This window comes from Marinobacter mobilis, assembly GCF_900106945.1.
Lineage (GTDB): Bacteria > Pseudomonadota > Gammaproteobacteria > Pseudomonadales > Oleiphilaceae > Marinobacter > Marinobacter mobilis.
Map to the genome: position 1 here is coordinate 173015 of NZ_FNNE01000006.1, position 115343 is coordinate 288357.

Sequence of the window (115343 nt, forward strand, 5' to 3'; positions counted from 1 at the left end):
TCACCCCAGGGCTCTGCAAAGAGGATATCTTCCAGCGCTTCAATTTCAGCGTTGCTTAGCATGATTTAGTTTCCTTCGGCGTTCTTGGCCGCTTCGGCTTTGGCAGCCAGACGACGCTTACGAACTTCCCGTGGGTCATTATAGGCTCTGCCAGAGCTTGTCAGTGCTTCCTTGGCAGGCTCTTCACTGGCCGGCTTAGCCTGAGTTTCCGGCTTGCTCTCTTCCGGCTTGGCCGCTTTGGCTTCGGCGGCCGGGGCTTTCACCGGTTCGGCGTTTTCCTGAGCCTCGGTTGCAGGCTTGGCAGGCTGCTGCTCCTTGGTTTCTTTACGGGCAGGTTCAGCGGGCTTGTCAGCGTCGGCCTTGGGCTCGGCTTTGGGCTTGCTGGCCGGCTTGGTGGCCTGCGGAGCCTTTTCTTCAGCCGCCGGCGAAGCTTTAGCTTCTTCAGCTGCAGGGGCCTTGTCGTGAGTCTGGTTGTCCTCAGTCTTGGTTTCTGCGGCTTTGGCAGCGGCCTTTGGCCGGCGATTGGCGCGACGCGGCTTGGGCTTGGCCTCACTGTCAGCTTCGACAGCAGTCTTTTCGCCCTCAGTGACGGGCGCTTTCGCGGTCTTGTCTTCCTCTTTCTCAACCGGGCTGGCTGAGTCGGCCTTGGGCTGAGTGTCACCGGCTTTAGCATCTTTCGGTGCTTGCGCCTTATCAGACTCGGTGCTGTCGGTGGTTGCCTTGGGCGCGACGTCCTCGGCCTTGCTGGCGGTCTTAGGCTCGGTTTTCACCTCAGCCTTGTCTTCACGCTTGGCTGCAGACTGTTCGGCTTTCTCCTGGGCCGGGCTGTCGGCCTTGGTGGCCTCGGGCTTAGCCTGGGGCTGTTGTGGCTTGGCGTCGGCCTTGGCCTCTGGCGCTACAGCGGCCTTATTTACCGGGGATTCCTGGTCCTTCTCGGGCTGGGTATCCTTTTGATGGCTGTCGTTACGAACCGCTTTACGGGCAGCTGGAGTTGAGCCAGCTGTGTCTGTCGGCGAACCGTCACGGTTGCGCTGGCGGCGCGGCTTGCGCGGCTTGTTGTCATCACCGGCGTTCTGGTTGCTGCGCGCTTCCTGTTGGTCGCGGTTGCCCTGGGGCTTGCGCTCCTGGCGCTCCTGGTTACGGCCACCTTGCTTGCGCTCTTCGCCATCACGACGGTTTTCGCCCTGCGCACCTTGTTGCTGGCGCTGTTGGCCGCGACCGCGGTTGCCGCCATCGCGGGACCCGGTTCTGCCACCGTCTCGGCCTCCATCTCTGCCGCCGCGATTGCGGTTACGGTTGTCATCGCCGCGGTTCTGGCTCTGGCTCTGACCCTGACCCTGCTGACGACGTTCCTGGTTACCCCGGCGTTCGCCCTGGGTTTCGCCTTTGGCAACACGGGATTTACGGCGGTCCTGGCGTCCCTGGGTCCGGCGTTCGTCGTCACTGCTCGCTTTCTGCTTCGCGCTCGGCTGTGGCTTTTCTTCACCGCGGAAGCATTCTGCGATTTTGCGGGACAGGCGACGGAAAAGACCTTCGTCCTGCTGGGTGGTTACAGCCTGTTCAGCAGCCGCCGGCTGGGGCACAGGAGCCGCCGGGCGGATGGCCTTAACGGCGGCTTCCTGGCGTACTGGCTGTTCCCGGGGGGTGATGATGTCCGCAGATTCTTCTTCGCGCTCAGAGTATTCCTGAACAACCTGGTAGCTGCTTACCTGCTCGGTGCCGGCCTCGTCTTCCCGTACCCGGAGAATTTCAAAGTTCGGGGTTTCCATGTGCGGTGAAGGCAGAACAACAACGCTGACTTCCTGGCGGGCCTCAATATCGGCCAGCTGCTTGCGCTTCTCGTTCAGCAGGAAGGTGGCGACAACCACCGGAACAATTGCGCGAACTTCGCCGGTTTTGTCCTTGGACGCCTCTTCATAGATAAGACGCATGATGCTCAGCGCCAGGGATTCGATACCGCGGATGCTGCCCTGGCCGTTACAGCGGGGACAGACTTCGCTACGGGTTTCACCCAGGGAAGGGCGCAGACGCTGACGCGACATTTCGAGGAGACCGAAGCGGGAAATCTTGCCGACCTGAACTCGGGCGCGATCCAGTTCCAGTGCCTCGCGAACCTTGTTCTCGACTTCCCGCTGGTGCTTGGCGGGTGTCATGTCAATGAAGTCGATGACAATCAGGCCGCCCATGTCGCGGAGGCGAAGCTGGCGGGCGATTTCCTCGGCGGCTTCCAGGTTGGTCTGGAGCGCAGTTTCCTCGATGTCGTGGCCCTTGGTGGCGCGCGACGAGTTGATGTCAATGGAAACCAGGGCTTCGGTCGGATCAATGACGATCGAGCCGCCAGACGGCAGTTTGACTTCACGCTGGAAGGCGGTTTCGATCTGGCCTTCGATCTGGTAGCGGCTGAACAGGGGGATTTCGTCCTGGTACAGCTTGATCTTGTTCTCGAAGGTCGGCATGACTGCGCGGACGAAGTTCAGTACGTCATCGTATACGACCTGTGAGTCGATCAGGACTTCGCCGATATCCTGACGCAAATAGTCACGCACGGCGCGAATGATGACGTTGCTTTCCTGATGGATCAGGAATGGGGCTTTGCGCTCGGAGGCTGCCTGGGTAATAGCTTCCCAGAACTGAACCAGGTAATCCAGGTCCCACTGCAGTTCCTCGGAGGTGCGGCCAATGCCTGCCGTACGCACGATGATACCCATGGTCTTGGGTACCTGGACGTTGGACATGGCTTCCTTGAGCTGGGCCCGTTCCTCGCCTTCGATGCGACGGGAAATGCCGCCGGCACGGGCGTTGTTCGGCATCAGCACCAGGTAGCGTCCGGCCAGGGAAATAAAGGTTGTCAGTGCGGCCCCCTTGTTGCCGCGCTCTTCCTTATCTACCTGAACAATGACTTCCTGGCCTTCAGACACAACATCCTTGATGTTGATCTTGCCTTCAATTTCGCCGGGGGATTTCTTGAAATATTCTTTGGAAATTTCTTTGAGGGGGAGGAAGCCGTGGCGTTCTGCGCCAAAGTCGACAAAGGCTGCTTCCAGGCTGGGTTCGACCCGGGTGATACGACCTTTATAAATGTTGGCTTTTTTCTGCTCGCGAGTGCTTGATTCGATATCGAGGTCAAAAAGCCGCTGGCCGTCTACCAGGGCGACGCGCAACTCTTCTGGGTGAGTTGCATTAATTAGCATTCTTTTCATGGAAAGAATTGTTTCCTGTCGTTAGTGGGACAGAAAACCGGAGGGGATAGCATCTGCGAATCAGAACCTGCGTGCCGACGATAATACGGGCGGCGGGCAATCAAATCAGTGGGTTACGGAATAAATCTCCCGTATCCCTGAAACAGTAGCCGGTTTCCGGCTGCGGTTAGGCAGGGAACGCCCATAGTTGTCTGTTGCCTGTTGACGCATGTTGCTTGTATTCAAGTTCACGCAGGTACCTGGGTCTCACGTCGTATTGGTTTGCTGGACGGCCCGGTCCTACGTGTTGCTAATCTTTCTTCGCGATGTTGCCCGACGCGGTTTTCCGTTCGGTTTCAACTTTGCTTCCACGGTGATGATATTCCACTGATTCGGGAAAGCAGGGCACGCTGTGGAAGCACTCTGCATGCCGGGACCTTCATTTTAAGGCGTCCGGCACCTGATCTATATAGCCAGTGATCAGGCTATCAATTTCAAACGATCCAATAGTATCTGTATACTTCTGCCGCTCCGGCGGTTGGCATGATGGCCAGGCCGTAGACAAACGGCAGAACACGCCGGAATATAACAGTAATCTCTGGGGCCATCAATCCCGTGCTCGAGCGGCCCTTCACATTTCCCGTTGGCTTGTTATTGGCTAGGTGTCATGGCGTTCACTTCCCCTAAACGGCGTTCCCCCAAAAAGTCGGTGTCCCGTCGGCCTTCCCGGGCTCAAGGCAATCAGCGCTCAGAGCGTGACCCACGCTCTGAAGGTGGTCAGCGGCCGGCGCCTGCGCAGCAGGAGCGAAGTGCCGTTCGCCTGGTGACGGTGAGTGAGGACAACGACGGCCAGCGTGTTGATAACTTTCTCATGGCTCAGTTGCGCGGCGTTCCCCGCAGCGTGGTGTATCGTATTGTCCGGAAGGGTGAAGTTCGGGTGAACAAAGGGCGGGTACGCCCGGATACCCGCTTGACGGCAGGTGATGAGGTTCGCATTCCGCCGGTAAGCCAGAAACAGACAGCGGCTCCTGTGGTACCCGGTGAGCGGGTGCAGGCGGTTATGGAAGGTGCGGTGGTGTTTGAAAATGAGCAGATGCTGGTGGTCAACAAGCCCTCTGGTATTGCTGTTCATGGTGGCAGTGGGCTTGATTTCGGGTTGATCGAAGTGTTGCGTGCGGCCAGGCCGGAGGCGAGGTTCCTCGAATTGGTTCACCGCCTTGACCGGGACACGTCGGGATTGGTGATGGTGGCAAAGAAACGCTCAGCGTTGCGTTACCTTCAGGATGAGCTGCGCCAGAAACGGATTCGTAAGCACTACCATGCTCTGGTATCCGGGCGTTGGCCTGCGGGTACTAAGCGGGTTGATGCGCCCCTGCTGCGTTACGAAATGAGCAATGGGGAGCGTCGGGTGCGTGTTGATGCCGAAGGCAAGGAGTCGCTGACCACGTTCACGGTATTGGCCGACTACGGGGGCTACAGTCTGGTGCAGGCGTCACCGGTCACCGGACGCACCCATCAGATACGGGTTCACAGCGCCTATGCGGGCCATCCGATTGCCGGTGATGACAAGTATATGGATGATGTCAGCCTGAAAGCGTTTCGCTCCATGGGAGGGCGTCGGCTGATGTTGCACGCGAGGGCGCTGGAGTTCACTCTGCCGGGTAGTGGTGAGGCCATTCGGCTGGAGGCGCCCTACGATGAAGCGTTTGGCGAGGTGCTGAGCAAGCTGGCTGGACGTCGGTCAGGATGAGTTCGCGGCAGGCCGGGTTGGTGTGTCGTGGGGGAAGTGCTGGAAACGGCGCTTGATGTAAGGCAGTCGGAACAGGTTGATTGGTTCGTGGCATATCCACATAAAGTCGTTATTTTTGATTGGGACGGTACCGTTGTGGACTCGGTGGAACATATCGCCGACAGTCTTCATCAGGCGGCGACCGAGTTGGGGTTTCCGGCCCTGGAGCGCGAGGCCTACCGCGATATTATCGGGCTTGGCATTGTGGAGGCCCTGGAGGCCTTGTATCCAGGCATCAGTCGCGATGAGATGCTGGCGATGCGTGATGGCTATGCCCGATATTTCTTTTCAAAGCAGACCACGCCCCTGCAGGTCTTTGCAGGTATGACCGACGTGCTGGCTGATTTGAATGCCTGTGGGTTGGTCTGCGCTGTAGCCACTGGGAAAAGTCGTCGCGGGCTGGATCAGGCGCTGCTCACCAGTGGGCTTGGCGATCATTTCCAGGTGACGCGGTGTGCGGATGAAACCCGCTCGAAGCCGGATCCGGCGATGTTGCTGGAAATTGTTGAGCATTTTGGTATTACGCCGGATGACGCGGTGATGATTGGCGATACCCGCTATGACCTCGATATGGCGCAGCGGATCAGCATGCCGTCCATCGGAGTGGAGTGGGGTGTTCATGATCGTGCTGTCCTGCAGCAATACGCCCCCCGTGCGGTTGTCGACTCGGTGGCAGGGCTGCGTGCGGCGCTGGGGTTATAGTGACTGACGGCCGGCTTGAATTGGCCGGTTACTGAAACGTGTTAATTGATGGGATGCATTGAATGTCTGAATGGGATTCTGAACAGAAGCCGGGTTGGGGTGATGCTCCAGCGAAAGCCGGTGGTCTCGGCAATGAAGGGCGTGACTGGAAGCTGATCGAGAAGCTGGTGTTGTCCATGCAGGATGAGCACCGCAAGACCCGGCGCTGGGGCATATTCTTCAAGTTTCTGACCTTTGCTTACCTTTTTGCTCTGCTGTTTGCGCTGGTATTACCATCTGCCGAGGTGGGGGCGCCGGGAGGCGACCATACTGCATTGGTTGAAATCACCGGTACCATTGCCGCCGACGAAGTGGCCAGCGCCGACAACATCGTGGGCGGTTTGCGCGAAGCCTTTGAGTCCGAGGCGGCGAAGGCGGTTTTGCTGCGGATCAACAGTCCGGGCGGGAGTCCGGTGCAGTCTGGCTACGTCTATGATGAAATTCGACGTCTGCGGGCGGAGTATCCGGACAAGAAGGTATACGCGGTTATTGCCGATATCGGTGCGTCCGGAGCCTACTATATAGCAGCAGCGGCTGATGAAATATACGCCGACAAGGCGAGCCTTGTGGGTTCCATCGGGGTCGTGGGCGGTGGCTTCGGGTTTACCGGCCTGATGGAGCGCATTGGTGTTGATCGCCGGCTTTATACCGCTGGCGAGAACAAGGCCTTCCTGGACCCGTTCTCTCCGGAGAAGGCAAGTGATGTGGATTTCTGGCAGCAGGTGCTGGCAACCACGCATCGCCAGTTTATTGATCAGGTCCGCAAGGGGCGTGGTGATCGTCTGGCAGACGATGAGAGCCTGTTCAGTGGTCTGGTCTGGACGGGTGAGCAGGCCCGGGCGCTGGGTCTGATTGATGGGCTTGGCAGCGCTTCCTATGTGGCTCGTGAGCTGGTGGGCCAGGAAGAGTTGGTCGACTATACGATTGGCGGCTCAAGGTTCGAGGACTTCATCGAGCGGTTTGGCGCCTCGGTAGGGTCGGGGCTGGCAGATCAGGTGGTTCAGTCTCGGCTCGAGTTGCGGTAAGCCTCCGCGAGAGGGTCGAGCCCCCAGCGCCTGAACATGTCGCACAGGGCAATCAGGGGGAGGCCGATGAGGCTGTTGGGGTCGCGGCCTTCCAGTCGATCGAACAGGGCGATGCCGAGACCTTCCATGCGGAAGCTTCCGGCGCAGTCGTACGGGGTTTCGGTTTTCAGGTAGTGCTCGATGTCGGTCAGTGAGAGTGTTCGAAAATGAACGTCAAACGGCTCGCAAAGCGCAATGGTTTCGCCAGAGGCGGAGTCGAGCAGAGCCAGGCCGGTAAGAAAACGCACTCGCTGACCGCTGCAGCGGCTCAGTTGATCGCAGGCGCGGTCGAAGTTTCCGGGCTTGGTGAGAATGGAGCCATCGGCAAGGGTAGCGACCTGGTCTGATCCAATGATCCAGTGGTTTTGAAAACGGGTGCTCAGGGCCTGGGCTTTTTCCAATGCCAATCGTGTTGTCAGCGCTTCGGCGGCTTCACCTTGGTGTGCCGACTCATCGATATCCGGGCTGGCACTTTCAAATGGTTGCCCCAGGCGTTCGAGCAGCGCCTTGCGATAACGGGATGAGGACGCAAGAACAAGGGGTTTTGGTGACATGGATGATTCCTTTGCGTCGGTGGAGTGGGGCGGTCATTATGCCGGCTTTATCATACCCGGACCCGCTCGCCGTTGTTAAATACCCGTATCCCGTCCGGAAATTGAGTGCAATTAGGTGACGAAGTCTTTGACAGCGACGTGCGAGCCCCCTAAAATTGCGCGCCTATGTCAAATGCCGAATTGCCTAATACCGTCGATCCTTACCGGCTCGCGGAGCATAACAGTGTTTTGGAAGGGGTTATCCCCCTGACATCTCTGGAGCGGCTCTGCGAGTGTGTGGCTGGGGTTGCTGAAGACGGGCAGTGTCAGGTTACGCTGACCTTCTCTATGGATGGTCAGCGCCGCCGTATTGTATCGGGTGAGCTGGAAGCCAGGGTAGAGCTTGAGTGCCAGCGTTGTATGACGCCGATGGATGCGACACTGACATCGCAGTTTCGTCTGGGGCTGGTAACCAGTGACGAGCAAGCGCAGAGGTTGCCGAAGGAATTGGAACCGTTTTTGACGGATGAGTTCTCGGCAAGTCTCTGGAGTATGGTTGAAGACGAGCTTTTGCTGGTTCTTCCTCCGTTCCCGCTGCACAAGCGGGAAGGCTGTCCGGCTGCTCAACAGCTGGATAAGCTTGAATCGGGTGATCCGGAGCCGGGCCCCCAGGAGCCGACGCGGGAGAACCCGTTCAGCGTCCTGGCGGGACTGAAGACGAAGAAGCACTAACTTATCGCAAGCGCGGTTGGTCTTTCGGGACTACGGCGCTGTATTTACGAACACTAGTTTTACAAGGTCAGGAGCAGAATCATGGCTGTACAGCAAAACCGAAAGACCCGCTCTAAGCGCGGTATGCGCCGCTCACACGATGCACTGGGCACTGCAACTCTGTCTACCGACGCGACCACCGGTGAAATTCATCGTCGTCACCACGTGTCTCCAGACGGATTCTACCGTGGTAAGCAGGTTGTTGAAGCGCGCGACGAGTAATCGTTGCGTCTGACACTGCATCCGTAAAGGCACTCGCCCGGTGAGTTCTATCACCATTGCAGTTGATGCCATGAGCGGTGATCGCGGCCCCAAGGTCGCGGTTGCGGCAGCGCTGGATGCGGTGCGAGAAAATGAAGCCTTGAGCATCATTCTGGTGGGTAACCAGGCTGAGCTCGAGGCTTTGTTGCAAGAAGGGCACCCCCGAATCACTATCTCGGAAGCCGTCGATGTCATTCGCATGAATGAACGGCCCTCCCACGCCCTTCGTCACAAGCAGAATTCCTCCATGGCCGTTGCGTTGCGGCTGGTCCGTGATGGCGAGGCACAGGGTTGTGTCAGTGCTGGCAATACCGGCGCCCTGATGGCCTTTGGCCGCTCCATCATCCGCATGTATCCCGGTATTGAACGTCCGGCGATTACCAAGCTGATCCCTTCTCTTCGTGGCAAGTGCCATGTGCTTGACCTTGGGGCCAATGTCGACGCCAGCGCTGAAAATCTCTACCAGTTTGCCCTGATGGGGTCGCTGATGGCGTCTGCGGTCAGTGGCTTGACGGAACCGCGCGTGGCGTTGCTCAACGTTGGAGAAGAAGAGATCAAGGGCAATGAGCAGGTGCGCCTGGCGTCCCACATGTTGGCCCAGAGCGATACCGTCAACTATATCGGTTACGTTGAGGGCAGTGACCTGTTCCGGGATGTTGCTGATGTGGTGGTGTGTGACGGCTTTGTCGGAAACATCGCTCTCAAAACCGGTGAAGGTGTGGCTGGGCTGCTTATCGAGTTGCTGGAGCAGGCGTTCAGTCGGGGTGTCTACGGCCGTCTGGTGGGGTGGCTGGCCCGCCCGATGCTTGGGCGGCTTCTCCGCCTGATGGACCCCGCCCGGCATAACGGGGCCAGTTTCCTCGGCCTGCAAGGTGTGGTTATAAAAAGTCATGGTAACGCCAATGAGCGGGCGATGCTGGCGGCCATTCGCCAGGCTGCTCGTGAAGTGACCATGGAAGTTCCCCGGCGCATCAATGACCGGCTGGACGAATTGATGATTTGATCGCCACTGCGACCAATGTCCTAAGCCTTCCTCCCGCCGTTCCGTGGCTGCTGTCATACTTACCTTGTACTATTGGCTAATCTTCACAAACGAACATTGACGATAAGATTGCTAACTATGAAAACAGCCTTTATTTTTCCAGGTCAGGGTTCCCAATCGGTTGGTATGCTCAGCGATGCATCCGGGCATTGGCCCATTGTGGAGCAAACGTTTGCTGAAGCGTCAGCCGTGCTCGGTTACGACCTCTGGCACTTGTGTCAGAACGGTCCGGCGGAAGAGCTGAACCGTACCATGGTCACCCAGCCTGCGCTGCTGACCGCAAGTGTGGCGCTTTGGCGGCAATGGTTTGTGGCCGAAGGTCATAAGCCGGACTTTCTTGCCGGCCACAGTCTTGGTGAATACAGCGCTTTGGTCGCGGCAGAATCTCTGGATTTTGTCGATGCGGTCAAGCTGGTTCAGTTGCGCGGTGAGCTGATGCAGGGCGCAGTACCTGCTGGCGAAGGCCGGATGGCAGCAATTCTCGGCCTCGAGGATGCCGATGTGGTTGCGGCTTGTGAGGAAGCTGCCGCTGGCGCGGTTGTATCCGCAGTCAATTTTAATGCGCCTGGTCAGGTAGTGATTGCCGGCGAAACAGCGGCCGTTGATCGCGCGATTGAGGCTTGCAAAGAAAAGGGTGCCCGCAAAGCGATGCCGCTACCGGTCAGCGTACCGTCCCACTGCGCCCTGATGAAAGGTGCCGCTGAAGAACTGGCCAAGGCGCTGGATGAAGTCAGCTTTAATGATGCTGTCATCCCGGTGGTTCAGAATGTGTCGGCCGCTGTTTGTCAGGATCGCGATACGCTCAAGGCCAACCTGGTGAAGCAGCTGTACTCTCCGGTGCTCTGGACAGACTCTGTGCGCACCCTGACGGGGCAGGGGGTTTCCGTTGCGGTCGAGTGTGGCGCAGGAAAGGTGCTGGCAGGACTGATCAAGCGAATTGATCGCGGTCTGGCGGTTCATGGTGTTGAAACCCAGGATGCGCTGGATGATGCCCTCAAGGCATTTGCGCAGTCTTGAGCTATATTCTTGAGCTGGTCAGCCAGGCCTGATCAGCGACGTTAATATAACAGGGAGTTTTGCATGTCTCTAGCAGGCAAGATTGCGCTGGTTACCGGTGCGACCAGGGGAATTGGCAAGGCAATTGCTGATGCTCTTGCGGCACAGGGGGCCAAGGTTGTTGGTACTGCAACCACTCAGGCAGGCGCGGACGCGATCACGGATTACCTGAAAACGGCTGGTTATGATGGCTTCGGCATCGTCATGAATGTTGCAGACCCCGAGAGCATTGATGCGGGCCTGAAACTGGTTGCAGAGCAGGCCGGGGCGCCGCATATTCTTGTGAATAACGCGGGCATCACCCGTGATAACCTGCTGATGCGCCTGAAAGATGACGATTGGGCTGATGTGATCGAGACCAATCTGGCCAGCGTGTACCGGACCAGTAAAGCGGTACTCAGGGGCATGGCCAAGGCTCGCTGGGGTAGAATCATTAATGTCAGCTCCGTTGTGGCTGACATGGGGAATGCCGGGCAGGCCAACTACTGTGCGGCGAAAGCCGGGGTTGAAGGCTTTACCCGCAGTCTGGCGAAAGAAATGTCGAACCGTGGTATCACTGCAAACTGCGTGGCACCCGGATTCATTGACACCGATATGACCAAGAAGCTGGACGACAAGCAGCGTGAGGCTATGCTGGACATTATTCCGGCAGGACGATTGGGTCGGCCGGAGGAAGTGGCTGCTGTTGTTGCGTTTCTGGCTTCAGATGCGGCAGGCTACGTAACTGGAGAAACAATCCAGGTTAACGGTGGCATGTATATGGGATAATGCTTGTGCTGCATCGTCAAGAATTCCTTGTCGCACAAGACGTTAGAAAGTTTGTCTGCTTGTCTGCAGATAGGCTTTAAACTAAACTGGCAATCCGTAAATTGCTTGGTTGAAACAAAGTGAGGAAATTATGAGTACAGTTGAAGAGCGCGTAAAGAAGATCGTTTGCGAGCAGTTGGGCGTTAAAGAGTCCGAAGTACAGAACACATCTTCTTTTGTTGAGGACCTTGGCGCTGACTCACTGGACACCGTTGAACTGGTCATGGCTCTCGAGGAAGAATTCGAGACCGAAATCCCTGACGAGGAAGCGGAAAAGCTGGCCAGTGTTCAGGACGCGATCGACTACATCGTCGCGCACACCTGATACTCAGCTCGAGTATACGCCAAGCAGAAGCCGTCCTTTGCAGCGTGTGAGGGCGGCTTTTTTTTGGCCGTGATTTCTATTGGACTGAAGAACCTAGGTGAACGGTGTTATGGCTGAACGACGTGTTGTGATAACTGGACTGGGCATGCTTTCCCCACTCGGGAACAACGTTGCATCGTCCTGGGAAGGCATCAAAGCAGGACGCAGTGGTATCGGTCTGATCGACCGATTTGATGCTACGGACTACAACACCAAGATTGGCGGGGCGGTTAAGGATCTCGATCTATCTCCTTACCTGTCTCCAAAAGATGCCCGCAAAATGGATCCTTTCATCCACTACGGCTTGGTTGCAGCGCAAGAAGCGGTAGATAGCAGTGGCCTTGCGGATTTTGAATCACTGGATAAAGACCGCGTCGGTGTTGCCATCGGCTCAGGAATTGGTGGCCTCGAATTCATCGAGAAAACCGTGATTACCTTGGCGGAGAATGGACCGCGCAAAGTCTCGCCGTTTTTTGTACCGGCGTCCGTGATCAATATGATTTCCGGGAATGTCGCCATTCGCTTCGGCTATCAGGGCCCCAATATTGCCATTACCACGGCCTGTACCACCGGTACCCATAACATTGGTTATGCCGCACGCACCATCGCCTATGGCGATGCGGATGTCATGTTGGCGGGTGGTTCAGAGATGGCGACCACTCGTACCGGTATCGCAGCATTCTCTTCTGCGAGGGCTCTGTCCACTCGCAATGAGGATCCTGAGAAAGCCAGCCGGCCCTGGGATAAAGACCGCGATGGTTTTGTGCTCAGTGACGGTGCGGGCGTACTGGTACTGGAAGAACTTGAGCATGCCAAGCGTCGTGGCGCCGAGATTTACGGCGAGGTGGTGGGCTTCGGCATGAGCGATGATGCTTACCACATTACCTCACCCTCAGGAACCGGTGCTGAAAAAGCCATGCAAAACGCCTTGCGCGATGCGGGCCTTCAGCCGACGGACGTTGACTATATCAATGCCCATGGGACTTCCACCCAGGTTGGGGATGTTGCTGAGGTCAGTGCCGTTAAGAACGTCTTCGGTGATCATGCCTACAAGCTGGCCATGAGCAGTACCAAGTCGATGACGGGGCACCTCCTGGGCGCGGCAGGCGCGATTGAGGCGATTTTCTCATTGCTGGCTGTTCGCGAAGGAATTTTGCCTCCGACCATCAATCTGGATAATCCGGACGAAGGGTGTGACCTCGACCTGGTCGCCAATGAAGCCCGCAAAGCGGACCTTAAAGTGGCCCTGTCGAACTCCTTCGGTTTCGGTGGTACCAACGGCACTCTGATTTTCAGCCGTTACGAAGGCTGATGGCCGATGTTGTCCCTGGTCTGGGCTGAGTGTGACCCGCTGCCGGCAGGCGACCGGGGGCTGAGCTATGGTGACGGTCTCTTTGAAACCATTCGGGTTCATGGGCAGCGGTTGCTGCTGGGAGATCGTCACCTTACCCGGCTACACGAAGGTGCGCAGCGGCTGGGCATTCCTGTTGCCCGGTCAGATCTGGAGAGTTGCCTGGCAGAGGCTCTGGATCGTTACGCCCGTCCTGGCGACTGGGTACTCAAGCTGATCCTGACTCGCGGCGTCGGGGGCAGAGGCTATGTCCCTCCCGTGCCGTGCCAGCCCCGGCTCATTCTTTCTTGCCATGAGATGCCCGTCTTACCTGACCCCGCTGGAGTATCCGTTCAGCTTGGTCGTCATCCGCTGGCGGTAAATCCGGTGCTGGCGGGTCTCAAGAGTCTGAACCGACTCGACCAGGTAATGGCCAGTGCCGAGCTTGGCGCGGGTAATTACGAGGTGCTGATGACGGATGGTCACGGGCATCTGCTGGAAGGCACCCGCACCAATCTCATGCTGCGAGTGAGTGGCCAGTGGTTGATGCCGCCAATGTCGGCACTGGCGGTGCATGGGGTGATGCAGGCTGAGGTGAAAGCTCAGTTACAGGCTGCCGGTGAGGTGGTTCGGGAGCAGCCGTTGGACCTGTCGCTTCTCAGTCATCCACAGCTTGACGGTGTGTTCCTGATGAACAGCGTGACGGGTATTGTACCGGTGAGCAGAATTGATGACCGGGATTTGCCAATTGACGGTTCCCTTGCGACAATCTGCCGTCCATTGACCAGCCTGAAGTAACGCCCTTGTTTCGACGTCTGCTAGTTGCGCTTGCCTGCATCCTGATCCTTGCCCTTAGTGGAACCTCGTTATGGGTCTGGCAGGGACTGAAAACCCTGGATGCCCCCATTGTTCTCTCCGAACCCGAGCTGTTTGATGTGCCCAATGGCATGTCGTTTTCACAACTCGCCCGAAAAATGCAGGCCCAGGGCTTTGTGGAACGCTCCCTCTGGCTTCGGATTCACGGTCGCCTGTTCCCTGATCAGGCTCATATCAAGGCCGGAGAGTATGAATTCAGCGACGGCATGAGCGCCCTCGATATGATTCGGGCGATGGTCGACGGCGACACCAAGAGCTGGTCGATGCAGTTTATCGAGGGCTGGACGTTCCGTGACGTTCGGGCCGCGCTGGCCAACGGTTCCCGCCTGCGTCATCTGACGACGGACTGGACGGATGAGCAAATCATGAAGGAGCTCGGCGCTGAAGGGGAGCATCCCGAAGGCCGGTTTTTCCCCGATACCTACCTTTACCACAGCCAGGATTCGGATCTTGACGTGCTGCGGCGAGCGTTCGATACCATGAACCGTGTGCTGGAGCAGGAGTGGAGTGAGCGCGCCGAGGGTCTGCCTTATGACTCTGCTTACGAGGCGCTGATCATGGCGTCCATCGTTGAGCGTGAAACCGGTGTACCGTCCGAGCGCGGGGCCATCGCCGGCGTATTTGTCCGCAGGCTCGACAAAGGCATGCGGTTGCAGACGGACCCCACGGTGATCTATGGCATGGGGGACAATTACACGGGGCGCATCACGAGCCGCGATCTGCGCCGTTATACGCCTTACAATACATACAGAATCAATGGCCTGCCGCCAACCCCGATTGCCTTGCCCGGGCGCGAGGCCATTCATGCGGCGCTTCATCCCGCCGATGGTCAGGCGCTTTATTTTGTCGCCCGGGGTGATGGCTCCCACAAGTTCTCCAACAGCCTCAGTGAGCATCAGCAGGCGGTGCGGCAGTATCAGCTCAATCGGCGGGAGGACTACCGTTCGTCCCCGGCGCCATCAACCAGTGAGGTTCAACCGTGACACAGCGGGGCCGGTTCATTACGTTTGAAGGCGCAGAGGGGGTAGGGAAGTCGACCCAGATTGCCCTGGCGGCTGAGACCTTGCGGGCGACCGGCGTGGATGTCGTGGTGACCCGGGAGCCAGGCGGAACCCCTATGGCTGAGGCCATTCGCGAGTTGCTGCTGACGCCACGGGATGAACCGGTCAATGAAATCACTGAACTTCTGTTGATGTTCGCCGCTCGGGCGCAGCATCTGCACGGCCATATCCTGCCGGCTCTGGAACGGGGCTGCTGGGTATTGTGCGACCGTTTTACCGATGCCACCTTTGCCTATCAGGGCGCGGGGCGGGGTGTGCCAGAAGAGCGCATTACGTTGCTTGAAACCCTGGTGCAGCAGGAGATTCGCCCGGATGACGTGATCATCCTTGATGCCCCGGTTGAAATAGGAATGGCCCGGGCCACCCGCCGCGGCGAACTGGATCGCTTTGAGCAGGAAGAGATCGCGTTCTTTGAGCGAATTCGCGCCTGTTACCTGGCGCGGGCACGTCGATCGCCGCAACGTTATCACGTGATTGATGCCGCGCGTCCGCTCGACGAGGTGACAGCCAGTGTCACCTCGGTGCTAGACGGTTTGCGCTGACCGATCCGCTGATACCGCTGGCGCGGGCCATACGCACAAACCGTCGTTGAAAATGACGGGTTTATGACACAGACTGTTTTTCAACCAGTTTCAATTCCGTCTGTGTAGCGTTGTCGGCCTATGCTCAATGCCAGTCTGCTCAAGTTGCCTGAAGCATCTCATCAGCACCGCCATGAATACCACCAGTTGGTCATCGGTGTTCGAGGTCATGCGGAGCTGTGTGTTGATGGGCATGGCGCCTTGCTCGATACCTGGAGTGCCTGCCTGGTTCCGACGGACGTTCGCCATGATTACCGGGGCGATCAGCAGAATCATGTTCTGGTGATCAATCTCGATCCCTATATGCCCGCTCTTGGTTCCCCTGATCATGCCGATTACGATGGACTCTCAGCCCTGTTTGAGCGTCCTCGTACCATGGCCCTGGACAATCGGCTGCAAGGCCTTGTGCAGTTCTGTGCCGGAGAATTTGATCGCTGTCCGGACAACGAAGCGCTTCGCCGTCATCTGTCTGCCGGCATCCTCCATTGCCTGGTCGATCGTGTTGTCGATGAGGCTCCGGCGATAACGTCCAGTCGGACGGGCCTCAGCCCGGAGACCATTCGTCGCTATGTTATGGAAAACCTGCACCGCAAGATCACGGTACAGGACATGGCCAACGTGGCCTGCCTCAGTGTCAGCCGCTTCCATGAGATCTTCCGCACCCTCACCGGTGTTTCACCGCACCAGTTTCTGCTGCAGATCCGGTTGGATCAGGCTATTCAGCTGCTTGGCGGTACCCAGTTGTCGGTCTCCGAAATCAGCTACCGGACCGGCTTTTCCAGTCAAAGTGCGCTGACCAATGCGATGCGAAAGCATCGCGGTACGGTTCCTTCCAATCTTCGCCCCGGTCTCCGCGCCAACCACCTGCTTTCCCGCCATTCGACTGGCTGACTCTCCACTGCAGAGCCCGTTTTTTCAGCACAATCGGAGAGTTTTGCAAACAATCCGTAGGGATTTACAACCATCTTGGGTCAATAGCGACTAACTTTAGTAATTAAGCGATGCCGTTTGGCGGGTCTGTTTAATCGATGTTTATTCCCTGGAACCTGCGGAGCCTGGTACCAGGTCGGAGAAACCTCCCATGTTCAAGGCAAGCAGGGTACTCGAACCGGCGTTTCAGGAGCAGCCTCTGTCTGCATTCTGGCAGGGCATTGTCGAAAACTATGCCGTCGATGAGAGTGTTTACCTGAAGGAGATTGTCGCCATTGCACAAAGCGATGCTGCGGAGCTCCGTGATGTGACGGATATTGCTACGCGGCTTATTCATCAGGTGCGGGAGCAGGAAGACTCCGTGCACATGATTGACGCGCTGTTGCAGGAATACAGCCTTGATACCCACGAGGGAATCCTGCTGATGTGCCTTGCTGAGGCGCTGATGCGCATCCCGGACAAGCACACCGCAGACGCCCTGATTGAAGATAAAATGTCCATGGCGGACTGGAACCGGCACGTCGGGCGCAGTGATTCGACGCTGGTCAACGCGTCCACCTGGGGGCTGATGCTCACCGGCCGAGTGGTCAAGCTCGACAAGCGGCTGGACGGCTCACCCACGAATATCTGGAAACGGCTGGTCAAACGCAGTGGCGAGCCGGTCATCCGCAGCGCCATGTACAAAGCGATGGGGATCATGGCCCGGCAGTTTGTGCTGGGCCGGGATATTCACGAGGCGCTGAAGACGGGTGCCGGCTATCGCGACCGGGGCTACACCTACTCATTTGATATGCTCGGCGAGGCGGCGATGACCCACGCCGATGCTGCCCGCTACCACGCCGATTATCGCAAGGCGATTGCCGCGGTGGGTGACGACCGCTATCCGGCTGACGGCGCTCTGCGACCTTCCATCTCTATCAAGCTTTCCGCACTTCATCCCCGGTATGAGGCCTCTCAGGAAACCCGGATTCTGACGGAGTTGTACGACTCCGTTGTTGGGCTGCTCAGGTTCGCCCGGGAGAAATCGATTGCCATTACCATCGACGCCGAGGAAATGGACCGCCTGGAGTTGTCGCTGAAGCTGTTCGAGAAACTGTATCGGGCGCCGGAGATTAAAGGGTGGGGTGGTCTTGGCCTCGTTGTTCAGGCTTACTCAAAGCGGGCCCTGCCAGTGTTGTGCTGGCTGACCAGGCTGGCCCGGGAGCAGGGTGATGAAATTCCGGTGCGCCTGGTAAAAGGCGCCTACTGGGACAGTGAGATCAAGCTGTGCCAGCAACTGGGTCTGCAAGGGTACCCCGTGTTTACCCGCAAGGAGGCCACCGATGCGTCCTATCTGGCATGCCTGCGTTACCTGCTCAGTGATTACACTCAGGGTGCACTGTATCCGCAGCTGGCCAGTCACAATGCACACACGGTAGCGTCGGTCATTGCGATGGCTCGTCATAAAAAGCGCCGGATCGAGTTTCAACGTCTGCATGGCATGGGAGACGCGCTCTATAACGCGGTGCTGAAGGACTATGACTATCCGGTGCGAATCTATGCTCCGGTGGGGGCTCACAAGGATCTGCTGCCTTATCTGGTCCGTCGATTGCTCGAAAATGGTGCCAATTCGTCCTTCGTCCACCGGCTGGTCGATGCCGAAACACCGGTTGATACGCTGGTGCGTAATCCGGTTCAGGAGCTCACCAGGCACCGTTCATTGCCCAACGACCGGATCGCGTTGCCCAGGGCGATCTACGGAGGGCAGCGGAAAAATGCCCGGGGCATCAATCTCAACGTTGAACACGACCTCACCCCCTTGATGACCACGCTTGGCCACTGGGCTGACGCTCGCTGGGAAGCTGGCCCGCTTATCGACGGACAGCGCCGCCCGGATGGTGAACGCAAGGCCGTGTGCTCCCCCCAGGATCTTGATCGACTGGTGGGGCACGTGGTCTGGTCGGGTAAGGATGACGTCGAGCAGGCTCTGGCGGCCGCCCATCGTGGATTTACCGACTGGAGTGAAAAGCCGGCCGATGAGCGGGCAGACTGTCTTGAACGATTTGCTGACCTGTTGGAAGCGAACTTTGCAGAGTTGATGGCCATCTGTTGTCGGGAAGCCGGCAAGAATCTGCAGGACAGCATTGACGAAGTTCGTGAGGCGATCGATTTCTGCCGGTATTACGCAATTCAGGGTCGCGCCCGTTTTGGTGTCCCGATGGCGTTGCCCGGACCGACAGGGGAGAGCAACGAGCTCTACCTGGAGGGGCGTGGCGTATTCCTGTGTATCAGCCCCTGGAATTTCCCGCTGGCCATTTTCACCGGCCAGATCATGGCCGCGCTGGTTGCAGGCAATACGGTTGTCGCCAAGCCGGCCGAGCAGACGTCGCTGGTGGCTCACCGCGCGGTTGAGCTGATGCTGGAGGCGGGGTTTCCGCCAGGGGTGATCCAGTTGTTGCCTGGTGACGGCGAGGCTATCGGTGGTCAGCTGACTCCAGACCCTCGAATTGCCGGTATCGCGTTTACCGGTTCTACCCAGGTCGCCCATAGTCTTAACCGGGCTCTGGCTCAGCGGGAGGGGGCCATCGTTCCGCTGATTGCCGAAACCGGTGGCCAGAATGCCATGATCGTTGACAGCAGTGCGCTGCCGGAGCAGGTGGTCCGGGATGTGATTCAATCGGCGTTTGCCAGTGCTGGTCAACGCTGCTCCGCCCTGCGGGTTCTGTATCTGCAGAAGGATGTGGCTGACCGTATCGAGGAACTTCTCGCCGGGGCCATGCAGGAGCTTTCAGTGGGGGATCCTGCGCTGGCCAGTACCGATGTGGGACCGCTCATTGATGGCGAAGCCCTGACCAACCTGAAGGCCCACCTGGACGAACTGGACGCCACCAGCCGCCTCATTGCCCGTGCGCCGCTTCCAATGGTGTCTCAGCCGGCTCACTTCCTGGCGCCGGTGGCCTACGGCATCGACTCGATGAAGCAGCTCACTCAGGAGCACTTTGGCCCGGTTCTTCACGTTATTCGTTATGCCGCGGACGATCTGGACGCGGTCATTCGTGAAATCAACGAGGCGGGCTATGGCTTGACCCTCGGAATCCATAGCCGTAGCGAGAGCACTGCGGCCTACATCGAAAAGAAGGTCAAGGTTGGCAACACCTACATTAACCGCAACCAGATCGGCGCGGTGGTTGGGGTTCAGCCTTTTGGAGGACGGGGCCTGTCTGGTACCGGCCCGAAAGCAGGTGGTCCGCACTATCTGTTGCGATTTGCGACAGAACGGTCGCGGACCATCAATACCACGGCAGTCGGAGGGAACGCGTCACTGCTATCACTCGGAGTGGAAAAGATTTGATGCTGCTTTCGCCGCTGGCGCCCTTTGTGCCAGGGCATGTATGCATCTGATACGACAACCGACAACAACTAGCGAGCACAGCGCATTGGGAGACAAATATAATGACTGATGGCAACTTGGGCGTAAGCCTGACATTCCTTGTCTATATTCTATTGATGTTGGGTATTGGTTACGTTGCCTATCGGCGCACGTCCAATCTGTCTGACTATATACTCGGCGGGCGCAGCCTCGGGCCCCTGCCGTCGGCACTCAGTGCAGGAGCTTCCGACATGAGTGGCTGGCTGCTGCTCGGGCTTCCTGGCTACGCCTATGCCGCCGGCTATGAGGCTATCTGGATTGCGGTAGGGCTGCTGGCAGGTACCTGGTTGAACTGGCTGTTTGTGGCCAAGCGCTTGCGGACCTATTCTCTTGCCGCAGGCGACTCCCTGACCCTGCCATCCTTTTTCGAAAACCGTTTCCACGATACATCCCGCATCCTGCGGGTGGTGTCGGCGTTTTTTATCCTTCTGTTCTTCCTGTTCTACACCAGTTCGGGTCTGGTCGCCGGAGGCAAGCTGTTCGAGACCGTGTTTGGTCTGAACTATTCCACCGCGGTTATTGTCGGAACCCTGGCAGTGGTGTCCTACACCTTCTTCGGCGGGTTTCTTGCTGTTGCCTGGACTGACGTCATCCAGGGGCTGTTGATGTTTGCGGCCCTGCTGCTGGTTCCGATCATGGCGATCCAGGCTGATGGCGGCTGGGGTGCAACTCAGGCGGCCATGGAGCTGAAGAACCCGGAATTCCTCAATGCCCTGACCAGCAGCGATGGCTCTGCCATTTCGCTGATTGCCATTCTGTCCCTGCTGGGGTGGGGGCTGGGCTACTTTGGTCAGCCTCACATCCTGGCTCGTTTCAAAGCCATTCGCAGTGAAGCGGATATCCCGATGGCCCGCCGTATCGCGGTGATCTGGAGTGGTATGGGCTTGCTGGGTGCGTTGCTGGTCGGCTTTGCTGCCATCGGTTACTTTGAGACGCCGCTGGAAGACGGTGAGCGTGCATTCATGCTTTTGGTCGATGCTCTGTTCCATCCGGTAATTGCGGGTATCCTGCTGGCTGCGATTCTGGCGGCGGTGATGAGCACGGCAGATTCGCAGTTGCTGGTGTCGTCCTCAGCGCTGGCTGAAGATTTCTACAAGGCGCTGTTCCGTCGGGAGGCGTCCCAGGGTGAGCTGGTCTGGGTTGGCCGCTTTGCGGTGATGGGGATCGCTATTATTGCCTGTATCCTGGCGTTCAATCCGGACAGCAAGGTGCTTGAGCTGGTGTCCTACGCCTGGGCCGGGTTCGGCGCTGCCTTTGGTCCTGCGCTGATCTTGTCCCTCTACTGGAAGCGCATGACCCGTGCAGGGGCGGTAGCGGGTATTATTGTCGGCGGTGCGACCGTAGTGATCTGGGGTAACCTGTCGGGAGGCATTCTCGACCTCTATGAGATCATCCCGGGATTCATCCTGGCGACCATTTCGATTGTTGTGGTTTCTCTGGCGGGCGCTGAGCCTCCCCGTGAAGTGCAGGAGTCGTTTGATCGTGCCATGGGTTCCTGATTGGCCCCGGTAAGCTATCGAAACGAAAAAGGGCCCTGAGCGGGCCCTTTTTTTATGGGCTGCCGGATACGGGGCACAAAAAAACGCCAGCCCGGAGGCTGGCGTTTTCGGATGAGTTACCGTTCAGGCTGAAGCTTACTCAACGTTCGCTTCGGCAGCCTTCTTGGTGTACTCCTCCATCTTGTCGAAGTTGAGGTACTTGTAGATCTCTTTCGACATGCTGTTCAGGTTCTGCGCGTACTCCATGTATTCGGCCGGAGTCGGCAGTTTGCCCAGTACCGCGCCTACCGCAGCCAGTTCCGCAGAGGTCAGGTACACGTTGGCACCATCACCCAGGCGGTTCGGGAAGTTACGGGTAGACGTGGACAGAACAGTGGACTGAGCAGCAACACGTGCCTGGTTACCCATGCACAGGGAGCAGCCCGGCATCTCGGTGCGAACACCGGCGGTGCCGTAGGTGTTGAAGTAACCTTCTTCCATCAGCTGCGCCTGGTCCATCTTGGTCGGCGGAGACATCCACAGGCGAGTGCTCAGGGCACCTTTGTGTTGCTCCAGCAGCTTACCAGCGGCGCGGAAGTGACCGATGTTGGTCATGCAGGAACCGATGAACACTTCGTCAACCTTGTCGCCAGCGACTTCGGACAGGAATCGGGCGTCGTCCGGGTCGTTCGGGCAGCAAACGATCGGCTCTTTGATGTCGGCCAGGTCGATTTCGATGACGTGAGCGTATTCAGCGTCCTTGTCGGCACGCATCAGGCTCGGGTTCGCCAGCCACTCTTCCATTGCCTTGGCGCGACGCTCCAGAGTACGCGGATCGCCGTAGCCTTCAGCAATCATCCAGCGCAACATGGTGATGTTGGAACGCAGGTACTCGGCAACGGAATCCTCGGACAGGTTGATGGTACAACCAGCAGCGGAACGCTCGGCAGAAGCGTCAGACAGTTCGAACGCCTGCTCGACAGTCAGCTCTTCCAGGCCTTCGATTTCCAGGATGCGACCAGAGAATTCGTTGATCTTGCCTTTCTTCTCAACAGTCAGGATGCCCTGCTTGATGCCGTACAGCGGAATGGCGTGTACCAGGTCGCGCAGGGTGATGCCCGGCTGCATTTCGCCCTTGAAGCGAACAAGCACAGACTCAGGCATATCCAGCGGCATAACGCCGGTGGCTGCAGCGAAGGCTACCAGGCCAGAACCGGCCGGGAAGGAGATGCCCATCGGGAAACGGGTGTGGGAGTCACCACCGGTACCGACGGTGTCCGGCAGCAGCATGCGGTTCAGCCAGGAGTGGATGATGCCGTCGCCCGGACGCAGGGCAACACCGCCACGGGTCTGGATGAAGTCCGGCATGGTGTGCTGCATTTCAACGTCAACCGGCTTCGGATAAGCAGCCGTGTGACAGAAAGACTGCATGACCAGGTCCGCCTGGAAGCCCAGACAGGCCAGATCTTTCAGTTCGTCACGGGTCATCGGGCCAGTGGTGTCCTGGGAGCCAACGGTGGTCATCTTGGGCTCGCAGTAGGTGCCCGGACGAACGCCTTGTCCTTCTTCCAGACCGCAGGCCTTACCAACCATCTTCTGAGCCAGGGAGTAGCCCTTGGTGCCGGCTTCCGGATCAACCGGCAGACGGAAGATATCAGTAGCGCCCAGACCCAGAGCTTCGCGAGCCTTGTTGGTCAGGCCACGACCGATGATCAGGGGAATACGACCGCCGGCCTGAACTTCATCCAGGATGACGTCGGACTTGAACTTGTACTCGGAGATTACTTCACCGGCTTCGTTCAGGATCTTGCCGTCGTAAGGACGGATCTCGATCACGTCGCCCATGTTCATGTTGTCAACAGGCGCTTCGAAAACCAGGGCGCCGGCATCTTCCATGGTGTTGAAGAAGATCGGGGCAACCTTGTTACCGATACAGACACCACCGCCGCGCTTGTTGGGAACGCCCGGCAGGTCGTCACCAAAGAACCACAGTACGGAGTTGGTGGCCGATTTACGGGAAGAACCGGTACCAACCACGTCGCCAACGAAGGCAACCGGCAGGCCTTTGGCCTTGATTTCGTCGATCTGGCTCATCGGGCCAGTCACACCGTGCTCTTCAGGAGTCAGACCGTCGCGGGTCATCTTGTAGGCAGCGCGGGCGTGCAGCGGGATGTCCGGACGGGACCAGGCATCCGGAGCCGGAGACAGGTCGTCGGTGTTGGTCTCGCCAGTCACCTTGAACACGACCATCTTCATGCTCTCGGCAACTTTCTTCTTGCCAGTGAACCACTCGGCATTGGCCCAGGATTCCATGATGCTCTTGGCGACGGCGTTGCCGGCGTCCATTTTTTCCTTCACGTCGTTGAAGGCGTCGAACATCAGCAGTGTCTTTTTCAGCTGCTCACCAGCCAGTTCGGCCAGTTCAGCGTTGTCCAGCAGATCGACCAGAGTGGCGATGTTGTAGCCGCCCTGCATCATGCCCAGCAGTTGCACGGCTTTCTGCTTGCTGACCAGCGGGGAAGTGGCTTCGCCCTTGACGATGGCGGTCAGGAATGCGGCCTTTACGTAGGCAGCCTCGTCAACACCCGGCGGAATACGGTTTTCAAGCAGGTCTACCAGGGTTTCTTCTTCGCCGGCCGGCGGGTTCTTGACCAGCTCAACCAGAGCTGCGGTTTGCTCAGCGTTCAGGGGCTTGGGGGGAATGCCCAGAGCTGCGCGTTCTGCAACGTGTTCACGATAGGCTTCTAACACGATATGGACCCTCATCAGTTGGAATGTCCCGCGCCTACAGCATCTTTGCCTGGCGGGAGTTTTATGGCGAACAGGCCGTGGAGACTCTCCGGAAGCTACCGGGAGAGGCTCCCTAACTGGCGCCGCATTCTATAGGAAACCGTGCTGAAAGTTAAGCTGGCCAGTGGTCTAAAGCCGTTTGTCAATCGTGTATAATCGCGTCCTACTTTAATTGACGGTCCCACGATACCCATGACATCCGCCCTTGATGCCATCCATGAATTCCTTCCCTGCCGCACCCCGCAACGGTGGATCGAGAACGCCCTGGCCAACCAGGACCTGATGCTGATCGATCATGCCCACTGCGAAAAGAAGGCAGCGTCCACCGCCTTGAGTCTGATGTATCGCTATGTCGACAATACCAGCCTGCTCAACAAGATGTCGCGACTGGCGCGGGAGGAGTTGCGTCATTTCGAGCAGGTACTGGCGATTATGAAAAAGCGCGGGGTGACCTACGATCACCTGACCCCGTCCCGATACGCTGCGGGATTGCGCAAGGAGGTGAGGGCAGAAGACCCGGGCAAGCTGGTGGATGTGTTGATTGTCGGGGCGATTATCGAGGCACGCTCCTGCGAGCGCTTTGCGGCGCTGGCACCGCATCTGGATGACAGGCTGGCGGAGTTCTACAACAGCTTGCTCAAATCCGAGGCTCGTCACTATCAGGATTATCTCGCGCTGGCCGAGCAGGCAACGCGAGAGCCCATCGATGACCGTATTGCGACCTTTCTGGCGATTGAGCAGGCGCTGATCGAGACGCCTGACACCGAGTTCCGCTTTCACAGCGGGCCCGTCCCGGCAGTGGCTGAAGGGCTCCAGCAGGGCGTTTAATCTGGCCTCAGAGGCAGGTTTTTCGGGTCAGTTGGCCGGTATAGACTGGACGGAATGCTAGACTGTAACTTACGGGTTGTCGGAATTCTGTATGGGTGATGGATGGGGATAAGCCTGAAGTATTTCGGGATGGGGGTGTGCCTGCTGGGCATGGGGGTGCTGGGCACGCCCGTGTTCGCGGACTGTTCAAAGACTCTGGTAGTTAACCAGGCGACTTGGGAGCCCTACATGTACCGGGATGACTCCGGCAACCTGAAGGGATTCGATTATGAGCTGGTCAGGTCTGTTCTTGATCTGGCCGGGTGTGATTATGTCTTCGTTGAGCACCCCTCAAAGCGTGCCCTGGTTGATCTTCAGGAAGGTACCGTTGATCTGGTTGCCGGAGCGTCGATAACGGATGAACGCAGGCGCTTTGGCCGCTTCACCCGCGAATACCGGCAGGAACGGATTGAATTAATTATCCGTGCGGACGATCAGGATCACTTTCCGGCCGCGAGCCTTCAACAGTTTATTTCTGAGTTCCCGGTGGTACTCGGGGCGGTGAACGGTGGGTATTACGGGCCCGAGTACGACGCCCTCGACAGTGGGGGGCTGGTGGATCGTGGTCGGCTGATTCTGGTCCGCAACACCGAACAGCTGATCAGCATGCTGACCCTGGGGCGTATTGATGCCATTGTCGGTGACGTTGTCAGCATTTATCGTGTAGCCGTTACGCTGGGGCACGCCGACAGCATCGCCCTCCATGGTCTTCACCTGAACGCCGATCCCGTCCATTTGATGCTGAGTCGAAAGTCCACAACCCAGGCTGACCGGGATGCCATTGACGACGCAATTGATGAGTTCCTGTCCTCTGAGGCATACCGCGCGTTGCTGGCGCGCTATGGCCTGGAAGTATTGGGTGTCGGAGTGATGGCCGAAGACAACAATGATTGATTGCTTTTGGTAGCCCTGGTATCGGTCCGCGTTACAGCTCCCTGCAGAGGTCCATCCAGCGATCGATGCCCGCGCTGCGGTACTTCTGTTTATGCAGGATAAAGTAAAACTGGCGGTCCAGTTGCCGGTGCGACGGGACGGGTAGTGGCACCAGGCTGCCGCGGCGGAAGGCATCGGCAAGACAGACCCGTGACAGGCAGCCAATCCCCAGCCCGGCTTCTACCGCGCGCTTGATCGCTTCGGTGTGTTCCAGTTCCAGCAATATCTGCATGTCCGGCAAGATGCCGTGCATTGCCCGCTCCGTAGTTTGGCGGGTGCCAGAGCCAGGTTCCCGCATGATCCAGGTCGCCTGCTTCAGGTCTTCGTCAGTGAGTGTTTCCCGATTGGCCAAGGGATGCCCGGGCGCACAAAACACCACCAGCTCGTCAGCCAACCAGGGAATCACTTCCAGCTCGGGGGACTGCAGTTCACCCTCAATCAGCCCGATATCCAGCTCGAAATCAATCACCCGTTGCGCGATGGTGCGGGTGTTGGCCACTTCAAGGGAGACCCGGGGCTGGGTTTCGGATTTCATGTAATCGGCCATGATGCCAACGGCAAGGTAGTTGCCGATGGTCAGGGTGGCGCCCACCTTGAGGGCGCCTACTTCGGTATGCTTGGCCAGGGCCTGTTCCAGTTCTCCGGCCTGAGCCAGCAAGGCTTCCACTTTTGGACGGAATAGCCGGCCCAGTTCATTCAGTTGCAGGCGTTTGCCAACGCGATCGAAAAGCTGAATATCGAATTGGCTTTCCAGTTCCTTCAGTGCGCTGCTGGCTGCCGATTGAGACATGGCAAGGGATTCGGCCGCCTTGGTGATGTTCTGGAAATGGGCGGCGGCAAGGAAGACTTCAAGCTGGCGAAAGCTGCATCTCATAATCGATTAATCCGAATAAGGTTATGAAAATATCCCATTTTGTCGATAGGTTACCCCTGGGGTAAGATGCTTGCAATCTTCATTTGGTAACCATCTAAGTTACGGGCGAGACCATGAGCAATCTGATGAAAGAAACCGTCACCAGCGTCCATCACTGGAACGACACCCTGTTCAGCTTCAAGACCAGCAGGGATCCGGGGTTTCGGTTCAAGAACGGACACTTCGTGATGATCGGGCTGGAAACGGATGGTAAGCCGCTGATGCGTGCCTATAGCATCGCCAGCGCCAATTACGAGGAAGAGCTCGAGTTCTTCTCCATCAAGGTTCAGGACGGCCCGCTGACCTCACGCCTTCAGAAAATCAGCGTCGGTGACCAGATTCTGGTTAGCCGCAAGCCCACGGGTACGTTGATCCTGGATAACCTGCTTCCGGGCAAGAACCTGTGGCTGATCAGCACCGGTACCGGGCTGGCGCCGTTCATGAGTATTATCAAGGATCCGGAAGTGTATGATGCTTTCGATAAGGTAATCCTGACTCACGGTGTCCGTTACGTCAGCGAGCTGGCGTACCAGCAGGAAATTACTGATCTGCCGGAAAACGAGTTCTTTGGTGAAATGGTGCAGGGTAAGTTGTTGTACTACCCGACGGTCACTCGCGAAGATTTTCGTAATCAGGGCCGCCTGACCGATGCCATGGAAAACGGCAAGCTGGCCCGGGATCTGGGGCTGCCTCAGCTGGACCCGGAAAACGATCGTTTCATGATCTGCGGTAGCCCAAGCATGCTGAAGGATACTTGCGCGATCCTAAACGACATGGGCTTTGAAGAAGCGCGCCAGGGCAATATGGGGCACTATGTCATCGAGCGGGCCTTCGTGGAGCAATAAGCCGCCCATTACCGCTGTCCGGTAATTTCCCCTGTAAATGGGGTACCCTGAAACCCCAAAGTCGCAAGGCTTTGGGGTTTTTGTTGTATCAGGGGCTCATCAAGTGTGCGCACAAGGAGGTCGATCTGAACGCAACTCTGTATCTGTGTCCCGGGCTGCTGCTGGTCACGGGTGAAGCACTGGATGCCGGAGTACACAGTCATCATGCCCTGCAGGTGGTCTGGCCTGTGGGTGTTTGTGAGCTGGCGCTGGCGGGCGTGGTTGAGACGGCCCCGGTGGTTCTTGCAGCAGGTGTTGAGCATCGTTTGACGATGTCGCAGGGGCTGGTGATGCTGGTGGAGCCCCAGTCTGACTGGGGGGAAAGGCTTGCAGAGTATCTCGACGGCCAAGACGTTCGGCAGCTTGTGGGGTTGCCTGATCTGGTGAGCGTTCTTGATGACGAGGAGGATCTTGTCGCCGTGTTGCGCAGTCTGGCGAATGCTCTGGAGTGGTCGGCATGGGAAGGTGCGGGGCAGAGCTCCGGTGCGCCCGCTGATGGGCGGATTGCCCGTTTACTGGAGCGGCTGGATGGCTGTTTTCGTGATCAATGCGTTAAGCCCGACCATTGGCGGGCGTCGGAAGTTGCGGCATGGCTGAACCTTTCGGAAAGCCGGTTCCTGCATCTGTTTCGCGAGCAGATGGGCATCGCCTGGCGCCCCTATCTGCTATGGCGTCGTTTGCTGTGCGCCGTTAATTCGATGAGTGGTGGCCGCAGTGCCACCGAGGCGGCCCACGAAGCGGGCTTTTCGGACAGTGCGCACCTGAGCCGTACCTTCAGCAAGTCTTTTGGTCTTTCCATTCGCGAGGCGCTGGCCATATTCCGCTGACATAGCCGGTTTATTCAAGTCTCCACCCTGGGGAGTTCTTATGCTTTGATAAAACAGAGCGAGGAGACTATCGATGTCGGCATCAATGGAAAGCTATCTGAAACCAACGCCCATGCTGGACTTCCGGCATCCGCAGATCCAGCAGCTGGTTCGGGAGCGGGGCTGGGGTGGCCGGCCTGACGACGAGATGGCCAGGGACATCTACGAGTTTGTGCGGGATGAGATCGCGTTCGGCTATAACCGCGATGACACCCTCAGCGCCAGCGAAGTGCTGAGGGACGGTTATGGACAGTGCAATACCAAGGGTACGTTATTGATGGCCTTGCTTCGGGCGGCAGGCATTCCGGCGAGGTTTCACGGCTTTACCATCTACAACGACTTGCAGAAGGGTGCAATTCCTGGCTACCTGTTTGTCTTGGCGCCAGACCGTATCATTCATAGCTGGGTTGAGATCTGGATCGGTGGACGTTGGCTGGAAATTGAAGGTTACATCATCGACAAGGCCTACCTTAGGCAGGTGCAGAAGCGATTCGCTGACCAGTGTGAGTCCTTCAGCGGCTATGGCGTAGCAACCCGCTGCCTGCAAGCGCCGGACAACGAATGGACCGGGGCCAATACCTACATCCAGAAAGAGGGGATCGCTGACGATTTCGGGGTGTTCAGTCAGCCGGATGACTTTTACCGGGCGCAGGGCAGTAATCTGTCCGGTGTGCGCCGCTGGCTGTTTCGTTATCTGTTCCGGCACCTGATGAACTGGAATGTGAGGGGGATAAGGGCGCGGGGGATCTAAATAAAAAAGGACAAGGCCAGCCGCAACGGTGACCCTGTCCCGTCTGTCACTGCAGTGGTGCCTGATTGAGCTCGGGCTCACTGCCGGGTTGAACCCTGACCCACCAGATGCCCTTGTCCCAGTCACCAAGCACGATGCGTTTGGCTAACTGGCCGCCGGCTTCCAGTTCGTGGACAGCTGGACGATGGGTGTGGCCATGTATCAGGCGTTGCACGCCCTGATCCTCCATGACTCTGACCACTTCCTCCGGTGTCACGTCCATGATGGCCATTTCCTTGCCCTTGTTCTTCGCCATACTGATTTCACGAAGCTGGCGCGCGGTGGTCTGGCGATCAGCCAGGGGCCGCTTGAGGAACATGTCTTGCCACTGCCGGTTGCGCATGGTGGTGCGGAACTTCTGATATTCCACGTCGGCAGTACACAGGCTGTCGCCATGCATCAGCAGGGTGGGGGTGCCATACATGTCTACCACCGTGGGATCGTCAAGCAGGGTGGCGCCAACACGCTCGCAGAAGTCCTCGCCGATCAGGAAATCACGGTTGCCGTGCATCAGGAACAGTGCGGTGCCACTGGCACTGACCGCCTTCAGGGCCGAGGCCACCTCATCCTGCAATGGGGTGTGTTCATCGTCGCCGATCCAGGCTTCGAAAAAATCCCCGAGGATGTACAGCTGGTCGATGCCGCGGGCTTTCTGCTCGAGGAAGTTCAGGAACGCCCGGGTAATGTCCGGGCGTGCTTCCTCAAGGTGCAGGTCGGAGATGAGCAGCGTGGTCACGCTGCGCCTCCATCCTCCAGAATTTCGACCTTCTCGATCACCACGTCATCCGCGGGAACGTCCTGATGGCCGGCGCGCATAGTGGTGCGCACGGCGCGGATCTGATTGACGGTATCCATGCCATCAACCACCTTGCCGAATACACAGTAGCCCCAGCCTTCGGCTGTTTCAGCGGTGTGATCCAGAAAGCCGTTGTCCTGAACGTTGATAAAGAACTGGGCGGTGGCGGAGTGCGGATCCATGGTGCGCGCCATGGCGATGGTGCCGGTCATGTTGCTGAGGCCGTTGTTGGCTTCGTTCTTGATCGGCTCGCGGGTTTTTCGCGGCTGCATGCCAGGCTCGAAGCCGCCGCCCTGGATCATGAAGTTGCCGATCACGCGGTGGAAGATCAGGCCGTCGTAGAAGCCGTCACGAACGTATTGCTCGAAGTTCTTTGCGGTTTCCGGAGCTTTCTCGTGGTCGAGTTCGATCTTGATGGCGCCGTGATTGGTAGTCAGCAGAATCATTGAGGGGTTCCTGTAGCGGTTAAACGTAAAGTCAGTGATTGTAGAAGTACAACAGAAAGTCGCTATTGTACGTAAGAGTTAGCCGCAGTGCATGATCAATGCGTTGAACCGTTGCGGCGTTCCGAAAAACTCCCGGTTATTGCGGGGCTCGTTAATGTAATGGGGTTATTCGTGGCATCTGAATGCGTATAATGCGTCCTTTAAATCAACGTTCCACTTAATTGAGATCGTATGAGCGCCGATTCCAAGAAAGCCCACAACTTTATTGAAAGCCTGATCAAGGACGAAATCAGCAGTGGCAAGCACACTGGCAAGGTGGTGACCCGTTTTCCGCCCGAGCCCAATGGTTATCTGCACGTTGGCCATGCCAAATCCATCTGTCTGAACTTTGGTATTGCCGATACCTTCGGCGGTGAGTGTAATCTCCGGTTTGACGATACCAATCCCGAGAAAGAGTCTCAGGAATACATCGATGCCATTCGCCAGGATGTGCAGTGGCTGGGCTACGAGTGGGCCGGTGAGGTGCGTTATGCCTCCGACTATTTTGATGCCATCTACGGCTATGCAGTGGAACTGATTGAAAAGGGCAAGGCTTATGTGTGCTCACTGACAGCGGAGCAGATGGCTGAGTATCGTGGCAACCTGAAAGAACCGGGGCGTAACAGCCCGGATCGCGACCGTCCGGTTGAAGAGAACCTGAAGCTGTTCCAGGATATGCGCGACGGCAAGTACCAAAACGGTGAGCTCGTTCTGCGTGCGAAGATCGACATGGCTTCGCCGAATATGAACCTGCGTGATCCGATCCTGTACCGTATCCGTTATGCGGAGCATCACCAGACCGGTGACAAGTGGTGCATCTACCCGATGTACGACTTCACCCACCCGATTTCCGATGCCATGGAGGGGATTACCCACTCCCTCTGTACGCTGGAATTTGAAGATCACCGCCCCCTGTACGACTGGGTGCTGGACAACATCACGCCACCGGCACGGCCGCACCAGACCGAGTTCGCCCGGCTCAACCTCAATTACACCATCACCAGTAAGCGCAAGCTCAAGCGCCTCGTGGATGAAGGGTTTGTGGATGGCTGGAATGATCCCCGTATGCCAACCATCTCCGGCATGCGTCACCGCGGCTACACCCCGAAATCGATCCGTACCTTCTGTGACATGATTGGTGTGAATAAGGCGGGCGGTACCGTTGACGTGGGCATGTTGGAATTTGCCATTCGCGAAGACCTTAATACGCGTGCACCCCGGGCCATGTGTGTGATGCGTCCGCTCAAGGTGACCCTGACCAATTACCCGGAAGGCCAGAGTGAAACACTGACCCTGCCGGTGCACCCGCAGAACGAAGAGATGGGAACCCGGGAAGTGCCGTGGACCCGAACGCTCTACATTGATCGCGACGACTTTGTGGAAGAGCCGCCGCGCAAATGGAAACGGTTGGCGCCGGATCAGGCGGTGCGCCTCCGTGGCGGTTACGTGATGACCTGCCGGGAAGTGGTGCGCGATGGTGACGGAAACATTGTCGAGCTCAAGTGTGAGTATGATCCGAAGACGCTTGGGGTGAACCCGGAAGGCTACAAGCCCAACGGTGTCATTCACTGGGTATCGGAAAGCGACAGTGTGGAGGCGGACATCAATCTGTACGACCGCCTGTTCAACCACGAATCGCCGGACAGTGACAAGGACGGGGATTTTGTTGATCACCTCAACCCGGAGTCGCTGACCCGCCTGACGGGCGCCCGGGTCGAGAAGAGCCTTGCCCAGCCGCGAACCGATCTGCCGTATCAGTTCGAGCGTGAAGGGTACTTCTTCTTCGATGAAAGCGCTTCAGACGCCGGCAAGCTGGTCTTCAATCGCACCGTTACGCTCAGGGATTCCTGGGCCGGCGCCCAAAACAAATCCTGATTGCCCGAATAGGCCGATATAGTGATCCGAATTTACAACACACTGTCCCAGCAAAAGGAAACGTTCCAGCCGCTCGAATCCGGCAAGGTCCGGATGTACGTATGTGGCATGACCGTCTATGACTATTGCCACCTCGGACACGCCCGGGTGCTGGTGGCCTTTGATGTGGTTACAAGGTACCTGCGTCACCGTGGCTATGATGTGCATTATGTCCGCAACATCACCGACATTGACGACAAGATCCTGCGGCGGGCCGATGAAAACGGTGAGGTGTACACTGATCTGACCGATCGCATGATCCAGGCAATGCATGAAGACGAGGCGCGCCTGGGCGTGCTGGCTCCCACCGAGGAGCCGCGGGCAACGGCTCATATCGACAATATTATTGCCATGATCAAGGTGCTGATCAGTAAGGATCATGCATACGCAGCGGAGAATGGTGACGTTTACTTTGCCGTCAATTCCTTTGAGGGTTACGGCAAGCTCAGCAAGAAAAAACTGGAAGATCTGCTTGCCGGAGCCCGGGTGGACGTTGAAGCTGCCAAGCGCAGTCCGGCGGATTTTGCCCTGTGGAAGTCTGCCAAGGCTGGCGAGGTCAGTTGGCCGTCTCCCTGGGGCGACGGTCGCCCTGGTTGGCACATCGAGTGTTCCGCGATGTCCACTTGCTGCCTGGGCAACACCTTCGATATTCATGGTGGCGGGCCTGACCTGATGTTCCCTCACCATGAAAACGAGATTGCTCAATCCGAGGCGGCGACCGGAGAGGAGTTCGCCCGCACCTGGATGCACGCCGGGGCCATCCGGGTAAACAAGGAAAAAATGTCCAAGTCGTTGGGCAACTTCTTTACCATCCGCGAAATCCTTGAGAGTTATCCGGCCGAAGTGGTGCGTTACTTCCTGGTGTCCAGCCACTATCGCAGCCAGGTTGATTACTCCGAGGATAATCTGGCGGAAGCCGGGCGCACCCTGACCAAGCTCTATCATGCTCTGCGTGGACTGGTGCCGTCCAAGAGTGTGGCTGAAACGGAGCACGACCGTCGCTTCGCGGAGGCAATGGATGATGACTTCAATACCGCTGGTGCCATTGCGGTGCTGCATGCGGTGGCCGCTGAAATCAACCAGCATCGCCGTGATGGTAGCGAGCAGGTCGCTCGTGACAGTGCCGCTGTGCTGGTGCGGCTGGGCCGGATTCTGGGGTTGCTGCAACAGGACCCGGAAGCATTTTTCCAGGCCGATACCGGCGGAGATCTGAGCGCAGAAGACATTGAGGCGTTAATTCAGGCTCGGGCGGATGCGCGCAAGGCGAGAGACTTCGCCGGTGCTGACCGGATTCGCGATGAACTCGCGGAGAAAGGCATCATTCTGGATGATTCCCGGGAGGGGACTACCTGGCGTCGGGGCTGATCGCAGCGTAGCTGGGCAGGCATGAATTTATACGTGATATGACGTAAACTACCGCGCTCCGTATAAGAGCGTGCCCCTGTACCGGCGTGGCCGGTCGGGGCGGGTAACCGGAAACGCTGGTTCCGGTTGCCTCGGATACAGTAAACCACTGAGGCTAACAACGATGACAGAACGCGTACAAATCGGCGGCATTCAGGTCGCGAAGAATCTGTATGATTTCGTAAACAACGAAGCGATTCCAGGCACTGGTGTCGACGCAGACAAATTCTGGGCAGCTTTTGACGAAATCGTCAATGAGTTGGCTCCGCGTAACCGTGAGCTGCTGGCCAAGCGTGACGCGATTCAGGAAAAGATGGACAGCTGGAACCGTGACCACAAAGGTCAGCCGCTGAACATGGACGAGTACAAGTCGTTCCTGAAGGAAATCGGATACCTGGTGGAAGAGCCGGCCGATTTCAAGATTGCTACCGCCAACGTCGACCCTGAAATTGCCACCATGGCGGGTCCGCAGCTGGTTGTGCCGATCATGAACGCCCGCTTCGCCCTGAATGCGGCGAATGCCCGCTGGGGTAGCCTGTACGACGCGCTGTATGGCACCGATGCCATCTCTGAAGAAGACGGTGCGGAAAAAGGTCGTGGCTACAACCCCGTGCGCGGTGCCAAGGTTATTGAATTTGCCCGTAACCTCTTGGACAACTCCGCACCGCTGGCTTCGGGTTCCCACAAGGACGCAGCTCAATACCTGGTTGAGGGTGGCAAGCTGGTCGTCAAGCTGCAGAACGGCGAAACCACTGGCCTGAAAGACGAAGCCGGATTTGTGGGTTACGTGGGTGCTGCAGATGCACCGACGGGCGTTTTGCTGGTCAAGAACGGCATGCACTTCGAAATCCAGATCGACGCCAGCCATCCGATTGGTAAAGACGATGGCGCTCACGTCAAAGACGTGCTGATGGAGTCTGCATTGACCACCATCATGGACTGCGAAGACTCTGTTGCAGCGGTAGACGCCGAAGACAAGAAGCTGGCTTACAGCAACTGGCTGGGCCTGATGAAGGGCAACCTGCAGGAAACCTTCGAGAAAGGTGGCCAGCAGCTGACCCGTAAGATGAACGCTGACCGCACCTACACCGCGGCCGACGGCGGCGAGCTGAGCCTCAAGGGCCGCAGCCTGATGTTCATCCGTAACGTGGGTCACCTGATGACTAACCCTGCCATCCTGCTGAAGGACGGCAACGAAGTTCCTGAAGGTCTGATGGATGGCCTGATCACTTCCCTGATCGCCATTCACGATCTGAAAGGTGGTGGTCAGTTCCAGAACAGCACCACGGGTTCCATGTACATCGTGAAGCCGAAGATGCACGGTCCTGAAGAAGTGGCGTTCACGAACGAGTTCTTCGGTCGTGTTGAAGATGCACTCGGCCTGCCGCGCTTTACCCTGAAAGTCGGCATCATGGACGAAGAGCGTCGCACCACCGTCAACCTGAAAGCCTGTATCAATGCAGCCAAAGATCGTGCTGTATTCATCAACACTGGCTTCCTTGATCGCACCGGTGATGAAATGCACACCTCCATGGAGCTTGGTCCGTTCATCCGCAAGGGTGAGATGAAGCAGGCTGCCTGGATCAACGCTTACGAGCAGTGGAACGTGGACATCGGTCTGGAAACTGGTTTCCGTGGCGTTGCACAGATCGGTAAAGGCATGTGGGCCATGCCGGACCTGATGGCGGGTATGCTGGAAGCCAAAATTGGTCACCCGAAAGCCGGTGCCAATACCGCCTGGGTTCCGTCCCCGACTGCGGCCACGCTGCACGCTACTCACTATCACCAGGTGTCTGTTGCTGATGTGCAGCAGCAGCTGGAAAGCCGCGCCCGCGCGAGCCTGGATGACATCCTGACGGTTCCTGTCATGGCGGATCCTTCCGCGCTGTCAGCGGAAGAGATTCAGCAGGAACTGGACAACAACGCTCAGGGTATCCTGGGTTACGTTGTACGCTGGATCGACCAGGGTGTAGGTTGCTCCAAGGTGCCTGACATCAACGATGTAGGTCTGATGGAAGACCGCGCTACTCTGCGTATTTCCTCCCAGCTGCTGACCAACTGGTTGTATCACGGCATCTGCACTGAAGATCAGGTCGTTGAGACCATGAAGCGTATGGCCGCGGTTGTTGATCGTCAGAATGCCGGCGACCCAGCTTACAAGAGCATGGCGCCGGACTTCGATGGCATTGCCTTCCAGGCGGCCATGGATCTGGTTCTGAAGGGCCGCGAGCAGCCGAATGGCTACACCGAGCCACTTCTGCACGCCTATCGCCTCAAGGCTAAAGCCCAGTAAGGGTGGCGGTCTGAAGCAATAAAAAACCCCGCCTGAGTGCGGGGTTTTTTATTGCGTGTCTGCGTGAGCCAGTTGCGGGACAAGGTCCCGGGGCAGGGCGGTTCAGTCGTTGTGCAGCTCGTTGGCAGCAAACAGGGTGTTCTCAAGCAGCGTGGCTATGGTCATCGGGCCGACACCGCCGGGAACCGGGGTGATGTACGCGGCGCGTTCAGCGGCAACTTCAAACTCCACATCGCCCTTGAGCTTGCCATCGGCCATCCGGTTGATACCAACGTCGATCACGGTGGCGCCCGGCTTGATCCATTCGCCTTTGACTAGCCCCGGCTTGCCCGCTGCGGCAATAACGATGTCTGCTTCGCCGACGACCTTGGCCAAGTCCTTGGTAAAGCGGTGAGCCACGGTTATGGTGGCGCCTTTGAGCAGCAGTTCCATGGCCATTGGGCGGCCCACGATGTTGGAAGCGCCTACAATAACGGCGTGCTGCCCCTTATACGGGGTGTTTACGCTGTCCAGCAGGGTGATGATGCCTGCGGGCGTGCAGGGGCGCAATTCCGGGCGTCGCTGGACAAGGCGGCCGATATTGAATGGATGGAAGCCGTCCACGTCTTTGTCTGGGCGAATTTTGACCAGAATCGGATCGGCGTCCAGATGCTCTGGAAGCGGAAGTTGAACGAGGATGCCGTCTACCGAAGGGTTCTCGTTTAATTCGTCGATCAGGGACTCCAGGGCTGCCTGAGAGGTGTCTGCAGGTAGATCGTAAGACAGCGACAGAATGCCGGCTTCTTCGCAGGCTTTGCGTTTGTTGCCCACATATACCTGCGAAGCCGGATCGCTGCCAACCAGCACTACGGCCAATCCGGGGGCACGCAGGCCTTTCTCTCTGCGCTCTTCAACCCCTGCGGCCACCTGCTGGCGAACGTGGGCTGCAATTTCTTTTCCGTTGATCAGTTCTGCGGTCATGTTGGTGTCTTTCGATTCAGCCTTTCTAAAGGCGCGCATTGTCTCATGCTTCGGCCCAGACTCCAATCCGTTGAATGTTGTGGATACCCGAGTGCCAACTGGTGATAGAATAGGTCGGCGAGCAGGGTCAAATAGTCTGTTCTGGCGCCTCCTTAAGAGGAAAATCTGAAATCGTTGTTGACGAGCAGGATTCCCACGGGTAATATGCGCGCCAACTTTGCTGAGGCACTTGTTGTTCAGTCGAATCGGGGTATAGCGCAGTCTGGTAGCGCGCCTGCTTTGGGAGCAGGATGTCGGGAGTTCGAATCTCTCTACCCCGACCATTTTCTGAATATTCGGGTGGGCGAACGGTTAAGCGCCCGTAGCTCAGCTGGATAGAGCATCCGCCTTCTAAGCGGATGGTCGCAGGTTCGAGTCCTGCCGGGCGCGCCATTAAGCCGTCGGTATGGTAAGTGCCGCGGCCGCCGTCACCAGCAAAGTTGAAGTGTCAAAAGCTGGCCTTGCGCCAGGGTGTCGAAAGACACTGTCCAATGTGGTGGACGTAGCTCAGTTGGTAGAGCTCAGGATTGTGACTCCTGCGGTCGAGGGTTCGAACCCCTTCGTCCACCCCACTTTTTCAAGTTGATTTCCGCGTTTGCAGAACCTTAAGATGTCCTTAAAGGGCAATCTGGTCCTGTGCCTGATGTGCGAAAGTGGCGGAACTGGTAGACGCGCTGGATTTAGGTTCCAGTGGGGCAACCCGTGAGAGTTCGAGTCTCTCCTTTCGCACCATTTTTCTGCTGTTCTCTGTTCCCCTTTCTCTCCTTTTCGTTCCTGGCCTTACAAGGGCAGTTCTGCGGTTATCAAAAATGTTCGTCCGTTTTCTACGCTGGGCAGTGTGTTGAGTGTAGAGGTTGTAAACCCGGGGGCGGCAGGTAGCCAGAAATCCTCATTCAGCAAGTTGTGTATGTAGCCTTTCAGTTTTAGCTGAGTCAATTGTGCGAGTGTCAGAGTGCCATTGAGACTGATGTTATGGATGCCTTCGGCCGGAGGGTTCAGCTCACTTCGAGATGGGGTGACAACCACGTTGTCCTGGTAGTGACTGTGGTAGTTGTCAAATAACGCCAGGCTCCAGTCCTTGTTGCGATAGCCGACCCCAACTTTGACAACGTAATCGGGTTGCAGGGTGGTGTCTTTCGTTCCGTCCTGATTTTCGCTGTGTTGCCAGCTTGCCGCGCCCGAAACATACCAGTTAGGGTGGGGGATGTACTTCGCTTCCAGTTCGACCCCTTCGGTTTCAAGCTGATCCTCATTGAAGAAGCTGATGACCCCCGGAGATTGGGGTTGCCTGACAATCAGGTTGTCCTGCTCGGTGTGGTAGAAGGTTATGGCAGACTGAAAGCTGCTCAGATTATAGAACAGCTGGAAGTCCCAGGTTTTTACGGTCTCGTGTTCAAGGGCGGGGTTGCCTATCAGGGACAGGGCGGGGGTCACGATGGCAACATCCTGTTCAAGTGCATAAGGCGCCCGAAAAGCTTCGGCATACATCAGTTTGGCGCCAAAGGCCTCATCAAAGTGCTGAATGATTCCAATTCTTGGTGATGTGTTGCTGCTGATCCCTTCCGCCTTGTTAAGTTGCAGGCCACCAATGAAGCGCGTGTTTTGCCACTGGTACTCCAGCTGGGCGTAGGCGGCGTAAAGATCATTGCGCCAGCGGGGCAAAAACGGGTAGGGCTCATCCACACGCGCCAGCAAAGTGTCGTAGGTCAGCCCCGTCACCAGCTGAAGATCGTCGCTGAACCGTCCCTGAAGCTGGACTTCAACACGGCTGTCGTCCGTCCTGTAATTGATGGGCCCGAAGACGCCGACCGTTGGCTCCTGCAGTTCGGTTCGAACCCGAACATGGGAGACATTTATTTTCCCCTGCCAGTTCGCGTTTAACTGGTAGTCATATCCGAGGTCAATGAACGTGCGCTCATTGACGCTGTGTCCTTCGGCGAGGGCCAGCTGGGAGCCGCGAATATCATCTAAATCTGACCGGCCCCAATGCACAGTTGCATGAAAACCCTGATGGCGAGCGCTAACCAGACCACCGGGGGTTGTCTCCTCGAGGCGAGTGCGAAATTCGCCGCTGTTGTCGTGCATGCTCAGGGTTTCGCCATCGGTCTGGGAGTAACGCAGGGCCATGACGATTTCGCTGTCGTTGTTGGCGGATTCGGCGCCCAGAGACAGACCGGCGGCCACGGCGCCGTTATCTCCGGCGCCAATGCTTATCCTGTCTTCAAGTTCGTTGGCGCGTTTGGTGATGATGTTGATGACGCCGGAATAGGCATTGGTGCCGTACAGCACAGAGCCAGGCCCCCGGATCACTTCTATCTGCCGAATGGCATCCAGCGGAAAAGTGGTCATGACGGCCTGAGTCCATAGGCCTCCACTGTAGCTTTCCCGGTTAAACGGAATTCCGTTCACCAGCATCAGGATGTGATTGTTGTTGACCCTGGGGGCATCGCTGCGCGCTGTGATGCGATACCGGTTGCCTGCCACCGACGTATATGGGGCTAAGCCGGGAATGCGGGCCAGGATTTCTGAAAGATCCCGGCCGCCGAACAATTCGATTTCTTCTGCTGTGTATACCGTGATGATGCCGGGCGAATCGCTGGCTGTGCTGGGCAGCTTTGACGCCGTGCTGACGGTGAGGTTCAGCAGTCCCTCCAGATCAAGTTTTGCCAGCTCAGGGTGACGACTGGCTTCTGCCTGGCTGGCCAGGATGACGGCGAAGATTCCCAGCCATTGGTGCAGGTATCTTCCTGGGGCGTTAAAGGGCGGGAGCCGAGGTATTGATCGTGCCATTGTCCTCTTCCTGCGAGGCAGCCTTGCACCGCTATGCGTGGGGGGCTGAATATTTGGCTGTTCTTATCCTTTCAATCAAGGAAGTCTAGCCGTCTTCATGGGTATTTCCACTGGGTGCCGCGCTGATGCTGGCTGTTTTGTGAACGACTCTGGCTATTTGCATTACCGGAATTCCCTGGCGGGCCTATACTGGATTACTGAACCCGTCGCAAATTACTCCAAATGATTCTACCCACAATGACAAAAGGGCTTGGGCGTGTGTTGCAGCGTGCGATGGCCTGGTGTGGTTTGACTGCGTGGAAGGTCGCCGGTCCGCTGCGGAGGCTTTTGCGGTCGCTGCTGGTGGTTTTGTGGTTTGGCGGGGGAGTGTCGGCACTGGCTTTCGGTTCCGGGGCGGCTGATGAAGTCAGGGCGTTCATCCTGCTTCGGCTGGCGGGTCAGATATACTGGTCGCCGTCGTCAGGCATTGACGATCAGGAGTCGACCTACCGCTTGTGCATCTATCGTAACCCCGCCTTTTTTAACGAAGTGCAGGCGCTCTTGCAGGCTCGTCAACTGCAGGGCAATAGAGTTCAGCTGGTTCAGACTGAGCGGCTGGGGCAGCTTGCGGGTTGCCACATTGCGTATGTCGGGGATGTGTCTCAGGACGAGGTTAATCGTATCGTCTTAATGGGCATGTTGCAGAGTACCGTGTTTGTGGCCAGTAGTGATCAGAGCGCAAAAGCGGGGTTGCATATTCGTCTCTATCTGGGGGAATCGGATACGTTTGATGTTGAGATAAACCGGGCAGCGTTTGCGCTTGGTGGGAATGAGCCGTCCGCCTCCTTTCTCAAGCTGGCAGGTAAGGTCTACGATTCATTGGGCTATGGTGAGGTAGAGCCATGAGGGGGCCGTGGTCATCGATCCAGTCAAAGCTGGTGTTCTTGATTGCCGGGATCTCAATGGTGACGGTGTTGGTGGGCTTTTCACTGGTGACTGAACGCTTTGCCCAATCATTGAGGGATTCGCTGGAAAACGATTCATTGTCACTGGCCCAGCGGCTGGTCGTGGACAGCGCGGCGTATCTCTCGCTGGGTATGGCCGGTCAGGCGCGCGACAACCTGCTCGATAAAGTTGTGCTCAATTCGCCACATTCGCTGGCGCTGTTTGATGAGCAGGGTGGGTTGTTTGCCGAAATTGAGCGTGGTGGGGGGCAGATAGTGGTCGACGACTATCGTCCCGAGTCTGCGGTCATCTGGGAAAGTGACTGGTTGCATATCTATCAGCCGGTTGAGGATTCCCTGGACCAGCGAATTGGTACCCTTTATCTGAAGATTTCGTTGTCACAGCTCAGTCACAGAATGCGGGCTTTTGTCGGTGTGTTGCTGGTGTTGCTGTTGGTCATGCTGGCGTTGGCCTATTTCCTGGCCCGGCTCATGCAACGTTATATTTCCGGTCCCATCCTGACGCTTGCCGATATCAGTCGTCAGGTCCGTGATCACCAGAACTATTCATTGCGTGCGCCGGTCAAATCCAGTGATGAGATAGGGGTCCTGTCGCAGACGTTCAACGACATGCTGGAAACCATCGAGCAACAGCAGGCGTTTCGTGACAAGGTTGAGCAGAGCCTGCGCATCAAGGAGGAGAGGCTGGAGCGGGCGGTGGCTGAACTCCAGTACATGGCTAACTACGATAGCCTGACAGGGTTGCCCAATCGGGCTTTGTGCATGGACCGGATCGAGTTGGCGATTCGGCATGCGTCACGAACCCGGACCTATGCCGGGATCATCTATCTCGATCTGGACCATTTCAAGGACGTTAATGACTCGCTCGGTCATGCCGTGGGGGATGAGCTCCTGAAGGCAACGGCGGAAAGGTTGTCGGATGTGTTGCGGGAGGAGGATACCCTGGCCCGGATTGGCGGTGACGAGTTCGTGATCATCACCACAGACTTCTCCAGTTCAGACCAAATCATTCCACTGGTCAGCAAGGTGGTGGAGCGCTTTGAGCAGAACTTCACTGTTGGCAGGTATTCGGTCCAGTCCACCGTGAGCCTTGGGGTCTGTGTCTACCCGGACGATGGCGACAGTGTGGATGCCCTGATGAAGGCGGCGGATGCTGCCATGTATAAGGCCAAGGATGTGGGGCGTAATACATACGCATTCTTTGAGGCTGAAATGAACCGCATGGCTGTGTGGCGGCAGCAGCTGGGCAGTGAGTTGCAGCATGCGATTGACCGCGACGAGCTTTACCTGGTCTTCCAGCCGAAGGTCGCACTCGAAAGTGGTCAGATAAGTGGGGCTGAAGTACTGCTCAGATGGGAGCATCCGGAATTTGGAAGTGTTTCACCGGCGGACTTCATTCCTGTCGCCGAACACACCGGCCTGATTTATCGTATTGGTCTTTGGGTATTAGAACAGGCCTGTGAGGCTGTGAGCCGCTGGCGGGACGTCGGTCTGGAAGGGGTCACCGTCGCGGTCAATCTTTCAGCGGCCCAGTTCCGGCAGGCCGACCTGGTTGAGCATATTGCGGCAATCCTGGCGCGGCATAATGTGCCCCCCCAGACTCTGGAGCTAGAGATTACTGAGAGCATGCTGGTCCGGGATGTGGATCAGGCCATCCGGATGCTGAAACGAATCAAGCTCCTGGGGCTTCGGGTGGCTATTGATGATTTCGGTACAGGGTTTTCTTCGCTCAGTTACCTGAGAAAGTTTCCGCTTGATGCGCTTAAGATCGACCGTTCGTTTATCATGGATCTCGGTAAGAACAGGGATGACACTGCCATTGCCCTGGCAATAATCTCGATGGCCAGCAGCCTCCGGCTCAAGGTGGTGGCAGAAGGTGTGGAGACGCCGGCCCAGTGGTCGTTTCTGGCGGGGCATCTGTGTGACGAGGTGCAAGGATTCCTGATCAGTCCTGGCCTCAGGGAATCAGAATTTATCAGCTTCTATAAATCCTTCTCTTTGGATGAAGTGATTGCCAGTCGGAACGTTTAGGCGGGGGCGGGCAGGCTGAAGTCCCTCAAGCGTCCCGTTGCTCAGTGTGGGCGCGGTTCCTCTCCATCAGAATCTATCGGCCAGGTGATTCTCTCTCCCGTGAATTCCATGGTAGACTACCGCTTTTAATTTTTGCGCTATTCGGGGGCAGCCCCGGGTGCCAAATTTAACCATTCATACACTACTGACCGGTAATTCGAGGAACTTCCATGCAAGTGTCTGTTGAAACGACATCCAACATCGAACGTCGCATGACAATCGGTGTGCCCGCCCAGGAAATTGACGCGGCGGTTCAAAAACGCCTTCAGGAGACTGCGCGTACCGTTCGCCTGAACGGTTTTCGTCCGGGTAAAGTGCCCCTGAGCGTTGTTAAGCGTCGTTTCGGTGCCAGCGTTCGTCAGGAAATTGTTGGCGAAGTCATGCGTGACAACTACATGAAGGCTCTGGAAGAGCAGGAAATTGTTCCGGCTGGCTGGCCGAAGTTCGAGCCCAAGTCCCTGGAAGAAGGCAAGGACCTCGAGTTCGTTGCCATCTTCGAAGTGCTTCCTGAAATCGAGCTGGGTGACCTGAGCAAGATCGCCGTTGAAAAGCCGGTGTCAGAAATTGCTGACAAAGACGTCGATACCATGATCGACAACCTGCGTCGTCAGCAGGCCACCATGAAGTCTGTGAAGCGCAAGTCCAAGAACAAGGACATCGTGACCATCGACTTCAAGGGTTCCATCGACGGTGAAGAGTTTGAAGGCGGTGCCGCCGAGGGTCAGCGTCTGACTCTGGGCTCCGGTCAGATGATTCCTGGCTTTGAGAAGGCGATTGTCGGCGGCAAAGCCGGCGAAGAGCTGGAAATCGAGGTAACCTTCCCTGAGGATTACCACAACGAAGAACTGGCGGGCAAGCCGGCCAAGTTCGACATCAAGATTCACGAAGTTCAGGAGCCTCAGCTGCCGGAACTGGACGAAGAGTTCTTCAAGAAGTTCGGCATTGAGGCCGACAGCGAAGAATCCTTCCGTGCCGAAGTCCAGAAAAACATGGAGCGTGAGCTGAAGCAGGCCGTGTCCAACAAGGTCAAGAATGACGTTGTTGACGGACTCCTGGAAGTGACAGAGCTGGAGGTTCCTGAGTCTCTGATCGACCAGGAAATTGATCGTCTGCGCCAGGAAGCTGTTCAGCGTTTTGGTGGTCAGGTTGATTTCCAGCAGCTGCCGAAGGAAATTTTCCAGGATCAGGCGGCGCGTCGCGTGAAGACTGGCCTGCTGTTCCAGGAAGTGATCAAGAAGAACGACCTGAAGGCTGACGATGCCAAGGTTGAAGAAAAGATCCAGGAGATCGCTTCTACCTACGAGCAGCCTGAAGAAGTCATCGCCCACTTCAGCAGCCCGGAGCAGAAAGGCCAGATCGAATCCGTGGTTCTGGAAGATGCGGTGGTTGACCTGGTTCTGGAGCAGGCCAAAGTCAAAGAAAAGAAAATGAAGTACGAAGAAGCAGTGAAGGCTGGCCAGCCTCAGCGCTGATCGCTTTCGGCCTGAACAGGTCTGAAAACTGCCAAATGACAACAGCCGGTTTATCCGGCTGTTTTCATCTTGGGCTCAGGGTGGCAAAGTAATGCCTTGGCGATGAAGAAAAACAGTAAAAGCGTAAGCAGGTCAAACCCCGGTGGCCGGAAGGTCACGCAACGTCCAGAAGGAGTTCAGGCGTATCATGATGCAAAAACCTTTTGATGGTTCCGCAATCATTACCAATTCAGGCCTGGTGCCGATTGTTATCGAGCAGACCGCCCGTGGCGAACGTTCTTTCGATATTTATTCCCGTCTGCTCAAAGAGCGGGTGATCTTCATGGTAGGTCAGGTTGAGGATCATATGGCCAACCTGATTGTGGCCCAGCTGCTGTTCCTCGAGTCAGAGAATCCGGACAAGGACATCCATCTTTACATCAACAGTCCCGGAGGCTCTGTCACCGCCGGTATGTCCATTTACGACACAATGCAGTTTATCAAGCCGGACGTGTCCACTCTGTGTGTGGGGCAGGCGGCCAGCATGGGGGCTTTCCTTCTGGCTGGTGGTGCTCCGGGCAAGCGTGCCTGTTTGCCCAACTCCCGTGTCATGATTCACCAGCCTCTGGGTGGTTATCAGGGGCAAGCCACGGATATCGAGATCCATACTCGTGAGATCCTGAAAATCCGCAGTACCCTGAACCGGATTCTGGCAGAGCACACCGGACAGGATCTGGAAACCATTGAAAAAGACACTGAGCGCGACAATTTCATGGATCCGGCACAGGCCAAGGAGTACGGCCTGATCGATTCAATACTTGATAAGCGCGTCCCGAATACATAATACTGGGACTAATTGCTCCAATATCGGCCGGCGGCAGGTAGGACCTGCGCCGGCAAATCCTGAACAGAGGTAATTCAATGGCAGATGATAGAAACGGCAGAGGCGACGATAACGGCAAGTTGCTGTACTGCTCGTTTTGCGGCAAGAGCCAGCATGAAGTACGTAAACTCATTGCAGGGCCCTCGGTGTTCATCTGCGACGAGTGTGTCGACCTGTGCAACGACATCATCCGGGAAGAGATTCAGGAGAGTTCGCAGGAAGAAGCCAGTGATCGTCTGCCTACGCCCGACGAGATCCGCCGTACTCTGAATGAGTACGTGATCGGACAGGACCGGGCCAAGGTCGTGCTGGCTGTCGCAGTTTACAACCACTACAAGCGTCTGCGTTACGGGGAAGGCAAGTCTGATGTCGAGCTCGGTAAGAGTAACATCCTGCTGATTGGCCCGACCGGTAGCGGCAAGACCCTGCTGGCGGAAACGCTGGCCCGCATGCTCAATGTACCGTTCACGATTGCCGATGCCACCACGCTGACCGAAGCTGGTTATGTCGGTGAGGACGTCGAAAACATCATCCAGAAGCTGCTGCAGAAGTGTGACTATGACGTCGACAAGGCCCAGCGCGGTATTGTCTACATCGATGAGATCGACAAGATCTCCCGAAAGTCCGACAACCCTTCCATTACCCGGGATGTGTCCGGGGAAGGGGTTCAGCAGGCACTGCTCAAGCTGATCGAAGGTACGGTTGCCTCAGTGCCGCCCCAGGGTGGCCGCAAGCATCCCCAGCAGGAATTCCTGCAAGTGGATACCAGTAACATCCTGTTTATCTGTGGCGGCGCCTTTGCGGGTCTCGACCGGGTCATCCAGGATCGTTCTGAGCGCAGCAGTATCGGCTTCTCTGCCGCGGTGGTCAGTCAGGACGACACCAAGAGTACCGGGGATATCATCAAGGACGTGGTCACTGAAGATCTGGTCAAGTACGGACTGATTCCGGAGTTCGTCGGTCGTCTGCCGGTGGTGGCAACACTGACCGAGCTGGACGAAGCGGCGCTGGTGCAGATCCTGACCGAGCCAAAGAACGCACTGACCAAGCAGTATCAGAAGCTCTTTGAGATGGAAGGTGTGGAACTCGACTTCCGTGAAGATGCCCTGCGTGCCGTGGCTCGCAAGGCCATGGAGCGGAAGACCGGTGCCCGTGGTCTGCGTTCGATCATGGAAGCAACCTTGCTGGATACCATGTATCAGATTCCTTCCGAGAACGACGTGTCTAAGGTTGTGATCGATGAGAGCGTGATTGATGGCGAATCCGAGCCATTCAAGATCTACGCAAGCTCCGATCATGCTAAAGCAGCGTCGGCGGATGACTGAATAATATCTGCGTATCCTGAGGTGTTAGAAAAGGGCGGTTTCCGCCCTTTTTTATTGCCTGTCCCGGGGACTGTCTCCCGGATACCTGCCTTGATCTTCTATTACAAAACCCGTTGTAAACACATTGCAATTTTCACAAGCGCCCCAATGAACGATGGTAAGCTGAAAGAAACAAAGTCAGAGGATTTCTTATGACCCTGATTCCCGAAGAGTCCGTGCAAACGTATCCCATGCTCCCGTTACGGGATGTTGTGGTGTTCCCGCACATGGTGGTTCCGCTGTTTGTGGGGCGCGACAAGTCAATACTGGCACTGGAAGCCGCGATGGAGGGTAGCAAGGAGATCCTTCTGGTAGCCCAGCGTGATGCGGGTACTGATGAGCCGGGCCCGGATGATGTCTACAACATGGGTACCCTGGCAACGGTGCTGCAGCTGCTGCGGCTACCGGACGGCACCGTCAAGGTGTTGGTGGAGGGTAATACCCGGGCGCGGATTGAAGCGATTGAAGAGAGCGACTACCTGACCGGACAGGCGCTGTTGATGGAGGATGACACCCTGCCGGAGCGTGAGGGTGGCGTGCTGCTGAAGACCCTGATGGATGAGTTCGAGAAATACGTCAAACTCTCCAAAAAGGTGCCTTCGGAAGTATCCAATGCGCTGACCGGTATCACCGAGATCGATCGCCTCGTGGATACCATGGCCGCTCACCTGGAGCTGCGCATCCCTGAGAAGCAGGAGCTGCTTGAGGCTCTGGATGTCAGCCAGCGAGTGGACTTGCTGCTGGGCAAGCTGGATGGTGAGATCGACCTGATTGAGGTTGAGAAGCGCATTCGTGGGCGCGTCAAGAAGCAGATGGAGCGTAGTCAGCGCGAGTACTACCTCAACGAGCAGATGAAAGCGATCCAGAAGGAAATGGGGCAGCTGGGTGAGGGCGCGAGTGATTTCGATGAGCTGGAACAGAAGCTCGAAGAAGCCGGTTTGCCAGAAGAGGCCCGCAAGAAAACAGAGTCAGAGCTCAACAAGCTCAAGATGATGTCGCCCATGTCTGCAGAAGCAACCGTGGTGCGGGGCTATATCGACTGGATGCTGGCGGTTCCCTGGAAGAAGCGCAGTCGCGTCCGTCACGATCTTGAAAAGGCCAAGGAAATCCTTGATCAGGACCACTATGGCCTGGAAGAAGTGAAGAAACGAATTCTTGAGTATCTGGCGGTACAAAGCCGGGTCAAGAAAGTGAAAGGCCCTGTGTTGTGTCTGGTCGGACCTCCCGGGGTGGGTAAAACCTCGCTTGGGCAGTCGATCGCCCGCGCAACCAACCGCAAGTATACCCGCATGGCATTGGGTGGGGTTCGCGATGAGGCGGAGATCCGGGGTCACCGCAAGACCTACATCGGAGCCTTGCCGGGCAAATTGCTGCAGAAGCTGGCCAAGGTTGGTGTGAAGAACCCCCTGTTCCTGTTTGACGAGATCGACAAGATGGGGATGGACCATCGGGGTGATCCGGCGTCGGCTCTGCTTGAAGTGCTGGATCCGGAACAGAACCACACCTTCAATGACCATTATCTGGAAGTGGACTACGACCTTTCAGACGTGATGTTTGTGTGTACCTCCAACTCCATGGATATCCCACCGGCTCTGCTGGATCGGATGGAAATCATCCGCATCCCGGGATACACCGAGGATGAGAAGGTCAACATCGCTCAGCGTTACCTGTTGCCGAAGCAGATCAAGGCGAACGGGTTGTCGGAGAAGGAGCTGGAGCTTCCGGAAGAGACCATGCGCAACCTGATCCGCTACTACACCCGGGAGGCCGGTGTGCGTGGTCTGGAGCGTGAAATCGCCAAGATCTGCCGCAAGGTGGTTCGGGAACATGTGGAAAGCGGTAAGCGGGACGCGCTGTCGCTGACGGCAGAGATGCTGGAAGACTACTCCGGTGTTCAGAAGTTCAGTTACGGCCTGGCGGAAGAGAAAAACCAGATCGGGCAGGTGACTGGTCTGGCCTGGACCCAGGTTGGTGGTGAGCTGCTGACCATCGAATGTGCTCTGACCAAAGGTAAGGGGCGGGTCATTAAGACCGGCTCCCTGGGTGATGTCATGCAGGAGTCTATTCAGGCTGCTCTGACAGTGGTCAGAAGTCGGGCTGCCGGCCTTGGCTTCAGTGATGATTTTCACGAAAAGCACGACCTTCACGTCCATGTGCCGGAAGGTGCAACCCCGAAAGACGGTCCCAGTGCCGGTATCGGCATGTGTACTGCGCTGGTGTCAGCGCTGACCCAGAATCCGGTGCGGGCCGACGTGGCCATGACCGGAGAGATCACTCTGCGGGGGCGTGTGCTGGCCATTGGCGGGCTCAAGGAGAAGCTGTTGGCGGCCCATCGTGGCGGCATTAAAACAGTGATCATCCCTGATGAAAATGTTCGGGATCTCAAGGAGATACCGGGCAATATCAAGGATTCTCTGGAGATTCGCCCGGTTAAGTGGATCGACGAAGTGCTGGATATCGCACTGGCCTATCCGCCAGAGCCGCTGGGGGAAGGGGTGTCGTCCGAAGGGGGCGCAGCCAATCCCCGGGACGATGAAGGCGATGCGGCAGAGCGCATAAATACCCATTAAACCCGCGTTGCGTTGTTGACATGCCGGAGAGCCCGTTGGTATAACTGTTTCGCCGTGAAGCAGCCAATACCAAGGGCTCCCGCGCAGTTAATGCCTATTCCGACATGCGGTTTGTAACCGAATGGAATAAAAAAAGTGAAGAATGGAATTCTCTGACTGCCTATGCGATAGTCGGGAACGTCCTAGAAAAAAAACTTATCTATAACATCTTCAACCTGAAATCGAAGGGGTTTAGTGTGAACAAGTCCGAACTTATCGATGCAATTGCAGAGTCTGCTGATATTTCCAAAGCCAGCGCTGGTCGCGCTCTGGATGCAATGACCACCGCTGTAACAGATGCCCTGAAAACAGGAGATCAGGTGACTCTGATCGGTTTCGGTACCTTCTCTGTGAAGGAGCGTGCAGCCCGTACTGGTCGCAACCCGCAAACTGGCGCGGAGATCAAGATCCCGGCGTCCAAAGTACCTGGCTTCAAAGCCGGTAAGGCCCTGAAAGACGCCGTTAAGTAACGGTTCTTTCGCTCAGCAGCATGACTGCTGGGACGCCTGAAGCAGCCAGGAACTGATTCCGGGCTGCTTCAAAAGAACTTGAGGCGCATTCCGATCCGGGTGCGCCTTTTTACGTTCCAGACCACACTGAACAATTAGAGGCCTGACGCTGCCGCTTTCCACTCCCTGGAGTCTATTCGGGCGGGGGTCATCGGACGGCGATCCGGGAGGAACATGCTTCAAGATATTCGGGATAACGCCCAAGGCACTATTGCCAAGATTATTATCGTTGTGTTGATTGTTTCCCTGTCCATCTGGGGAATGGACGCCATTATTGGCGGCTTCTCCGGAGAACCGGAGGTGGCGACAGTTAATGGTGAGGAGATTACCGAGCGCGAGTATCTGCGGGTTGTGCAGATGGAAAGCCAGCGCCGGCTGAGCCAGATGGAAACGCCGGACCCGTCACTGCTGGATGAAAACCTGATTCGTCGTGAAGTTCTGGAAGGGCTGGTGCAGGAGCGGGTTCTCACTCAGGATGCGGCGGCACAAGGTCTTGAACTGTCTGACGCCGATATTGACAGCCTGATCACCCAGATGCCCCAGTTCCAGCTTGATGGTCGTTTCAACAGTGATCAGTTCCTGGCTGTGGTTCGTAATAACTACGGCATGGGCATTGCTGAATTCCGCGAGGCGTTGCGCACCCAGGTGGTGGTCAACCATATCCGGTCCGGTATCAGCCAGAGCGGGTTTATTGCCAAAGCCGGGGCTGAGAAGCTGATGGGGTTGCAGGGCCAGACCCGTGACTTCCGTACTCTGGCGCTCTCCGCAGAAGAAGTTGCAGATGAGGTGGCGGTGAGCGACGAGGACATCGCCGAATACTATCAGGCTAATCAGGCTCTGTTCATGCGGCCTGAAACCGTGACGGCTGAATACATTACCTTGTCACTTGGCGCAGTGGCCGATCCTGAAGACGTGTCTGAGGCTGATGTTCAGGCCCGCTATGAGGAGCGTGCGGCGGAAATGGCCAATGAAGAGCGTCAGACTGCACATATCCTGATTGAGGATGGAGACGAAGCTGAACTGACCATCGCCGAGGTTGAGCAAAAGCTTGCGGATGGCGAGGATTTCGCTGAGCTGGCCAAGACCTACTCCGCGGATATCGCGTCTGCCGGAAATGGTGGTGATGTTGGCTACGTTGGTCGTGGACTGTTCGATCCGGCTTATGAAGAGGCCATGTTCGCACTGAACATTGGCGAGGTTTCAGGGCCTGTGCGTAGCTCGTTTGGTACCCACTTCATCAAGTTGCTCGATGTGCGTGAGTCAGAGGTTCCGGGTCTTGACGTCATGGCGGACGATATCCGCGCTGAGCTCGCGCTTGAGCGTGCCGGCGAAGCCTACGCCAAAGCCCGCTCTGATCTGGCTGATTCGGCCTATTCCGCAGATAACCTGATGGACCCGGCCAGTGAGCTGGGCCTGGAGTTACGGGAAAAGGATGGGGTGACCCGGGACGGCGGAATGCCTCCTTTCGATCATGCCGGCCTATTGCGTCAGCTTTACTCCGAGGATGTTCTTGAAGAAGGCTATAACACCGAGCTGATTGATGTTGGTGACAATGTCTCGGTGGTCGCGCGGGTTAAAGAACACTTCCCTGCGGCGCAGTTGCCACTGGATGAGGTGGAAGGCGTGATTCGTGCCACGCTTGAACAGCAGAAGACCCGGGAGCTGCTGGCGGCTCGTGCCGAGGAAATCATTCAGGCGCTGACTTCAGGGCGTAGCCTGGATGAGCTGGATTCGGTGTCGGCCGAATGGCAATCTCACGTCGCTCAGGATCGCAACGCAGCGACAACCATGCCCGCAGTCGTTGCCAAGGCGTTCTCTATGCCGCGCCCAGAGTCGGGTGCTGCGGTCTACGGTCGTGCGGAGACAGCTTCTGGTGTTGTTGTCGTCGCGCTGGATGCGGTGAACGACAACGTAGAAGATATCGACGCCACTGAGCTGACGCAGCTGAGCCGCTTTATGGCGACGCTGCAGGGGCAGCGTGAATACGCGGCTTATCAGCAATACCTGCGTGATAACGCGGTTGTAGAGCGTCCGTAAGGTCTGGTCCGGGGGGGATACCCTCCGGGTTGGTATACAAAAAAGCCCGCTGGCGTCAGGTCAGCGGGCTTTTTTGTTTGGCGGATGAAACCTACTGGCCGGCCGGGGGCAGGCGGGTCGGCTTCAGGCTGTCCTTGATCTTCTTGAGGTGATCTCGGAAATCCTCGCCGCGCTTCAGGGTAACGCCGGTGGCCAGGATATCAATTATCGTAAGGTGAACGATGCGTGAGGCCATAGGCATGTAGACCTCGGTGTCTTCATCGGCGCTGACACCAAGTACCACGTTACAGACCTCGGTCAGCGGTGACCCGGGGGTGGTAATCGCGATGACCGTTGCCCCATTGGCGCGGGCATCCTGCGCGATTTCAATGATTTCCTTGGTACGTCCTGTGTAGGAAATGATCACGATCACGTCCCCGGTGCTGCTTCCTGCGGCAACCATGCGTTGCATCAGTGCATCGTCGTAGCACATCACCGGTATGTTGAAACGGAAGAACTTGTGCTGGGCATCAATGGCAACCGGTGCGGAGCCACCCATGCCGAAAAAGTTGATCTGCTTGGCCTGGATCAGATAATCAATGGCGACCGACAATTCCTTGGCTGAAAGCGCCTGGCGGGCCTTGTCGATGGTCGCCATGGTGGTGAGCATGATCTTGTCGGAAAACTCAGCCACCGTGTCATCAGGCTCTACGTTCTGGCCAATGTATGGCGTACCGGTTGCTATGCTCTGGGCGAGACGAATCTTGAAGTCGGGAAAACCAGACGCTGAGAAACCGCGGCAGAACCGGTTGACCGTCGGCTCACTGACGTCAGCGGTTCTTGCCAGAGCGGCAATGCTGTAGCGCGTGGCAGCCGACGGATCGCGCAGAATGGCTTCAGCCACTTTGCGCTCGGACTTGTTCAGGCTGTCCAGTCGAGTCTGGATTTCTTCCAGCAGATTGTCATCGCGGCGTGAGTGGGTCACGGCCATACGGGTATGCTCCTGAGTTTGTCCTCTACGACAGAGGGGCAAATTATAGCCCTGTTTGATCGCTGTTGCGGTAGTAAAGTTGTCACGGCAAGGTTCTTGCATTGGCATCTTGAGGGGGACAGTGCCATTATTTAGATAAAATTACTACATCAATGGTCTGCTTACCCGTGTGGATTGGTATCAAGCAGAGTCGGTGGGAGCATCCATGGATAACCAGATCGATACCCGCAGTGATTTGATGATCTTCGGCGCCCTCGGAGACCTGGCCAGTCGCAAGTTGTTCCCGGCGTTATATCAACTGGAGCGCTCCGGATTGCTGGTTCGTGAAAGTCGGGTGTTGGCGTTGGCAAGGCGGGATATCCAAACGGAGGAGGCCCGAAGCCTGCTGATGGACCAGTTGCGAGAGCGAGTTCCCGAGGCACAGCTGGATAATGACGTTCTGGATCGGCTGGTGTCCCGGGTCCAGTACCACCGCCTGGATTTTGCCGATCTGAACCAATACCGGATACTGAACGAGTGGCGGGACGGCAGCGACAATTCATTGATCGTCTACATGGCAACACCACCATCGCTGTATGGCGTGATTGCACGCAATCTCAGGGACGCCTCCTGCTGTACCCGAAAGACCCGGGTTGTGGTGGAGAAACCGATTGGTCATGATCTCGAAACCTCCCGTGTTATCAACGACCAACTGGCGGAGGTGTACCGTGAAGACCAGATCTTCCGCATCGATCATTACCTTGGCAAGGAGACCGTGCAGAACCTGATCGCCCTGCGGTTTGCCAATAACTTCTTTGCCTCGCAATGGGATCAGAACCATATTTCTCACGTCGAGATCACGGTCGCCGAAAGTGTCGGTATCGAAGGCCGCTGGGGCTATTTCGACAAGGCGGGCCAGATCCGCGACATGATCCAGAATCACCTGTTGCAGTTGCTGTGCCTGATCGCCATGGATCCACCCGCGGACCTGTCGGCGGACAGTATCCGTGATGAGAAGGTCAAGGTTCTCAAAGCGCTAAAACCGATCACGCCGGATATGATGGAGACCTATTTGGTGCGAGGGCAGTACACAGCGGGCAGCAGCCTTGGTCAGTCCGTGCCGGGGTATCTGGACGAGGAGGGGGCTGATCGCAACAGTGTGACGGAGACATTTGTTGCCCTGAAGGTGGAGATTGAAAACTGGCGCTGGGCCGGGGTGCCGTTCTACATCCGTACCGGCAAGCGGTTACCGGAGAAGCTTTCCCAGATCATTATCCATTTCAAACCCGCCCCCCATTACATCTTTGATCCGGACCAGAAGCACCTGGCCAATAACAAGTTGATTATCCGGCTCCAGCCCGATGAAGGCATGACCCTGCAGATTCTCACCAAGGACCAGGGCCTCGATAAAGGGATGCGATTGCGGCGCGGGCCGCTGGAGCTGACGTTCTCCGAGGCTTTTGCCTCTGATCATATCCCTGATGCCTACGAGCGGCTGTTGTGGGAGGTTATGAAGGGGAGTCAGTATCTGTTTGTCCGGCGCGACGAGGTGGAACATGCCTGGCGTTGGGTGGACCGGCTGATATCAAACTGGAGCGACCACAACCCTTACCCCAAGCGTTACGCTGCCGGAACGTGGGGGCCGGTGGCCTCCATTGCGTTGATTACCCGGGATGGCAGGAGTTGGTATGAAGATGCCTGATTTCGAGTTGCCCGAGAGTGTTGATATGGTCATTGGTGACGATGGTCATTCGGTTGCCAGTTTGTTGGCAGAGAAAGTGGCGCGGGTACTTGATGAGCGTCTGCAGAATCCGGGGCGGGCGAGCCTGGCAGTGTCTGGAGGCCGGACGCCGGTGGCGTTTCTGGAGTTGCTCAGCTGCAAGCCCATCGACTGGTCGCGGGTGGATGTGGTGCTGGTGGACGAGCGCTGTGTTGACGAGGCTGCGCCGGACAGCAACACCCGGCTGATCAAGCAGTACCTGCTGAGGGGCGCGGCAGCGGAAGCCCGTTATATCCCCCTGTGGCGGGACGGCGTTTCTGTGAGCGAAGGTTGCCGGGAGGCGGAGCGGGCGCTGGACCTGATTGAGTGGCCATTGACCGTGCTGGTTCTGGGTATGGGTAATGATGGCCATACGGCTTCGCTGTTTCCCGATGCGCCGGAGCTGTTCGAAGCTCTGGACAGCCGCAAGCCCGCGCGGGTGCTGGCACTGGCGCCGCCGTCACAGTCGCAGGTGCGGCTCTCTCTGACGTTGCGGGCCCTGGGCGGTGCCCGCTTCAAGGCTCTGCATCTGAAGGGGGCGGATAAGCTCGAAACCCTGCGCCAGGCCTGCGAGCATTTGGATGATGTTGCCGAGATGCCCGTCCGTGTGTTTCTGAAAATGGGCCTTGTTGTGTTCTGGAGTGCCTGATCCTGTAACCGGAGATCTTTATGTCTCAGTTATCCGATGTCTATCGTAGTCGAATCCACAGCTTGATGAGTGTCTGTCCGTTGATTCCGGTGATTACCGTCGAGCATCCGGATCAGGCCTATCCGCTGTGCAAGGCGCTGGTTGCTGGCGGCATCCGCGTTCTGGAAATTACCCTTCGCACTGAATACGGGCTACCGGCGATCGCCCAGTTACGGGCAGCCCTGCCAGAAGCATGGATCGGTGCGGGCACGGTCACCGATATTCATCAGTATCGCGCGGTTGAGCGGGCAGGAGCCCAGTTCGTGGTGACGCCCGGAGTGACCAGCGCCATTCTGGAGCATGGCTTGACCTCTGATGTACCGTTGGTCCCAGGCATTGCGACAGCGTCTGAATTGATGCTCGGTTATGCCATGGGGTATCGGGACTTCAAGTTTTTTCCCGCAGAAGTCGCCGGCGGTATTCCCGCCCTGAAGGCACTGGGCGGACCTTTCCCTGAGGTTCAGTTCTGCCCGACGGGCGGTATTCGCAGGGAGACGGCGCGGGACTACCTGGCCCTGGCTAACGTCATGGCTGTGGGAGGAACCTGGCTGGCGCCCAGCGATGCGGTGCGCGAGGGTGACTGGCAGCGTATTTCCAGGATCGCCAGGGACAGCCTGGCTGAGCTGGCAAGCTGACCGTAGCCACGTTAACGATACGCGACTACGGCGGCCTGACGGTCAGGCTAGCGGATAGAATCGCCGACCTTGGCAATTTTCAGGGTGTTGGTTCCCCCCTGAGCATTGGCATAGTCGCCTTTGGTGATGAGTACCAGGTCTCCGTTCTTGACGATGCCCAGGCGTTGCAATTCGGCAACCGCCCGGGCATTGATCTGGTCGTTGGGCACTTCCTGGGTGTCGAAAGGCACGGTTTCGACGCCGCGGTAAAGGGCGACCCGGCGCTGTGTTGTGTCGTGACGGGAGAACGCGAAAATCGGCAGCCCGGACTTGATGCGCGACATCAGCAGGGGCGTTGCCCCGGTTTCAGTAAGGCAGATCAACGCAGTAATCCCGGAGAGGTGATTGGCTGCGTACATGGCAGACAGTGCGATGGCCTCATCGACCTGCTCCATGGTTTCGTTGAGCCGGTGTTTTGACTGCTTCATTGACGGGTGTTTTTCCGCGCCAAGGCAGATTCGCACCATGGCTTCGACGGCTTCAGTCGGGTAATCGCCAACGGCGGTTTCTGCGGAAAGCATGACCGCATCGGTATGATCCAGCACGGCATTGGCAACATCCGAGACTTCCGCCCGGGTGGGCATTGGGTTCTCGATCATCGACTCCATCATCTGGGTTGCCGTGATAACCACCTTATTGAGGGCACGGGCGCGGGCAATAATGTGTTTCTGCACCCCTACCAACTCAGCATCGCCGATCTCCACCGCGAGATCCCCTCTGGCCACCATGACCGCATCAGACGCGCGGATGACTTCATCCAGCGCCGCTTCGTCGTGAGCAAGCTCAGCGCGTTCGATCTTGGCAACCAACCCGGCCTCTGAGCCCGCTTCACGCAGCAGTTTACGAGCGATATGGAGATCTTCGGCGGTACGTACAAATGAGACGGCGACATAGTCAGCTTCAAGGGCCGCGGCGGTTTTGATGTCGGTCTTGTCTTTATCCGTGAGGGCGTCGGCCGAGAGGCCGCCGCCGCGCTTGTTGAGGCCCTTGTTGTTGGACAGCGGACCACCGATCAGGACGGTCGAGGTGATGCTGTGGTCGTCAACAGATTCCACCCGCATTTCGATGCGACCGTCATCCAGAACCAGGATGTCGCCTGGGGTAACGTCCTGAATCAGTTGTTCATAATCGATCCCGACGCCCTGTTCATCGCCCGCTTCCTTGTCCATGTTGGCATCAAGCACAAAGGCCTGGCCGGCCTTGAGGGTGATCTTGTTGTCGCGGAAGCGGGCAACGCGCAATTTGGGCCCTTGAAGGTCCGCCAGAATGGCGGTGTGCTGACCCAGTGCTGCGGAAGCTTCACGTACCCGCCGAGCCCGTTCGATATGGTCTTCTGCACTGCCATGGGAGAAATTCAGGCGGGTGACGTTGACGCCCGCCTTGAGAATGGAAGAAAGAGACTCGGGAGAGTCGGTAGATGGTCCGAGAGTGGCGACAATCTTGGTGCGCCTCAGCATGGGCTGTTGTCCTTCTGGTTATGACGGTTGTGTTAATCAGAGTAAGCAGGCGCGGGGCCTGCCTACGGAGCTTTGTTCGGTGTTTGGGGTCAATGTTTTGCCCGCATGGCGGCAAGGGTGTTATCCAGCAGGCGGTTAGAAAACCCCCACTCATTGTCGTACCAGGCCATGACTTTGACGTGACGGCCGATCACCCGGGTATGATTGGTGTCGAATACGCTTGAGAGTGAGTTGTGGTTGAAGTCAATACTGACCAGTTTTTCGCTGTTGCACGCCAGGACGGGGTTGTTGGCGGCGGCTGCGGTCATCACGTCGTTCACTTCTCCGACGCTGGTGTCCCGATGGGCGATGAATCCGAAATCCACCAGCGAGACATTGATGGTCGGTACCCGAACGGCCAGGCCATCCAGTCGCCCGTCCAGTTCCGGAATAATCTGGCCTATGGCGCTGGCAGCGCCGGTTCGGGTAGGAATCATGGATTGGGTGGCGGCTCGTGACCGGAACAGATCGCCGCCCCAGGCATCAGTGACCGGTTGATCATGGGTGTAGGCGTGGATGGTGGTCATCAGGCCGCTTTCGATACCGATCGCGTCATTCAGGGCCTTTGCTACTGGCGCCAAGCAATTGGTGGTGCAGGAGGCGCAGGAGATGATCCGGTGTTCGGCGCGGAGAATCTCGTGGTTGACTCCGAAGACCACCATGGCGTCCGGATCTGACGATGGCGCCGATATCAGTACCTTGCGGGCACCTGCCAACAGGTGTTGTTCCGCTTGTTCCCGGTTGGAGAATCTTCCGGTGCACTCGAGAACGACATCGATATGATAACTCTGCCATGGCAGATGAGCAGGGTCAGGAATAGAGGTGACGGCAATGTGATCGCCATTGACGGTCAGAGATTCGGCATTGTGGTGGATCACACCCGGAAACCGGCCGTGAATACTGTCGTATTTCAGCAGGTGGGCGTTGCTTTCGGCACTTCCCAGGTCATTGATGGCAATCACCCGGATCTGGTCGCGATAGTTGCATTCGTACAGCGCTCGCAGAACATTGCGACCAATGCGCCCGAATCCGTTGATGGCTACGCGAATGGTCATGGCATCTCTCCAGTTGCCCGCTACCGGGGCTCCGTTAAATTTAGGAGGATGTAGTAATTGTATCAATATTATTCGGGGCTGTAAGTGATACTAAGGGCTTGGAAGGCGAATAAGGGCGTAAACTTACGTTAACAGAGGGCTATAAAAAAGACCCGGCAATGACCGGGTCTTTGGGGAAGGGCCGGAGTTATTCCCAGACAATGGGCTTGCGTTCCGCGTACCAGTTGTCCATGCGATCGGTGTAGTGGTTTTCAATGACGTTTCGTTTGATCTTCATGGTGGGGGTCAGCATGCCATTTTCCATGGTCCAGGGGTCTTTGACGACGACCGCGAACGCCAGGCTTTCATGAGGTTCACTGCTGGCGTTCACTTCCTTGAGCACTTCAGCCAGTTCCTTTTCGAGAAGGGCCCGGGCTTCGGGTGAACGCATTTCTTCACGAGCCTCATCCGAGAGCAGGAGCAGGGCGCAGGGCTGTGGCTGGTTTGCGCCAGCAATACAAACGACTTCCAGTTTTGGGTGGTTGAAGCGGTTTTCAATCGGAACGGGTACCACGTATTTTCCTTTGGACGTTTTGAACAGGTCCTTCACGCGTCCGGTGATACGCAGGTAACCGTCGGCATCGACTTCGCCCATGTCGCCGGTTTTCAGGAAGCCATCGTCGGTGAGGTCTTCCCGGGTTTTCTCCGGATTCTTGAAGTATCCAGTCATTTGCCCGGGACTGCGAACCAGCACTTCGCCGCCGTCACCGATACGCTGCTCGACACCCGGGTTGGGCACGCCTACGGTACCGACTCTGGCCTTACCCGGTGGGTTGGCGTGGGAGTAGCCAAAATTCTCTGACATGCCGTAAACCTCCAGCAATTCCAGGCCAAGCCCGCGATACCAGGCGATGATCTCTGGCGGCAGGGGGGCGGCTCCAGTAAGCGCCGCTCGGCAGTGTTGGAGGCCAAGCTGGGTCAATACTTTTTTCTTCACAACACGGTTGATGATCGGGATATTGAACAGCAGCTTCTGTTTTTTCGGCGGCAGTTTGTCATTGATGGCAAGATAAAATTTGGTCCACAGCCGTGGCACAGAGAAGAAAAGGGTAGGTCTGGCCCTTTGCAGGTCTTCCTGGAAGGTGTCCAGTGAGTTGGCAAAGTAAAGGTGCACCCCGAAAAACAGTGACAGGGTTTCAACCGCCGCTCGTTCAGCCACATGAGCGAGGGGCAGATAGGACAGCATCCGGTCCTCGTTGGTAACGGGGAACAGTTGTTTAAGCCCGCTGGCTACCGACAGGATCGACTTAAAATCATGCATCACACCTTTGGGGCGCCCGGTACTGCCCGACGTGTAGACGATGGTGGCCAGGTCGTCGGGTTGCGGGTAATGAAGAGGCTCCGGAGCGGTAGAGGCGATAATCCCGTCCCATGCCGGAGTGTCATTTCTTGGCGACATGGGCAGTGAAATGATGGGCAGGTCGTCGGGAATGACATTTTTGACGTCGTTCCAGCTATCGACTTTGCCATCCATCTTACCCAGGAACATCAGTTTTGCGTCGCTGTGCTCGAGGATATAAGCAGCCGTATCGCCGTTCAGTGTCGGATACATGGGCACGGAAACATGGCCCGCTGCCCAGATGGCGAGATCGGCAAGAATCCAGTGGGCGCTGTTTTTGCCCAGCAGTGCGATGTTGCTTTGCGCCGGGAGGTTCAGTGACCTGAGGTGGGCGGCCATACGGGCGACCTGGTCGGCGACCTGCTTCCAGGTAATGTCGATGGTGCTTCCGTCGGGAAACGGTTGAGTAAGGTACACCTTGTCAGGCGTTGTGTTTGCCCAGTATTCCAGGCAATCCAGGGACGTGGTTGGGCTGGTCACCGCATTCATCGGTGTGCTCCTTTGTTCTTGTTTATTGTAGTTGGACTTTTTCTGACTTGGGCCCTACAGGATTGTTTTTATTTGGGGAAGTCCCCATTCTTCCGGACCGTCTGGCTTATCATAGCGGCTTGTGGTTGATACCGCGAGACTGTGATCTGGGGAAATGGATGAGGCGGACTGCGCCGTTGCTGGAGAGAGTGGAATGACGTATTGGGGCTATCTGGTTATCGCTATTGTGGCAGAGGTTATTGCAACGACGGCTCTAAAACCCAGTGACGGGTTCAGTCGTGTGCTGCCGTCGCTGGTGGTGGTTCTGGGGTATGGTGTTGCGTTCTACTGCCTGGCCCTGGCCTTAAAGCACATTCCTGTTGGCGTTGCTTATGCGATATGGTCAGGGGTGGGTGTTGTTGCGGTCACGTTTCTGGCCTGGCTTTTCCTTGGGCAGCGTCTTGATTTGCCGGCGCTGGCTGGTATGGCGCTCATTGTTGCCGGGGTAATTGTGATCAACCTGTTCTCGGGCTCGGTCTCACATTGAACGTGGCGGTGACCCTGTACGGCTTTGTGGGCGATCTCACGGACCAGCGTTCTGGACTCCTGTTTTGATGCATTAATTGATCTGGCTCAAGGAAAGTTGCTTTTGAGGTTCATTCTTCGATCAGATTCACGCTAACGTCGGAATAGGGTGCTGATCTGGGTCAGTTGCCGAACGGGTTTCACCCACTGTGCACGTCTGGTCTTAAAACTGAAAAGGGTGCTTAAGTGAGGTACATCCAATGATCGGACGCTTGACGTCGGCTTTGTACAGGCACTCCTCCAGACGCTACCGCTTCCTTCTTGTCTTTGCCGTTAATCTGCTGATTGCCATGACCGTTGGCTTGCTGGTGTTGTACCTGAGTGCCAGCAATCAACTCTCCCACCTGATGGCCGACGAACGCAGTTATCTGGATCATTCCCGGGTGCTTATCGACCGGGAAATGAGAGCGCTCTCCAACGACCTTCTGACTCTGAGTCACGACGAACGCATCCGGCTATTTGCTGCTAATCCGGAGCAAGAATCGCAGCCAGTGGTGGGGGACATCCTGGCAAATCGTCTTCGGTATTCCCCCGATTACCAGCAGCTTCGTTTCTTCAATGCCGAGGGGCATGAGGTGATACGCGTTGGCCGTTCTGGCGATCGTATCGTGACCTTTGATGGAGCGGCTCTGCGGGAGGGTGCCAGTCATCCTTATGTTCGTCATGCCATGCAGATCGCCGAGGGAAGTGTGTATGTGTCCCGGCTGGACCTGAGCGTGGAAGATGGAACAATCAAACGGCCCTTTCGCCCGCTGATTCGTCTGGCGACGCCCATTTACGAGGGCGAGCGGGGTGTTCAGGGTGTGTTGGTCCTTAGCTATTCCGCCACGCAGATGATGACCACGCTCGAGGAGTTGCTGTCCCGTCAGGAGGGGAGTCCGTTACTGCTCGATGGCGAGGGGCGCTGGCTGTATAGCCGTGACCACATCCAATGGTGGGAGTCCCTGCTTGGCGCGGATCAGAGGTTTTCACTCGATAACCCGGAGGTCTGGTCCATGATGCAGGTGGATGGATCGGGGGAAGTCAGGGGCGATGATGGGGTGCTTATGTATCGTGCTATCGCTCCGTTTCCAGCCATGGGGCCGGACCGTGAGGCAGTGTCGGAGCCGGAGGAGCGTTGGTTTCTGGTCAGCCGAATTCAGCCAGAACGGCTTCTGCTTGGGCGCATGGCTGCCATGGCAAGCTCCGGGCTTGGGCTGCTTCTGGCTCTGGTCAGTGTGCTTGCCTGCGCTCTGGTGGCGCGCTTGCGGATTACACAGATTGAAGGTCTGGATGCGCTCAGGAAAAGCGAAGAGCATGCCCGGGGGCTTCTTGAGGGCGCTCCGGATGCGATCCTGCTGCTGGATGCCGAGCTGAACTGTGTCGAAGCGAATCAGCAGGCCTGTCATCTGTTTGGTCAGCCCCGCGAGGCTCTGGTCGGCCATAGCATGAGGCAGATGGTGGGTGGCTTGGAGAGGGCTTTTCACGGAGGCGGTTCGGGTCGGGATAATGGGGTGGTGGGGCATGTCTCAGAGGTGATCATCGAGAACCCGGATGGCCGGAAGATTCCGGTTGAGGTCAGTTCGCGCTTTCTGACCGATGGCTATTGGCAGGGCTTTCTCCGAGACGTGTCCGATCGCAAGGAGTCCGAGCGAGGGCGGCTGCGCGCGGAGGCGGTGTTTCTGAATACCTCCGAAGGCATCATCATCACCAATAGTCAGGGCAGTATTCTGGATGTCAATCCGGCCTTCCTGGACATCAGTGGCTATACCCGCAGTGAATTGATCGGTCAGAACCCGAGTATTCAGCAGTCTGGTCGCCATGGCCGGGATTTTTACCGTAATCTCTGGCAATCCCTCGAGCAGACCGGTAGCTGGATTGGCGAGATCTGGAATCGTCGTAAAAATGGCGAGGTATACGCTGCCTGGGAAAACATTGCCTGTGTACGTGACGAGGAAGGCCGGGTAGAGAACTACATAGCGATCATTTCCGACATCAGTACCCTGAAAGAGGCCGAATCAAAGTTGGTTCAGCTGGCCAATGAGGATTCTCTCACTGGCCTGCTCAATCGCCGGGCCTTTGGTGGGGCGCTTGAACACGCAATCGACCGTGCCCAGCGCCATGGTTACCCGCTGGCTTTGCTGTACCTTGATCTGGATCGTTTCAAGCTGATTAACGATACCCTTGGGCACGAGGTGGGAGACCGGTTGCTGCAAAAGGTTGCCCAGATCATTCGGGACTGTGTGCGTTCCGAAGATGTGGTGGCGCGTCTGGGTGGTGACGAGTTTACTGTTCTGGCAGAAAATATCGCCTCCCCCGAAGATGCTGCCGTAATTGCGCAGGCACTGAGTCGCGCCCTGGAGAATCCGGTGATGCTGGAGGGGCAGGAATTTGTTATTCCTGCGAGCATTGGCATTGCTCTGTATCCCAGAGATGCGGTTAGCACCAGTGAGTTGGCCAGGGCGGCTGATACCGCCATGTACCGGGCCAAGTCGAAAGGGCGCAGCACTTACGAATTTTACACGTCGGAGATGACCAATCAGGCGGTGATCCGGTTTGAAACCGAAGCAGCGTTGCGCCAGGCTCTGATCAATCAGGAGCTGGAGCTGCATTACCAGCCCCAGTGGGCCCTTGACGGAGTCTCTGTGATCGGCGTAGAGGCGTTAATCCGGTGGCAGCACCCGGAGCGCGGGCTGCTGGCGCCAGGCGGCTTCATCCCCGTCGCTGAGGAAAGCAATCTGATCAATGAGATTGGCAGCTGGGTTATTGAGGAGGCCTGCCGCCAGTTTGCCGAGTGGATGTCCCAGGGGCTGCCGCCGATCAAGCTGGCCATTAACCTTTCGGGACGTCAGCTAATATATGGCAATGTGCCTGAGGTCTTCCGGACAAGCCTGGCTCGCTACGGTGGCGTTGTTCCGGCTAGCGCCTTTGAGTTCGAAGTGACCGAAACCATTCTTCAATCGGGAAGCAAGGCCGTTGCCGAGCTGCAGGAGTTGCAGGAGATGGGAGCGGAGATTGCCATTGATGACTTTGGTAAAGGCTACTCCTCCCTCGGTCACCTTTCCCAATTGCCAGTGGATACCCTCAAGATCGACCAGGGGTTCGTCAAGGGGCTGCCTGACCACGACACCAATGTTGCCATTGTGCGCGCGGTCATCTCCATGGCGCACAGCATGGGGCTGAAGGTGATTGCCGAAGGTGTCGAAGAGCCGGGGCAGTTGCTGTTCCTGCAGAGTCTGAACTGTGACTTTGGTCAGGGCTACCTGTTCTGCAAGCCGGTTGTGGCCGCTGAAATCTATGAGCTGGTCATGGCTTCCCGTATAGAGATACCGTTTCAGTAGGGGAGGCTCGCATGGGGTTGCCCTAGTACCCCATGGCTGACGACGTACTTCGCCGGGGGTCGGCTGCGCCAAACAAACGGCCGTCCTCATCAAGGTATATGCTCTGGATGGCGCCCATGGCGCTGCGGGCTGCAACCTTATGTCCTCTGGCTTCCAGGAGTCTGACCGTGTCGGGGCTGATGCCGTTCTCGATACGGATCTCATCGGGCAGCCACTGGTGGTGTATGCGTGGTGCCGAGACCGCAGACTGTATATTCATGCCGTGATCGATCACGTTCATCAGTACCTGGAGAGTGGTGGTGATGATCCGCGAGCCGCCCGGGCTCCCCGTGACCAATACCGTTTGGCCGTTGCGCCGGACAATGGTGGGTGACATGGAGCTGAGCATGCGCTTGCCGGGCTCAATGCGGTTGGCGAAGCCCCCGATCAGCCCATAGGCATTGGCAACGCCGGGTTTGGCGCTGAAATCATCCATCTCATTGTTGAGCAAAAAGCCCGCGCCGGTGACCGTTATTCCTGAGCCGTAGCTGAAGTTTATCGTGTAAGTATTTGAAACTGCGTTGCCCCAGCGGTCGACAATGGAGAAATGGGTGGTTTCGTTGCTCTCATAATCGTTCGGAGTGCCGGGCCGAATGTCGGCCGAAGGGCGGGCCTGATCGGGATTGATTTGTGCTCTCAACGATTGCGCATATGGCTTGGCGGTCAGGCCGGCCATGGGTACCTCGACAAAATCGGTGTCGCCCAGGTATTCGGCGCGATCAGCGTAGGCCAGTTTCATCGCTTCGGCCATCAGGTGGATGGTGAGGGCTGAGTTGTGGCCATACTCAGCGATCGGATAGGCCTCCAGGATGTTCAGTATCTGAATGATGTGAGTGCCGCCGGAAGAGGGGGGAGACATGGAATAGACGTCATAGCCCCGGTAATTTCCGTGCACCGGCTGACGCAGGATCGGGCGATAAGCTTTAAGATCTTCGCGGGTGATCAGTCCGCCATGGCGTTCCATTTCCTCAACAATCAGTCTTGCTGTCTCGCCTTCGTAGAATCCGGCCACGCCCTGGTCGGCGATTCGCTGGAGGGTGGCTGCCAGTTGTGGCTGACGGAATCGTTCTCCGGGTTGATAGGCGCTGCCGTCCTCCTTATAGAAGGTTGCCATGGATGCCGGCCAGCGCTGCAGGCGCTCCCTTGCACTTTCCAGGCCGTTGGTAAAGCGCGCAGGCACGATGAAGCCTTCGCTGGCCAGCCTGATTGCCGGGGCAAGGGCAGTCGGCAGGTCGATGGTTCCGTAATGCTCCAGCGCCATCGCCAGCCCGGCCACGGTTCCGGGAACTCCGGCTGCCAGGTGGCTGAAGCGGCTGCGTTCCGGAACAACGTCGCCGTTGCCGTCCTGGAACATGGTTTCGGAGGCTGCCGCGGGGGCCGTCTCGCGGTAGTCAATGGCGGTGACCGGGGCGTCGTCGCCCGGGGCAATGAGCATGAATCCGCCGCCCCCGATATTGCCGGATCGTGGTTGGGTGACGGCCAGGGCAAAGCCTGCGGTGACCGCTGCATCAACGGCATTCCCGCCATTCTTCAATACATTCAGCGCAATCTCGGTGGCCAGGGTATGGCTGGTGGCAACCATACCGGATTGCCCCTCCGCAGGATGGAAGCGTTCGCCTTCCAGGATTGCCTCTGCACTGATGGCCAGTCGGGGCAGCCAGAGCGTTATGATCAGCAGTGGGGTGGCCATTCGGAGGCCGGGTTTGAGCAAGGGGATGGTCATGGTGTCGTCCCTGATAGAGGTCTGATGAAGCGGCAATGCCTGGCCCGAATCCGGGCCTCAGGTATGTTTGCCCACCAGTATAGACGTGGTGAACCGCCACGGCAGGGTGAAAAAAAGTCCGATATCCCCGCAACGGTTGGCGTTATGGCCGATGGGCCTTCGTTTCTGTGCGGCAGATAGGCTATGATACCCGGTCATTTTCAAGGCGTGACGTGCGCAGTCATACGCTATCCCAGGCTTAGTAAGGAACGGCTTTCATGGAGCATACCTATCGACTTGTGATTTCCTGCCCTGACCGGGTTGGAATTGTGGCTAAGGTCAGTAATTTCCTGTCCACCTACAATGGTTGGATTACCGAAGCCAGCCATCACTCAGACACCCAGACCGGGTGGTTCTTCATGCGTCACGAGATCAAGGCCAGTTCTATCCCGTTCGGTCTGGACCAGTTCCGCGCCGCCTTCGAGCCGATTGCCCGGGAATTTGATATGCGCTGGCAGGTAACCGATTCGGCCCAGCCCAAGCGGGTGATCCTGATGTGCAGCAAGGAGTCCCACTGTGTGGCAGACCTGCTGCATCGCTGGCACAGCAAGGAGCTCAACGCTGAGGTGGTGTCGGTTATCTCCAATCACGAAGATCTGCGCCGGATGGTGGAATGGCATCACATTCCTTATCACCATGTTCCGGTCAACAAGGAAAGCCGGGAACAGGCGTTTGCCGAAATCAGCGAGCTGATCGATTCCTATCAGGCCGATGTGGTGGTTCTTGCGCGTTACATGCAGATCCTGCCGCCCGACGTGTGTGAGCGCTATGAAGGCAAGATCATCAATATACATCACAGCTTCCTGCCATCCTTCGCCGGCGCGCGCCCTTATCATCAGGCCTACAGCCGCGGGGTCAAGCTGATCGGGGCAACCTGTCATTATGTGACTCAGGACCTCGACCAGGGGCCGATCATTGAGCAGGACGTCATCCGGATCAATCACAGTGACTCCATCGAAGATATGGTTCGCCTGGGCAAGGATGTTGAAAAGAACGTGCTATCCCGAGGTCTTCGTTCCCATATTGAAGATCGGGTGATCACCTACGAAAACAAGACCGTGGTTTTTGACTGAGCCAGCGTCCGCTTTGTGGTAGTATCGGTCGCTTGTTGCAGAATAACTAGAGAGCCGATGGAATGGCCCGGGCGCGTGTCCGGGCGGGGTAATTCGACGGCTCCCGTCACGACTTCCAGTAAACGCAAAGGAACCTTTCTCGATGGGTGAGTTAGCCAAAGAGATCCTGCCGGTAAATATAGAAGACGAACTCAAGCAGTCCTACCTCGATTACGCCATGAGCGTTATCGTCGGCCGGGCGCTGCCGGACGTTCGCGATGGTCTCAAGCCTGTACACCGGCGAGTTCTGTTCGCCATGTCCGAACTGGGCAACGACTGGAACAAACCGTACAAAAAGTCTGCCCGTGTGGTGGGTGACGTCATCGGTAAGTACCACCCTCACGGTGACTCAGCGGTGTACGACACCATTGTCCGTATGGCCCAGCCATTTTCTCTGCGCTACCCGCTGGTAGACGGTCAGGGTAACTTCGGTTCCATCGACGGCGATAACGCGGCCGCCATGCGTTACACCGAAATCCGCATGAAAAAGATCGCCCATTCCCTGCTGGCGGATCTTGATAAGGAAACCGTGGACTTTGTGCCGAACTACGATGGCACTGAGCAGATTCCTGAAGTGTTGCCCACCCGGGTACCGAACCTGCTGGTCAACGGTTCTTCTGGTATTGCCGTGGGTATGGCGACCAACATTCCTCCCCACAACCTGACTGAAGTCGTGAATGGTTGTCTGGCGTTGATCGAAAATCCGGATATGACCATCGATGAGCTGATGGAGCATATCCCCGGGCCAGACTTCCCGACGGAAGGCATTATCAATGGCCGTGCCGGTATCGTTGAAGCCTACCGGACCGGTCGTGGCCGCATTTACATCCGTGCCCGCCACGAAATCGAGCATGACAAGAAGACTGGCCGTGACGCCATTATCATCACCGAACTGCCTTATCAGCTGAATAAGGCGCGGTTGATCGAGAAAATTGCCGAGCTGGTCAAGGAAAAGAAACTCGAAGGCATCTCCGAACTGCGGGATGAGTCGAACAAGGAAGGTATCCGGGTTGTGATCGAGTTGCGTCGCAACGAGAATCCGGACGTTATCATCAATAATCTGTTCGCCCAGACCCAGCTGGAAACCGTGTTCGGCATCAACATGGTTGCGCTGATCAACGGTGAGCCGAAGATCCTTAATCTGAAAGAAATGCTGGACGCCTTTGTGCGCCACCGCCGGGAAGTGGTTACCCGCCGCACCATTTATGAGCTGCGCAAGGCTCGTGAGCGAGGCCACATTCTGGAAGGCCTGACGGTTGCCCTGGCCAACATTGACGAGATCATCGAACTGATCAAGAAGTCGCCTTCTGCCGCTGAGGCAAAGGAAAAGCTGATGGACCGTGGTTGGGCGCCGGGTGACGTGCTGGCCATGCTGGAGCGCGCTGGTGAAGACGCCTGTCGTCCGGATGATCTGCCCGAGATTTACGGCCTGCGTAATGGTCTGTACCACCTCTCGCCGGAACAGGCTCAGGCGATCCTTGATCTGCGCCTGCACCGCCTGACCGGTCTGGAAACCGAAAAGCTCCAGAATGAATATAAAGAGATTCTGGAGAGAATTGCCGATCTGCTGGATATTCTTGGCAATCCTGAGCGTCTGCTGCAGGTTATCCGTGATGAGCTGGCTGAGGTGGTTGAGCAGTATGGTGACGAGCGTCGCACGGAGATCACCAGTTCCCGCCGTGACCTCACCATTGCCGATCTGATTGATGAAGAAGATCTGGTCGTGACCATCTCCCATGGTGGTTACGCCAAGACCCAGGCGGTGACGGATTATCAGGCCCAGCGCCGGGGTGGTCGTGGTAAAGCGGCCACGACCATGAAGGAAGAAGATTTCATCGAGAAACTGTTGGTGGCCAACTCCCATGACACCATTTTGTGCTTCTCGAACCGGGGCAAGGTTTACTGGCTGCGGGTCTTTGAAATTCCACGGGCAAGCCGAACTTCCCGTGGCCGGCCGATGGTCAACATTCTGCCGCTGGACGAAGGTGAGCGGATTACCACCTTCCTGCCGGTGTCAGAATACACCGAAGACCATTTCGTATTGATGGCGACATCCAAGGGTGTGGTCAAGAAGACGCCGTTGCCGAATTTTGCACGTCCCCGCAGCAGCGGCCTGATTGCGCTGAGCCTGGATGAGGGTGACACCCTGATTGGTGCAGCAATCACCGAAGGCAACGCCGAAGTGATGTTGTTCTCAACAGCGGGCAAGGCTGTGCGTTTCAATGAGGAAGCGGTTCGTCCGATGAGTCGGACCGCCCGTGGTGTCCGCGGGATTCGCATGCCGGAAGGCCATCATGTGGTGTCACTGATCATTCCTCAGGATGACGGCGTAATTCTCACCGCCAGTGAGAACGGCTATGGTAAGCGCACCACGATTGACGAATTCCCCACCTACAGCCGGGGTAGCCAGGGTGTTATCGCTATGCAGTGTTCCGAGCGTAACGGTAACCTGGTAACGGCGTTGCAGCTGTTCGATGGCGACGAGATGATGCTGATTACCGACAAGGGCACGCTGGTTCGTACCCGCACGGATGAGGTGTCGGTGCTGAGCCGGAACACCCAGGGCGTGCGCCTGATCAAGCTGTCCCAGGAAGATGAACGTCTGGTGGGTGTTGAGCGTATTGCCGAAACCGATGAAGATACCGACGTCGACCTGGATGCAGGCGTTGAAGGCGAAAGCGGTGAGGCAGGGTCTGACGCTGGCGAGCAGTCCAGCGAAGACTGATTGGACCTCCAGCCCGGCCCGGTGTGCCCAGGTACGCCGGGCCGGGCTTACTATTTGAAAGGTGAGAGATCTCAAGAGCATGAGCAGGGCATACAACTTTTGCGCGGGACCGGCCACTCTGCCGGAAGCAGTGTTGAAGCAGGCACGGGAAGAAATGCTGGACTGGCGTGGCAGCGGCATGTCGGTGATGGAGATGAGCCATCGCAGTGACGAGTTTGTCGAGATTGCTGAAACCGCCGAGCGGGATTTCCGTGACCTGGCGGGTGTGTCCGATGATTATGCCGTGCTGTTCATGCAGGGTGGCGCCAGCAGTCAGTTCGCCACGATTCCGCTCAACCTGCTGGGTGAAAAGGCCGGTGCCGACTACGTCAATACCGGTATCTGGTCAAAGAAGGCAATTGCGGAAGCCAGTCGCTACGGCGAAGTCAACGTTGTCGCCAGCGGCGCCGACAGCAATTTCACCTCTATTCCGGACCAGAGCACCTGGAACACTCGTGCTGATGCAGCCTACCTGCATTACACCCCGAACGAGACTATTGGTGGTGTAGAGTTTGATTTCATTCCCGAGACCGGGGATGTCCCGCTGGTGGCTGATTTCTCCTCCAGCATCCTTTCGCGGCCACTGGACGTGTCCAGATTTGGTCTGATCTACGCCGGTGCCCAGAAAAATATTGGTCCCTCCGGTCTGGTGGTTGTCGTGGTGCGCAAGGATTTGCTGGGCAAGGCCCGGGATATCACGCCGACTATGATGAACTACCAGGTGATTGCCGATAACGGCTCCATGTACAACACGCCGGCGACCTATTCCTGGTATCTCGCCGGACTGGTGTTCCAGTGGCTCAAGACGCAAGGTGGCGTCGAGGGCATGGGCCAGCTGAACGAGCGTAAGGCGCGCAAGCTCTATGACTTCATCGACCGGTGCGACTTTTACGCCAACCCCATTGAAGCACGTTGCCGCTCGTGGATGAATGTACCGTTCACCCTGGCTGATGATGCACTGAATGGCGCTTTCCTGAAGGGTGCCGACGAGCGCGGATTGCTCAACCTGAAGGGGCACCGCTCGGTGGGGGGCATGCGTGCAAGCATTTATAACGCTCTGCCGGAAGCGGGTGTGGATGCACTGATTGATTACATGGCGAACTTTGCGGAGGAGCGTGGCTGATCATGAGTGATGAGCAGACCAAGCTTGGTGAACTGAGAGACCGTATCGACGGAATTGACCAGCAGATTATGGATCTGATCAGCGCCCGGGCCCGCTGCGCCCAGGAAGTTGCCGAGGTCAAGATGACCTACAATCCGGGCGCGGACGTGTTCTTCTATCGCCCGGAGCGGGAAGCCCAGGTGCTGCGTCGGATCAAGGAACAGAACCCGGGGCCTTTGTCCGGAGAGGAAATGGCGCGCCTGTTCCGGGAAATCATGTCGGCGTGTCTGGCACTGGAAAAGCCGATGCATATCGCGTTTCTGGGGCCGGCGGGTACCTTTACCCAGGCAGCTGCGCTCAAGCATTTTGGTCACTCGGTGGTCAGCGTTCCCCTGGCCGCCATAGATGCCGTGTTCCGGGAAGTGGAATCGGGCTCAGCCCACTATGGTGTTGTGCCGGTGGAAAACTCCACTGAGGGCATGATTAACCACACCCTCGACATGTTTATGTCCTCGCCGCTGAAGATCTGTGGCGAAGTGCAGTTGCGTATCCATCACCACCTGTTGGCGTCGGCGGAAACCCGCGAAGGCGAGATTCACCGGATCTATTCCCATCAGCAATCTCTGGCTCAGTGCCGGCAGTGGCTTGATGCCAACCGCTTTGGTATTGAACGGGTGCCGGTAAGCAGTAATGCCGAGGCGGCCCGTCGTGCAGCTGAGGAACCCGGTACCGCAGCGATTGCAGGTGATATGGCGGCGGAACTTTACGGCCTTGAGAAGCTAGCCGGAAACATCGAAGATCGTCCGGATAACACCACTCGATTCCTGATTATTGGCCGGGAAAGTGTCGGGCCCAGCGGTAACGACAAGTCCTCGATTCTGGTGTCCATGCGCAACAAGCCTGGCGCGCTTTACCAGTTGCTGGAGCCGTTCCATCGCGATGGCATCAGTCTGACCCGGATCGAAACCAGACCGTCGCCGAGCGGTACCTGGGCCTATGTCTTCTACATCGATTTTGAGGGACACATGGAAGAGCCGAAGGTGGCCAAGGTGTTGGCGGAAATCGATGAAGAAGCGGTTGAACTCAAGCGCCTGGGCTCCTATCCCGTCGGTGTACTCTAGTCAGCATTCAGCGGGTCGGATCAGACGGGTCTGACCCGGGAGACTCTACCTATGTCATGTGACTTTCAGGCTTTGGCCGTTGCGGGAGTAAGGGCGCTGTCTCCCTACCAGCCGGGCAAGCCGATTGAAGAACTGGCCCGCGAATTGGGGCTGGATCCTGCTGGCATCGTCAAGCTGGCCAGCAATGAAAACCCGTTAGGGCCGAGCCCGAAGGCGCTTGAAGCCGCTCGTTCCGCCCTCGCAGACCTGTGTCGGTACCCGGATGGCAATGGCTTTGCGCTGAAAGCCAGGTTGGCCGAGCGATTGAATGTCACCCCGGCCCAATTGACGTTGGGCAATGGTTCCAACGATGTACTCGAAGTGATCGCCCGCTGTTTTGCGGACAGCAGCTCCGAGGTTGTGTTTTCCCAGTATGCCTTTGCGGTGTACCCCATCGTTACCCAGGCCATCGGGGCGAAGGGGATCAGTGTCCCGGCCAAGGACTGGGGGCATGATCTGGATGCCATGGCTGCAGCGGTGACCGAGCGTACCCGCCTTATCTTTATTGCCAACCCCAACAACCCCACGGGTACTGTGCTTGGCCGTGAAGCGATTGAAGTGTTCCTGCAGGCGGTACCTGAGCGAGTGTTGGTGGTGCTGGATGAAGCCTATTGCGAATTTCTTGAAGACGGCAGCCAGGATGACAGTCTCGGCTGGTTATCCCGGTATCCAAACCTGATCATTACCCGTACCTTCTCCAAGGCCTGGGGGCTGGCGGCGCTTCGCGTGGGCTACAGCATCAGTTCGGCGGAAATTGCCGATGTGCTTAACCGGGTTCGCCAGCCGTTCAACGTCGACTCCATTGCCCTGGCGGCCGCTACGGCGGTGCTCGATGATCAGGACTATCTGGAACGCTCGCAGCAGGTCAACAGTGCCGGCTTGCGTCAGCTCTCGGATGGGTTTCGCAGCCTGGGGCTGAACTTTATTCCTTCGGCCGGTAACTTCATTGCCGTTGAAGTGGGCGCCAACGCGGCCGCCATCTACCAATCGCTGTTGCGTCAGGGCGTGATTGTGCGTCCGGTGGCAGGCTACGGTATGCCGGAGCATTTGCGGGTTTCTGTCGGTCTGGCAACAGAGAATGATCGTCTGCTGGCCGCGATGGCTGAGGCGCTCAGGGAGCAGGGTGATGTCCGCAGTGACTGACCCGGTACCGGTATTTCAGCGGATGGCAGTGATCGGGCTTGGGCTGATCGGCGGTTCCCTGGCAGCTGCCGTTCGCCGGGGTCGGCTGGCCGAGACGGTGGTTGCCTGTGATCGTCGCTACGAGGATGCGGTGTTAGGGCAGCAGCTTGGAGTCATTGACGAAGCTGCGCAATCCATCGCTGAAGCTGTATCTGGTGCCGACCTGGTCGTCGTCGCTGTGCCGGTCAGGGCCACCGAAAGTGTCCTGGAGCAGATCAAACCCCACCTCTCGGCGCATGCGGTTCTCACGGACGTGGGCAGCACCAAGGCGAGCTTTGTGGCTGCGGTTGAAGCGGTCTTCGGTGAGCTGGGTCCGAACATCATCCCGGGGCACCCCATTGCCGGCTCTGAAAAAAGTGGCGTCACCGCTTCTAATCCGGACCTGTTTGCCCACCACAAGGTCATCCTGACGCCTGCCGAAAACGCCGACCCGGACAAGCTGGCAAAGCTTACCCGTCTCTGGGAAGGCTGTGACGCGACCGTGTTGACCATGTCGGTGGCGTACCATGACGAGGTGCTCGCGGCGACCAGTCATCTGCCCCATCTGATTGCTTTCTCGCTGGTGGATACCCTGGCCGGCGAAGATCAGAATATGGACATCTTCCGGTACGCGGCGGGTGGCTTCCGCGACTTTACCCGGATTGCAGCCAGTGATCCGGTGATGTGGCATGATATTTTTCTATCGAACAGGGAAGCGGTGCTGCGGGTTATTGATCATTTCTCCCGTGATCTGGATCAGCTGCGTACCGCCATTGCCGATCAGGACAGCACAACGCTGCTTAAAGTTTTTAGCCGGGCCAAGGCGGCACGGGAACACTTTTCAAAAATGCTTTCAGGACAGGCCTACGTGACAGATATGAGTCAGAATCAGGTGACATTCCATCTCAAACCCGGTGGTCGAATGACCGGTGATATCCGGGTGCCGGGCGACAAATCGATCTCCCATCGCTCCATCATGCTGGGCGCGCTTGCGGACGGCGTAACCGAGGTCAACGGGTTCCTGGAGGGCGAAGACAGTCTCGCGACACTCCAGGCATTCCGGGACATGGGGGTGACGATTGAGGGCCCGGACAGCGGGCATGTGCGTATCCATGGCGTCGGAATTGACGGCTTGCAGGCGCCTCGCGGCCCACTGTACCTGGGTAACTCCGGCACCGCGATGCGGTTATTCACCGGCCTGCTGGCGGCGCAACCGTTTGACTCCGAGTTGACTGGCGATGAAAGTCTGTCGAAGCGCCCGATGGGACGGGTGGCGGATCCGCTCCGGGCAATGGGCGCGGTCATTGAGACCGGCGAGGCTGGGCGGCCACCGTTGAAGATTCGTGGTGGTCAGTCGTTGACTGGAATTCGTTACGAAATGCCAGTTGCCAGCGCCCAGGTCAAGTCCTGCCTGCTCCTGGCCGGACTGTATGCGGAAGGCGCGACGTCGGTGACTGAGCCGGCGCCAACCCGTGATCATACCGAGCGGATGCTTGAGGGATTTGGATATCACGTTCATCGCAGCGGTGCGACTGCCAGCGTGAGTGGTGGTGGGCGCCTGACCGCGACAGCGATTGATGTACCCGCGGATATTTCCTCGGCGGCATTTTTCCTGGTGGCGGCCAGCATCGCCCAGGATTCTGACCTGACTCTTCGTCATGTCGGGATGAATCCGACCCGGGTGGGGGTGATCAATATTCTCCGGCTCATGGGAGCGGATATCGAGATCGCCAACGAACGCGACATTGGCGGTGAACCGGTTGCCGATCTTCGGGTACGTTCTGCCAACCTTAAAGGCATCGATATTCCTGAGGATCAGGTGCCGCTGGCCATTGATGAGTTCCCTGTGTTGTTCATCGCAGCTGCGTGTGCGGAAGGGGAAACCATCCTTCGTGGCGCCGAGGAATTGCGGGTCAAGGAAAGTGACCGGATTCAGGTCATGGCCGATGGTCTGGCAGCGATTGGCGTGCAGACCACGGTGACTCCAGATGGCATTGTGATCACTGGTGGCCAGACTATGGTTGGCGGTACCGTTGACAGCCATGGCGATCACCGTATCGCGATGTCGTTTGCGGTGGCTTCGCTGCGCGCTGAGGGCGAAATCGAGGTGACCGACTGCGCGAATGTGGCGACGTCGTTCCCCGGGTTCGTGGAGCTGGCGCAGTCGACGGGCATCCAGATTGTTGCCGAGGGGATCTGATCAATGACACAGAGTCCGGTTCCGGTCATTACCATTGATGGTCCCAGCGGTGCCGGAAAAGGCACCGTCACGCAGATGCTGGCCCGCCGGCTGGGCTGGCACCTGCTCGACAGCGGCGCCCTGTACCGGTTGACCGCGTTGGCGGCGGTGCGGCAAGGGGTGCCCTTTGATGACGAGCCTGGTCTGGTTCGGGTGGCGGCGTCCCTGGATGTGCGTTTTGAACCGACACCTGCAGGGGGGCCGGTTCGAGTCATCCTGGCAGGAGAAGATGTGACCGCAGAGGTCCGTACCGAGAGTGCCGGAGATAATGCCTCCAAGGTCGCAGTCATTCAGGCGGTGCGGGATGCGTTGTTGCAGCGCCAGCGTGATTTTCGGCAGGCGCCGGGGCTGGTGGCTGATGGTCGTGATATGGGCACCGTGGTATTTCCTGACGCACCCACCAAGATTTTCCTCACCGCCAGCGCCGAAGAACGGGCGCAACGGCGTTATCGTCAGTTGAAGGATGCGGGGCTCAGTGTTAACATTGACGCCCTTTTAGACGAGATACGGGCGCGTGATGATCGTGATATGAACCGGTCAGCCGCCCCACTCAAACCCGCAGATGATGCGCAAGTCATTGATTCTACGGGGTTGGGTATCGAAGAGGTGTTAGGGAAGGTGATGGCCGCAGCAGGTCAGGCCTGACCGCACCTTTTTGTCGTTGGAATGCCGTATGCGGCGTAATTCGGCCAGCCACTGGTCGTATACGGCAAATTACTAACAGACCGTGTTGCTGGTAGCACGGAGTTAACTTGCGTTGATCATAGGACACATAATGACCGAGAGCTTTGCGGATCTTTTTGAAGAAAGCCTGAAAGAAATTGACATGCAGCCGGGTTCCATTGTTCAGGGAACCGTAGTTGATGTCGACAACGACTGGGTCACCGTTAACGCCGGACTGAAGTCCGAAGGCGTTATCCCCGCCTCCCAGTTCCTGAACGAAAAAGGCGAGTTGGAAATTGCCATCGGCGATGTTGTCGATGTAGCTCTCGACGCTGTGGAAGACGGCTTCGGTGAAACCCGTCTGTCCCGTGAGAAGGCCAAGCGTGCAGAAGCCTGGAAGGTACTTGAGAAGTCCTTCGAAGCTGAGGAAGTGGTTAAGGGTATTATCAATGGCAAGGTCAAGGGTGGTTTCACCGTCGATCTGGCCGGCATCCGTGCCTTCCTGCCTGGCTCTCTGGTAGATGTTCGTCCGGTTCGCGATACCGCGCACCTGGAGAACAAAGAACTTGAATTCAAAGTTATCAAGCTGGACCAGAAGCGTAACAACGTGGTTGTTTCACGCCGCGCCGTTCTGGAAGCTGAAAACAGTGCTGAGCGTGATGCACTGCTCGAAACCCTGACCGAAGGTCTGGAAATCAAGGGTATCGTCAAGAACCTGACCGACTACGGTGCATTCGTAGATCTGGGCGGCGTTGACGGCCTGCTGCACATCACCGATATGGCCTGGAAGCGCATCAAGCATCCGAGCGAAATCGTTAACGTTGGTGACGAGATCAACGTTAAGGTCCTGAAGTTCGACCGTGAGCGCAACCGTGTATCCCTGGGTCTGAAGCAGCTGGGCGAAGATCCCTGGGTTGATATCAAGGGTCGTTACCCTGAGAACGCGAAGGTCAAGGCTCGCGTTACCAATCTGACCGACTACGGCTGCTTTGCCGAGCTGGAAGAGGGTGTTGAAGGTCTGGTTCACGTATCCGAAATGGATTGGACCAACAAGAACATCCATCCGTCCAAGGTTGTTCAGGTAGGCGACGAAGTTGACGTGATGATTCTCGATATCGACGAAGAGCGTCGTCGTATCTCCCTGGGTATCAAGCAGTGTGTAGCTAACCCGTGGGAAGAGTTCTCCGGCAACTTCAACAAAGGCGACCGTATCTCCGGTAAGATCAAGTCCATCACTGACTTTGGTATCTTCATCGGTCTGGACGGTGGTATCGACGGTCTGGTTCACCTGTCCGACATCAGCTGGAACGAAGCTGGCGAAGAAGCGGTTCGTGAATACAAGAAGGGTGACGAAGTTGAAACCGTTATCCTGTCTGTTGATCCCGAGCGTGAGCGCATCTCTCTGGGCATCAAGCAGCTGGAAAGCGATCCGTTTGCCGAGTTCGTTCAGCTGAACGACAAGGGCTCCATCGTCAAGGGTACTGTTTCTGCGGTTGACGCAAAGGCTGCCACCATTGCCCTGAATGATGAAGTTGAAGCGGTGCTGAAGGCTTCTGAAATCAGCCGTGACCGTGTTGAAGATGCTCGCAACGCGCTGAACGAAGGCGACGAAGTTGAAGCCAAGATCATCAGCATCGATCGCAAGAACCGCGTTATCAACCTGTCCGTCAAGTCCAAGGACGTTGACGAAGACAAGCAGGCGCTTGACAACGTGCGTAGCAAGGCGGCAGAAACTTCTGGTGCGACCACCATCGGTGATCTCATCAAGGAGCAGATGCAGCAGCAGAACGCTAACAAGGACTAATCCTCCTTCTTAGTAAGAAAAAACGGGCTGTAACAGCCCGTTTTTTTTGTGTTTTTTTCTGGTTTGGCTAAACTAGAGGCATAAGCTGCCTGCTGCAGCTTCACCCCTATAAGAATGAAGAGGGATAAGCCTCATGACGAAGTCTGAACTGGTAGAGTTGATTGCGTCCAAGCAAACCCAGCTTTCCGTGAAAGATGTAGAGCTGGCTGTAAAAACCATCATTGAACACATGTCGCAGTCGCTGGCGGACGGTCAGCGTATTGAGATACGTGGTTTTGGCAGTTTTTCCCTCCATCACCGGGCGGCCCGCACTGGCCGCAACCCTAAGACCGGTGATGCGGTGCAGTTGCCGGCCAAGTTCGTTCCTCACTTCAAGCCGGGTAAAGAGCTTCGAGAGCAGGTCAACGACAGCATGAAGCAGGGCTACTGAGCAGTGTGTCTGGGCTGCCAGTCAGATTTGCCCTGTTTTTGATGGAACAGATCAAAGGGAGTTAGCGTTAATGGCCGGGTTGCAGAAGATCCTGATCGTACTGTTGGTGCTGATTCTGGTTCTGGTGGCGTTGGTGTTTTCTCTGAACAACCAGATGGCGGTGGCACTTAATTTTCTGGTGTTCGAGACTCAGCCCCACGGAATTGCTGTCTGGATCATTATGTCTTTTGTTCTGGGGGGGCTTTCTGGCATCCTTATCACCGTACTGGCGACGTTTCGCACTTCGGTTTCCCGTCGCCAGTTGCAGAAGCGCCTGACTCGCGCCGAGCGGGCACTGGAGGAATCGAAGGGTCACTCTAACCGGACGCTTTAATGGATATCGTTTTTCAGTGGCTGCTGTTGACGGCTGCGGTTGCTGCTGGGTGGTTCATGGGGCGATTCGGTCGCTCCTCGCGGCGCAACAGTCGTTCTGTCTCCGATGAGGCCTCCGTCAGGGATCGGCTGCAATTCCTGTTTACCAATTACTCAGACCAGGCGGTCGAGAATTTTGTGCAGTCGCTTGCGGTCAATGCTGAAACCGTGGCGCTGCATCTTTCCATCGGATCCCATTTCCGCAATAAGGGCGAAACTGACCGGGCCATTGTGATTCATCAGAATCTGCTTGCCCGCCCGGAGCTGTCAACCCGTTACCAGCCTCAAGTTACCTTTGAGCTTTCTCTTGATTATACCGCTGCCGGTCTGCTCGATCGTTCAGAGGCGTTGCTGCACCAGTTGATGGGTGATCGTGACTATGGTCGCAAGGCGGCAGACCAGCTGATAGAGCTGTATCAGCAGGAGCGGGAGTGGGGCAAGGCGGGGCAGGTGGCCAAGACCCTGCGGGCGAATCGTGTCGATCCCGAGCTGGATAAGAAGCTTGCCTACATCACGTGTGAGCTTGCTGATCAGGCGGTCGCTGATGATGATCGCTGGACTGCAAACAAGCTGATCAAGGAAGCGCTGGAGTACGACCGTTCCTGTATTCGTGCGACGTTTATCCAGATCAAGTTGCTGGTGCGCCAAGGCAGCTATAAAGAGGCTTCGCAGCAGTGCATCAGGGTATTTGACCAGAACACAGACTTTGGCCCGGAGGCCATTGATCGTTTGATGAAGTTGGAGCGGGAGCATGGTGACGTCCGCCGCCTTGTCAGGAAGCTTCGCAAGCTTTATGACAGCTGGCCGAGTACCAGCCTGTTGCTGGCGGTGGTGGAATCGGTAGAAAAGGCAGATGGGCGTGCGGGAGCCATTGACCTGTTAAGGCATGAGCTTGAGATACGGCCCAGTGTGCGTGGCTTGCTCCGCTTGGTGGAGTTGGCAGGGTATGAGAAAGGGATGACGACGGATGAGGGGCGGCTGGTGAGTCGGATTGGTCACCTGATTCTGGCGAACCGTCCGATCTACCGATGTGTCAGTTGTGGTTTTTCCGGGCAGCAGTTGCACTGGTTGTGTCCAAGTTGCAAGACCTGGGAGTCCGTGCGCCCGATACAGGGTGTAGAGGCGGAGTGAGAACCTCGAAAGAATCAATACCGGATAGGTGAATACGAACATGCAGAAAGATCCGAAAATCATCGTTGCTCTGGACTTCCCGTCGGAGGAGCCGGCGTTGGCCCTGGTGGACTCCCTGAATCCGGAGCTGTGCCGGCTCAAGGTGGGCAAGGAGTTGTTTACCCGCTCTGGTCCGGCGCTGGTGAAATCCCTTCAGGCGCGCGGCTTCGAGGTCTTCCTGGATCTCAAGTTTCACGACATTCCCAATACCACCTCGGCGGCGGTGGCTGCGGCTGCGGATCTGGGGGTGTGGATGGTGAATGTTCATGCCTCCGGTGGTGCCCGCATGATGGAGGCCTGTCGTACCCGCCTGGAATCCTTTGGCGCGGACCGGCCTTTACTGATTGCTGTTACGGTGCTGACCAGCATGGGGGATGACGATTTGCGGGGTATAGGGATTGATGTCTCGCCGGCCGAGCAGGTTTCCCGGCTGGCTGCGCTGACCGCGGATTGTGGCCTGGATGGCGTGGTCTGTTCGGCGCAGGAAGCGCCCAAGCTCAAAGCTGAGCATGGGTCGGGGTTCAGGCTGGTGACTCCGGGTATTCGTCCGCTGACGGCAGATAAGGGGGATCAGCAGCGCATCATGACGCCGGCAGATGCTCTCAGGGCAGGCTCGGACTACCTGGTGATTGGTCGTCCTGTTACCCAGGCGGCGGACCCTTTGGCGGCTCTTGAAGCCATTCATGCCGAGGTTGCCGGGCTCTGAGGATTTCGTGGTGTCTGGCCGCTGGCCTGTCGGTCATTCTGACAGGTTGCGGCTGGCATTATCGGGGGCAGGCTGGGTTGGGTCGTGGATGCCTGGTCTGGATAAGCTTAGGGCAATAAAAAAGCCCGCTAACTCAGAGAATTAGCGGGCTTTCAGAATAGTGGCTCCCCGACCTGGGCTCGAACCAGGGACAAACGGATTAACAGTCCGTTGCTCTACCAACTGAGCTATCGGGGAACGTCGTCATGTGACGAGGCGCGTATATTAAGTTGGTGATAGCGCCTCGTCAACCCCTCAAACGATTTTTTTACCCGAGTGCTTTCTGCAGACGTTCAATGGCCTTCTGCAGGTTCTCCATGCTGGTCGCAAAGCTCAGACGCATATGGCCCGGGCTTCCGAATGCGGAGCCGGGAACCAGGGCAACACCGGCTTCACTGAGCAGCTTCTCGGCGAACTCTACGTCGTTGCTGGCGCTGTCGTCGGCGTCGATGGCACCCTGAAAGCTTGGGAATACATAAAAGGTACCATCACCATTGAGGCACTCTACGCCAGGCAGCTTGTTGAGGGCTTCTACCAGGTAGTCGTGGCGTTCCTTGAATGCCTTGACCATCTCGCCGACACACTCCTGTTGGCCATCCAGTGCAGCCTGGGCCGCGGCCTGGGAAATGGAAGCCGGGTTGGAGGTGCTCTGGGACTGGATTTTCTTCATGGCGCCAATAACCCGGGCCGGGCCGGCTGCATAACCAATGCGCCAGCCTGTCATGGAGTAGGCCTTGGATACGCCATTGAGAACGAAGGTGCGGTCATACAGCTCAGGCGTTGCGTTGAGAATGTTGCAGAACGGCTGGCCGGTCCAAAGAATTGGCTCGTACATATCATCCGTGGCCACCATGACCTGCGGGTGCTTCTTCAGCACTTCGCCAATCGCCTTCAGCTCGTCCAGGGTATACGCCATGCCGCTCGGGTTTGACGGGCTGTTGATAACAAACAGGCGAGTGCGTTCAGTAATGGCCGCCTCGAGCTGCTCTGCGGTGATCTTGAAGCGGGTGGCCGCAGAGGTTTCAATAACCACGGGTTTGCCTTCGGCGACCAGAACCATGTCTGGGTAGGAGACCCAGTACGGCGCCGGAATGATGGCCTCGTCACCCGGGTTCAGGATGGCCAGGGCAAGGTTGAAGAAGCTCTGCTTGCCGCCGCTGGAAACCAGAATCTGGTTGGCTTCGTAGTCGAGGCCATTATCCCGCTTGAATTTGTTGATGATGGCTTTTTTGAGCGCAGGGGTACCGTCAACAGCTGTGTACTTGGTCTGACCGGCCTTGATCGCCTCAATGGCAGCGTTCTTGATATGATCCGGTGTATCGAAGTCAGGCTCCCCGGCACCCAGGCCGATAATGTCCTGGCCTGCGGCGCGAAGTTCGGCCGCTTTGTTGGTGACTGCGAGAGTGGGAGATGGCTTGATGGCCTGTACTCGGCTGGAAAGTTGAAGGTCCAAACTTGCGCTCCTTGAAAGCTGCGTCTGAGATAGCGACGCCGGTGAAATCGCAGGAAATACCTGGCCGGCGTTAAACCCGCAGATGGTAACATGAAGCCTGGCTGAGGATAAGACAGGTTGGCCGTTCAAATGCAGGAAAACGGAGGATAAAACGCCGCCATGGCAAAAGATGACCATGATAACGACCGTCGCGGTAATCCCTTTCGGGTCCATTCCGCTTTCCAGCCATCCGGCGACCAGCCCGGCGCGATTGCAGGCCTGGTGGATGGGATAGGGTCCGGTCTGGCGCACCAGACCTTGTTGGGGGTCACCGGCTCGGGCAAGACCTTTACTATCGCCAATGTGATCGAACAGGTGCAGCGCCCGACGATCATCATGGCTCACAACAAGACTCTGGCCGCTCAGCTCTACGGCGAGTTCCGTGAATTTTTCCCGGATAACGCGGTGGAGTACTTCGTGTCTTACTACGATTACTATCAGCCCGAAGCCTATGTGCCGTCATCGGATACCTTCATCGAGAAGGATGCCTCGATCAACGAGCATATCGAGCAGATGCGATTGTCCGCTACCAAGGCCTTGCTGGAACGGCCGGACGCGATCATTGTCGCAACGGTTTCCGCCATCTACGGTCTGGGTGACCCGCAGTCCTATCTCAAGATGATGCTGCACCTTGACCGAGGTGATCAGGTGGATCAGCGCGCGATCCTGCGGCGGTTGGCGGAATTGCAGTACACCCGTAATGACGTTGAATTTCATCGCGCCAACTATCGTGTGCGGGGAGAGGTGATTGATGTGTTCCCGGCCGAATCCGAGAAAGAGGCGATCCGGATAGAGCTGTTTGACGATGAGGTCGAGAACCTCAGCTATTTTGATCCGCTTACCGGTGAACTGTTGCGGCGGGTACCCAGGGTCACGATTTATCCTAAGTCCCATTACGTAACCCCTCGTCAGACGGTGCTTGATGCGGTTGAGCGGATCAAGGAAGAGCTCGACGGCCGGTTGGCCCAGTTACGGGATAACAGCCGGCTGGTGGAAGCCCAGCGGCTGGAAGAGCGCACCCGTTACGATGTCGAAATGATGCTGGAGCTGGGGTACTGCAACGGCATTGAGAACTACTCCCGTTACCTGTCCGGTCGGCGACCTGGCGAAGCGCCGCCCACGCTGTTTGATTACCTGCCACCCAACGCCTTGTTGGTGGTGGATGAGTCTCACGTCACCATTCCGCAGATTGGCGCCATGTACAAGGGCGACCGTTCTCGCAAGGAAACCCTGGTCGAGTATGGTTTCCGGCTGCCGTCCGCGTTGGATAACCGCCCCATGCGCTTTGATGAGTGGGAGCGCATTGCGCCACAGATGGTGTTCGTATCGGCTACGCCCGGTAACTACGAAGCCGAGCATGCCGGGCAGGTGGTGGAGCAGGTGGTCCGGCCGACCGGCTTGCTTGATCCGGAGATCGAGGTGCGTCCGGCATCGACCCAGGTGGACGATTTGCTGTCTGAGATCCATGCCCGCGTCGCTGTGGATGAGCGGGTGCTGGTGACCACCTTGACCAAGCGGATGGCAGAGGATCTTACCGATTTTCTGCTGGATCATGACATTCGGGTTCGCTACCTGCATTCAGATATCGATACGGTTGAACGGGTAGAAATCATCCGTGATCTCCGCCAGGGCAAATTTGATGTATTGGTTGGTATCAACCTGTTGAGGGAAGGTCTGGACATGCCGGAAGTCTCGCTGGTCGCGATTCTGGACGCCGATAAGGAAGGTTTCCTGCGTTCCGAGCGTTCTCTGATCCAGACCATCGGGCGGGCAGCCCGTAATGTAAACGGCAAGGCGATTCTCTACGGCGATCGCATCACCGGTTCCATGCAGCGGGCCATTGATGAAACGGGGCGTCGCCGGATCAAGCAGCAGGAACATAACGAGGCGCACGGAATTACCCCGACCGGACTGAACAAGAAGATCTCCGACATCATGGAAGGCGCCGGCGGAACCTCCGGCCGCGGTCGTCGCAAGCCCGAGCGTCCAGGGGAGCAGGCGGCGGAAGAGGCTGAAAAATACCGCATCAAGGCACATGGCCATTCGCCGCAGCAGTTGCTCAAGGATATCGCTGAGTTGGAGGACCAGATGTACAAGGCCGCCTCGGAGCTGGACTTCGAAACCGCCGCGCGGCTGCGAGATGAAATTGCCGAGCTTAAGGAAGCTGCGATCCGTACCGCCTGAGGTTCATCAGTCGGCCCGTTTCGGGCCGATCACTACGGCAGCTTTGAGGGGGGTGCTGCGGCCGTATTGCTGCATACGGTCAAAAATCTGCCGGTCCACGGGTACATACTGCTTGGCGGCGATGGACTCTCCTTCGGTGTAATCCACTTCCGGGTCGTTGAGATACACGAAGCGGTCGTCAATGGCGGTCACCGTCACCCAGTGAGGTACCCGGCTCTGGCTGAGCTGCCAGCTGCTGATCAGTATCAGTGGAATCTGGCCGGCGGATAGCGCGCTTTGTAGCTGTTCCAGGGTAAGGCTCTCATGGATCAGCTGGATACCCGTATGGCCAATGTCGTGCATGAAACCTTCATGCACCAATTCCAGCACCCGTTTTTTGTTCTCATCACGCACCGTTTGCTGGAACAGCGGGCCGCTCTGGCTGACATAGGCGCTGACCTCAAACCCCCGTTTCCAGGCGGCCAGGGCCAGACCATGGGGGCCGCAGCCACCATGGCCTGCCAGCATGAAAATGGTGGTGGCCTCGCGCCAGATGCGGAGCTCCTCCAGCGAGGAAATTTCCTGCTCCGGATCCAGGCTGACCATAGCCATCATCAGCGCGGCCGGGCCACAGGTAAATTCGGTGGTTTGGGCGTAGTAGGGGACTTTCGGAAAAGTGTCGAAGCGTTCGTAGAACAGAATGCGCCGCTCAAAACGGAGGGCCTCGCTGTGATCCTCGTAATAGTCGCTGTAGCTGCCAAACTGGCGATAGCCCAGACGCTGGTATAACCGTATCGCCGCCGGATTGTCTTTGCGGACTTCAAGGCGCATGACGATCCGGCCATCCTGGCGGGCCAACGCCTCTGCTTCGTGCAATAACGACTCACCCACGCCATGCCCGCGGGCATCGGGATGCACCCCGATGGAATAGATGCGGGCCAGCCGTGTTGCCGCGTGCATGAACACCAGGCAATAGCCGATCAACTCCTGATCGCGCATGGCCACCAGCAGGCGGTCCCGGGGCATGCTGATAAAACGGCGAAAGCTCCTGCGTGAGATCTGGTCGCTGGTAAACAGCTGGCTTTCCAACTGGGTCAGGGCATCCAGGTCGGACCGCAGGGCAGGGCGAATATGAATTTGAGCCAAGGTTGGGCCCCTCGAATGAACAGCGGTGAACGTACGTTCCAATGAGCGATTATTCACCAGTTGGGCGAGCTTAGACACTGTTTTTGAATGCGTAAAAACACCCATCATTGAGCTATTGCTGGCAGCCTCGCTGCGGCGTATCTTTGCGCTTCCGGCAGCGCATTCGCGACGCCACCGGCAATGGCCTCAGGGAGGTTCTGCCAACGTGTCTAAACTTCTGATTGTGGTGGACCAGGCTTCCGACTGGGCCCCGTTTTTCCCAAGCGATGATGTCCAGACTTTTGAACAGTACCTGCATGGTACCCAGCGGGACTCCACGCGTACCCGGGTCATCAACCTGTGTCAGAGTGCCCGCTATCTGAGTCGCGGCTATTACTGTTCGTTGCTTGCGGAAGCGCGGCGCCACCAGGTGCTGCCGTCCGTGGCGACCCTCAACGATCTCAGTCGCAAGGGGCTATTTTCCCTTGAGCTGAGTGAGCTGGATTCCGAAGCCCTGAGATGGCTGGATCAGGCGGCGGACGACCAGGGCAGCGCCGGTAAGGTCATGGTCAGAACCTACTTTGGTCAGGTCGAAGTCCCTGAGCTTAAGCGGGTCGCCCGCAGCCTGTTTGACCGGTTTGCCTGCCCGATTCTGGAGGTGCAGTTCAAACGCCGGCGTAGCTGGCAGATTGAATCCATGAGGCCGGTTTCGCCGGGGGATCTGACGGAAACTGAGCAGGACGCCTTTGCCGCAGCACTGGACCGCTTCAGCAGTATCGTCTGGCGCAAACCGAAAGGGCGCCGACGCTATCGTTTTGATCTGGCCATGCTGACCAACCCTGATGAGCAGTTGCCGCCCAGCGACAAGGTTGCCCTGGCGCGATTCATCAAGGCCGGTCGTAAGCTCGGGATTAATGTCGAGCAGATCAACAAGCGGGATTACAGTCGCCTGCCTGAATACGATGGCCTGTTCATCCGTGAAACCACGGCCATTGATCATCACACCTATCGTTTTGCCCGCAAGGCTGAGTCCGAAGGGCTGGTGGTCATTGATGATCCGGTGTCCATCCTGCGCTGCACCAACAAGGTATTCCTGGCGGACCTGCTGACCGCCAACCGGGTGCCAACGCCGACCACGCTGATTCTATCGAAGGATCAGAAGGACAACGTGCAACAGGTGATGCAATCCATTGGCTTTCCGGCCGTGGTAAAGATTCCCGACGGTTCCTTTTCCCGAGGGATCTCCCGGGTGGAAAACGAAGGCGAGCTAAGGGTGGCACTTGACCAGCTGTTCCGCCAATCGGCCCTGGTACTGGTCCAGGAATACCTCTACACCGACTACGACTGGCGTATCGGTGTATTGGGTGGGCGCGCAATCTATGCCTGTAAATACTATATGGTCAAAGGTCACTGGCAAATTTACCAGCATGGGGGGGATGCGCAGGTCAACAGTGGCGGATTTGAGACGCTGCCCACCTACGAAGCTCCTCGCAAGGTCATCCAGGCAGCCCTCAATGCCACCCGGCTGATCGGGAGTGGGTTGTATGGTGTCGATATCAAACAATCGGGGCAGCGGATTGCGGTCATTGAAGTGAACGACAACCCCAGCATCGAGGCCGGAGTTGAAGACCGCTTTCTCGGGGGCGAGCTCTACACTTTGATCATGCAGGAGTTTCTCGCCCGGATGGAGGAAAAACGCCGACGTTAGTTCAGGAACGCCATACCCGAAGGCTTCCGAACCACGGCTGCGAATCGAGGTATTGCTTCAGCGCTTCGATACGGCTCTGCTCGGGGTCCAGGGCATGGCCATCGAAAAACAGCTCCAGATGAATCTTGTTCCGGAGATAGTGCAGGCGTAACCGTCCATGAGGGATGGTTACGCCGAGTTTGTCTTCAAGCAAGGCATCCAGATCCTTGCGTTCCGGTAAGCCCAGGGTGGTGGGCTCGAACTCGTCGTCATTCTCCGGGTCAATGTGGAAGTTGATGTAGGCAATGTCGTCCAGGGTTTCTCGCATCCGGTCAACCACCTGCATGCCAATCTGGTGACCTTCGGAAACGCTGATGTTTGGGCTGACCACCAGGTGTACGTCCAGCAGAATGTCCTGGCCCATTTTCCGGGTACGGAGTTCGTGGACGTTGCGAACCCCCTCGGTTTCCCGGGCGATGTTTCTGAGCCGCTCGAGTTCTTCGGAGGGAATGCCGGTATCGACCAGCTCCTTGACGCTGCTCCAGGTAAAACTCCAGCCTACGTGACCAACAATCAGGGCAACGATCACCGCCGCAAGGGCGTCGAGCCAGACAAACCCGAGCATGGCCCCCGCGGTCGACACCAAAACGATGACCGACGAGAACGCATCGGTGCGGCTGTGCCAGGCATTAGCGACAATCAGATCGGAACGAATGGCCCGGCCAACACGGCGGGTATAACGAAAGATCCATTCCTTACCACCGATGGAGAGCAGGGCGGCGACCAGCACTGGCCACTCTGGCAGGGGCGCGTCGGCCTGGCTGATCAGGCGCTCGAGATTGTCCCATGCCAGTGCGGCGCCTACCGCAATCAACGTGGTTCCCAACAGCATGGTGCCGAGCGTTTCAATGCGCTGATGACCGTAGGGGTGCTCTTGATCGGGCGCTCGGCGGGAGGCCTTCATCACTGCAATCACGATCAGGTCAGAGAAGGCATCTGATAAGGAGTGGATGCCGTCAACAAACAGTGCTTGGGAAAAGAACAGGATGCCAGCAACGCATTTGAGTATCCCCAGCGCGATATCGAGAACCATTCCGATAACGGTGACCCGGGTTGCAACCTGGGCAGCCTGGCTATGGTGGTCTGAATCTTTATTCAGGGGCGCAATATCAGACATGTTTGTGTCTATCTCCGGGCAGTTCGCGACCATTTGCAATGTTGGGTGGTGTCCATGTGCCAACTTTATTCACATCAAGTCTTGACATTCCTAAAGTAACACATGGTTGCATATAGCCGGTCGGGATGTACGAAAGTACTTAATATTACCCAATATCAGTAAGTTACAGCTGATCAAAAAATGGTCAATCTGTAGATTGGCGCACTCCACAAGGGTTAGCCAAAAGTCTCGACGGATTTTCAACAGGGTTATCCACAGAAACCGTGGAAAACATCACAAGACCTTAATGGTTCGGTCATTCCACTGTCATTCTGAAGGCGCAGGCGCGGCTGTGGAAAACTTTCTGTATACTGCGCTCCACATCCAGTCCTGCGAGGAAGATTAACATGTACGGTTTGGCCCGTAACCTGCTGTTTCAACTGCCCCCTGAGCAATCCCATAACCTGGCGTTGTCAGGCCTCGATCTGGCCTACAAGCTCGGATTGCTGAAGGCATTTGTAAAGGGAATCGAGCCGTTGCCTGTGGATGTCATGGGGCTCCGCTTTCCAAACCCGGTCGGGCTGGCGGCAGGGCTGGACAAGAATGCTGACCATGTCGATGCACTGGGTGCTCTGGGGTTCGGCTTTGTTGAAGTAGGTACGGTGACACCCGTGGCACAACCGGGAAATCCCAAGCCCCGGCTCTTCAGGTTGCCGGAGCATCAGGCCATCATCAACCGTATGGGCTTCAACAACGAGGGCGTTGATCACTTGCTGCGTCAGGTCGATCGTATGGCCTATCAGGGCGTGTTGGGCATCAACGTCGGCAAGAACAAGGTAACCCCGGAAGAAGACGCCGACAGTGATTACCGAAAGGGCATTGCGGCGGTCTACAGCCGGGCTAATTACATTACCGTCAATGTGTCCTCTCCCAATACGCCAGGGCTGCGGAACCTTCAGTTCGGTGATGCTCTGAAACGTCTTCTCGCGTCGATCAAGGACGAGCAGCGTATTCAGCAGGACAAACATGGCAAGTACGTGCCCATTGCGGTGAAAATTGCGCCGGATATGGACGATGATGGCATTCGTTTTGTCGCCGCTGCCCTGCAGGACTCGGGGATGGACGGGGTTATTGCGACCAACACCACCGTATCCCGGGAGGCGGTTGCCGGACATCCTCTGGCCGATGAGGCTGGCGGTCTGAGTGGGGCGCCGGTCAGAGGGCCTTCACTGCGGGTCATTGAAGGCCTCTATGCTGAGCTTGGCGAGTCGTTGCCGATCATCGGTGTTGGCGGAATCGCGGATGGGACCTCGGCGGTGGAAAAAATCCGGGCGGGTGCAAAGTTGGTGCAGGTCTATACCGGTTTTATCTACCGCGGACCGGCCCTGGTGGCTGAAGCGGTCGAGGCGATTCGGCAATACTCTGCGTCGGTGCCAAAGGCTTAAGCGCAGCATCCATAGCCGTAATAAAAGAGAAAGCAGGGAGAAAGCGGGTCGAGCCCGGCCTGGACGGCTTTTGGAGTCGCCAAAAAAAGTGGGCCCGCTAAGCGGGCCCGTGCGGGGAATAAACCCCGTGGCGTTTTCTTCTTGGTCTGGTACGGGTCGGAGGGACCCGTTTGGGTTTAACTCAACTGCCTGTCTGTCAAAGATTCAGAATAAGTAACCAAGGCTACCGGTGAATGGAGCTCAGGCGGTGACGTTCGCCAACTTGTGAATGCCTGACACCCCGGTCATGCCCTCCCAGTGATCTGTTCGGCCTTCTCGCCAACCGTTGAGCCATTCCTGGCGGACTTCTACCTGATCCAACGGGCAGCTGTCTTTCGATTTTCCGGACACGCCGGCCATGTAACCCCGTTTGTACGCACGAGCATACATATCTCTTTTCTGTCTCTTCATGCCGTTCCTCACCTAATGGATTTGCAGAACAAGCGTGTGCACACCTGCTTTGGTGAGCTAACCCGGGACTGCCGCTATTTAAGTGAGAGCGGACATGTCCCTCCTTGCCGTTACCAAAACAGTCAGGATCCTGTAGTCGAAGCATGAAATGCTTCTTCAAAATGACGCGTCAGTTACAAGGTAAATTGAATAAGCGGTCCGTGTACACTAATTATTTCATCTATGTGGCGCGTTCTTTATATTTGTGTGAAATAACGCGGACTCGGGTACCATAGCGACCCAGCCGCTCCGGCCGTTGCAGCATAGCCTGTCGTCGTCCACACTTTGAGGGGACTTGCGGGCGTTTACGCTGGTCCCATAATCCGTTTTCAACGCCTTCATTTATCAGGAGTTTACGCTTGTCCAACCTAATGTTTTTCGTCACCTGTCCGAAAGGCGTGGAATACCTGCTGGTGGATGAGCTGCAGGGGTTCGGGCTTGACCTGGTTCGCCAGGCACCTGCCGGGGCCTGGGTTGAGGGTACTCTTGAAAGTGGTTACCGGGCTTGTTTGTGGTCACGTCTGGCAAACCGGGTGATTCTCCACCTCGCGGATGTCGATGCCACCAGTGGTGACAGTCTTTATGACGGCGTACACGATATGGATTGGGCTGATCATATTTCGGTTACGGGCAGTTTCAAGGTCGCGTTCAGCGGTCAGAATGAAGCCATTCGCAATACACAATACGGGGCTCAGCGGGTCAAGGATGCCATTGTTGACCGGCTGAGAAATGCCCGCGGCGACCGCCCATCGGTGGATTCAAAGTCACCGGACGTTGTGGTGTCGGCGCGATTGCATCGTGGTCGCCTGGCCATTGGCATTGACCTCAGTGGCGAGAGCCTGCATAAGCGGGGCTATCGCACCGAGCAGGGCGTGGCTCCTTTGAAAGAAAACCTGGCATCAGCCCTGCTTTTGCGCGCAGGCTGGCCGGAAATCGCCAGTGACGGCGGCCATTTTGTGGACCCCATGTGTGGTTCGGGAACCTTGTTGATCGAGGCCGCCATGATGGCTCTGGACCTGGCGCCGGGCCGTCAGCGACCTGGCTATGGTTTTGAACGCTGGTTAGGGCATGAGCCTGAAACCTGGCTTGCACTGAGGCAGGAAGCCGAGCGCCGGGCCTTTGAGGGTCGGCAGAAGGCGTCGCTGAAAGTGGCCGGGTTTGATCAGGACAGCAAGGTGATTGCGACGGCCTGGCGTAACATTCAGCGCGCGGGTCTCGAAGGCGTGGTCCATGTGGAGTGCAGAACGGTTCAGGAGTTCCACCTTGATGGTGAGTGGGGCGGGCGTGGGCTGGTGCTGACCAATCCGCCCTATGGTGAGCGCCTCAGCGAACGTCGGGAGTTGGCCGGCTTGTATGGCGCTCTTGGTGAGGTCGTCAAGACACATTTGAACGGTTGGCGGCTGGCGGTGTTTACCGGTGCTCCGGAGTATTGCAAATCCATCGGTTTGCGCAGTTACAAGCAGTATCGCCTGTTCAACGGCAAGCTGCCGGCCCAGTTGCTGTTGTTTGAGGTGGATGCCGCCAACGCCATGACCCCACGGGATCCGGCCAAGGCTGGCGAGTTGCTGCCGCGGATTGCCAATGAGGAGCGGGCACAGATGCTGGCGAACCGCCTGAAGAAGAACCTCAAGACCATTGGGCAGTGGGCCAAGAAGCAGAACATCGAGTGCTATCGCCTCTACGATGCGGACATGCCGGAGTTTGCCCTGGCCATTGATGTGTACGATGGTCGTGTTCATGTCCAGGAGTATGCGCCGCCCAAATCGGTCGACGCCCGGGCTGCGCAGGAACGTCTGGCGGAGGCTCTGGCGGTCATTCCCGAGGCCTTGCAGATTGATCCGGCTGAGCTCGTATGCAAGCACCGACAACGGCAAGCCGGCACCAGTCAGTATGAGAAACAGGCGGCGTCCGGAGAGTTCTTCACCGTGCATGAGCATGGTTGCGCCTTTAGGGTGAATCTCAGGGACTATCTCGATACCGGGCTGTTCCTGGATCACCGGCCAGTGCGTTACTGGATCCAGCAGAACGCCGCCGGCAAGCGTTTTCTGAACCTGTTCTGCTATACCGGCGCGGCCACCGTGCATGCGGCGGCAGGAGGGGCGACCCGTTCACTCAGCCTTGATATGTCCAAGACCTACGTAAACTGGGCCCGGGATAACCTCAAGCTCAACGGACAGTCGTTGACCCGGCATCAGGTTGAGGCGGTTGACTGTCTGAAGTGGCTGGCGGAAAAGCCGACGGCTGATCAGCGCTTCGACCTGATATTTATGGACCCGCCGACGTTTTCCAACTCGGCACGGATGAACAATGTGCTGGATATCCAGCGCGACCACTCCACTCTGATACGTCAGGCGATGGCTCGCCTGGTGGGGGATGGACTGCTGATCTTTTCCAACAACTTCCGCCGCTTCAAGCTTGATGCAGAAGTGGCAGAGGCGTTTGAGGTGGAAGAGGTGAGTCGTTCAACCATCGACCGGGATTTCCAGCGAAATGAGCGAATCCACCGCTGCTGGCACATCCGTCACCGGGCGTGATCATTAACCGGGTGGGATGGCCGCTGTTTGGTTCAGAACTCGTAGCGCAGGCCGCTTGAAAACTGGAAGGTGTTGGCGTTGGTGCCGGTGTCCTTGAACAGCCGGCCGCCTTCCATGACCAGGTAGGCGTTGTGGAACAGTTCCATGTCCAGGCCGATGATCCAGCTCAGGCTGAAGGCGCTTTCCGGGTATTCCCCAACCAACTCCTCATAGGGCGTGGACTGGTCCGGGTCATCCGCGATGGCCTGGCCTTCCGCAGTCAGCTTCGCGCGGCCGTGGATGTTGGAAAACCCCGCCTGGCCGTAAATATTGGCGTAATCCGTCAGCGGATAATGCAGGCCAATATACCAGCTCTCGAAGTGTTCGATGTTCAGGGCAAGCTGATTTTCAATGGTGCCGTCACTGAGACCGCCGCCGGCCCGGAGTTCTGCATGGAACAGGTCCGTGATATGGCCGCCAAACACCAGGGTTCCGGCATTGCTCCAGGTCGCTTTGGAGGTATCATCGCCGACGGAGCGGTGATTCAGGGCCGTCGCCAGTACACCAACGTAGTAGAGGTCTTCCCGGGGGACGTCTTCCTGCGCCTGCCCGGTCAGGGGTAGCGCCGCCAACAGGGACAGCGGGACAGATCGGCTTACTCGCAACAGCGTACTCATTGTTGTGTGGGTTCCTGGTAGGTCTGCGAATTCACGCAGATTCTGCCCACTGTAACGTTTGGTTACGTCGATGCAGGTCACAAATCGGTCAGGGCAGGGCCAGAGCATGGCCATCTGGCCTTATTGATCCGTCAGTCCTTCTTCCTGGGCCAGCAGCAGCAAAGCATAAACACCGTTTTCCGGTAACTGGGGATCCAGGCCGTTACTGAACAGCAGCTCACGGCGCCGATCTTCGAGGGTGTGGGTGTCGAGATCCGGAATCAGCTCAGCAATCGTTGCCAGCTCAAACGGAGACTCCATATCGACCGCGTCAAAGATCCGGTCGACCAGGATCTCGTCCGGGTCGAGGCCATCGGTATAGACAATCTGGTCGGGCAGATCTTCATGGAGCGCCCGGGCCAGTTCGATCAGTGGCACACCCTGTTCGTTGAGGTACCGCAGGTCAATGTCTGGCAGGTCTTCGTCTTGCGGCAGCCAGTCATCGTCAGGGGCTATGACCACGGTCTTCATGCGCCCGTCTGCCAGGGACCAGGCGATGGCTGTGGGAAACAGGGCATCGTCAGTCTGACAGTATTCAATATCAATGAAGTGGGGGATCGACACGGGTGTTCTCCTGACTGGGCGCGTACGGCTGCGGTGGGCTTTCCGGATCAGACCGCTTAGCCATTCTCGGTAAACGTGGCATCATGCCATACTGTTACACTGTTTTTTAGTCTGATTAGGACCACCATGGCACACGTTGATTTTAACCGTAACCTTCTTTTCTTCCTTCTCAAATCACCGACACCCTGGCATGCCGTTGCGCAAATGACACGGATGCTGGACGACGCAGGCTTTCAGCCACTCGATGAACGGGACGTGTGGCAGCTGGAATCCGGGCGGGGCTACTACGTTGTCCGCAACGGCTCCTCGCTGGTGGCATTCCGGACAGGCAAGGAAAACCCGGTTGAACGGGGTATTCGTATGGTTGGCGCCCATTCCGACAGCCCCTGCCTGAAAGTGAAGCCGAACCCGGAGCTGCGTCGCAAGGGCTACTTTCAGGTCGGTGTTGAGGTCTATGGCGGTGTGCTGCTGAACCCCTGGTTTGATCGGGACCTGTCGCTGGCAGGGCGCGTGACCGCCATCGACGACAATGGCGATGTGCAGGATTTGCTGATCGACTTCCGCAAGGCGATCGGATTTATTCCGAGCCTGGCGATTCACCTTGACCGTGAGGCCAACAACAGCCGAACCGTCAACGCCCAGACCGACCTGCCGCCGGTCTTGATGCAGGTGCCGGAAGGGGATGACACCAGCTTCAATGAGCTGCTGCTGCAACAGATTCATAAGGAACACCCGGATGCCGGTATAGCCCGGGTTCTTGGCTATGAACTCAGTTTCTACGATGCCCAGCCACCGGCCTTCGTTGGTTTGAATGAAGAATTTCTGGCCTCCGCCCGGCTTGATAACCTGTTGAGCTGCTTCGTGGGCTTGCGGGCGTTAATTGATAATGACGGTGCTGAACCGGCCCTGTTTGTTTGTAACGACCACGAAGAAGTGGGCAGCCTCAGTGCTGAAGGTGCTCAGGGCCCCTTCCTCAGTTCGGTATTGGACCGCTGGTGCGGATTGGAAAACCGTGCGCGAGCGATTACCCGCTCAATGATGATTTCTGCGGATAACGCCCACGGTATCCATCCCAACTATATGGACCGCCATGATGAAAATCACGGTCCGATTATCAATCAGGGGCCCGTCATCAAGGTCAACCACAACCAGCGCTACGCTACCAATAGCCGTTCCGCAGCGCTTTACCGTTATCTCAGTGATGAACTCGGCTTGCCGCATCAGACCTTTGTGGTCCGCAGTGACATGGGATGTGGCAGCACCATCGGGCCGATTACGGCCGGGGTTCTGGGGGTAACCACGCTGGATATTGGCGTTCCCCAGTGGGGCATGCATTCAATTCGCGAGTTGGCGGGAACCCGGGACAGCTTTATTCTGTATCAGGTAATGAAGGCGTTCATGCAGCAAGCCTCAGTCAACTGAGGCTTTCAGGCATAAAAAAAGCCGCTGATGGACAGCGGCTTTTCGGAATAAGTGGCTCCCCGACCTGGGCTCGAACCAGGGACAAACGGATTAACAGTCCGTTGCTCTACCAACTGAGCTATCGGGGAACAGCATCGATACGGCGCGCATCTTAAGGGCTTAAATTCCGAAGGTCAACCCTTTGAATTTATAAGAATCTAATTTATTTCCAATTGGCTGGAAAATGTGCAGTTCTGGCCGGATTTTTAAGGTGTAAGGCAGGATTTGGCAACATGATTGAGTTTGCATCTGATCCCCATCCACTCTCCACCGGGGGCGTGCAGGGCGTTGAGAGTTACCGGCCGCCGGGCTGGTTACGCAGTGGCCATCTGCAGTCGGTGTGGCCCACGCTGTTTCGCAAGGTGAGCCTGGGCGAACCGGATCGGGAAGTTGTGACGACGCCCGACAACGACGAATTGCACCTTGACTGGTACCGGCAGGGGCACCCCAGGATTGCGGTTTTGTCCCATGGGCTCGAGGGCCACAGTCGCAGGCCCTACGTACTGGGTCTGACCCGGGCACTGCTCAGTGCCGGGTGGGACGTGATGGCCTGGAACTTCCGCTCCTGTGGTGGCGAGATGAATCGCCAGCCCCGCTTTTATCACAGCGGCGCTACCGAGGATCTGGCCCATGTGGTGAACCTCGTGCTCAGGCAGGAATATCGGGACGTGGTGCTGTCGGGATTCAGTATGGGCGGTAACCTGACCATGTTGTACCTGGGGCAGCAGGGCGCTGGCGTGGATCCCAGAATCCGCGGTGCCGTCACCTTTTCGGTCCCGTGCGATCTGGCGGGAAGTGCCGAGGTTCTGGCCAGGCCAACGCGCAAGATCTACATGCAGCGTTTTCTGAACGACCTGTACAAAAAAATGGAGCAGAAGTCGCGACTGTTTCCGAGTCTCATTGATGTGGATGGCTTTGCCGACATCCGTTCGTTCCGTGAGTTCGATGACCGCTATACCGCACCGCTTCATGGCTTTCGCGATGCTGAGGATTACTGGGCAAAAAGTTCCTGTTTGCACCGGCTGAAAGATATCCGGGTGCCGGCACTGATGGTCAATGCCCTGGATGACCCGTTCCTGTCAGAGCAATGTTATCCGGAAAGCAAGGCGTTACTCGGGGACTGCGTCACCCTGGAGGCGCCGCGCTGGGGCGGGCATGTCGGGTTTGTGGAGCATGCCCGTGATGGTTATTACTGGTCGGAGCGCCGCGCCGTTGCGTTTCTGGATACGCTGTAGCGGTAACGGCGCACCGGCTTGCAGGTCTTTGGTCGCTTGTTTGCCGCCGTCAGTGGACCAGTAGTGCCTCCAGTTGTGGCCAGACATTGTCCAGCAGCGTCCCCTGGGCTTCGGTGGTGGGATGAATGCCATCCCCTTGCATCATGCCCGCCTGGTCATAGATTCCTTTGAGAAAAAAGGGAACCAAAGCAATGTCATGGCGGTCAGCAAGGTTTGAGTAGATGTCTGCGAACAAGGCGGTGTAACGCGGACCGTAGTTGGGGGGGATCTGAATGCCGATCAGCAGGGGACGGGCGCCCGCTTCCAGCGACAGGCTGATCAGGCGATCAAGATTCTGTTCGATGACCGGTGGGGGAAAGCCCCGAAGCCCGTCGTTACCTCCGAGTTCAATAACGACGACGTCTGGTGTGTGTCTGGAGAGCAGGTCGGGCAGGCGGCGAAGTCCGCCGTCTGTGGTTTCGCCGCTGATGCTGGCGTTGACCACCTGCCATTGCGCCAGGCCCTGTTGTGCCAGCCGTTGTCTGAGCAGTGCAACCCAGGCCTGTTCGGTCTGTACGCCATAGGCGGCACTCAGGCTGTCGCCAAGAATAAGTACCGTGTTCTGGCTGGCCTGGGCCGGGGAAAGCCCGGAAATCAGCGTTGCGGCGACAAGGAAAAGTATTCGTAATTGATCATGCAGTAGCTTCATAACTGAGTCTTTCAATTATTCCGGAACGAATTCCGGTGTCAGGAGTATTTGTGACAGATTACCAGCCCGATGACGTTGTGGCATCCCGGCAAGCGGTGGCTTCCGTAATTCTGGAAGCGAGCGGCCTGACCCACAGGGTTGGGCTCGACGGCAGTGAACTCACCATTCTTAAAGACGTGAATGTGCAAATTCGGACCGCAGAGTCGGTGGCGATTGTCGGTCGTTCCGGGTCCGGAAAAACCACATTGCTGGGCTTGCTCGCGGGGCTGGATACGCCTTCAGAGGGGCGCATCACTCTGGATAGTCAGGTGATAAGTGAGCTTGACGAAGACCAGCGTGCGCGGCTTCGCGCCCAACGGGTGGGGTTCGTTTTCCAGTCGTTTCAGTTACTGCCAGCGTTAACCGCCTTGGAAAATGTCATGTTGCCACTGGAGCTGGCCGGCCACAAAGGTGCGGATGCCAAGGCGCAGGAATTGCTTGAACGAGTGGGGCTGGGCGAGCGGCTAAGTCACACTCCGAGGCAACTCTCGGGAGGCGAGCAGCAGCGGGTCGCGATTGCCCGAGCGTTTGCCTGCAATCCCTCGGTCCTGTTTGCTGATGAACCGACTGGCAATCTCGACAACAAAACCGGTGAAACGGTATCGGATCTGTTGATGGCGCTAAACCGGGAGCAGGGGACGACGCTGGTCATGGTCACCCACGATGAACAGCTGGCCAGACGCTGTCAACGCCGCCTTTCCATTGAGGCCGGCGTGGTCGCGGAAATGGAGGGCCAGACCTGATGGTCACTGCTGGCAAGATGCTTCCGGTCTCCCGTGATATCCGTGAACGGGACGTGAGGGTCCTGATCCTGGCCCTTGTCGTTGCCGTCGCCACTGTCGCCACCATCGGTCTGTTTGCCAGCTTACTGCAGCGCACCCTGGTAACCTCGGCAAGTGCGTTCCTGGCGGCTGATCGTCAGCTGGAGGCCGAGAATGGGCGGCCTATTCCAGAGGCCTGGTGGCAGGAAGCGGAGGCTCGTCAGCTGGAGACCGCCAGGATGGTGGAGTTTTCCACCATGGTATTCAGCAACGAACGGTTCCAGCTGGTGTCGGTAAAAGCCGTAGACGAGGACTATCCATTACGGGGCACGGTGGAATTCCAGCCGCACCCGGATCAGGCCCGCGCCCAGCTCAGTCATGGGCCGGGGCCGGGTGAGGTGTGGCTGAACCCAAGGTTATTACGTCTGTTGGCCCTGGATATTGGGGATAATGTGGACGTGGGTGATCTCACGCTCACCGTCACCGGATTGCTGATCCGCGAACCTGACGGAGGCTTCGGCATGTCTTCGTTGGCTCCCCGAATCATGATGCATGCGGACGATGTACCAGCCACTGGTGTGGTCCGCGAAGGCAGTCGGGTCGAATTCGTGGGCCTGTTTGCCGGGCCGGAGCCGGCCCTTGATGATTACTATCGTTGGCTTGAGCCGCAGTTACAGCCCAGCCATGAGTGGAAAAGCGTCAAGGACGGACAGGCACTTTCGCGTTCCCTGGAACGGGCAGAGCGCTTTCTCAATCTGGGGGGCAGCCTGGCTGTGCTGCTGGCGGCGGTCGCCGTTGCTGTCGCCAGTCGGGAATATGCGCTTGGCCAGCGGGATACCGTCGCACTGCTGAAGACTCTGGGGGTCACCGGTTCCGGTATTGCTTCCATGTACTTGCGCAAGTTGCTGGCCTGGGGCGTGGTTGGTTGTCTCGCCGGCTTGGCGATTGCACTGCCATTGGTCTGGTTACTGTCCTATTTGCTGGCGTCCCTGTTGGAACGGCCTGTGGATTACGTACTGGATGCCCATGCCTTGTTACCGGCTTTACTGACCGCTCTGGTGGCGCTTTTGGGGTTTGCCTATCCGCCAATCCGGCGGCTGAGACGTGTTGCTGCGATGAGGGTGCTGCGAAGCGATCCGGGTGAGTCAAGCTGGCGTGCCAGCGGGGATATCGTGATTGCAGGGTTGGCGGTGTTTGGCCTGGTGTGGTTTTACGCCGGCGAGCCCATGATGGTGCTGGGGTTGTTGGCGGGCGCTTTGCTGCTGTTGTCGGTTCTGGCGGTGGTGGCCTGGTTACTGATCGCCGCGCTGCGCAAGGTCGCCGGGGGTGCCAGCGCCTGGCGGCTGGCGCTGGTGGCATTGTACCGGCACCGGCACAGTACCCTGTCACAGATTTCGGTCTTTGCCATGACCATCATGCTGGCGACGACGCTGGTGCTGGTACGCAGTTCCCTGCTGGATGACTGGCAGGGGCAGTTGCCGGTCGATGCGCCCAACCACTTTCTGATCAACATTGCGCCGACCGATGTGACGGCCGTTGCTGATTTCTGGCAGCAGCGCGGGTACCCGCTTGAATCGCTGTACCCTATGGTTCGTGGTCGACTGACCGAACTCAATGGACAGCCGGTCCGGGAGGCGGTAAGCAAGGATGCCCGTATCAACGCACTCAACCGGGAACTGAACCTGACCTGGATGGGTGACATGCCTGAAGACAACCGTCTGGTCGCCGGCCGCTGGTTTGAGGCCAACGGCGCAGCCGGTGTTTCAGTGGAGGCCGAGCTGGCAGAAAAGCTGGGCCTGAAACTGGGTGACCGGCTTGGTTTCACGGTAGGTTCAGAGACACTGACGGAAACGGTGACCAGTATTCGGACGGTGCAGTGGGACAGCATGAAGCCCAATTTCTACATGGCGTTTCCCCCGGCCAGTGCCCTTCGAGCCATGCCGGCCACCTGGATCACCAGTTTTTACCTGCCGGCAGCGGACAAGAATCACCTGAACGAGTTTGCCGCCCGCTTTCCCACCGTGTCGGTGCTTGAGGTTGATCACATCATCGAACGTATCCGCGACATTGTCCGCCAGGTGACCCAGGCCATAGAAGCGATCTTGGCGCTGATTCTGGCGGCGGCATTAGTGGTGATGGCCGCGGTGGTCAGTGCTACGCTTCGCGACCGTCAGCGGGAAGGGGCGCTGTTGCGCACTCTCGGCGGCGAGCAGAGCCTGCTGGTACGGAGCACCATGCTGGAATTCGCTGTGCTGGGGTTGATTGCCGGCGTCTTGGGTGTGGCGGCCGCCGAATGCGCCGTCTGGGCGCTGCAGCAAAAGCTGTTCGACGGTGGGTTTAGGTGGCACTGGCTGGTGGTGTTGCCGGTGCCACTGATGAGTGCACTGTTGCTGGCGCTGTTTGGTCGCTGGCAACTGGCGCCGGTGCTGTCGGTGTCGCCGATGTTGCTGCTGCGTCGTCTGGAGTGAGCCGACAGAAGCGTCGCCTATAGAGCTGGGTGGGCCCGTTATTCCTCAGCGGTAACGGGCCAGAATACGGTCGAATTCGTCAGAGGCCTTTAACTCGGCCAGCGCAGAATTAAAGCGGCGGACAAAGGCTTCCATGTCCTTACGGACCATCAGGCGGAGCCCGAAGTTGCTCACCGAATGTTCTGATGATTCGAAATTGTCGCTGAGCTGGGGGTTATTGCGGATAAGCCACTGGCCAACCAGTCGGTCGGCGATGGCGGCGTCAAAACGCTGGCTGTCGCGAAGATAGCGGAACAGATCCAGATCGACAGAGACATCAAAGCGATCCGCCAGGCCCTGGTCAAACAGGTCTTGCAGGTAGGGATAGTGGTAGCCGAGGTGGGTGAGGAATGTCTTGGACTCGAGGTCGCTGATGGATTGAAACTCCAGTGGACTGGTTGCCAGATAGAAAAATACCTCTTCGACCGGAACAATGGCGTCGGTGAACAGGAACTTCTCGGGCTGGTCGGTCCACTCGATAGCACGCGAGGTCGCGTCGATGTAGCCGGACTGGATCATCTGATCGACCCGCTTTCTGGGGATCTGAATAGGCTCGAGTTCGACCCGAAGTTGCTCCGAAATATGGCTCACCACATCCCAAACGATACCGGAAATCCGGCCGTCTTCGACAATGAGGTAGGGGGGATAGCCGTTCGGGGAGACATTCAGTCGCAGTGAACGACTGGCCGCCTTGTCTTCTCCGCTGTTAGCAAAGGCCAGCGTTGGTGAAAGCAGTACTCCGGCAAGAAGCAGGCACGCTGCCAGCTTGCGCAGCATTGAGGTTGGCATAGATGCGATAACCCTGAGTATCAAGGAGCGGGTTCGTGCTCCTTCAGTCTATTGGCGACAGCCGGATTTCATCCTGAGCTCGAGTGGCCACCGGTACGGTACATGACAAAACTGGGGGCATCCGTGCGATATTCGCGCAATATATACCAATTTTTCAATGTTTTTCAATTCGCTGAGGCGTGTCAGTCAGCGAGGAAAGGGGTGTCAGGGCGGGAAAGGCAAGAGAAGCACTGGCATGGGTAAGGCCCATGCCAGTGTACGCGGGGATCAGGCCCAGGCTTTTTTCAGGATGGCTTTGGCATCCTCAAGGCGGGCTTCGCGGGGATTGAACATGATGGCGCCATCATCCAGCGCCAGGGCGGCGATAGCCTCAAGCTGGGATTCTTCCACCTGTCCGGTTTCCTTCAGGGTGCGCGGCAGCTTGCACTTCTTGTAGAGAGCATCACGCATGCGGCGAATGGCTGCGATGGCCGCTTCGGCACGACGATTGGCCGGGGTGGCTGCGTATGCTTCCGGACCGTCCAGGTACAGCAGCAGGTCGCCCAGAGGCTCGCGAATGCTCTCCAGGTTGTATTCAAGAACGTAAGGCAGGTACAGGCTCATGCACAGGCCGTGTGGCAGGTGACAGATGGCACCAGTGGCGTGGCCCAGGGCGTGCACGAGTCCGACCATGGAATTGGAGAATGCGATGCCTGCCATGGTGGAGGCCTGAGCCAGTTCCAGGCGGCCATCGGCATCCTTGGGGTTGTCCATGACGCTCAGAAGGTTTTCGCTGATTTTCTTCACCGCGCTGGTGGCGTAGGCGTCGCTCAGGGGGTTCTTGCCGATGCAGGTGAATGCTTCGGTGGCATGGGTGAGGGCGTCCATCGCCGTTGCTGCGGTGATATGAGGTGGCAGCGTCAGGGTCATCCGCGGATCAATGATGGCAGCATTGGGCAGCAGGAAAGATGAGGTGAACGGTAGCTTCACCGATTTTTCCGTATCGGAAATGACCGCCACGGCAGTAACCTCAGAGCCGGTGCCGGCTGTCGTTGGGACCACGAAGAACGGCTTCAACGGATGCTTGATGATGCCGGCGCCGGAGTACGCGGCGATATCATCGCCTCCCTCGGACACCAGAATGTTCACCGCTTTCGCGGTATCGATGGCGGAACCACCGCCAACGGCGATGATAGAGTCACATTTTTCTGCCCGGTAAATGCCCGCAATGTCACGTACCACTGCGATTGATGAATCCGGCGGAACATCATCGTAGATGCTGACGATTTCGAGTTCGCTCTCCTCGCAGGCCGTGATCACTGGCTCCAGAAGCCCGGCAGCACGTACACCCTTGTCGGTGATGATCATCGGCCGCTGGGCTCCGAGGCCGTTCAACTCGAAGGGGATATGTTCCAGGGCAGCCTTGCCGGCAACGACTTTTACCGGACAGAAAAATTCATAGTATTTATTGGTCATTATGCTCTCGCCGTCTCAACGAATTGGGATGCAACTTTCAGGTAGATTCTGGAAGCACTGAGGATCTTTTCCGGCAGGTGCAGGTTACTTGGGTATTCCTTCACCGCCCGCTGTGCCACAAGGCGCGGAAGAATGAAGGCCTCAAGCCGGTTCAGGACGCGGGTCATGCGAATGGCGTAGCTGATCTCTCCGTCCACAATCATTCGGTCGTTGGCAAACGCCACCGATGTTTTTTCCTGAAACGAAAGCACCAGGAATGCATGGGCGATGTGCTTGAACTTGATAGAGAGGTTCACTTTCCGCGGCGCGGAGCTGCCGTGATAGCGGAAGCGACCGTCCCCGAGATGTTCAACGATGAGGTTGGGGCCGTTAGGCATCACCATCATCTCGAAGAGGAAGCCCACGGGCAGGGCGCTGGCTTCTTGCTGCGCTTCTGCATCTACCTCGCTGATCGCCTGCAAGGCGTTACCCATAACCTGAAACATGAGCTGCACATACAGGCGGCGGGCATGCAACGCCATGGGCTGCATTCGTCTGGCTAGCATTGAATTCGTCCATTTGTTGTTGGGTTAACCTGATTTTTAGAGTTATTGCTCTAGATGTCAATGAAGGGATTGACGGTGGTGGTGTGTCAGCTGGGTCAGCCCCGCGGGCAGTGCGGCCTGAAGCGAATCATTAGGAATGGCAATTGTCTGGTTTTATCGTTTGGGCGAGGATAACGACATTCGACATCCGTGTTAGAGGACAGTCTGTGACAGGTACCACCCATATCCATTCTCTGAAACACCGGCTTCAACCCTGGTCATATCGCACCTCGGCGGGCTTTACTGTGCGGGGATTACGCAGTGTTCCCAGCGGGCGCCCTCTGATCCATTTCATTCATGGTAACGGCTATGCCGGACTGGTGTATGAGCACATGCTGGCGCCCCTGCTGGAGCACGCGGACCTGTTCATCAGTGATATTCAGGGGCACGGTGAGAGCGATCACGGTGGCCGGTTTCAGGGCTGGAACGGCACAGCGGCCCTTTGCGAAGAAGTGCTGGCGTCGTTCTTGCCGTACTATCAGGATACGTACCGGGAGAAATACCCTGGGGAGAACAGCCGGCCATTGCCGGTTCTGGGACTTGGGCACAGTTTTGGCGGCGTGATGACGGCACTGGTCATGGCGCGTTCGCCGACCTTGTTTGAGCGGGCCGTGCTGTTGGATCCGGTGCTGTTTTCACCCAACATGCTGCGGTTGATGGCGGCCAGCAACACGGTGGGTCTGTGGCGTCGTAATCGGATGGCGACCCGGGCCAGAAAGCGCCGCTCTCATTGGCCTGATCTGAACGCGGCTCACGCCAATTTCCACGAACGGGGAATTTTCCGTGGTTGGGATGAACGCAGCCTGCGCAGTTATCTGGACCATGGTCTGCAGGCGCATCAGCAGGGCGGGGTCAGACTGAAGTGTCCGCCGGAACGTGAAGCCGAGATATTCGGATCCTATCCCAAGCGCTTGTGGCCCTCGTTGCGGAAGGTCACCACGCCGGTACACCTGATTTACGGCAGCCAGACCTATCCCTTTGTGGGCGAATCGGCAAAGCGCTGGCAGCGGCTGGCGGATCAGATCACCACGGAAGTGGTTCCGGGGGGGCACTGCTTCATGCTGGAACACCCGGAAGCCACGGCTGATCGGGTTATCGGGTCACTGCTTTCCTGACCCGGCTGGCGCAGGTTATCCCTGCGCCAGTTTTGCCAGTTTGCGGCGGGCTTCCTCGCCAACCTCACCACCCGCTTCGGCTGCAGTCTGATAGTAACGAACCGCTTCGTCACGGCGGTTTTCCGCAACCGCAATATCCCCCAGTCGCAGGAACCCAATGGCCGTGGGTACCACCCGGTTGGCTTCGGTGATGTCTTCACGGGCTTGCTGATACCGGTTTCTGGCGAAGGCATTGAGTCCCCGGCGCAGGCGGTAGCTGAACATCTCCGGGTAGAGGGAAACAGCCTTGTCATAGGCGCCGGCAGCTGCCGTGACGTCTCCGCGGTGTTCCAGAAGCTGGCCGCGAAGTGCATGGAACATGGCTTCATCCGGCTCGATCCGAATAGCTGAAGCAACTTTGTTCAGAGCGCCTTCAAAGTCTTCCTGGCGGATCAGGGACACGGCCTCGTCGTAAGCGTCATACGCCGGTTGGCGGGTTTTGAGGAACGCCATGCGGCGTTGGTATTCGTCACGACCCCGATAGCCGCCAACCCCCAGTTCCCGGGTCAGGGCAAGGTTGCGGTCGACGCGTTTCTGGGAAGGCGGGTGGGTCGCAAACAAGCTGGAGAGGTAGTCGGCAGACTGGCCCTGGGACATGTCAACAAACAGCTGCTGCAGCTCAACGGCAGCCATCGGGTCGTAACCGGCTTTGACCATGTAGTGGATGCCATAGTAGTCCGATTCCAGTTCATCGCCCTGGCCGTATTGCGCCAGCGCAAGCTGGGAGCCTATGTTGGCACTGCCCATCACCACGTTGGCCAGCCCACTGTCTCCCATCGCCATACCCAGACCTGCCATACCGGCATTGAGGATCATGCCGGTCTGCATGCGCTGCACACTGTGGCGGGCAGCGGCGTGGACAATTTCATGGCCGATGACCGACGCCAGCTGGGCTTCGTCGTCGAGTTGGGTCAACAGCCCCCGGTTGATCGCGATCTTGCCACCGGGCAGCGCCCAGGCATTGGGCACGCTGCTGTTGAGCACCACAAACTCGTAGGGGAGGTCAGGGCGGTCACTGACCGCAGCCAGTTTGTTACCGACTTCCCGTACGTAAAAGGTCAGTTCCGGGTCAAGGTAGAACTGGCCACCCTGAGTCTGTTGCGTGGGAATGTATTGTTCGGCGCCCATGGCCAGTTCCTGGCTCTGTGGTATCAGCGACAGTTCGCTTTCTCCGGTGACCGGGTTCACGGCACACCCGGTGCTGAGGGTCGCGGTCAGAGCGATGGCCAGCCAGTGGCGAATATTGCGGTTTGTCACACCCGTCTCCCTTACGTGTTCTTCCTGAGTGGTAATGTGGATCACCTGCATCTAAGGTGAAATGAAGGTGTTATACCACACTGGCGGGAGGTGCGTATGAACCCCGGGCCCGCCGGTGGAGGGGCTTGCCCCTTTAAGATATGATGCGCGCCGCCGCTAAAGGTTTCTTCCCACATTCCCGGAAAGGTATTGATGTCCGACTATCTCGAGCTGCTTGCTCTGCTCTGGTTTCTTATATGTTGGCTGGGCTACAGCGAATATTCCCGTCGACGGGCAAAAGACCGGCCCTGCCTTTCCAATACCCTCGATCTATACCGGGAAGACTGGATGCGGGTCATGCTGCAGCGCGGTAACCGGATTTCCGATGCCTCCGTTGTTGGCAACCTTGAACGAAACGGGGCCTTCTTTGCCTCCAGTTGCCTGCTGATTCTGGCCGGTATCATCACCGCGCTGGGCTATACCCAGGAAGTGATGGAAGTGCTCAGCACCCTGCCGTTCAATAACCTGCCCAGCCGCGAAATCTGGGAGTTGCGGATGGTGGTGCTGCTGGTGGTGTTTATCTATGCCTTCTTCAAGTTCACCTGGTCGATGCGGCTGTATAACTTCGTCGCTGTCATGATCGGCAGTGCCCCGTTACCTGATGACAAACAAACCAGTCCGGCGGCGCGGGAGGCCTTTGCCTGCAATGCGGCCGGGGTCTGCAACATGGCAGGAGACGCCTTCAACCTGGGGTTGCGTTCCTACTACTATGCGTTGGCCGTAGTGGCCTGGTTCATCCATCCTCTGGCCTTCATTGTGGCGTCCACCTGGGTGGTGCTGGTCCTGTACCGACGGGAATTCCGCTCCAGTGCCCTGACCGCCCTGCGCCAGGGCAAGGTCTTTGAGGACCCGGGCAGTCGGGCCGGTAAAACCGACAAACTGACAGCAAATCTGAAGTGAGGGCAGACAGCATGACCGATACCTTGCGGCTGGAGCGCGTACGCCGCTTCATCAACACACTTCAGCAATCGAGGGCGTTGGGTCTGACGGTGGAAGATGCCGATGAGAACCACCTGATACTGTGTCTTCCCTACAGCGATCACATTATTGGCAATCCGGAAACCGGAGTGATCCATGGCGGGGCGATTACCACCATGATGGATACCGCCTCGGGCTCGGTCATGATTTGCGCCTTGCCGGAATTCGAGCTGTGCCCAACCCTCGATCTTCGCGTCGACTACATGCGTGCCGCCGAACCTCACAAGCCGGTTTATGCCCGGGCAGAGGCCTACCGGGTGACCAGCAATATCATTTTCACCCGTTGTGAAGCCTATCAGGAGGAAGGTAAGCCCGTTGCCCAGTGCGTAGGTACGTTCATGCGCATTGGCAAAGAGGCGACCCCGAAATCCTACAGAGACCTGATTACCGGAGGTGAGGCATGACCACGGCTGAGGTACTCCGTTATACCCAGGAGACCGGTGATTTTTCCCGCATGCTCAATGATATTCCTTACGCGGGGTTTATCGGGCTGCAGTGCGAGCGGTTTGGTGATGATCTGATCTTCCGCCTGCCCCGGAAAGATTCCAATATTGGCAACCCGATCCTGCCAGCCATTCATGGCGGGGTGATTGGTGGTTTTATGGAATTGTCCGCCGCCATCTATCTGATGATGTCCCAGGAGGTGCTGCGCATGCCGCGCATCGTCGATTTTTCCCTGGACTACCTGCGAGCGGGGCTCGATCGGGAAACCTATGCCGAGTGCCGTCTGACCCGTCAGGGCAACCGGGTAGCCAATGTGATGATCACCGCCTGGCAAAAATCCCGCAACGAACCTATCGCCACGGCAAGGGCGCATTTCCTGCTGGAAGACTGACGGGGCCTTGAAAAGATTCAGCCCGGCCCCACTTCTGAGTGCATAACCAATTTCAGCCGGCCAGGCCATAGGGCCTGCCGGTCAATGTGTTCCATTGCAGTCAGGAGAAAGACAAGCCATGACGGTTGAATCACAGAAAGAAACCCTGGGCTTCCAGACCGAAGTGAAGCAGTTGCTTCACCTGATGATCCACTCCCTCTATTCCAACAAGGAAATTTTCCTGCGGGAGCTGATCTCCAACGCTTCAGATGCTGAAGACAAGCTGCGCTTCGCGGCCCTCAAGGACGACAGCTTGTATGAGGGCAGTCCGGACCTGAATATCCGCATCGACTTCGATGAAGAGGCCAACACGGTCACCATTACCGACAACGGTATTGGTATGAGCCGTGAGGACGTGATCAACAACCTCGGAACCATCGCCAAATCCGGTACTGCGGATTTCCTCAAGCAGTTGTCTGGTGATGAAAAGAAAGACAGCAAACTGATCGGCCAGTTCGGTGTTGGTTTCTACTCCGCATTCATTGTCGCAGATCGTGTTGAAGTCTTTACCCGCAAGGCCGGTGCGGCGGCTGAAGAAGGGATTCACTGGGAATCCAAAGGCGACGGCGAGTTCAGCATTGAGCCGGTGTCCCGAGAATCCCGTGGTACCCAGATCGTACTGCACCTCAAAGCCGATGAGAAAGAATTTGCCAATGGCTGGCGCCTGCGCTCCCTGGTCAAGAAGTACTCCGACCACATCTCGTTCCCGGTGGTGATGACGGCGGAATCCACCGAAGAGGGCGAGGAAGCGAAGGACGAAACCGTCAACGACGCCACCGCACTGTGGACCCTGCCTCGTAACGAAGTGAAGGACGAGGAATACAAGGAGTTCTACAAGCACATTGCCCACGACTTTGAAGACCCGCTGAGCTGGTCTCACAACAAGGTCGAAGGCAAGCTCGACTACACCAGTTTGTTGTACCTGCCGGCCCGGGCTCCGTTTGACCTGTACAACCGGGAAGCGCCCCGCGGCCTTAAGCTGTATGTGCAGCGGGTTTTCATCATGGACGATGCCGAGCAATTCCTGCCGTTGTACCTGCGTTTCACCAAGGGTGTGATTGATTCCAACGACCTGTCCCTGAACGTCTCCCGCGAGATCCTGCAGAGCGACAGTACCGTTGAAAGCATCAAGAGCGCTCTGACCAAGCGGGTGCTGGACATGCTCTCCAAGCTGGTCAAGAAAGATCCGGAGCAGTACCAGAAGTTCTGGGACGAGTTTGGCCAAGTGCTGAAAGAAGGTCCTGCCGAGGACTTCGGTAACCGCGAGAAAGTTGCCGGTCTGCTGCGCTTTGCCTCAACTCACACTGGTGAAGCGGCCCAGAATGTGTCTCTGGATGACTACATCGGCCGCATGAAGGATGGTCAGAAGAAGATCTTCTTTATCACTGCCGACAGCTTCGTGGCCGCCAAGAGCAGTCCGCACCTGGAAGTGTTCCGCAAGAAGGGCATTGAAGTCCTGATCCTGTCCGATCGCATTGATGAATGGATGATGGGCTACCTCAACGAATACGACGGCAAGCAGTTCCAGGATGTCGCCCGTGGCGAGCTGGATCTTGGCGATACCGAGTCTGAGGAAGACAAGAAACAGCAGGAAGAGGCAACCAAGACGCATAAAGAGCTGCTGGATCGTATCCAGAAAGCCCTGGCTGAGCGTGTTCAGGAGGTTCGTGTAACGAACCGTTTGACGGACTCTCCGGCGTGTCTGGTCGTGGGTGATCATGACATGGGTGCCCAGATGAAGAAGATCATGGAAGCGGCTGGCCAGAAAGTGCCGGACAGCAAGCCGATCTTTGAGATCAATGTTGAGCATCCGCTGGTTCAGCGCCTGGAAAGCGAACAGGGCGACGAACGTTTTGGTGAGCTGTCGGCCGTGCTGTTTGATCAGGCCACCCTGGCCAGTGGCGAGCAACTCGAAGATCCGGGTGCCTATGTGGCTCGCCTGAACCGTTTGTTGCTCGAGCTGGCAAACTGATCTGCTGCTGAGATCAGCGCGACCAGCATGCAGTATATTATCGTGGACATCTCGATCAGCCCTGAGGAGTGGATCAAGCTCTACCAGGGTGTGGCCCGGGATGTCCATGTTCGGGCCCGGGACGGACGTACCGTCCGTTTCCCGGCTCGAATTCTCTCCCCGTTCTTTCTCCGCGAAGGTATTCACGGTGCCTTCCGCATTTCCTTCGATGGCAACGGCAAGTTCCAGACCATCGACCGCCTGTAGCTGACCTTTCCTTGATGTCCCGGCTGTTTTTGTTCGATTGTAAAAAGCTTTCGCTACGGTATTTTTAATTAATTATATCTTTCATTGTCTCGCTTGTTATCTTGATCCTGTACTCGTTGATGCAGGAGTAACCCAATGTTCCAGCGCACATTTCATTTGCTGAACACCGGGAGTGGCGCGGCCGGGATTCTGGCCGGGTACTGGGGGAACTACGCCGCTGCGCAGTAAGCCTGCAGGGTAAGCCCCCGACCCAAAAGGCGTGGGATCGCTGATAGCGAAAGGCTATCTGGTAAGTAGTAAATAACTCAGGCGGGCCGGTACAGGTCATCTATAGTTAGTGATGCTCCTGTCACGATAACGCCTTTCGATTTGTACAAGTGCACGAATGCAGCTTAACCAACAAGGAGATAGACGATGGCTCAGAATAATAACTCAGGAGGCAAGTGCCCGGTCATGCACGGTGCCAATACCTCCGCAGGCAGCACCAATATGAAATGGTGGCCAGAGAGCCTCAATCTGGACATCCTCCACCAACACGATACCAAGTCTGACCCGCTGGGGCAGGATTTCGACTATCGCGAGGAGCTCAAGACACTCGATGTGGCGGCTCTCAAGAAAGACCTCACCGCCATGATGACCGACAGCCAGGACTGGTGGCCGGCGGATTGGGGCCACTACGGCGGCCTGATGATCCGTATGGCGTGGCACGCAGCGGGCTCTTACCGTGTTGCAGACGGTCGTGGTGGTGCCGGTACCGGCAACCAGCGATTCGCGCCGCTGAACTCCTGGCCGGATAACGGCAACCTCGATAAAGCCCGTCGCCTGCTGTGGCCGATCAAGAAAAAGTACGGCAACAAGATCAGCTGGGCAGACCTGATCATCCTCGCCGGGAACGTGGCGTATGAATCCATGGGCTTCAAGACCTTCGGTTTCGGTTTTGGCCGGGAAGACATCTGGGCTCCGGAAGACGACATCTACTGGGGGGCAGAAGAAGAATGGCTGGCACCCAGCGACAACCCGAACAGCCGCTACTCCGGTGAGCGTGATCTGGAGAACCCGCTGGCCGCGGTTATGATGGGGCTGATTTATGTGAATCCGGAAGGGGTTGACGGCAACCCGGATCCCCTTGCAACCGCGAAGGACGTCAGAGAGACCTTCGCCCGAATGGCAATGAACGATGAGGAAACCGTTGCTCTGACAGCCGGTGGTCATACCGTCGGTAAGGGCCACGGTAACGGCGATGCAGCCAACCTTGGCCACGAACCGGAAGCCGCAGACATTGAAGAGCAGGGCCTGGGCTGGAACAACAAGGTGGGCCGCGGTGTAGGCCGCGACGCGGTGACCAGTGGCATCGAGGGCGCCTGGACCTCCAACCCGACTCAATGGGATAACGGCTATTTCGAGATGCTGCTTGGCCACGAATGGGAACTGACCAAGAGCCCGGCAGGGGCCTGGCAGTGGCAACCTAAAGACATCAGCGATAGCGACAAGCCGGTCGACGTTGAAGACCCGTCCATCCGCTGCATGCCGATGATGACCGATGCGGACATGGCGATGCGGGAAGATCCGGAATATCGCAAGATTTCCGAGAAGTTTCGTGCTGATCCTGCCTATTTCGACGAAGTTTTCGCTCGCGCCTGGTTCAAGTTGACCCACCGCGACATGGGGCCGAAAGCGCGTTATGTGGGGCCAGAAGTGCCAGCGGAAGACCTGATCTGGCAGGATCCCGTTCCGGCGGGCAGCACGGGCTACGATGTGGCGGCGGTCAAGGCCAAGATCGCAGCCAGCGGCCTGAGTGTGGCTGACCTGGTCTCCACGGCCTGGGACAGCGCCCGCACTTTCCGGGGGTCTGACATGCGTGGTGGGGCCAACGGCGCGCGCATACGCCTGGCGCCTCAAAAGGACTGGGACGGTAACGAACCCCAGCGTCTGGGCAAGGTGTTGGGGGTACTCGGGGGCATTGCCGCCGAGGCCGGTGCAAGCGTGGCCGATGTGATCGTTCTCGCGGGTAACGTCGGTGTAGAGCAGGCCGCCAAGGCCGCGGGTGTGAATGTCACCGTTCCGTTTTCGCCGGGTCGTGGCGATGCCACCGACGCGATGACCGATGCTGAATCCTTCGAGCCCCTGGAACCGATCCATGATGGCTTCCGCAACTGGCTGAAGAAGGACTACTCGGTTTCCCCCGAGAAGCTGATGCTTGATCGTGCCCAGCTTCTGGGCCTGACCGCGCCGGAAATGACGGTACTGCTCGGCGGCATGCGTGCCCTCGGGACTAATCACGGCGGCACCAGCCATGGCGTGTTCACCGATCGTGCCGGCCAGCTGACGAATGATTTCTTCGTCAACCTGACCGACATGAACAACAGCTGGAAGCCGGCAGGCAACAACGTGTATGAGATCTGTGATCGCAAGAGCGGTGCGGTGAAGTGGACAGCCACCCGGGTTGACCTGGTGTTTGGTTCCAACTCGATCCTCCGTGCCTACGCCGAGGTGTACGCCCAGGACGACAACAAGGAGAAGTTTGTGAACGACTTTGTTGCCGCCTGGACCAAGGTGATGAACGCCGATCGTTTCGACATCAAGTAAGCGGTAGAAGACACCGGGCCCCTGTGGGGCCCGGTTATTATTGCCTTCTGTAGGGAATCGACCGCAAACCCGGCTACCAAAGCCCGGAGAAATTCCTTACAATCCCGCCCCGGTTGATTTTTGACCAGCCTCTGGTCATTACGTCCATTTATCTCGCACCCTGTCTGCTCCGGAGTTCCCATGCGAATCATCCTCGCCCCGATGGAAGGCCTGGTCGATGCCCCCATCCGTGAAATTCTCACCGGCGTCGGCGGTATTGATCGCAGCGTTACGGAATTCATCCGGGTGACGCATGGCATGCTGCCACCCCGTATTTTCTACAAATACGCCCCCGAGCTTCATAACCAGTCTCTGACCCGCGCCGGGGTACCGGTGGCGGTGCAGTTGCTCGGCTCCGACCCTGAGATGATGGCCCGTCATGGCGTTCGAGCCGCAGAGCTGGGGGCCTCTCAGGTCGACATCAATTTTGGCTGTCCGGCCAAGACGGTGAACCGCCATAAGGGGGGCTGTGTGCTGATGCGTGAGCCTGAGCAGATGCAGCGGATTACCGAGGCCGTACGTCAGGCCGTACCGGCGGATGTTCCGGTCACCGCCAAAATGCGCCTGGGCTACGACGACCGCTCCATGGCGGTGGCCTGTGGCCAGGCGCTGGACGCCGCCGGTGCCGCCGAGATCGTGATCCATGCCCGCAGTAAGGTCGACGGCTACAAACCGCCCGCGTATTGGGAAGAAATTGCCCGGGTGCGGGAGGCTGTGAACAGCCATGTGATTGCCAATGGCGAGATCTGGACCGTGGACGATTACTGGCGCTGCCGTGAGGTGAGCGGGTGTGACGACGTAATGATCGGCCGTGGACTGATCAGCCGGCCGGACCTGGCCCGTTGCATCAAGGCCAGTCAGCAGGGTGAAACCGCTGAGCCGTTGAGCTGGGCTGACGTGGTCAGCCTGATCGTGGCCTATGGCGGTGAACTTCAGCAGCGCCTCGAAGACCGCTACGTCACCGGGCGCATTAAGCAGTGGTTGAACTACCTGCGACGGGGCTACTCAGAGGCCGAGGCGGTCTGGTCACAGGCCCGCAAAATCCGTGAGGCTACGCCACTGTACGATTGCCTCAATGCCTCAGCCCGGATGTCTGAGGCAGCCTGAGCCTGACCTGACTACTCCATCGCGTCGCTTTCCATATCCGGCGTGTAGGCTCCAAGTGTTGCCAGGCCATTCATCTTGGCGCGGTGATACAGCGCTGCCTGCGCGGCCGCCGTGTTTCCCGCAAGCCCCTGCCAGGTTTTAAGTGCCGGTTCCTGCAACGCGCGGCCGTAGGAAAAGCTCAGGTTCCACGGGCGTGTGGTCATGCAGTTGATGGCGTTCAGGTTCTCGGTCGCCTCGACCGGCGTTTGTCCCCCGGAAAGAAAATTGATGCCGGGCACCGCGGCGGGAACCACCCGTTGGAAGACCTTAAGGGTCCAGTCAGCCACTTGTTCCGGTGTCGCTTTTCCCGCATGGGCGTTCCCTGGTGTCACCATGCTGGGCTTCAGCAGCATGGCTTCAAGCATCACCCGGTGCTGGTGGAGGGCATGGAACACCGAATGGAGTACTTCCTGGGCGACGTCGGCACAGCGTTCGATCGTATGGTCGCCATCAATCAGCACTTCCGGCTCGACAATGGGAACCACGCCTTTTGACTGGCAGATCGCGGCATAGCTCGCCAGCACGTTGGCGTTCTGGGCAATGGCCAGTCGACCGGGGGTGTGGTGATCGATGTGGTAGACACAGCGCCATTTGGCAAACCGTGCGCCTTGGGCAATGTAGCCATCCAGCCGCTGCTCCAGACCATCCAGCCCCCGGGTTATCTCATCCCCAGGCGCGTTGGCCAGCGCCACCTTGCCTTGATCAACCTTGATGCCCGGGACGATGCCCTGACGCTCGGCGATCTCGGGTAGAGCAACACCGTCCCTTCCGGTTTGCCCCAGGGTTTCCTCGAACAGAATGACCCCGTTAATAAACTTGCCCAGATCTGGTGTCTCCAGCACGAGGCTCCGGTAACCGCGGCGGTTTTCCTCGGTGGACTCGACGTTGATGGCCGCAAACCGCTTGGCAATGGTCGGGCTGCTTTCGTCTGCGGCGAGAATGCCCTTGCCACCCTGAACCAGCGCTTCAACGGTGGCCTGCAACTGATCCTGTACGCTCATGGCTTCCTCCTGATAATCGGGCTTGATGGCAAAAGTATAGTCGGCGGGGGCGACGCTTAATTGGTGTGGATCAAAAAATGACCAGTCTTTGCATCTGAGGGTGTCAGCGGGACGTATCTCCCTATGGCATTCCTGCCGTTACGACGACTGAACGAAAGGAGATATCCAATGAGTGCATCCCTTAACAAAAAAGTATCCGGGTGGCTGGGCGCATCGGCACTGGTGGTGGGCTGTTGGGCTCAGGCGGGGCACCTGGCTAACAATACCGCCGAGCTGAACGGGGTGGAAGGCTCTGGCATCGGGGGTCAGGCGATGGTCAATTTTGTCAGTGGTAATGGCAGCTGGACCGCCGAAGCACAGGTCAGGGGCCTGCAGCCCGGCGCCT

92 protein-coding genes and 6 tRNA genes (2 of these 98 running past the window's edge) are annotated in these 115343 nt (G+C 57.5%); 70 read left to right on the forward strand and 28 right to left on the reverse strand.

All coding sequences use genetic code 11. The annotated features are described in order from the left end of the window. On the reverse strand, positions 1-62 hold the 5' portion of the coding sequence (locus BLV11_RS10970; RefSeq protein WP_091813728.1) for a YecA/YgfB family protein. 478 nt of this gene lie to the left of the window's left edge; only the first 62 of its 540 coding nucleotides appear in the window; the start codon lies at positions 60-62; its stop codon lies beyond the left edge, outside the window. Positions 63-65: 3 nt separating this feature from the next. Next, positions 66-3200, reverse strand: a complete 3135-nt coding sequence (gene rne, locus BLV11_RS10975; RefSeq protein WP_091813732.1) for a ribonuclease E — start codon at positions 3198-3200, stop codon at positions 66-68. A 646-nt stretch (positions 3201-3846) separates the two neighbouring features. On the opposite strand from rne, the gene rluC reads away from it, so the two are divergent. The 3 genes from rluC to BLV11_RS10990 all read left to right on the forward strand — a co-directional run bounded on the left by rluC (position 3847) and on the right by BLV11_RS10990 (position 6734). Beyond that, positions 3847-4929 carry a 23S rRNA pseudouridine(955/2504/2580) synthase RluC gene (gene rluC, locus BLV11_RS10980; RefSeq protein WP_091813735.1) on the forward strand — a complete coding sequence of 361 codons (1083 nt, stop codon included), beginning with the start codon at positions 3847-3849 and terminating at the stop codon, positions 4927-4929. A gap of 87 nt (positions 4930-5016) precedes the next feature. Next, the gene (locus tag BLV11_RS10985; protein WP_091814114.1) at positions 5017-5670 is read left to right on the forward strand and encodes an HAD family hydrolase; all 654 of its coding nucleotides are present in this window, start codon (positions 5017-5019) and stop codon (positions 5668-5670) included. A gap of 62 nt (positions 5671-5732) precedes the next feature. After that, positions 5733-6734, forward strand: coding sequence for a S49 family peptidase (locus BLV11_RS10990; protein WP_091813741.1), 1002 nt, complete (start codon positions 5733-5735; stop codon positions 6732-6734). Here the strand turns inward: BLV11_RS10990 and BLV11_RS10995 are convergent. Then, positions 6710-7327, reverse strand: coding sequence for a Maf family protein (locus BLV11_RS10995; protein ID WP_091813744.1), 618 nt, complete (start codon positions 7325-7327; stop codon positions 6710-6712). The two genes, BLV11_RS10990 and BLV11_RS10995, sit on opposite strands and share 25 nt — an antisense overlap. Before the next feature lie 165 nt (positions 7328-7492). On the opposite strand from BLV11_RS10995, the gene BLV11_RS11000 reads away from it, so the two are divergent. The 13 genes from BLV11_RS11000 to putP all read left to right on the forward strand — a co-directional run bounded on the left by BLV11_RS11000 (position 7493) and on the right by putP (position 21293). After that, positions 7493-8038, forward strand: coding sequence for a YceD family protein (locus BLV11_RS11000; protein ID WP_091813747.1), 546 nt, complete (start codon positions 7493-7495; stop codon positions 8036-8038). Between the two features lie 81 nt (positions 8039-8119). Continuing rightward, positions 8120-8299 carry a 50S ribosomal protein L32 gene (gene rpmF / locus BLV11_RS11005; RefSeq protein WP_091813750.1) on the forward strand — a complete coding sequence of 60 codons (180 nt, stop codon included), beginning with the start codon at positions 8120-8122 and terminating at the stop codon, positions 8297-8299. Between the two features lie 40 nt (positions 8300-8339). Next, positions 8340-9341, forward strand: a complete 1002-nt coding sequence (gene plsX, locus BLV11_RS11010) for a phosphate acyltransferase PlsX (RefSeq protein WP_091813753.1) — start codon at positions 8340-8342, stop codon at positions 9339-9341. A gap of 117 nt (positions 9342-9458) precedes the next feature. After that, positions 9459-10397 carry an ACP S-malonyltransferase gene (gene fabD / locus BLV11_RS11015; protein WP_091813756.1) on the forward strand — a complete coding sequence of 313 codons (939 nt, stop codon included), beginning with the start codon at positions 9459-9461 and terminating at the stop codon, positions 10395-10397. A gap of 63 nt (positions 10398-10460) precedes the next feature. Further along, positions 10461-11204, forward strand: a complete 744-nt coding sequence (fabG, locus tag BLV11_RS11020) for a 3-oxoacyl-ACP reductase FabG (RefSeq protein WP_091813760.1) — start codon at positions 10461-10463, stop codon at positions 11202-11204. A 130-nt stretch (positions 11205-11334) separates the two neighbouring features. Continuing rightward, positions 11335-11568 (forward strand): acyl carrier protein, encoded by a 234-nt coding sequence (gene acpP, locus BLV11_RS11025; protein WP_007154069.1) that lies wholly within the window; start codon positions 11335-11337, stop codon positions 11566-11568. A 109-nt stretch (positions 11569-11677) separates the two neighbouring features. Further along, positions 11678-12919, forward strand: a complete 1242-nt coding sequence (fabF, locus tag BLV11_RS11030; protein ID WP_091813763.1) for a beta-ketoacyl-ACP synthase II — start codon at positions 11678-11680, stop codon at positions 12917-12919. Positions 12920-12925: 6 nt separating this feature from the next. Beyond that, a complete protein-coding gene (gene pabC / locus BLV11_RS11035) occupies positions 12926-13735 on the forward strand; it encodes an aminodeoxychorismate lyase (protein WP_091813767.1) in 810 nt (269 codons plus the stop codon). 5 nt (positions 13736-13740) lie between these two features. Continuing rightward, the gene (mltG, locus tag BLV11_RS11040; protein WP_091813771.1) at positions 13741-14796 is read left to right on the forward strand and encodes an endolytic transglycosylase MltG; all 1056 of its coding nucleotides are present in this window, start codon (positions 13741-13743) and stop codon (positions 14794-14796) included. Then, positions 14793-15416: a dTMP kinase gene (gene tmk / locus BLV11_RS11045; RefSeq protein WP_091813775.1), complete on the forward strand. Its 624-nt coding sequence runs from the start codon at positions 14793-14795 to the stop codon at positions 15414-15416. Before mltG ends, tmk begins: the two co-directional genes overlap by 4 nt. 120 nt (positions 15417-15536) lie before the next feature. Next, on the forward strand, positions 15537-16346 hold the full coding sequence (locus tag BLV11_RS11050; RefSeq protein WP_091813778.1) for a helix-turn-helix transcriptional regulator: 810 nt from the start codon (positions 15537-15539) through the stop codon (positions 16344-16346). Positions 16347-16536: 190 nt separating this feature from the next. Beyond that, positions 16537-19716 carry a bifunctional proline dehydrogenase/L-glutamate gamma-semialdehyde dehydrogenase PutA gene (gene putA / locus BLV11_RS11055; protein WP_091813782.1) on the forward strand — a complete coding sequence of 1060 codons (3180 nt, stop codon included), beginning with the start codon at positions 16537-16539 and terminating at the stop codon, positions 19714-19716. A 101-nt stretch (positions 19717-19817) separates the two neighbouring features. Continuing rightward, positions 19818-21293, forward strand: a complete 1476-nt coding sequence (putP, locus tag BLV11_RS11060; RefSeq protein ID WP_091813786.1) for a sodium/proline symporter PutP — start codon at positions 19818-19820, stop codon at positions 21291-21293. A 135-nt stretch (positions 21294-21428) separates the two neighbouring features. On the opposite strand, the gene acnB is transcribed toward putP, so the two are convergent. Next, on the reverse strand, positions 21429-24023 hold the full coding sequence (acnB, locus tag BLV11_RS11065; RefSeq protein ID WP_091814118.1) for a bifunctional aconitate hydratase 2/2-methylisocitrate dehydratase: 2595 nt from the start codon (positions 24021-24023) through the stop codon (positions 21429-21431). A 231-nt stretch (positions 24024-24254) separates the two neighbouring features. On the opposite strand from acnB, the gene BLV11_RS11070 reads away from it, so the two are divergent. Beyond that, entirely contained in the window at positions 24255-24890 is a 636-nt protein-coding gene (locus BLV11_RS11070) for a MiaE family protein (RefSeq protein ID WP_091813790.1), read from the forward strand. 102 nt (positions 24891-24992) lie between these two features. After that, positions 24993-25823 (forward strand): substrate-binding periplasmic protein, encoded by an 831-nt coding sequence (locus BLV11_RS11075; protein ID WP_091813793.1) that lies wholly within the window; start codon positions 24993-24995, stop codon positions 25821-25823. Between the two features lie 31 nt (positions 25824-25854). On the opposite strand, the gene BLV11_RS11080 is transcribed toward BLV11_RS11075, so the two are convergent. Continuing rightward, positions 25855-26736: a LysR family transcriptional regulator gene (locus tag BLV11_RS11080; protein ID WP_091813796.1), complete on the reverse strand. Its 882-nt coding sequence runs from the start codon at positions 26734-26736 to the stop codon at positions 25855-25857. 113 nt (positions 26737-26849) lie between these two features. On the opposite strand from BLV11_RS11080, the gene BLV11_RS11085 reads away from it, so the two are divergent. The 3 genes from BLV11_RS11085 (at position 26850) to BLV11_RS11095 (ending at position 29276) form a co-directional block, all read left to right on the forward strand. Further along, positions 26850-27620: a ferredoxin--NADP reductase gene (locus BLV11_RS11085; RefSeq protein WP_091813799.1), complete on the forward strand. Its 771-nt coding sequence runs from the start codon at positions 26850-26852 to the stop codon at positions 27618-27620. Between the two features lie 83 nt (positions 27621-27703). Further along, the gene (locus tag BLV11_RS11090) at positions 27704-28486 is read left to right on the forward strand and encodes a helix-turn-helix domain-containing protein (RefSeq protein WP_091813803.1); all 783 of its coding nucleotides are present in this window, start codon (positions 27704-27706) and stop codon (positions 28484-28486) included. A 73-nt stretch (positions 28487-28559) separates the two neighbouring features. Continuing rightward, on the forward strand, positions 28560-29276 hold the full coding sequence (locus BLV11_RS11095) for a transglutaminase-like domain-containing protein (RefSeq protein ID WP_091813806.1): 717 nt from the start codon (positions 28560-28562) through the stop codon (positions 29274-29276). Between the two features lie 46 nt (positions 29277-29322). Here BLV11_RS11095 and BLV11_RS11100 read toward each other — a convergent pair whose 3' ends face one another. Together BLV11_RS11100 and BLV11_RS11105 are read right to left on the reverse strand one after the other, a co-directional pair. After that, a complete protein-coding gene (locus BLV11_RS11100) occupies positions 29323-30051 on the reverse strand; it encodes a UDP-2,3-diacylglucosamine diphosphatase (protein ID WP_091813809.1) in 729 nt (242 codons plus the stop codon). Then, the gene (locus tag BLV11_RS11105; protein ID WP_091813812.1) at positions 30048-30557 is read right to left on the reverse strand and encodes a peptidylprolyl isomerase; all 510 of its coding nucleotides are present in this window, start codon (positions 30555-30557) and stop codon (positions 30048-30050) included. The genes BLV11_RS11100 and BLV11_RS11105 overlap by 4 nt, the downstream gene beginning before the upstream one ends. A gap of 231 nt (positions 30558-30788) precedes the next feature. On the opposite strand from BLV11_RS11105, the gene BLV11_RS11110 reads away from it, so the two are divergent. The 3 genes from BLV11_RS11110 to BLV11_RS11120 all read left to right on the forward strand — a co-directional run bounded on the left by BLV11_RS11110 (position 30789) and on the right by BLV11_RS11120 (position 36207). Then, positions 30789-32471 carry a glutamine--tRNA ligase/YqeY domain fusion protein gene (locus tag BLV11_RS11110; RefSeq protein ID WP_091813815.1) on the forward strand — a complete coding sequence of 561 codons (1683 nt, stop codon included), beginning with the start codon at positions 30789-30791 and terminating at the stop codon, positions 32469-32471. An 18-nt stretch (positions 32472-32489) separates the two neighbouring features. Then, complete coding sequence (gene cysS / locus BLV11_RS11115; protein ID WP_217634566.1) at positions 32490-33875, forward strand: cysteine--tRNA ligase; 1386 nt, start codon at positions 32490-32492, stop codon at positions 33873-33875. Positions 33876-34038: 163 nt separating this feature from the next. Then, positions 34039-36207, forward strand: coding sequence for a malate synthase G (locus BLV11_RS11120; RefSeq protein WP_091813820.1), 2169 nt, complete (start codon positions 34039-34041; stop codon positions 36205-36207). 102 nt (positions 36208-36309) lie between these two features. Here the strand turns inward: BLV11_RS11120 and folD are convergent, their stop codons facing one another. Next, positions 36310-37167, reverse strand: a complete 858-nt coding sequence (gene folD / locus BLV11_RS11125) for a bifunctional methylenetetrahydrofolate dehydrogenase/methenyltetrahydrofolate cyclohydrolase FolD (RefSeq protein WP_091814121.1) — start codon at positions 37165-37167, stop codon at positions 36310-36312. A 246-nt stretch (positions 37168-37413) separates the two neighbouring features. Here folD and BLV11_RS11130 point away from each other — a divergent pair. From BLV11_RS11130 to BLV11_RS11145, 4 genes are all read left to right on the forward strand, one after another. Then, positions 37414-37490, forward strand: a tRNA-Pro gene (locus tag BLV11_RS11130). A gap of 32 nt (positions 37491-37522) precedes the next feature. Then, positions 37523-37599, forward strand: a tRNA-Arg gene (locus BLV11_RS11135). 103 nt (positions 37600-37702) lie between these two features. Further along, positions 37703-37778, forward strand: a tRNA-His gene (locus BLV11_RS11140). Positions 37779-37853: 75 nt separating this feature from the next. Beyond that, positions 37854-37938, forward strand: a tRNA-Leu gene (locus BLV11_RS11145). A gap of 48 nt (positions 37939-37986) precedes the next feature. Here the strand turns inward: BLV11_RS11145 and BLV11_RS18625 are convergent. Beyond that, positions 37987-39996: a TonB-dependent receptor plug domain-containing protein gene (locus BLV11_RS18625; RefSeq protein ID WP_091813823.1), complete on the reverse strand. Its 2010-nt coding sequence runs from the start codon at positions 39994-39996 to the stop codon at positions 37987-37989. Between the two features lie 237 nt (positions 39997-40233). On the opposite strand from BLV11_RS18625, the gene BLV11_RS11155 reads away from it, so the two are divergent. The 8 genes from BLV11_RS11155 to BLV11_RS11190 all read left to right on the forward strand — a co-directional run bounded on the left by BLV11_RS11155 (position 40234) and on the right by BLV11_RS11190 (position 51863). Next, complete coding sequence (locus BLV11_RS11155) at positions 40234-40881, forward strand: YfiR family protein (protein WP_175528331.1); 648 nt, start codon at positions 40234-40236, stop codon at positions 40879-40881. After that, a complete protein-coding gene (locus tag BLV11_RS11160; protein WP_091813829.1) occupies positions 40878-42971 on the forward strand; it encodes a putative bifunctional diguanylate cyclase/phosphodiesterase in 2094 nt (697 codons plus the stop codon). The genes BLV11_RS11155 and BLV11_RS11160 overlap by 4 nt, the downstream gene beginning before the upstream one ends. Before the next feature lie 209 nt (positions 42972-43180). Beyond that, a complete protein-coding gene (gene tig / locus BLV11_RS11165) occupies positions 43181-44482 on the forward strand; it encodes a trigger factor (RefSeq protein ID WP_091813833.1) in 1302 nt (433 codons plus the stop codon). A gap of 187 nt (positions 44483-44669) precedes the next feature. Continuing rightward, positions 44670-45305, forward strand: coding sequence for an ATP-dependent Clp endopeptidase proteolytic subunit ClpP (clpP, locus tag BLV11_RS11170; protein WP_091813836.1), 636 nt, complete (start codon positions 44670-44672; stop codon positions 45303-45305). Between the two features lie 77 nt (positions 45306-45382). Further along, a complete protein-coding gene (gene clpX / locus BLV11_RS11175) occupies positions 45383-46669 on the forward strand; it encodes an ATP-dependent Clp protease ATP-binding subunit ClpX (RefSeq protein ID WP_091813841.1) in 1287 nt (428 codons plus the stop codon). A 191-nt stretch (positions 46670-46860) separates the two neighbouring features. Then, positions 46861-49278: an endopeptidase La gene (lon, locus tag BLV11_RS11180; RefSeq protein ID WP_091813845.1), complete on the forward strand. Its 2418-nt coding sequence runs from the start codon at positions 46861-46863 to the stop codon at positions 49276-49278. Between the two features lie 236 nt (positions 49279-49514). Beyond that, positions 49515-49787, forward strand: a complete 273-nt coding sequence (locus BLV11_RS11185; RefSeq protein WP_091814124.1) for an HU family DNA-binding protein — start codon at positions 49515-49517, stop codon at positions 49785-49787. 213 nt (positions 49788-50000) lie between these two features. Further along, the gene (locus BLV11_RS11190) at positions 50001-51863 is read left to right on the forward strand and encodes a SurA N-terminal domain-containing protein (RefSeq protein ID WP_091813848.1); all 1863 of its coding nucleotides are present in this window, start codon (positions 50001-50003) and stop codon (positions 51861-51863) included. Positions 51864-51954: 91 nt separating this feature from the next. On the opposite strand, the gene hexR is transcribed toward BLV11_RS11190, so the two are convergent. After that, positions 51955-52833 carry a transcriptional regulator HexR gene (gene hexR / locus BLV11_RS11195; protein ID WP_091813852.1) on the reverse strand — a complete coding sequence of 293 codons (879 nt, stop codon included), beginning with the start codon at positions 52831-52833 and terminating at the stop codon, positions 51955-51957. A gap of 205 nt (positions 52834-53038) precedes the next feature. Between hexR and zwf the strand changes: the two genes are divergently transcribed. From zwf to BLV11_RS11210, 3 genes are read left to right on the forward strand one after another with little or no spacing between them, the layout of a single operon-like run. Beyond that, positions 53039-54514, forward strand: coding sequence for a glucose-6-phosphate dehydrogenase (zwf, locus tag BLV11_RS11200; RefSeq protein WP_091813854.1), 1476 nt, complete (start codon positions 53039-53041; stop codon positions 54512-54514). Beyond that, positions 54501-55220 carry a 6-phosphogluconolactonase gene (gene pgl / locus BLV11_RS11205; protein ID WP_342707442.1) on the forward strand — a complete coding sequence of 240 codons (720 nt, stop codon included), beginning with the start codon at positions 54501-54503 and terminating at the stop codon, positions 55218-55220. Before zwf ends, pgl begins: the two co-directional genes overlap by 14 nt. A gap of 20 nt (positions 55221-55240) precedes the next feature. Then, positions 55241-55894, forward strand: coding sequence for a bifunctional 4-hydroxy-2-oxoglutarate aldolase/2-dehydro-3-deoxy-phosphogluconate aldolase (locus BLV11_RS11210; RefSeq protein WP_091813857.1), 654 nt, complete (start codon positions 55241-55243; stop codon positions 55892-55894). 47 nt (positions 55895-55941) lie between these two features. On the opposite strand, the gene pyk is transcribed toward BLV11_RS11210, so the two are convergent. From pyk to BLV11_RS11225, 3 genes are all read right to left on the reverse strand, one after another. Continuing rightward, positions 55942-57390: a pyruvate kinase gene (gene pyk / locus BLV11_RS11215; RefSeq protein WP_091813859.1), complete on the reverse strand. Its 1449-nt coding sequence runs from the start codon at positions 57388-57390 to the stop codon at positions 55942-55944. Positions 57391-57479: 89 nt separating this feature from the next. Continuing rightward, positions 57480-58484: a type I glyceraldehyde-3-phosphate dehydrogenase gene (gap, locus tag BLV11_RS11220; protein WP_091813862.1), complete on the reverse strand. Its 1005-nt coding sequence runs from the start codon at positions 58482-58484 to the stop codon at positions 57480-57482. 187 nt (positions 58485-58671) lie between these two features. Beyond that, positions 58672-60351, reverse strand: a complete 1680-nt coding sequence (locus BLV11_RS11225) for an AMP-binding protein (protein WP_091813865.1) — start codon at positions 60349-60351, stop codon at positions 58672-58674. A gap of 193 nt (positions 60352-60544) precedes the next feature. Between BLV11_RS11225 and BLV11_RS11230 the strand changes: the two genes are divergently transcribed. Together BLV11_RS11230 and BLV11_RS11235 are read left to right on the forward strand one after the other, a co-directional pair. Then, positions 60545-60877 carry a DMT family transporter gene (locus BLV11_RS11230; protein ID WP_091813868.1) on the forward strand — a complete coding sequence of 111 codons (333 nt, stop codon included), beginning with the start codon at positions 60545-60547 and terminating at the stop codon, positions 60875-60877. Positions 60878-61115: 238 nt separating this feature from the next. Beyond that, a complete protein-coding gene (locus tag BLV11_RS11235) occupies positions 61116-64235 on the forward strand; it encodes an EAL domain-containing protein (RefSeq protein ID WP_091813871.1) in 3120 nt (1039 codons plus the stop codon). A 22-nt stretch (positions 64236-64257) separates the two neighbouring features. Here the strand turns inward: BLV11_RS11235 and ggt are convergent, their stop codons facing one another. Further along, entirely contained in the window at positions 64258-65964 is a 1707-nt protein-coding gene (gene ggt, locus BLV11_RS11240; RefSeq protein ID WP_245726010.1) for a gamma-glutamyltransferase, read from the reverse strand. A gap of 290 nt (positions 65965-66254) precedes the next feature. Between ggt and purU the strand changes: the two genes are divergently transcribed. The 12 genes from purU to pyrF all read left to right on the forward strand — a co-directional run bounded on the left by purU (position 66255) and on the right by pyrF (position 80758). Continuing rightward, positions 66255-67109, forward strand: a complete 855-nt coding sequence (gene purU / locus BLV11_RS11245; RefSeq protein ID WP_091813877.1) for a formyltetrahydrofolate deformylase — start codon at positions 66255-66257, stop codon at positions 67107-67109. Between the two features lie 142 nt (positions 67110-67251). Beyond that, positions 67252-69873, forward strand: a complete 2622-nt coding sequence (gene gyrA, locus BLV11_RS11250) for a DNA gyrase subunit A (RefSeq protein ID WP_091813881.1) — start codon at positions 67252-67254, stop codon at positions 69871-69873. A gap of 79 nt (positions 69874-69952) precedes the next feature. Beyond that, the gene (serC, locus tag BLV11_RS11255) at positions 69953-71035 is read left to right on the forward strand and encodes a 3-phosphoserine/phosphohydroxythreonine transaminase (RefSeq protein WP_091813884.1); all 1083 of its coding nucleotides are present in this window, start codon (positions 69953-69955) and stop codon (positions 71033-71035) included. A 2-nt stretch (positions 71036-71037) separates the two neighbouring features. Continuing rightward, on the forward strand, positions 71038-72135 hold the full coding sequence (gene pheA, locus BLV11_RS11260) for a prephenate dehydratase (RefSeq protein ID WP_091813887.1): 1098 nt from the start codon (positions 71038-71040) through the stop codon (positions 72133-72135). Positions 72136-72186: 51 nt separating this feature from the next. Next, positions 72187-73317, forward strand: coding sequence for a histidinol-phosphate transaminase (gene hisC / locus BLV11_RS11265; RefSeq protein ID WP_091813890.1), 1131 nt, complete (start codon positions 72187-72189; stop codon positions 73315-73317). Further along, on the forward strand, positions 73301-75535 hold the full coding sequence (locus tag BLV11_RS11270; protein WP_091813893.1) for a bifunctional prephenate dehydrogenase/3-phosphoshikimate 1-carboxyvinyltransferase: 2235 nt from the start codon (positions 73301-73303) through the stop codon (positions 75533-75535). Before hisC ends, BLV11_RS11270 begins: the two co-directional genes overlap by 17 nt. 3 nt (positions 75536-75538) lie before the next feature. Then, entirely contained in the window at positions 75539-76219 is a 681-nt protein-coding gene (gene cmk / locus BLV11_RS11275; RefSeq protein ID WP_091813895.1) for a (d)CMP kinase, read from the forward strand. A 130-nt stretch (positions 76220-76349) separates the two neighbouring features. Beyond that, a complete protein-coding gene (gene rpsA / locus BLV11_RS11280; RefSeq protein WP_091813898.1) occupies positions 76350-78041 on the forward strand; it encodes a 30S ribosomal protein S1 in 1692 nt (563 codons plus the stop codon). A gap of 133 nt (positions 78042-78174) precedes the next feature. Beyond that, entirely contained in the window at positions 78175-78471 is a 297-nt protein-coding gene (locus tag BLV11_RS11285) for an integration host factor subunit beta (protein ID WP_091813901.1), read from the forward strand. A gap of 70 nt (positions 78472-78541) precedes the next feature. Then, entirely contained in the window at positions 78542-78844 is a 303-nt protein-coding gene (locus BLV11_RS11290) for a LapA family protein (RefSeq protein WP_091813904.1), read from the forward strand. Next, positions 78844-80013, forward strand: a complete 1170-nt coding sequence (lapB, locus tag BLV11_RS11295) for a lipopolysaccharide assembly protein LapB (RefSeq protein WP_091813907.1) — start codon at positions 78844-78846, stop codon at positions 80011-80013. Before BLV11_RS11290 ends, lapB begins: the two co-directional genes overlap by 1 nt. A gap of 40 nt (positions 80014-80053) precedes the next feature. Then, on the forward strand, positions 80054-80758 hold the full coding sequence (pyrF, locus tag BLV11_RS11300; RefSeq protein WP_091813910.1) for an orotidine-5'-phosphate decarboxylase: 705 nt from the start codon (positions 80054-80056) through the stop codon (positions 80756-80758). A gap of 161 nt (positions 80759-80919) precedes the next feature. On the opposite strand, the gene BLV11_RS11305 is transcribed toward pyrF, so the two are convergent. Both BLV11_RS11305 and BLV11_RS11310 read right to left on the reverse strand, forming a co-directional pair. After that, positions 80920-80995, reverse strand: a tRNA-Asn gene (locus BLV11_RS11305). A 70-nt stretch (positions 80996-81065) separates the two neighbouring features. Further along, positions 81066-82250 carry a pyridoxal phosphate-dependent aminotransferase gene (locus BLV11_RS11310; protein ID WP_091813913.1) on the reverse strand — a complete coding sequence of 395 codons (1185 nt, stop codon included), beginning with the start codon at positions 82248-82250 and terminating at the stop codon, positions 81066-81068. Between the two features lie 159 nt (positions 82251-82409). On the opposite strand from BLV11_RS11310, the gene uvrB reads away from it, so the two are divergent. Further along, positions 82410-84473, forward strand: a complete 2064-nt coding sequence (gene uvrB, locus BLV11_RS11315) for an excinuclease ABC subunit UvrB (RefSeq protein ID WP_091813916.1) — start codon at positions 82410-82412, stop codon at positions 84471-84473. 6 nt (positions 84474-84479) lie between these two features. Here the strand turns inward: uvrB and rimI are convergent, their stop codons facing one another. After that, complete coding sequence (gene rimI, locus BLV11_RS11320; RefSeq protein WP_175528332.1) at positions 84480-85598, reverse strand: ribosomal protein S18-alanine N-acetyltransferase; 1119 nt, start codon at positions 85596-85598, stop codon at positions 84480-84482. Positions 85599-85803: 205 nt separating this feature from the next. On the opposite strand from rimI, the gene BLV11_RS11325 reads away from it, so the two are divergent. Next, positions 85804-87285, forward strand: coding sequence for a RimK family protein (locus BLV11_RS11325; protein ID WP_091813919.1), 1482 nt, complete (start codon positions 85804-85806; stop codon positions 87283-87285). A gap of 1 nt (position 87286) precedes the next feature. Here BLV11_RS11325 and BLV11_RS11330 read toward each other — a convergent pair whose 3' ends face one another. Continuing rightward, positions 87287-88441, reverse strand: coding sequence for a cation diffusion facilitator family transporter (locus BLV11_RS11330; protein ID WP_091813923.1), 1155 nt, complete (start codon positions 88439-88441; stop codon positions 87287-87289). 386 nt (positions 88442-88827) lie between these two features. Here BLV11_RS11330 and BLV11_RS11335 point away from each other — a divergent pair, with 386 nt between their 5' ends. Then, positions 88828-89865: a quinone-dependent dihydroorotate dehydrogenase gene (locus BLV11_RS11335; protein WP_091813925.1), complete on the forward strand. Its 1038-nt coding sequence runs from the start codon at positions 88828-88830 to the stop codon at positions 89863-89865. Between the two features lie 240 nt (positions 89866-90105). Here the strand turns inward: BLV11_RS11335 and rmf are convergent, their stop codons facing one another. Continuing rightward, entirely contained in the window at positions 90106-90315 is a 210-nt protein-coding gene (rmf, locus tag BLV11_RS11340; RefSeq protein WP_091813928.1) for a ribosome modulation factor, read from the reverse strand. 398 nt (positions 90316-90713) lie between these two features. Here rmf and rlmKL point away from each other — a divergent pair, with 398 nt between their 5' ends. Beyond that, complete coding sequence (gene rlmKL / locus BLV11_RS11345) at positions 90714-92888, forward strand: bifunctional 23S rRNA (guanine(2069)-N(7))-methyltransferase RlmK/23S rRNA (guanine(2445)-N(2))-methyltransferase RlmL (RefSeq protein WP_091813931.1); 2175 nt, start codon at positions 90714-90716, stop codon at positions 92886-92888. A gap of 32 nt (positions 92889-92920) precedes the next feature. Here rlmKL and BLV11_RS11350 read toward each other — a convergent pair whose 3' ends face one another. After that, positions 92921-93544: an outer membrane beta-barrel protein gene (locus BLV11_RS11350; protein ID WP_091814132.1), complete on the reverse strand. Its 624-nt coding sequence runs from the start codon at positions 93542-93544 to the stop codon at positions 92921-92923. A gap of 120 nt (positions 93545-93664) precedes the next feature. Next, positions 93665-94147 carry a hypothetical protein gene (locus BLV11_RS11355; protein WP_091813934.1) on the reverse strand — a complete coding sequence of 161 codons (483 nt, stop codon included), beginning with the start codon at positions 94145-94147 and terminating at the stop codon, positions 93665-93667. A gap of 126 nt (positions 94148-94273) precedes the next feature. Between BLV11_RS11355 and BLV11_RS11360 the strand changes: the two genes are divergently transcribed. Then, complete coding sequence (locus tag BLV11_RS11360) at positions 94274-95569, forward strand: M18 family aminopeptidase (RefSeq protein WP_091813938.1); 1296 nt, start codon at positions 94274-94276, stop codon at positions 95567-95569. Between the two features lie 52 nt (positions 95570-95621). Here BLV11_RS11360 and BLV11_RS11365 read toward each other — a convergent pair. Continuing rightward, positions 95622-95697: transfer RNA gene (locus BLV11_RS11365), tRNA-Asn, on the reverse strand. 144 nt (positions 95698-95841) lie between these two features. Between BLV11_RS11365 and BLV11_RS11370 the strand changes: the two genes are divergently transcribed. Continuing rightward, a complete protein-coding gene (locus tag BLV11_RS11370) occupies positions 95842-96843 on the forward strand; it encodes a YheT family hydrolase (protein WP_091813941.1) in 1002 nt (333 codons plus the stop codon). Positions 96844-96892: 49 nt separating this feature from the next. On the opposite strand, the gene BLV11_RS11375 is transcribed toward BLV11_RS11370, so the two are convergent. Continuing rightward, positions 96893-97531, reverse strand: coding sequence for an arylesterase (locus BLV11_RS11375; protein ID WP_091813944.1), 639 nt, complete (start codon positions 97529-97531; stop codon positions 96893-96895). Between the two features lie 50 nt (positions 97532-97581). Here BLV11_RS11375 and BLV11_RS11380 point away from each other — a divergent pair, with 50 nt between their 5' ends. Further along, complete coding sequence (locus BLV11_RS11380) at positions 97582-98313, forward strand: ABC transporter ATP-binding protein (RefSeq protein ID WP_245726002.1); 732 nt, start codon at positions 97582-97584, stop codon at positions 98311-98313. After that, positions 98313-100799, forward strand: coding sequence for an ABC transporter permease (locus tag BLV11_RS11385; protein WP_091813947.1), 2487 nt, complete (start codon positions 98313-98315; stop codon positions 100797-100799). Before BLV11_RS11380 ends, BLV11_RS11385 begins: the two co-directional genes overlap by 1 nt. A 45-nt stretch (positions 100800-100844) precedes the next feature. Here BLV11_RS11385 and BLV11_RS11390 read toward each other — a convergent pair whose 3' ends face one another. The 3 genes from BLV11_RS11390 to BLV11_RS11400 form a co-directional block, all read right to left on the reverse strand. Next, entirely contained in the window at positions 100845-101627 is a 783-nt protein-coding gene (locus BLV11_RS11390) for a substrate-binding periplasmic protein (RefSeq protein ID WP_091813951.1), read from the reverse strand. Positions 101628-101894: 267 nt separating this feature from the next. Next, complete coding sequence (locus BLV11_RS11395) at positions 101895-103082, reverse strand: iron-containing alcohol dehydrogenase (protein ID WP_091813955.1); 1188 nt, start codon at positions 103080-103082, stop codon at positions 101895-101897. Beyond that, positions 103082-103627: a hypothetical protein gene (locus BLV11_RS11400; protein WP_091813958.1), complete on the reverse strand. Its 546-nt coding sequence runs from the start codon at positions 103625-103627 to the stop codon at positions 103082-103084. Before BLV11_RS11400 ends, BLV11_RS11395 begins: the two co-directional genes overlap by 1 nt. 206 nt (positions 103628-103833) lie before the next feature. Here BLV11_RS11400 and BLV11_RS11405 point away from each other — a divergent pair, with 206 nt between their 5' ends. Beyond that, on the forward strand, positions 103834-104781 hold the full coding sequence (locus BLV11_RS11405; RefSeq protein WP_245726003.1) for an alpha/beta fold hydrolase: 948 nt from the start codon (positions 103834-103836) through the stop codon (positions 104779-104781). Positions 104782-104796: 15 nt separating this feature from the next. Here the strand turns inward: BLV11_RS11405 and BLV11_RS11410 are convergent, their stop codons facing one another. Further along, positions 104797-106077: a M48 family metalloprotease gene (locus BLV11_RS11410; RefSeq protein ID WP_245726004.1), complete on the reverse strand. Its 1281-nt coding sequence runs from the start codon at positions 106075-106077 to the stop codon at positions 104797-104799. 192 nt (positions 106078-106269) lie between these two features. Between BLV11_RS11410 and BLV11_RS11415 the strand changes: the two genes are divergently transcribed. The 7 genes from BLV11_RS11415 (at position 106270) to BLV11_RS11445 (ending at position 113918) form a co-directional block, all read left to right on the forward strand. Next, on the forward strand, positions 106270-107016 hold the full coding sequence (locus BLV11_RS11415; protein WP_091813965.1) for a DUF599 domain-containing protein: 747 nt from the start codon (positions 106270-106272) through the stop codon (positions 107014-107016). Positions 107017-107027: 11 nt separating this feature from the next. After that, entirely contained in the window at positions 107028-107498 is a 471-nt protein-coding gene (locus BLV11_RS11420) for a PaaI family thioesterase (RefSeq protein ID WP_091813968.1), read from the forward strand. After that, complete coding sequence (locus BLV11_RS11425; protein ID WP_091813971.1) at positions 107495-107929, forward strand: PaaI family thioesterase; 435 nt, start codon at positions 107495-107497, stop codon at positions 107927-107929. The genes BLV11_RS11420 and BLV11_RS11425 overlap by 4 nt, the downstream gene beginning before the upstream one ends. A gap of 118 nt (positions 107930-108047) precedes the next feature. After that, positions 108048-109940, forward strand: coding sequence for a molecular chaperone HtpG (htpG, locus tag BLV11_RS11430; RefSeq protein WP_091813974.1), 1893 nt, complete (start codon positions 108048-108050; stop codon positions 109938-109940). A 27-nt stretch (positions 109941-109967) separates the two neighbouring features. After that, complete coding sequence (locus BLV11_RS11435; protein WP_091813977.1) at positions 109968-110186, forward strand: DUF2835 domain-containing protein; 219 nt, start codon at positions 109968-109970, stop codon at positions 110184-110186. A gap of 414 nt (positions 110187-110600) precedes the next feature. Continuing rightward, positions 110601-112772 (forward strand): catalase/peroxidase HPI, encoded by a 2172-nt coding sequence (gene katG, locus BLV11_RS11440; protein WP_091813980.1) that lies wholly within the window; start codon positions 110601-110603, stop codon positions 112770-112772. A gap of 180 nt (positions 112773-112952) precedes the next feature. Continuing rightward, on the forward strand, positions 112953-113918 hold the full coding sequence (locus tag BLV11_RS11445; RefSeq protein WP_091813983.1) for a tRNA dihydrouridine synthase: 966 nt from the start codon (positions 112953-112955) through the stop codon (positions 113916-113918). Positions 113919-113929: 11 nt separating this feature from the next. Here BLV11_RS11445 and BLV11_RS11450 read toward each other — a convergent pair whose 3' ends face one another. Next, positions 113930-114958: a class I fructose-bisphosphate aldolase gene (locus BLV11_RS11450; protein WP_091813986.1), complete on the reverse strand. Its 1029-nt coding sequence runs from the start codon at positions 114956-114958 to the stop codon at positions 113930-113932. Positions 114959-115126: 168 nt separating this feature from the next. Between BLV11_RS11450 and BLV11_RS11455 the strand changes: the two genes are divergently transcribed. Continuing rightward, positions 115127-115343, forward strand: the 5' portion of a protein-coding gene (locus tag BLV11_RS11455; protein WP_091813990.1) for a hypothetical protein. It continues 197 nt past the right edge of the window; only the first 217 of its 414 coding nucleotides appear in the window; it begins with the start codon at positions 115127-115129; its stop codon lies off the right edge, out of view.

Bases quoted from the DNA above. Each gene is read 5' to 3' on its own strand.
- rne (WP_091813732.1), bottom strand. From the start codon at position 3,200: ATGAAAAGAATGCTAATTAATGCAACTCACCCAGAAGAGTTGCGCGTC.
- rluC (WP_091813735.1), top strand. From the start codon at position 3,847: ATGGCGTTCACTTCCCCTAAACGGCGTTCCCCCAAAAAGTCGGTGTCC.
- BLV11_RS10990 (WP_091813741.1), top strand. From the start codon at position 5,733: ATGTCTGAATGGGATTCTGAACAGAAGCCGGGTTGGGGTGATGCTCCA.
- BLV11_RS10995 (WP_091813744.1), bottom strand. From the start codon at position 7,327: ATGTCACCAAAACCCCTTGTTCTTGCGTCCTCATCCCGTTATCGCAAG.
- BLV11_RS11000 (WP_091813747.1), top strand. From the start codon at position 7,493: ATGTCAAATGCCGAATTGCCTAATACCGTCGATCCTTACCGGCTCGCG.
- rpmF (WP_091813750.1), top strand. From the start codon at position 8,120: ATGGCTGTACAGCAAAACCGAAAGACCCGCTCTAAGCGCGGTATGCGC.
- fabD (WP_091813756.1), top strand. From the start codon at position 9,459: ATGAAAACAGCCTTTATTTTTCCAGGTCAGGGTTCCCAATCGGTTGGT.
- fabG (WP_091813760.1), top strand. From the start codon at position 10,461: ATGTCTCTAGCAGGCAAGATTGCGCTGGTTACCGGTGCGACCAGGGGA.
- acpP (WP_007154069.1), top strand. From the start codon at position 11,335: ATGAGTACAGTTGAAGAGCGCGTAAAGAAGATCGTTTGCGAGCAGTTG.
- fabF (WP_091813763.1), top strand. From the start codon at position 11,678: ATGGCTGAACGACGTGTTGTGATAACTGGACTGGGCATGCTTTCCCCA.
- pabC (WP_091813767.1), top strand. From the start codon at position 12,926: ATGTTGTCCCTGGTCTGGGCTGAGTGTGACCCGCTGCCGGCAGGCGAC.
- BLV11_RS11050 (WP_091813778.1), top strand. From the start codon at position 15,537: ATGCTCAATGCCAGTCTGCTCAAGTTGCCTGAAGCATCTCATCAGCAC.
- putA (WP_091813782.1), top strand. From the start codon at position 16,537: ATGTTCAAGGCAAGCAGGGTACTCGAACCGGCGTTTCAGGAGCAGCCT.
- putP (WP_091813786.1), top strand. From the start codon at position 19,818: ATGACTGATGGCAACTTGGGCGTAAGCCTGACATTCCTTGTCTATATT.
- BLV11_RS11070 (WP_091813790.1), top strand. From the start codon at position 24,255: ATGACATCCGCCCTTGATGCCATCCATGAATTCCTTCCCTGCCGCACC.
- BLV11_RS11075 (WP_091813793.1), top strand. From the start codon at position 24,993: ATGGGGATAAGCCTGAAGTATTTCGGGATGGGGGTGTGCCTGCTGGGC.
- BLV11_RS11080 (WP_091813796.1), bottom strand. From the start codon at position 26,736: ATGAGATGCAGCTTTCGCCAGCTTGAAGTCTTCCTTGCCGCCGCCCAT.
- BLV11_RS11085 (WP_091813799.1), top strand. From the start codon at position 26,850: ATGAGCAATCTGATGAAAGAAACCGTCACCAGCGTCCATCACTGGAAC.
- BLV11_RS11095 (WP_091813806.1), top strand. From the start codon at position 28,560: ATGTCGGCATCAATGGAAAGCTATCTGAAACCAACGCCCATGCTGGAC.
- BLV11_RS11105 (WP_091813812.1), bottom strand. From the start codon at position 30,557: ATGATTCTGCTGACTACCAATCACGGCGCCATCAAGATCGAACTCGAC.
- BLV11_RS11110 (WP_091813815.1), top strand. From the start codon at position 30,789: ATGAGCGCCGATTCCAAGAAAGCCCACAACTTTATTGAAAGCCTGATC.
- BLV11_RS11120 (WP_091813820.1), top strand. From the start codon at position 34,039: ATGACAGAACGCGTACAAATCGGCGGCATTCAGGTCGCGAAGAATCTG.
- folD (WP_091814121.1), bottom strand. From the start codon at position 37,167: ATGACCGCAGAACTGATCAACGGAAAAGAAATTGCAGCCCACGTTCGC.
- BLV11_RS18625 (WP_091813823.1), bottom strand. From the start codon at position 39,996: ATGGCACGATCAATACCTCGGCTCCCGCCCTTTAACGCCCCAGGAAGA.
- BLV11_RS11155 (WP_175528331.1), top strand. From the start codon at position 40,234: ATGACAAAAGGGCTTGGGCGTGTGTTGCAGCGTGCGATGGCCTGGTGT.
- BLV11_RS11160 (WP_091813829.1), top strand. From the start codon at position 40,878: ATGAGGGGGCCGTGGTCATCGATCCAGTCAAAGCTGGTGTTCTTGATT.
- tig (WP_091813833.1), top strand. From the start codon at position 43,181: ATGCAAGTGTCTGTTGAAACGACATCCAACATCGAACGTCGCATGACA.
- clpP (WP_091813836.1), top strand. From the start codon at position 44,670: ATGATGCAAAAACCTTTTGATGGTTCCGCAATCATTACCAATTCAGGC.
- clpX (WP_091813841.1), top strand. From the start codon at position 45,383: ATGGCAGATGATAGAAACGGCAGAGGCGACGATAACGGCAAGTTGCTG.
- lon (WP_091813845.1), top strand. From the start codon at position 46,861: ATGACCCTGATTCCCGAAGAGTCCGTGCAAACGTATCCCATGCTCCCG.
- BLV11_RS11190 (WP_091813848.1), top strand. From the start codon at position 50,001: ATGCTTCAAGATATTCGGGATAACGCCCAAGGCACTATTGCCAAGATT.
- hexR (WP_091813852.1), bottom strand. From the start codon at position 52,833: ATGGCCGTGACCCACTCACGCCGCGATGACAATCTGCTGGAAGAAATC.
- zwf (WP_091813854.1), top strand. From the start codon at position 53,039: ATGGATAACCAGATCGATACCCGCAGTGATTTGATGATCTTCGGCGCC.
- pgl (WP_342707442.1), top strand. From the start codon at position 54,501: ATGAAGATGCCTGATTTCGAGTTGCCCGAGAGTGTTGATATGGTCATT.
- BLV11_RS11210 (WP_091813857.1), top strand. From the start codon at position 55,241: ATGTCTCAGTTATCCGATGTCTATCGTAGTCGAATCCACAGCTTGATG.
- pyk (WP_091813859.1), bottom strand. From the start codon at position 57,390: ATGCTGAGGCGCACCAAGATTGTCGCCACTCTCGGACCATCTACCGAC.
- gap (WP_091813862.1), bottom strand. From the start codon at position 58,484: ATGACCATTCGCGTAGCCATCAACGGATTCGGGCGCATTGGTCGCAAT.
- BLV11_RS11225 (WP_091813865.1), bottom strand. From the start codon at position 60,351: ATGAATGCGGTGACCAGCCCAACCACGTCCCTGGATTGCCTGGAATAC.
- BLV11_RS11230 (WP_091813868.1), top strand. From the start codon at position 60,545: ATGACGTATTGGGGCTATCTGGTTATCGCTATTGTGGCAGAGGTTATT.
- BLV11_RS11235 (WP_091813871.1), top strand. From the start codon at position 61,116: ATGATCGGACGCTTGACGTCGGCTTTGTACAGGCACTCCTCCAGACGC.
- ggt (WP_245726010.1), bottom strand. From the start codon at position 65,964: ATGGCCACCCCACTGCTGATCATAACGCTCTGGCTGCCCCGACTGGCC.
- purU (WP_091813877.1), top strand. From the start codon at position 66,255: ATGGAGCATACCTATCGACTTGTGATTTCCTGCCCTGACCGGGTTGGA.
- gyrA (WP_091813881.1), top strand. From the start codon at position 67,252: ATGGGTGAGTTAGCCAAAGAGATCCTGCCGGTAAATATAGAAGACGAA.
- serC (WP_091813884.1), top strand. From the start codon at position 69,953: ATGAGCAGGGCATACAACTTTTGCGCGGGACCGGCCACTCTGCCGGAA.
- pheA (WP_091813887.1), top strand. From the start codon at position 71,038: ATGAGTGATGAGCAGACCAAGCTTGGTGAACTGAGAGACCGTATCGAC.
- hisC (WP_091813890.1), top strand. From the start codon at position 72,187: ATGTCATGTGACTTTCAGGCTTTGGCCGTTGCGGGAGTAAGGGCGCTG.
- BLV11_RS11270 (WP_091813893.1), top strand. From the start codon at position 73,301: ATGTCCGCAGTGACTGACCCGGTACCGGTATTTCAGCGGATGGCAGTG.
- cmk (WP_091813895.1), top strand. From the start codon at position 75,539: ATGACACAGAGTCCGGTTCCGGTCATTACCATTGATGGTCCCAGCGGT.
- rpsA (WP_091813898.1), top strand. From the start codon at position 76,350: ATGACCGAGAGCTTTGCGGATCTTTTTGAAGAAAGCCTGAAAGAAATT.
- BLV11_RS11285 (WP_091813901.1), top strand. From the start codon at position 78,175: ATGACGAAGTCTGAACTGGTAGAGTTGATTGCGTCCAAGCAAACCCAG.
- BLV11_RS11290 (WP_091813904.1), top strand. From the start codon at position 78,542: ATGGCCGGGTTGCAGAAGATCCTGATCGTACTGTTGGTGCTGATTCTG.
- lapB (WP_091813907.1), top strand. From the start codon at position 78,844: ATGGATATCGTTTTTCAGTGGCTGCTGTTGACGGCTGCGGTTGCTGCT.
- pyrF (WP_091813910.1), top strand. From the start codon at position 80,054: ATGCAGAAAGATCCGAAAATCATCGTTGCTCTGGACTTCCCGTCGGAG.
- uvrB (WP_091813916.1), top strand. From the start codon at position 82,410: ATGGCAAAAGATGACCATGATAACGACCGTCGCGGTAATCCCTTTCGG.
- BLV11_RS11330 (WP_091813923.1), bottom strand. From the start codon at position 88,441: ATGTCTGATATTGCGCCCCTGAATAAAGATTCAGACCACCATAGCCAG.
- BLV11_RS11335 (WP_091813925.1), top strand. From the start codon at position 88,828: ATGTACGGTTTGGCCCGTAACCTGCTGTTTCAACTGCCCCCTGAGCAA.
- rmf (WP_091813928.1), bottom strand. From the start codon at position 90,315: ATGAAGAGACAGAAAAGAGATATGTATGCTCGTGCGTACAAACGGGGT.
- BLV11_RS11350 (WP_091814132.1), bottom strand. From the start codon at position 93,544: ATGAGTACGCTGTTGCGAGTAAGCCGATCTGTCCCGCTGTCCCTGTTG.
- BLV11_RS11360 (WP_091813938.1), top strand. From the start codon at position 94,274: ATGGCACACGTTGATTTTAACCGTAACCTTCTTTTCTTCCTTCTCAAA.
- BLV11_RS11370 (WP_091813941.1), top strand. From the start codon at position 95,842: ATGATTGAGTTTGCATCTGATCCCCATCCACTCTCCACCGGGGGCGTG.
- BLV11_RS11375 (WP_091813944.1), bottom strand. From the start codon at position 97,531: ATGAAGCTACTGCATGATCAATTACGAATACTTTTCCTTGTCGCCGCA.
- BLV11_RS11385 (WP_091813947.1), top strand. From the start codon at position 98,313: ATGGTCACTGCTGGCAAGATGCTTCCGGTCTCCCGTGATATCCGTGAA.
- BLV11_RS11390 (WP_091813951.1), bottom strand. From the start codon at position 101,627: ATGCCAACCTCAATGCTGCGCAAGCTGGCAGCGTGCCTGCTTCTTGCC.
- BLV11_RS11395 (WP_091813955.1), bottom strand. From the start codon at position 103,082: ATGACCAATAAATACTATGAATTTTTCTGTCCGGTAAAAGTCGTTGCC.
- BLV11_RS11400 (WP_091813958.1), bottom strand. From the start codon at position 103,627: ATGCTAGCCAGACGAATGCAGCCCATGGCGTTGCATGCCCGCCGCCTG.
- BLV11_RS11415 (WP_091813965.1), top strand. From the start codon at position 106,270: ATGTCCGACTATCTCGAGCTGCTTGCTCTGCTCTGGTTTCTTATATGT.
- BLV11_RS11420 (WP_091813968.1), top strand. From the start codon at position 107,028: ATGACCGATACCTTGCGGCTGGAGCGCGTACGCCGCTTCATCAACACA.
- BLV11_RS11425 (WP_091813971.1), top strand. From the start codon at position 107,495: ATGACCACGGCTGAGGTACTCCGTTATACCCAGGAGACCGGTGATTTT.
- htpG (WP_091813974.1), top strand. From the start codon at position 108,048: ATGACGGTTGAATCACAGAAAGAAACCCTGGGCTTCCAGACCGAAGTG.
- BLV11_RS11435 (WP_091813977.1), top strand. From the start codon at position 109,968: ATGCAGTATATTATCGTGGACATCTCGATCAGCCCTGAGGAGTGGATC.
- katG (WP_091813980.1), top strand. From the start codon at position 110,601: ATGGCTCAGAATAATAACTCAGGAGGCAAGTGCCCGGTCATGCACGGT.
- BLV11_RS11445 (WP_091813983.1), top strand. From the start codon at position 112,953: ATGCGAATCATCCTCGCCCCGATGGAAGGCCTGGTCGATGCCCCCATC.
- BLV11_RS11450 (WP_091813986.1), bottom strand. From the start codon at position 114,958: ATGAGCGTACAGGATCAGTTGCAGGCCACCGTTGAAGCGCTGGTTCAG.